This is a genomic window from Leptothoe kymatousa TAU-MAC 1615, from assembly GCF_018739865.1.
GTDB lineage: Bacteria > Cyanobacteriota > Cyanobacteriia > Phormidesmidales > Phormidesmidaceae > Leptothoe > Leptothoe kymatousa.
The window spans coordinates 298982-409226 of the sequence record NZ_JADOER010000004.1; the positions used below are offsets into that span (position 1 = coordinate 298982).

Consider the following 110245-nt stretch of genomic DNA (forward strand, 5'->3'; position numbering starts at 1 on the left):
GCTACAACACGCCGCAGGACTATTTGAACTTCAACATTATTTCAGAAGCGTTTGCTGATGCGAAGTTTATCTTTCTGTTGCGTTCTCCACTGGCGACCCTGTTGTCCTACAAATATTATTGGACGGTGGATCCTAAGTTTCGGGATGACCGAGGTCGCTATCACCCTGTGATTCAGGCGTTAGCCTGGAAAACCTGTGCAACTACCTATTTTGGATTGCTCCAAGAGCATGGCCATGATCGCTTTATGTTGGTCAAGTTTGAGGAGGTGCTGAGCAATACCAAGAAGGTGCTGGCAGATATTAGCCGATTTTCGGGGATTGAATTTGCTCAGGTTGACTTGACCTCCTTTGGGCATAATTCTTCACTCTCAGATAAGGGCTCAGCGAAAAATAAGAAGAGAATTACAGCCTTAGAAGAGAGAATTGGTCACTTCCTGACCCACAAGGTGGCCCATGAGCTGGGCTATGGGAATAGCCCACTACAGCCACTGGCTGTAGCTGATGTTTTCAACTTGCTGGCAACCACTGGCAGAAATGGGGCCTACTATTTTCGACAGATTGTTTTCTCGCGCAATGTTCGCAAGAGAGTGGTGAAGTTTGTAAGTCAGATGTTGTCGCAGGCGGGGCAAAAGGTGGAGACCTATTCTTCGACTATCCGCAATGATGCCCCTATACAGTCTGACGTTGTTTAAGCCGCCATGCGGTTGGATGTCCATTACGATCTCCGTTTCCGGGCCTTAAACAATATGGGCACTGTGGTCGAACTAGCGCCACGGTAGCCTATTGCGCTATTGGAATAGGAAAAGGGCAATATGGGGGTGTGATGGGCTATGCCAAGGGTGATAGTGCATTGGCATGGACCTGGGAGGGGCTAAGTAGTTCCGCCTATTTACGGCATGTGCCTAGGGTGTCATTTCTTCTAGGCGAGGGTCTAGAAGAAAGAATTGTGAGTACGATGCTGTCATTGGCAGCCAAATAGGGAGAGTCAGTGGGGGAAAGATACGACGAAATGGTATCGATTTAGCTCCTAAATGGTGAAAAATATCTTCAAAGCTTGAACTTATTAGAGAAAACTCAGGGTGTTCTAAGGTTTTGACGCTTTATCTACTGAATTTTCAGGTATTTACCAATTGCCCTAATAGTGACTGCTTTATTGCGCCATAATGCTGATGACAAAAAAACGATTATAGGACTTCATTGCCATGCGCTTCATGCTCCTTATATTGGAAGTTGAAGATATACGTCCTATCTATTTGAAATCGTAAAAATCTGGAATGAGCTCTGTGTAAGATAACTTTAGTATCTAAAAATTATCTATTCAAGACTTAGTACGGACCAAACGAAACTTCTATTCTAAAAAGTCTCCCATTATTACGTACAATGCGCCAAAAAATTCAGAGTTTATTTTCCGATAAACTCGTCAAAAATATTGGTTGGCTGACGGCTAGTCAGCTCTTTATACGAGTTATTAGGCTAGCATCAGTAGTTGTTTTAGCGCGTGTATTGACGGCTGAAGACTATGGACTGATTGCTATTCTCTTCACTGTTACAGACTTTGCCAATGTTTTTATTCAAAAAGGTGGCATCGCTCCGAAACTCATCCAAGCGGATAAGGCAGAACTATCGAGCTTGGCAGAAACGGCCTATTGGACGAATTGGATACTGTGTTGCGGTATCTTTTTATTTCAATGCTCAATGGCTTATCCCATAGCATTGTTTTACCAAAACGATAAGCTGATTCTACCTATTATTATTGCTGGTCTGGCCTATTTGATTAATCCGTTTTATGCGGTACAGGATGCGTTAATCCGGCGAGAAAATCGTTTGAAAGTGGGTGCGATCGCATCTGCCTGTAGTGCATTTACCCAGCAGACGACCATCCTCCTATTGGTGGTGATGGGGTTTGGTGTCTGGAGCATTGCCATATCCCTAGTGCTTTCCCAGTTTTGCTGGCTGACGATTTATCGCCGCAACCACACCTGGGTGCCTGCGGGCAAATTTACCCTTTACCAATGGCGGAAGATTTTTGACTTCTCAAAATTCCCCCTGGGTATCGAGATGCTCAATTACCTCAGGTCTAACATCGACTACCTGCTCATTGGTCGCTTTTTCAGCGTAGAGCAGCTTGGGCTTTACTTCTTTGCCTTTAACGCTGGCCTCGGCATTAGTTTGACCGCCATCAATATGGTGTCAAACTCCGTCTTCCCCTACCTATGCGAAGCTCGGGAAAATTTGACAGCGCTCAAAAAGAGTTATCGCAAGAGTCTAAAGGTCTGCGCGATGATGATTTTCCCCCTGGTACTTTTGCAAAGTACTTTAGCACCGTTCTATGTGCCGATTGTCTTTGGCCAAAAATGGATTCCGGCCATTCCTATCTTGATTCTTATTTGCCTATCCGCGTTGCCCCGTCCCTTTGCCCTTGTTTCCGAACAATTGTTGCTCACATTAGATCGGGGTATGGCCGGTCTGAAGTGGAACATCTTCTTCACCGGGCTTTTCACCCTCAGCATTATTGCCGCTGCCCAATTTAATATCTACGCTGTTGCGGCTGTTGTCCTGGCTATTCATCTTGTCTGTTTGCCACTGTTTAGCTTCTTCGTTGGCAAGTCTGCATTTTCTAGCAAGCAGGTGTCGCTTGCCTCCTAGTCCTAGGGCTTGAGTCTGCTATACCTCCAGTAGCATAATGTATGTGAATAATGGAAACCCCGGCTATGCACCAAAGGCATGGCCGGGGTTATGGGTTTCTTGTATGGGATACAAAGCCCTGAGCGGCTCAGGGCTTAGGACAGATATGCATAAGAGTAAATCTTGGGGGCTACCTGGGGGGAGGCTGTTGGGTAGATGTACCCTGGTTAAGTGAGATTGCTAGGGTAGGCAGATGCAGCTATCTATAAGCACTGTTTAAGTTGTCTTATCCGTATCCTGATGTGGTAGATAGCACCCTGATGGGCCAAGTAAACATTTAGGGTTAGTTCAGAATTTACACTGCCGCTTTCCATTGTTCTAAGGAAATCTTCAGCGATTTATATGAAAAATATAAATGTGTGGAACTTTGTCAAAGCCGTGTCAATTGTATCTACTAGAGTTTTTTGAATTTTTTTTGATACTAAAATTGAGCCAGCGATCCTAGGCGCGAGGGTGCCTGGGTCGCGGCGTCTAGATCGTGGTAATACACGTAGCTGTCGTGCTACATCGCAGTGTTGTGCTACATCTATCGCTGTCGATGCGTTAGGCCTTGAGTAGCTGCCCCTGATCAACCCGTAGAATTTGAGACGATTTAAGCCATTGGGCATCAAATGAGCCAAGGTGGGTGGTGGTAATCAGCGTCTGAAATCGGTCTTGAATAGTATCTAGTAGCTGATTTTGTCGATTTAGGTCGAGCTCGGCGAGTACGTCGTCTAGGAGCAGCAGTGGTGGTTCGCCCACGACTTCTTCAATTAGCTGGAGTTCTGAAAGTTTGAGGGCCAGCACCAGGGTGCGCTGCTGCCCTTGGGAACCGTATTGCCGCGCGGGGGTTTGGTTAATTAGAAAGGTAATGTCGTCTCGGTGGGGGCCTACCAGGGTGGTGCGCTGATAATATTCCGCCATGGCTTTGGCCTGGAGCTGACTGAGAAATGCCTGCTGAATTTCGGTGGCATCATCGCTGTCGATGGTCACATTGGGGCTGTAAAGGATTTCTAGCTGTTCGGCACTATTGCTAATGGCCTGATGCCAGCTCTGGGCAATGGGAATGAGTCGCTGGAGCATTCTGGCCCGACGGCGAATGACACGGGTGCCGAGGGTGGCGAGTTGGGCATCCCAGAGGGCGAGCTGGGTGGGGTCTAGGGGCGGCGGCTGATCGGGGTCTGCGGTATGTTGCTTAATGAACGCATTGCGCTGTTTGAGCACCTGGTTATATTGCTGCAAAATATGCACATAAACTGGCTCTAGCTGCATGAGCAATGTATCGGTCCAGGTGCGACGGGTGCCGGGGCCGCCCCGCACAAGCTCTAGATCTAAGCAGGAGAACTGTACGGCATTGAGACTGCCCAGGAAGTCTTGCTGACGTTTGAGGGTTTCGCCGTTGATCATCGCTGTGCGCCGACTGCCCCGCCTGAGGGTTAGCTGCAGCGCTGAGACGCCCAGTTCTTTTTTTAGGCTGGCTTGGATCTGGGCGATGGTTTCGTCGTTTTTTACTAGGTCGCGATCGCGACTCGTTCGATGGGACTTGAGCGTCGCCAATAGCTCCACCGCTTCTAGCAGGTTCGACTTACCCTGGGCATTTTCCCCCAGCAAAATGGTTTTTGGTGCCGAGAACTCAATCGCCTGGTCGCGATAGTTACGAAACTGCTTGAGGTGAAGGGACTGAAGAAACATAAACGACCGTGGCGCTATCCCAGTGGCTGAAACTATAGCTTACCGAGATAGGGTTGGTTGGCCAGAATTTACGGCAGTCTGCTGTGCCTTCCATTGCTGGGTCTGGTCGTTGCACCAATCCATCACCCGGTTCCAGGCCCACCAACGGTCTGGGTCTTGATTGCGCCGTTGGCAATCGGCACTGCTAATGTAGCCCACGTGGCCCCCCTGGGCCGTCATCAGCAAATCAATATGGCCATTGGCCGCGCAGCTGGCTTCAATTTCTGGAACCAGATTGGGCTCGAATAGGGGATCGTCGGCTGCGTAAAGAATCAGTGTGGGTTTTTGTAGCTCGGGCAAAATGTATAGCCCACTGGTGGCCCGATAATAGTCTTCTACGGATTGAAACCCCAGACGGCCAATCACCATTTCGTGGTCAAAGCTCCAGATGCTGTGTACCCGCTCAATGGCGTCTGGGTCAAAGGCATTGGGGTGATCCTGTTGTAGGTCGTCGAGCAGCAGCTTTAGCTTGCGGGTAATGGCTTTTTCTAGATATTTGCCGATGGGGGCATTTTCTAGGTAGGTGAGCGATCGCAACGATTCTAAGGCTGGGCAAATAACGGCACAGCCGCCAATGTCATCCAGCGTCAGCCCTAGGCCCGCCCCCCACGCATCCATACTTTGGGCCGCCTTGACACCCCATAGCGCCAATAGCCCCCCCAACGAAAATGCCGTGAACCAAAAAGGAGCGGGGCAGCCCATTTCCTTTGCCTGGGCCGCAATGCGCACAAAGTCTTCCCCTTCGTGGAGACCGTCGGAGGTAAGGGTGGATGATAACTTGGCCGTTTTACCATGGGCGCGCCAGTCGTAAATCACCACCGCATACCCTTGGGCATAGGCCTTGCGGGCCATAACGCGCAGAAACCATTGGTTATCTAGGTCTCCGGTGATGCCATAGGTGCCGATGATGGTGCCTTTCGCATTGGGCGGAATCGCCACAAGGCCGAAAATCGGCACGTCCTGGGCCCCAGTAAACGTAGTTTCTTGGTAGACCGGTTCAGCTTCTGAGAGGGTGCTTTGCCAGTTCTTTTGAGCCCACAGGCCCGCATAGATAGTCATCAACAGGCCATTGTTTAAAGGCCATGGTGCACGATAGTAGGTGGATGTCATTTAGAAACGTGGGCGCGGGATGGCGTTGAAATTCAACTATCCCATAAAGTTGGGGGCTGAATCTGTAGTGTCAGCACCGACTGGGGGCTCTAGGATATGGTCGTGCCAGGGGTGATGCCATGGGCACAACGGCGCAGAATCTAGGGGCATGGCTGAGATCTAAAAAAATAGCAGTAGTTATTGACACTATCCGGTAAAAAACTGCTAATATACATGGGCTGGTGATTGACTTATTCAATTCACTTCATCGTTGGGGCGTGGCCAAGCGGTAAGGCAGCGGGTTTTGGTCCCGTCATTCGTAGGTTCGAATCCTACCGCCCCAGTTACTTTCAGAGACTTGTTAAAAAGGCTGGCCTAAAGGCTGGCCTAATTTTATGGGTCTTTGGTGACGATATTTATCCGTTTATTTGACGCGGAAAACCTCGTTATTAAATTATCTAAACCCTACTTTTTTGACCATAGTGGTTGTCCAGGTAGGGCAATAGAAGTGAACTACTTGATGATTAAAGCTTTGGTACCAGGCCAACCATTGCCCAAGCGCACTTTTAGGCCAAGCCGTTGTCCTTTTAGTGGATTTTGTTACCATAGCAACTGATTTTTAGTGGTTGTGGCCTCTAATGGGTTACAGCCTCGTTGCAAGCCACAATTGTCCAGTTCGGTTATAGTGACCAAGCTGTAAGAAGATGGGGGCCAATGAGATATGAAATTAGAAATACAGAATCAAATACCAGTTAAGCGAAGGGCTATATGAGTTCCATTAAGCCTTCTTCTGATTCTGCATACCAGGATTTTCTACGAGCTATTAAAAGCCAAGTGGTTCAAAGCCGCGTTGGGGCAGCGCGGGCCGTCAATCGCTCGTTGATCGAGTTTTATTGGTCGTTTGGGCAACTAATTGTGGAACGGCAAGAGGCTTTGGGATGGGGTAAAGCCGTAGTAGAGCGTTTATCGGCTGACCTTAAGCAGGAGTTCCCTGAAATCAAAGGTTTTTCGCCTCAGAACCTGTGGTTGATTCGGCAGTTCTACACCGAGTATCAGCAGACGCCAAATCTCCAACAGCTTGTTGGAGAAATTCCTTGGGGCCATAACATCCTAATTATGCAGCGAATCAAGGATGAAGCGGCCCGACACTACTACCTAGAGGCGACAGCCCGTCTGGGTTGGACAAGGAATGTGCTGCTAAATCAGATTAAGGCGGGGGCCTATGAGGTCAGTCTGCAAGACAAAAGTCACAATTTTAAGGCTGTGCTTCCAGAGTATCTGGCAGAGCAAGCTGAGGAAACGCTCAAAAGTCAATATAGTTTGGAGTTTTTAGGGATTTCTCAGGCAGTTCATGAAAGAGAGTTGGAGCGCAATCTGATTGCTCGGCTGAAGGATTTTCTAATCGAGCTAGGCTATGGCTTTTGCTTCATTGGCAATCAGTATCGACTGGCATTAGGAGATAACGAATATTTCCTGGATTTACTGTTCTATCATCGCTTTTTGAAATGCTTAGTGGCGATTGAGTTAAAAACGGGTCGGTTCCGGCCAGAGTATGCAGGAAAGATGGATTTTTACTTGGAGGTACTCAACGACCAGGAGCGGGCACCGGATGATAACCCAACGATTGGAATTATTCTGTGTGCTGAGAAGGATCGGCTGGAGGTGGAATTTAGCCTGAAGTCAAAAGCAAATCCGATCGGTGTGGCTACATATCAGCTATATCCTGAAGTGCCGGAGGAATATAAGGGTATGCTACCTACTGATGACGATTGGCAGAAGTTATTGGAATCGGCATTATCAGAAGAAGAAACCAGTTAAAAAGTCTCTAGAAAGGTCTTAAAAAGAGTTCTGAGAGATTTGTGCTACGACTCATAGCACTTTCATGCTCATGGTCTGAGCAACTTAAACAACAGAAAACGCAAGCTAACTTATGTGTAGAAGGTAATAACTCAGTATAGATTCTCTTCTTAGGGTAAAACTAGCATGAGATACCCTGACTCTATCTCATGCTTATTCTATAAGAATTGGTATAACACAAGAGAATATCTCCTTTGTGAAAAACTGTCCATAACGCACAGCATATGTCGATTGAAAAATTCACCTAATTATCAAGACCATCCACACTTTTGGAGGATGCCCATGGAGTAAACTACGCTGATGAAAGTCAGAGTCTTTAGAAACAATGACGAAATCATAAGCCCTGGCATATTCCCAGATGACAGCATCATCTGTATGCATGAGGTTTACTGTTTTGACATGTTCAGAACCAGGATACAGATCAATTACTGACCGAATAATTCTGTCAGATAAATTCTCATCCAGCAGCAGTTTCATAGCGCTACGACAAATAGCTTTTTCTCACGATCTGCTGCGAACTGCAAACAAGCTTTAATGTCTGCCACAGTCAATTCTGAGAAATCTTCCAGAATTTCAGTCTCGGTCATCCCACCAGCTAGATATTCTAGAATATCGTACACAGTAATTCGCATACCTCGAATGCAGGGCTTACCACTACGTTTCCCTGGCTCAATCGTAATCAGGTTGTGATATTCCATAATCAAGCTTAAAACTCAATGTTATCGGGTGTGCGGGGGAATGGAATTACATCGCGAATATTGGCCATGCCGGTCATAAACTGCACCAATCGCTCAAAGCCGAGGCCAAATCCGGCGTGGGGCACGGTGCCATAGCGCCGCAGGTCTAAGTACCACCAGTAGTCGTCCTTGGGTAAGTCGGCTTCGACAATGCGCCGCTCTAATACATCCAGTCGTTCTTCTCGCTGGGCTCCGCCAATAATCTCGCCGATGCGGGGGGCCAACACATCCATGGCGGCAACGGTTTTACCCCCTTCATTTAGCCGCATGTAGAAGGCTTTAATCTCGGCGGGATAATCTGTTACGATGACGGGCTTTTTGAAATACTCTTCTGCCAGGTAGCGTTCGTGTTCGGACTGCATGTCCAGGCCCCAGGAGACGGGATAGTCAAATTTTTTGTCGCACTTTTCCAACAGGCTAATGGCATCGGTGTAGGTGATGCGTTCAAATTCGTTGTTGATAATGTTGTTGGCGGTTTCGAGCACTGTTTTTTCGATGCGCTTGTTGAAGAATTCCATGTCGTCGGCGCATTCTTCTAACACGCGTTTGAAGACAAATTTGAGAAAATCTTCTGCCAGGTCCATGTTGCCTTCTAGGTCGCAGAAGGCCATTTCGGGCTCCACCATCCAAAATTCTGCTAGGTGGCGGGAGGTGTTGGAGTTTTCGGCCCGGAAGGTGGGGCCAAAGGTGTACACATTGCTAAAGGCCATGGCCATAATCTCGGCTTCTAGCTGGCCGCTGACGGTGAGGTAGGCCTGTTTGCCGAAGAAGTCTTGGCCGTAGTCCACCTTGCCGTCGTCCCCGGTGGGTAGTTTGTCCAGGTTCATGTTGGTGACGGTGAACATTTCCCCGGCACCTTCGCAGTCGCTGGCGGAAATGATCGGGGTGTGGACCCAGAGGAAGTCGCGGCTTTGGAAAAAGTCGTGGATGGCGCTGGCACAGGCATTGCGGACGCGGAAGACGGCACCGAGGGTGTTGGTGCGCGATCGCAAATGCCCCAACTCCCTTAAAAACTCAAATGAGTGGCGCTTTTTCTGTAGCGGATAGGTTTCCGCATCCGACTCCCCCACCACTTCCAGGCTACTGGCCTGCAGTTCCACCCGCTGCCCTTTCCCCGGCGACTCCGCCAGGGTACCCGCAATCATCACCGAAGCGCCCGTGGTAATGCGCTTCATCGACTCATCGTAGCCATCCAGCTGGGCATCGGCAATCACCTGTAGCCCCGTCATCGAGGAACCATCATTAATATCTAAAAAGCTGAACTTCTTCGAATCACGCTTAGTGCGGACCCAACCCTGGATGGTGACAACTTCGCCAGGATTACCAGATTTCAGGATGTGCTTAATGCGCTGGGGGGTGGTCATTGCTCACGGTGAAAAATTAGACTCTATATAAATTAGCGCAGGCGGTACCGTTTGACCCCAAATTATTCTGATGCTGATAGCTTTCGTGACTCTGCATCAGCTGCGTCTATAGAATAAACGGCCGCCGTTGATGGGTAATGATGCCTAGAAATCGTATATGGCCGCCATAGGGCAAAGGACACTGGGCAATGTTGCCATCAGTCAAGCAGAGCAGGCTAAGCGTTAAAGAGCGTAATACAAAGTATCGACAGCTATGTTCTTTCCCTTCCCATTTAGCTGTCGATATTGTTGCCAAATGGGAAGCCTACTTTGACGAATATCCGCAGGAAAATTAGCCTATATGCGCCTAACAACCGACAGCAGTCCCTTGCCATAAAAACATAAATAATCTCCATGGCTCAAAATACCTCGGCTAAATTTGCCAGCCTAGATCAGGCCTATCAAAAAACCCTCTACGAAGTGTTTGCAAGCGAGGCCCCACTGCAGCTGCGTGTAAATTCTAGAAACACCGCCCTAGATCGGCTGCTGCAACAATACCAAGTGACTACCTGGGCATTAATCACGGCCCACAATCCCTACTCTCAGCAACTGGGCCTCCACCAGAACTACCAGCGTCACCAGGCTCTTATCACCACATTGCAGGCCATCGGTCTGCCGACACTGCCTGCTGTAGGGCGAGATGAATCTGGCCAATGGCCCCCCGAAAAAAGTTTATTTATCTTGGGCATTAGCCGCCCTAACGCCATGGACCTTGGTCGACAATTTGCGCAAAATGCAATTCTCTATGGAGCCTTGGCCCAACCGATTGAACTCTTGTGGCTAGTGGATACAGCCTAGCCCTAGGGTGTCCTCATCCCTGGACGTACTACGACCCAAACCAGCCTCGAAAAAACCAACCTAGAACCAGGCCCAGGCCCACAAACCGTAATATTTGCCAGAAGGGTTCCTTCAGGTTATTCCAGGACAGCAACTGATTTTCCAAGGTTTCTTCCAGGGTTTCAATCTGTTTTTTGAGCCGATTAAGCTCTGCTTTGGGTAAATGGCCCTGGGTGATTTTTGCCTGGGCCTCTGCTCGCTGGGTAAAGGCATCCCGCACTTCTCCATAGCGCTGGCGCAGTGCCTTAAAGTCTTTTTTGGTTTCCTCTAGGGCTGTGGCAAATTCAGCCAAATCTTGCTCAGTTAAGGGCGGGGAGGATTTCATAACACGGGCTCATACGGTCTAGACTTAAGGTATAGCAGAGTTTCTTAGGAATGCTGTTGCTGCTTTAGAGGATGAAATGATCCAGAGAATATGCTGTGGAGCAGTATTTTTCTGGTGCAGCCATACCGAGGATCCGCAGCGCCCAGACATAAATCCATGGCCTGTACTTTAAGATGGGCATGGCCAACGGTATAGATTTTTGAGCGACCAACCATGAGCGACACCACCATAACGCCCCCCAGCGATGCCTCCGCCGATCTTCAGGATGCCGATCCCCTGGCGCTGGCCCAGGCCCTAGCCCAGCAATTGGCCATTGGTCCCATGGACTGGCATCGGCTAAATTCGAACCGACAGGTGCGAGCGAAAGAACAAGTGGCAGCGGCGTTGGTGTATTTGCTCAACGATAACCCCGACGAAGCCCTACCCCGACTAGAACAAGCCATCGGCTGGCTCAATCGCAGCATCAAAGCCCCCCCCTGCCCAACCCATGGCAAACGTAGTCAGTAGCCTTAAATCGGGCCCTGCCCAACCCATGGCAAACGTAGTCAGTAGCCCGCTTTATCAATGGAATTACATGGGGGATAGCGGTCCCATGGGCGATTGATCGCAGGTATCGGCTGATTGTCTCTAATATATATGGATAAGCTGCATAGACTTGTCCGCAATTACCCGCTGCACCACACCAACATCACAAGCTCTGTGACCAAAATCCGCTAGCAGTGTGATCACCCACATATATCTTTCTACCCCCATAGTGATACGTTTTCACCAATGAATAAGCCCCTCTCACATTGCATAGATGCCTTAGCGCTCGACTCCATTGAGCGTCACATCTTTATATGTGCAGACCAAACCAAGCCCAAATGCTGTGATCAGGCTAGCAGTATCGAATCTTGGAATTACCTCAAGCGGCGTCTCAAAGAACTGCAGCTAGATATGCCCACAGAGGAACGACCTAGTTGCGTATTTCGCACCAAGGCAAATTGCCTACGGGTGTGTCAGCAGGGCCCAATTGTCGTTGTTTATCCCGACGGTATCTGGTACCACAGTGTTACTCCAGAGGTTATAGAACGGATTATTCAAGAGCACCTGATCGGTAATCAAGTAGTCGAAGAGTTCGCTTTCCTGAAAAAACCCCTACCTGATGTAAATAAGTACCGGAAGATCCGTGATCCTATTGATTAGTTGGGAACACTTGATTTGACATGGTTGATTCAACCAGTTGACATACAAGCGATTGCCGGGATGTTCCCGGATAGCATCAAAAAATAATTATGTACAACCTTGCTATAAATTTAACTTGGCTTAACAAAATCACCCTGACTGACGGTAGTCCGTACAGTATCATCAACAAAGGTATATATGATGAGCCAATCGCTTATTATTTGCCGATTAGGCTCTGATTTGCCGGCATCTACTCAACGGCCATCTCATTTATCGGATTACTGTTATCATCCCATCCCCATAGACTTCGAGTAACAAAGCACACGGCATGAAAGAATCTACGAATGGCGACCCTAAGAAACTCTTACTAATAGACGATGACCCGAATCTTATTTTGTTAGTGAGAGATTATCTCGAGTTTCGTGGCTATGAAGTAGTCACTGCAGGCAATGGTCGTGAAGCCCTAGATGTCTTAGGCGGCCTGGTTCCCGACATGATCATCTGTGATGTCATGATGCCTGAAATGGATGGCTATGCCTTTGTTGAAAAGGTGCGCCAGGATCCAGGAAAAAGTTGGATACCCATCTTGTTCCTATCAGCTAAAGGACAAAGTCAGGACCGCGTCAAAGGTCTGACTACGGGGGCCGATGTTTACATGGTGAAACCCTTTGAGCCAGAAGAATTGGTAGCTCAGGTGGAATCTTCTCTCAAGCAGGCATCTCGGCTAATTCAACATCAGAACAAAGCAGGTGGTGGTGCCCCCACTATTCAGGTTCCCTTCGATGTGGAACTTACCCCCACTGAGTTAAAGGTGGTTCAGTTTGTGGCCCGAGGCATGGCCAACCGCGAAATTGCGGAAGAACTGAAGGTAAGCCAGCGGACCATTGAAAGCCACGTCAGCAACATGCTAGGTAAGACCGGTTTGCATAACCGTACTGAGCTAGCCCGTTGGGCCATGGAAAATAATAAGGCTTAGGCTACAGAACTGCTGGGGCAGGTTTATTTGCCGTGCACCTGTCCCAAATTAACGGCTCAGAATAAACTTTCAAAATTAGTCGTCTAAGTTACTAACCTTTGATACAATACTAAAGCTTCGCTGGTGTAGCTCAGTTGGTAGAGCAGCTGATTTGTAATCAGCCGGTCGTCCGTTCGAGTCGGATCACCAGCTTTTGTTTTAATCACGTTTAAGAATGCCTGTCGTGTTATTTATCGACGGGCATTCTTTTTTGGGGTTTTAGCCTTGGCGGCCTCGGTAGGGGCAATATCTTCTACTGCTTAAAAATCGATAAATTTAGGGGTACCGGATCACCAAGCCAGGATGCATGGTCCGTATGGTCTGCAAGGTCGTTGCCTGTGAGCCCATGGATCAGCACGGTTAAACTTTCTCGGTGCTCGTCTAGCCAGGGCAGCAATGTTTCAAACTGTGCTTTTTGGAAGGCTAGCTGACAACTCCAACAAGGGTGAGGACCGACAGGTTTTTGGTGCACTCGCCCCACCTTAACGCCGAATAATTCCCCAGCGGTTTCGCATAGGCTAGAGGCCTGTGCGAGAGAATGCTCATCGAAATATACATGGGCGTGGTAGCGATCGCAGCTATTGGTGGGGCGTTTAATCATCGGTGGCTAGCAAGGAGACTCATGGCATGCCTGACAATGATAGTTGCTTGGGGCTAAAGTCGGCCTCGCTGCCGATTGTAGTCTGCCGCAACCAAGACTAAAACGGAATAATAATCTCTGGGGCAAGACATTTCAGGTATGTCCAAACCTGTTGAGGGGTGGTTGTAAATTCCCTCAACGGAATAGTGCATGCTTTGTGGTTAATGCCCAAGGCGGACCGACAATATCGGTATAGCTGATCGTGGCAGAGACCGGAGATGACGCGTATGGGAGATTGTTTATCTTGGGGGACATCTACCACCAGGTATAGATGGGGGACATATTCGCCTAGGATGGCAGAGACGGGGAGGGTGACGGTGCTATCTCCTAGAATGCCACTGGGCAAAAGGTATAACCGATATCGGCCCACTTTTACAGTTCTGTTAGCTCCGGATAGGGACCGTTTGCCATCGATGGGAAATAGCTCTATGGACGGGTAGGTTTGTCCGATCTCTATGGCCAGTGACCGTGATTGCATTTGCCACAGGGCATCACCTGCCAGTAGTTCCTGGGGATGTTCGTTGTTGTTGACGTGTGCGGCTGTTGATAACAGCAATGCCTGATTGGATTGGGGCGAAAAGCCTTTTTTTGAAGGGAACTTGGGGAATTGCACGGGATTATTCATATCCTGTGGTGAGCGTGATAATGATAGCGATTTTTCCGTTGCAACCCTTCGGTATGATTCTACCTATGCAAACCGACGGTATCAAAAACAATTCAAATCTTTTTATGCTTGGCTGATCTAGCCCCCTCAATGGCCGTTAGTACGGCGACCATGCATGCTAAATCGACGGTGGGCTATTTTTTGACGAAGCAACTGGTCAGCACCTTGTGCATCTGTTGACTGCGGAAAAGCCAATAGTGTTGCCGTAGGGCCCAAATTGGTCGTGTTGCCAATAATTTAGCTGGTAGTGGGCCAAAATCAGTCGTGGACTACCCGTTGGGACGCTCGGCAGTGGGGCCACAATCAGTCGTGGACTACCCGTTGGGACGCTCGTCTGTGGGGCCACCATTAGCCGTGGACTACCCGTTGCGACGCTCGGCTATAGAAGCTACTGGGCTTCTATTTCTTAGTCGGAAACTGGTTAATATGGGCCACACCGTAAAATACGAGTTCCTTGTTCCGCATGCGCACCTTGTCGATCCGTAGCTGGGTCCCATCCAATGCGAAGGAATCTAAATCTAGCAGGGCATTGACATGTTCAACGATGGCTTTACCCAAGGCGATGTCTTGGTCGGTGCCGCCACAGGTAACATCCACAAACGCGAGCTTAGTGCGGTTGAAAACTTCTACCCGTGCGGTGAGGGATATAAAGTTGGGCGATGCGGAGGTGCTGCCCACCCGTATTTGGCTGGTAAGTTCGATGGTTTTGTCATCGTTCAAGACCATTTCGGTGTCGCTAAAATAGAGCGACTTACCCTCAAACTGCATCTGCTGCAGTTTTTCTACCACAAACGGTGTATTAAACGAGGTGGTCAAGTCTTCTTCGGTCAGGACCACGCGTAAGGATGCTTGGGTGGGCTGCTTGATCTGTACCTGGCCTTTGAAGATAGCGCCGAAGTCAATGGACACCGCCTGGACGAACAGCTCCATTGCTTTGATGCGCAGGCCGTTGTACATCAGCATGCTGTGGCCAATGAAATCAAAGCCATCGACGCTGCCCTGGAGTAGCTTGGCGACAGGTTCAGCCCGGACGTTGGCTTCGAGCTTGCCGGTACGCTTAAACAAAGCGGCAATGGCGCTACTCACTGCCTTGCTGACCACTTGGTCTCCGCCCTGTCCTGGAAATGGTAAGTTGCCTAGCACGAAGGATGTCATTCCTGATCGATGAGCGATTAAAACGGCGACGAAGCCGCAATCAAACGTATGTGGTCAGCACTATTATGTACTTGTTTTAAGAAATGTAACCAGTAGTAACTATACCTTTACCTTATCAATGTGATTGAAAGGCTAAAAGGATTTTAATGCAGGTTCCTGTCTATAGCCCGGAACAGGTTAACTCGAATGGATAATTTTGATATTTGTGCGGCTTGTTTGCGCCGGGTGCGAAACGTCAAAACCGTCACAGACTAGGACGTTGCAGTTGGTCACTATGGTGCCAGTCGGCTTTTTTATTCGCGGAATATTAGCCGACCCTGTCTGTGGAGTCTGAGGTGGTTATGGCTGTGATAGATAAAAATCAATCATTAAATCCTTATCCTCGGGGCTGCACGTTTTCTAGGGCAGATTGGGATGCGATCGCACCCTTCTGGTTTCCTGTCGCCTTTAGCCACGATGTCACCGACACCCCCGTGGCGGCCACCTTGCTCGACCAGCGGCTAGTGGTGTGGCGCACCAGCCAGGGCGTGTCGGTGGCCAACGACCTGTGTCTCCATCGGGGGGTGCCCATGAGCATGGGCCACCTCCAGAACGATCGGCTGATCTGCAAATACCACGGCTTTCACTACGATGCCAGCGGCAAATGCACCCTGATCCCCGCCAACCCCCAGGCCAGCATTCCCGCCCGCCTGTGTCTCAAAACCTACCCCGTGCGAGAAGCCTACGGTTTGGTGTGGACCACCCTAAAGGGGGACGGCAGCGAGGCCAACCTGCCCCAAATGCCCGAATGGGACGATGGGGCCTATCAGCAGATTTTGCCCGATAGCTTAGAGATCCAGGCCGCCGTAGGTCGCCAAATGGAAGGCTTTTTGGATGTGGCCCACTTTGCCTGGGTGCACCACGAAGCCTTTGCCGATCGCAACAATCCCCAGGTGCCCCCCTACACCGTGACTGCCACCCCCAACGGTTTGCGGGCTGAGTATACGAGTTCCGTTAGCAATTTTCCCAAGGAGCTTCAGCATCGGGCCCCAGCCGATTTTCAATGGTTGCGAGTCTTCGATGTGTTTTTACCCTTTGCCGCCATTTTGCGGGTGCATTTTCCCGCCGGGGGCCGGTTGTGCATTCTCAATGCCCCATCGCCAATTTCAGCACGAAAAACGCGGTTATTTTCGCCCCTATGTCGAAATTTTGACCAGGACCAGCCCCTAGAGCCCGTGTATGAATTTAACCGGCAAATTTTTACGGAAGACCAAGCCGTTGTGGAAGCGCAATATCCCGAAGACCTGCCCTTAGATTTGCGCACCGAGTGCCATATCGAAGCGGATAAAACCTCCATTGCCTATCGCAAAGGGTTAGCCAACCTGGGGCTGAGCAAAATTTACACCGCATAGCGGGTGGGTCCGCCGGATGTTGTTGTTAAGTGGTTGTTGCATTTCCCCACATCCGAAAAAACCTTGTCTATAAAGGGAAATAAGCATCAATCACAGCTCAGGGTATAAATCCGCGCAATTCCCTGATCCAATGTCAGGGATTCTACCGATCTAGGCTGTATACCCTAAAAAGGGCAGCCCACTTAAACGCGACGTTACTTCCCGCCTACTCCTTCAGGTCATCATCCCCCCATGGCTGAACACATCTTTATCTCCCATTCCTCCAAAAACGACGACACGGTAAAAAAGCTACGGCAACTGTTAGAAGGCCATGGCCTAGAAACCTGGGTCGATTCACGGCAGTTCACAGGTGGAGATGCCCTCAGCGAAACCATTGAGGAAAATATTCGCACCGCCCGTCATTTCCTGGTGGTGCTGAGCATTGATGCCCTCAGTTCAGAATGGGTACAGCGGGAGTTAAAACTGGCCCAGGCAATCGCAGAACAGCGAAAAGCAGACGGCTACAAGGTGATTTCAGTGGTGCTGCCTGGAGTCCTACCTGGGTTGCTCAAGCCATTCTTTCCAGTAGAGCCGATCCACATTTTTATCGAAGATCAGCCCACCGGTCTAAGTCAGGCCATGCCCCAGATCTTCGCCGCCCTGGGCACCCAACTACCCGACGATTGGGCAGGCAGCAAAACCGTTGACGTTGAGCCATTAGCAGAATTGCTGCTAGAGCTCACCGATCCCAAAATCAAACAACAAGAAGACACTCGACGGGCCGAGGCCACCGCAACGCTCACCTACATCCCCGCCGATGGCAGCCGTCGCATCGAAAGCCGCCGTTACCGATTTAAGTCACCGCTAGGCCCCCTAGTGCTAGAAGACATTAGCTGGTACATCGAAAGCTACTGCCATTGGCCAACGGGCGTATTTAAGCAGCGGGCAGAAAAGACAGAAATTAACTTGCCCCAGTGGGGGCAGGCCCTGTTCCAATCGGCCTTGGGCAGTGAAGTCGCCAGGGAGCCCTTAACCGAATGGCTACGCAGCTCCGGTAGCCGCAGGTTCTCTGTGCAGGTGGATGCCGACCCACCCGCCGGCACCGAAGATAGCGAACTGGCCCAAATCCGGGTGGCGGCGAGTGAATTACTCACACTACCCTGGGAAACCATGCACGATGGCACGGGCTATCTGGCCCAGGGGGCCAATGGGGCCAGGGTCCGCAGACGCTTACCCAACCGGGCACGCACCGAAACCCTAGAGGCGGATCTGCCCATTCGGGTCTTGTTGATCAGCCCTCGGCCCGAGGTATCAGACACGGGGAACCCCGTTAGCTATATCGACCATCGCGTCAGCGGTCAGGCCCTGGTGCAGGCCGTAGAAAACCTGGGGGAAGACCTGGTAAAAGTCGATATTCTACAGCCACCCACCCTGGCGGCCATGGCCACCGCCCTGCAAAAAGCCCGAGCCGAGGATGACCCCTACGAGATTGTCCACTTTGATGGCCATGGGGTATATGACCAGCAGGTGGGGCTGGGGGCGCTTTGCTTTGAAGACCCCAAAGACAGCAACAAGCTAGGCCAGCGACAGATGCAGTTGGTCTATGCCGAGGAACTCGCGGCCCAGATGCGGGCCTATGGGGTGCCCCTAATCTATCTAGATGCGTGCCAGACGGCCCAAACCGAGACTGACCCCACCGCGTCTGTGGCAGCGCAGCTTTTGCAGCAGGGGATTGGGTCGGTGGTAGCCATGAGCCATACGGTCTTGGTAGAAACCGCACGCCGGTTTGTGGAACCCTTTTATCAAACCCTGGCGGAGGGCAAACGCATTGGCGATGCCATGCTGGCGGGGCAAATGGCGTTGTATAACGATCGCTATCGTTTCAAGGTGCGCAAAGCTGGGGAACTACGGCTGCAAGATTGGTTTGTGCCCGTGCTGTATCAAGATGAAGCCGATCCGCAATTGTTTTCGGTCACGGTGGGGGAAGCGGCGGCCAGGATGGCCGGGAAACGGCGGGAGTTGCAATTGGGTAAGCTACCCCCGGTCCCGGCCCATAGCTTTGTGGGCCGTAGCCGCATGTTGTTACATCTAGAACGATTGCTACAGCAAGAGAACTATGCCGTCATTCGCGGCAGTGGCGGCATGGGCAAGACCGCCATTGGCACCGAACTGGCGCGATGGCTGGTGCGGTCTGGCCAGTTTAACCGGGCCGTTTTTGTCAGTGTGGAACCCCAGAATGTGCAGGATGTAAGGGGGATATTGGATAACCTCGGTGGGCAGTTGGTGCCCAAATATGCGGTGGCGGAGTATGGCAATGATTTAGACAAAGCCCTGCAGCCCATAGAGAGAGCGTTGCAAAATTTTGCCACGGTGATTGTGTTGGACAATATGGAGTCGGTGTTGCCGGATAGTGCAGGCAACAATCCGGCTGGGGTGGCGGATGTGACTGAGTTGTTGGCGCTGTGTCAGCGGTTGTTGGCGGCGGACGATCGCTGTCGGGTGATTTTTACCAGTCGGGAGAAATTGCCCCAGCCCTTTGCCCATGGGAAAAATACGGTGGAGTTGGGGCGGTTGCGTCAGTGGGAAGCGATTAAGCTGGTGGAGCAGGTGATGGCTCAAAATGGCTGGGCACCTCCCCCCAGTGACAATGCAGAAACGCCGGAGGAGATTCAGGAGCTGGTACAGACGGTAAACTGTCATCCTCGGGCGCTGGTGTTGTTGGCGCGGGAGGTGGCCAGGGGGGTACGGGCCACGTCGCAGAATGTGGCGCGGCTGATGGCGGAGCTGGAGCAAAAGAATCCGGGGGATCGGGAGAATTCGCTCTATGCCAGTGTGGAGCTGTCGTTGCGGCGGTTGCCGGAGGGGATGCGGGCGTTGGTGGATCGGTTGGCGGTGTTTTATGGGGGTGGAAATATTGTGAATATGGCCACCGTGATGGGCATTGAGACTGAACAGGCCAAGGTCGTGAAAGCCAGCCTGATCGAGGTGGGCATGGCAGAAGCGCAGGAGTATAGCTACCTGCGGCTGGACCCGGCGCTGCCTGCCTACCTGCGGCTGGAGCAGTCGGTGGAGCAGTTGGCAGAGTTGGAAGCCCCGTGGGCTGAGGCCATGGGGCAGTTGGTGGATTTTCTGTATGGGCAACAGTTTAAAGACGGTAAACTGGCTGCCTCGTTAACGCTGCTGGAGCTGCCCAACCTGATGGCTTTGCTGCAGGTATTGGAGCAACGGGTGGCGGCGGACCCGACCATCGCTGAGCAGGTATCACAAACGGTCAGATACATTGAACAACTGCTGGCGAACCTAAACCGGCCCCAGGCCCTGGCACGGGCGGTGGCGCTGCGGGAACGGGCGGCGGCGGTGATTCCGGAGTGGGGCCAGGCTCGGTTTAATAATGAGAAACTGATGATTGAACGGCTGCTACAGCAGGGGCAGTTGCAAGCGGCCTATGAAAAGGCTCAGCGACTATTGGAAACGTCTCAGAATGTGGGGCCAAACGCCTATGTCGGGGCGGATTATGATTTGGCGATGGCCCATTGGTTGCTGGGTCGGGTGCTGAAAACTGGCGGACAAGCAGCACCCGCACTAGACCTGCTTAGAAAAGCACAACAACTATGTGAGGCATTGGAAGAGCGTGGCGAACGTATGGCGTCTGCGGCGCTGACGGAACAAGCGGACTGTCTACAGGCATTGGGACGGCTTGAGGACGCGGCTGCAGCCTATGGGGAAGCCATCAAACGAGATGAAAAACGAGAGTCTTTCCGAGATGTGGCAGTCGGCAAGGGGCAACTGGCAACGGTGCGAATGTATCAAGAGAAGTATGGGGATGCTCTCTCCCTCCATCAAGAAGCCCGCACCCTATTTGAACAACAGAATGAACCCAAAATGGTCGCTACCGCCTGGCACCAAATCGGCATGGTGCATAAACGGGCAGGGCAGTACGACCAGGCAGAAGCCGCCTATCGACGCTCCCTGGAGATTGAGACCCAGACCAATAACCTGGCAGGCCAGGCCGACAGTTTGAATGAGTTAGGCAATCTTTATGGTAACAAACTCAATCGCCTGGAAGAGGCCGTCACCTTTTACCGTCAGGCCGCTGATATTGATATCGCACTGGGAGACTTAAAGAATGAAGGTCTAGACCGTAACAATATTGCCAATCAGCTGTACAAACTCAAACGCTATGACGAAGCGCGATCTGAAATCCTGCGGGCAATTGAGTGTGATAAAGCTTTTGGCCATGCCGCCGAGCCATGGAAAACCTACTCTGTTTTGCACAATATCGAAACCGCCACCGGCAACTCAGCTGCAGCCCACACAGCCTGGCGGCAGGCACGGGATGCGTACCTGGCCTATCGCCAGCAGGGGGGCTATGCGCAGTATTCTGGCGGCAAACTGGTGGATCACGTCCTGGGTCTAATCGCCCAACAACAAACCGACGAGATTGCCCCCCTGTTTGAACAACTCATGGGCGATGCGGACACACCTGGTTTCCTTAAGAGGTTAATTCCAGTTGTCGTCACCATCCTCAACGGCTCCCGCGATAAATCCCTCGCAGACAACATGGATCTTGATTACGACGATGCCGCAGAGATTCTCTTCCTAATCCACCGCCTCCCGTAGGTTGGGTAGAGCCCCGCGAAACCCAACAAACCCTAAGCGCCTCTAATGGTTGGGGTTCACTCCGTTCAACCCAACCTACACCACTCTCCCAACCAGCCCCGTAGGTTGGGTAGAGCCCCGCGAAACCCAACAAATCCTTACCATCTCTCTAATGTTGGGTTTCACTCCGTTCAACCCAACCTACACCACTTTCCCAACCAGCCCCGTAGGTTGGGTAGAGCCCCGCGAAACCCAACAAACCCTAAGCGTCTCTAATTGTTGGGTTTCACTCCGTTTAACCCAACCTACACCACTTTCCCAACCAGCCCCGTAGGTTGGGTAGAGCCCGCGAAACCCAACAAATCCGACCATTCCTAACCGTTTCGACGTTGGGTTTCACTCCGTTCAACCCAACCTACATCACCCCGATCAATGCCCCAATCATCGGCATACACGCCCTGCACCACAAAACGACGAAAACTCGAATAGGGCCAGTCCTTCGGAGCATTTACCAACTGATGCTTCACCGGATTGTAATGAATATAATCCACATGCCGTTCAAAATCTCTTTCATCACGGATTTGATGTTCCCAAAACCGACGTTGCCAGATTGCTTGTTCCTTTTTCCTTAAGCGAGCTAACGAACGCTGACATTTATAAGCCTCTGGACAATAACGACTAAAATAAGCCTTGATTAACCGCCAACGCATAGAAAAATCGGCATCACCATCGGGTAATGTCCAAATGCAATGGAGATGATCGGGCAGTAAGATAATCGCGTCAATATCAAATGGATGGTTCTGTTTTATGACGTAAAACGCCTGACGCAGCAGTTGAATCGTATCGTCTGTTGTGAATAGGTGCTGGCGATTGTAGGTGACAACGGTAAAAAAGTAGATGGCACCGGGCGTTTTAGCGCGACGGTATTGCATGACAGTAGCCTAGCTGATTATGTCGTTAGGATAGGCATCCTGGTAGCTGCGATAACGGTCGATGTTGGGTTTCGCTGGCTCAACCCAACCTACATGAGGTCATCCCTGGGCACCAGACAATAACAGAGGGCTGAGCGGAGTCGAAGCCCGGCCAACCCTGGTGCCCAGTCTGCGCCTGCGCCCCCCACCCGGCAGTCTGTGCCTGCTAACCAGGTGGCAGAGCCACCGCATCCGTTCACCCGGCACAGACTGGGAACCAGGTCATAACAGAGGGCTGAGCGGAGTCGAAGCCCGGCCAACCGTCCCGACCCATCGCCAATCCGATCAAAGGGCAAGCACAAGGCAATGGCCCCTACGCCCTCAATACTCCGCCAACAACGTCCCCAAATAATCAAACCCATCCACCCCAATCCACTGAATCACCTGCCGCCGCTGCCCCTGCAGCACCTGCTCAAACGCGCCCTCCCCCAGCTCTCCCGCAATCACCCGCAACAACCCCGCCCCCTGCCGCCACTCCGACGACCCAATCTGATGCAACAAATACATCCCCAACGCCCCGTATAGCACCGCCGCGTCCACCTTCCCCAACGCCCGCTGCGCCTCGGCCAAATACGTACACGTCACCCCCTGCAAATACACATTCCCCGCCGCCTGGGTCAGCGGCAGCGCTTTCTCCAATGTTTCAATCGCCAACCCCGACTGCCCCGAAATGCTATAGGCAATGCCCATGCTGTTATAGGCCAACGCCTTACTCTGAAAATCTCCTAGGGTTTCCGCCAGCTCTCGGCCCCGCTCCAAATAGCCGATGGCCTGTTCATACACCGCCAGGTCCGGCGTATCTATGGCCCGCGCCGCAAATACCTCACTGTAGCCATAGTTCACCAGGGCATTGGCCTCCCCCAACGCATCCCCCTGCTGCCGCGCCATGATCAACGCCCGCTGGCTAAAGTTCTTGGCCTCGTCGTAGGCTTTTTGCAACACATGCACCCGCGCCAAATGGTTAAAGCTGGCAATCACACACCGCTGGTCCTTTGCCGCGGTGGCAATTTCCAACGCTTCTTGGTGAAATTCCAGCGCTTGCTCATACCGTCCCAATGTGCGCTGGGAATAGCCCAGCAACGTCAGCAACCGTGCCTTTTCCTGGGTGCCCGGCACCTGCTTGAGGGGCTCACCAAAATAGTCCAGGGTATCTTGCAAATACCCCCCATCGAAGGCGGCAAACACGCCGCCATAGAGCGGAAAGTCTTCCCGCTGGGCAAAGCTGCGCAGGCTGTGCTGCATTAGCTGAAACGAACCCCGCTTCAGGTGGGGGCGGCTAAAGCCTTGGGCCAAACTGGCCTCAATGCTGGCAAAAATTAAAAACGTGGAATAGGAGAGTTTTTTGCCTAGCTTGACGTTGTAGGGTTGTTGGTCAAACCATTTCACCAGTCCCTGTTTGAGGTAGTGCAACAGAATGGCCAGTTGCACCCAGCTGCTTTCGTCTAGGCGGCTCCAGCCGCTGGCTAGCTCCGTGACCGATTCTCCCTTGGCTAGGGTATCAAAAAGCTGTTGCGGCACGGTATGGTCCACCCGCTTTGCCCAATGCTGCCAGGGCCCTCGCCGTTTTTCGGACCCAAAGCCAATGTCTCTGCCACCGGCCTCATACATCCAGCTTACCAACTCTCCTTCTAGGTTGCTAAACGCAGCTAGGCCAGATACGATGCCTTTGCTTAGGGTTTCATTGTTCTCGGCTTCTAGAGACTTTGCTAGTTGTTTTAATTGGTCGCGGGTGGGGGGCTGGGGCTGATTGGGATCCAACAGTTTTAGCAATGTGTCTAGCTGTTCTTCTCCGGTCGCTGCTGAAATTTGAGCCGTTACCGTGGACACTTTTTCTTCGACCTGGCGTTTTTTCTGGAGGTTGGCCCATTCCCCCTCTACCATTTTTAGGGCCCGCACAATTCGCGGACCTTTTAGGGAGGTGTCTTGCTCCGCTGCCTGCATCCGCTCCGCTAAACGGCGTTCAAATATTTCTCCACTGCCCGTGGGTAGGCCTTCGTCTAGCTGGCGATAGACCTGGTTTTTGGAGCGGATTTTGCCTTTTAAGGTTGCCTGTATCAGGCTTTCTATAAGTTCAGAGCATTGGGCTACGACGGAATCGCCAGAATTATGCGCCATTGGTCGAGAATGTGAGCAAAGTCAAACTTTTTTAGGATAGCGATATAACGGGGGCAATGGTATATAGCTCCCCTGTTTTTTTAAGCATCAATGATCCACATCACCACTTTGTGATTTTGAATATTCTTTTCTAGTTTGATTGCAAATTATGTTCTCTCCCGATGGGGGGGAGAACCACGGGGTTCTTGTGTATAAAAAAACTACGGGTATATACGCAAATTGTGTCCGCCATCACCCATGCGTTGAAACTGATCTCATGGGAATGGATGGGAGATTTTTTGAGATCGCTGTATCCCTTTCTGTGTAATCTTTTTGGGCTTTTTGGCTAAGGCAATAGTATCCTTGACTACCTAATGGGTGTGATTTGGATCGCCATTGTGTTCAATTTTTTTGGGGATTTTTGAAAATTTCCTAATCCCTTATATATCAATGGGATCGTGGCACTTTGTCGACAACTTTTTGGGGGAATGTCATGCCCTGCTTAAAAAAACGTTGCAGTTATTGTTTCTAATTGCTAAGGTGTGACCCATGAATTGTTTGTGATGTCGTTTGAAATGATCACCTGGCATCATGGCAAGAACATGTCCACGTTAAACATTTTAGGTAGGTTCTAAACTTTGTTTGGACGTTGGGATGGCCACATCTGAAGGGCACAGATACACAGAGTGCCTGGTAAGTGGGTAAGTTCCTTGGCGTCAACAATACAAATCCCTAGTGCTGGGCATGACTATCGTTCAATGGACAATTCAGTCTTCTGAGTAATCGTTTGGTTTCGTTTCAATAATTACTTGAAAATTTAGTGCGGTTTCGGCCCTGATAGTCCCGTCGTGGGAAAGGGGCTGATGCCGTTGGGAGATTTTACATGGATATGAATGGAAAAACGGCTCTGGTCACCGGAGCCTCACGGGGTATTGGCCGTGCAATTGCTATTGAGTTGGCTAAGCAAGGGGCTCGCTATATATTGCTGATTGCGCGCAACCTGGACAAGTTGCGAGAGGTGGCAACAGAAATTCGTAAATATGGTGCCCAAGCGATACCGCTGTCCGTTGACCTGACGGAGTCTAAGGCGGTCAATATTGTTGTTGCCCAAGCGTGGAAAGATTATGGCCCCTTTGATTTGTTGGTGAACTGTGCGGGGGTTGCCTATCAATCTAATTTTTTGAAAACACCGTTGGGCCAAGCCCATACTGAACTGTCTACAAATTTGATGGGGCTGTATACGGTGACCTGGCTGGTGGGGCGTCGTATGGCCTCTCGCCGTCAGGGCACCATTGTGAATGTCTCTAGTTTGATGGGCAAGGTGGCAGCCCCCACCATGGCCACCTATTCGGCAACGAAGTTTGCCATTGTGGGCTTTACCCAGGCCCTGCGCCATGAGCTAGCGCCCCACCAGGTGCGGGTTGTGACGCTGTTGCCGTCGTTAACGAATACGGACATGGTGGAGGAGTTTGATTTATTTCGCTGGGTGCTGCCCCTAAGTACGGAGCAGGTGGCCCAGGGGCTAATGTCGGGGCTGAAGTCACGTACGTCAGAAATTACCATTGGTTGGCAAAGCCATTTGGCGCTTTGGTGCCAACGCTTTTTGCCCCAGGCGATGGATTCTATTATTGGCTGGTCTAACCCGGATCGGCTACGGCCTAGCGCTAAGTTGGGCGTACGGCCTAATTAGTATCGCGGGCCGTTTACTTTTTCACACTCTCCATGGCGAACTGATGGCCTATGCCTCGGTTCGTTTGTTTTTGTGCCGCCGTTTTTGCGCCGTGGCTTTTGTTCCGCCGTCCTGCCATGGTTGGATGAAAATCTTTTATGGAAAAATTTTATAGCCAAGAGATAATAATGGGATTGCTTTTTGCTAGATAGGGCCTTTCCCTCATTGCCCTGATGTAATGTGTACTTATATAACCAAGCAGTACATCGTTAACAGCCTCCATGGGGTAGCTCAATGGCATGAAACCCGGCCTCTATGAATTGGCTGAATAACTCAATGTTTTTGTATCTATTTTTTCGGTTTTAATAAGAAATTTAGTGGCTGCTGTGATTCTCTTTTATTTGGCGAGTGGGTGGTTATACTGATAGGGTGTAACACCCACCCGTGCAAGGTTTCGTAATTACGAGCGCCATAGGCAAGCTAGGAGATTTCGAAGAATAAAGTCGCTAGTTTTCCTGATTTGCAAACAAAATCCGGAAAAGCATTTTGTAGTTTGGATCTATGTCTGCATAGAAGGCGTACTTGTTTTTGCTAGTTCCATGCCTGTTTATGTTTGCAATGTTTCGATACTGCAAATGTGGGTCTAATGGCTCCATTGAACAGGCGCGAACAGGCGTTGTGCCGGGATTGTTGTTGAGTAGGTGACAAATGCCATGGTTGATGTGAAAGCACCTCCCCTGCGGGATTACATTAACGTCATGGAACTTTTGGTGGCAGAAGAGGTGGAGCATCAGCTGCGCCAGCTGCCCACTCGTGTTCTTAAGTATGTTAAGCCCATTGAAGTGGAGACCTATGCTTTAAATCGCTTGCCGTCTCTATATGCGGCCAGTGAAAAAGGTTGGCAGTCTCAGTATCACAAGGCGAAGCACGAACTGCGAAAAGAGATTCGTCGTGCGGTGCGGCAGGCGTTGGCTGCGGTGCAGGTGGATCCTTTGCGGGCCTCTAGGCCATTGGTGCGTCGTTTGCCCCTCTCCAATGGCCCCAACGGTGCCCTGTTGGATCAGTTTAGGCATGCGTTGGGTCAGCCCAATTTGACCTGGGATTCGCTCTTGCGGAAGTGTAAGCGGGCGGGGGCCGCTAAGCGAGAGGCCACCGAGCCTGAGCAGACCGCATCGTCTCAGGAGTCTGATGCCTCCTATGCCGGCCACAGCGAGCCGTCAGCAGTAGGCTATGGGGCCGGACATGATAATCAGCAGTCCGACGATAACCATGGCACTGTGTGGCGTCCAGGTACCTATGGTGAGACGTCTTGGCAGCCGAAACGCACCTATGGATACCATTTGCCTCAACGGCCCACCAGCACCCCTAGTTACGATTGGTCCGAGTCTGTCTATCGTTAGGGCATGGTTGGCCCCTCGCTGTTATTGGTTCACCATTGCCTGGGCCTGGGCTAGGGCTTGTTTGACTTGTTCAAAGCCGGTTCCGCCTAAGCTGTTGCGGGCGGCGACTACTTGTTGTGGCGCGATCGCACCATAAATATCCTGTTCAAAGGCGGGATGGATGGCCTGCCATTCGTCTAGGGTGAGGTCCTTGAGTAGCTTGCCGGCGGCCAACGAGGTTTTGACCACGGTGCCCACCAGATTGTAGGCATCGCGGAAGGGTACGCCCTTAGCGGCGAGATAATCGGCCACATCCGTCGCATTGGAAAAGTCGCTGGCGACGGCTTCTGCTAAGCGCTGGGGGCGAAATTCCATGCCTTGGTGCAGCAAAATTGTCATGGCCTGGATGCAGCCTTGGACGGTTTTGACGGTGTCAAACAGGGCTTCTTTGTCTTCTTGCAGGTCTTTGTTGTAGGCCAGGGGCAGTCCCTTCATCATGGTCAGCAGCCCCTGCAGGTGGCCAAACACACGACCCGTTTTACCCCGCACCAGCTCGGGCACATCGGGGTTTTTCTTTTGGGGCATAATGCTGGACCCGGTGGAGCAGCTGTCGGTGAGGGTGACAAAGCGAAATTCTTCCGATGCCCAAAAAATGACTTCTTCGGCCAGACGCGACAGGTGCACCATGATAATGCTGGCGGCGCTGGCAAATTCGATGGCAAAGTCGCGATCGCTAACGGCATCTAGGCTGTTGGCATAGATGCGGTCAAACCCAAGTTCCTTGGCGGTATATTCCCGGTCAATGGGAAAGGTGGTGCCCGCCAATGCCCCCGCCCCCAGGGGTGAGGTGTTGACCCGCTTGGCCACATCCCCCAGGCGTTCGTGGTCGCGATGGGCCATTTCCACATAGGCCAGCAGGTGGTGGGCCAAACTAAGGGGTTGGGCACGCTGCAGGTGGGTATACCCAGGAATCAGGGTTTCCACATGGGTGGCCGCATGGGTTAGCAGGGCTTTTTGAAAATCCCGCAGTAGGGTTTGGATGGTGTGTATTTGCGATCGCAAATAAAGTCGAGTATCGGTGCCCACCTGATCGTTGCGAGAACGACCCGTATGCAATTTCTTCCCCAAGGGGCCCAGGATCTCCGTGAGGCGGCGCTCCACCGCAAAATGGACATCTTCTTCATCCACACCAGGGGTAAAGGTGCCCTGGTGATATTCAGCCCGAATCGCCTCCAGTCCCTCCACCAGACGTTGGCCCTCATCCGCCGAAATAATTCCCACCTTGGCCAGCATTTTGGCATGGGCCTGGGAGCCAGTCAGGTCATAGTCAACCAGAGCAATATCAAAACCAATGCTGGCGTTAAATTCAGCAATGATTGGGTGTAAACCAGTCTCAAAACGCTGGCTCCAAGGGGTGGAAGACGTACTCAAATCTTGAAAACTCCTACAAATTTAGCGAATGGGGCAGCCAGCATACCGACGGGTTGTCAGTTAGTACGTGGTCATACCTCGAATTAAGTACCCTACAACAATGCCAATCAGCAATGCCCAGAGCTGACCAGACTCAACGAAATTTCCCAAAATGTCCCCAGAGCGATCAAAGAAATTATCTTCGATTAGTTGTCCCACAACTGGCTGAGTATTGGTCTTGGGGGGCAAAAAGGCGGCATCAGCCACAATAAACTCGTTGACTAAGGTAGAAGACGTATCGATTTTCATGGGGCCTATTTAAAAGTGAAAAACAAAAAATAGGAAGGCAACCCGATCATTGCACTCCGCCCCAATAACATCAAGACCATTGCCGATTTAGACAGGGCAATGGTCTACAAACAGAGCAAATTTTCTCGATTGATCGGATGGCACGATGTCAGGGATCGACCGTGGCGCAGGTCTGACTTACTGCAGAACATCCCTACTGTTCAATTGCCAAAAGCTGACGAAATTCAGCCGGTTTCGTCACCTTCATCACCACCAGGGTCGTATCATCATCCTTCGCCCGATCGGACCCAATAAAGTGGCGCAACAAATTAAAGAGATAATCCAAAATCTCTTGGGAGTTTTCTAAGTTGTGGCAGGCCCAAGACACGGCTTTGATCAAATTATCTTCATCAAAGCGCTCACCGCGAATATTGGCCGCATCGGTAAACCCGTCGGTGTAGAAAATCACCACATCCCCTGGGTAAAGCTGTACCTGACCTTCGTGGTAGCGCGTATCAATATCTAAACCCAGCAACATGCCATCCGCATCTAACCTATTAATGGTGTTGGTGGCCGCCTGCCATAGCAGCGGAGGGTTGTGGGCCGCATTCCCATAGGCAAACAGCTGGGTTTTAGGATCATATTCCGCATAGAACAGGGTCACAAATCGATTGGAATTTTCCAAATCGGTATGCATGACGCAGTTTAAATTCTGCAAAATTTGCCCAGGGGAATGGTCATTCAATACCTCAGCCCGCAGCATGCCCCGTAGCATGGTCATAATTAAGCCGGCGGGGACACCTTTGCCCATCACATCACCAATGGCGATGCTCCAAGGTTGGGCCGCAGACAGTGGGGTATCCGGTGTGCGCAGTTGGTCGTAGGTGGTGGGAATAAAATCGTAGTAGTCTCCCCCCACCTTTTGGGCTGTCTGACAGCGCGCCGCCAGGTCCACCCCCTCAATTGCGGGACATTGACGCGGCAGCAATTTCTCTTGAATTTCGGCCCCTAGCTCTAACTCACGGTCTAGGCGTTCCTTTTTGCGCAGGGCTAGGGTCAGCTCATCGTTTTCAATCGCTACAGCCGTTTGGTCTGCCACCAGACGCACTAACTTTTGGCGGGTTTCAGTCCAGGTATAGTCGCCGTCGTCACTAAACACATACAGGCGACCACGCTCCACATTTTGCACAATGATGGAGGTGCCAAACAGCTTTAAATCGGGGGATAGGAAATGGTTTAACTGCTGATCTAACGTCACCATGGCGCTGCGAGCAATCTGGTTGGTTAGATCCTTGCCCTCTTCATCTCTGGCCTTGTTGCCTAACGAGCCCGATAGGGACGATGTAATTTGCCGCGTTGCCGATTCCAGGGCGTATCGCACGGTTTGGCAGGTGTCACTGGCAGGGCAGTAAAGCCGTTCTAGACGTAGCTGACCGTTGGGGCGAAACAAAACCAACGCCCCCCCGGTGGCATCCGTCACCCGGCTGGCAATCATGGGAATCAGCTCTAGGAACTGACTAATATTATTCAGACTTCTCAGGGCAAAGCCCAGGGAGCTAAGTAAATCTTGAATTTTGTACTGCTCCCGCTGCAGCCGTGCCACCAGCTCCTTAAGTGCGAACACAGGCGTACCGCCCGGTAGGGTGCTGCCCTCGGGAAGGGAATTGAAGGGTAGCGAGGGGCTGGGCGACATAGGCTCAATCGACGTAGGGTCGATATTTTAGGGGCAACAGGTCAACAAAGGACTACGGTGGTGATTGGAAGGCAATATAGCGGTCCAAGCTCCACTTGGCAACTAAATAATCACCGATCACCATACGTTGTCAAATAAAATCGCAGACGCAAAAATTTAGACACCAAGATAGCACTTCAGTCACATCCGTCAAGGGTAATTTTTCCGAGCCAACATTAAATCCATAGTCCTGTTGTCCCTAGATGCGGTGGATCGTTGCCATAACCAGGGCACGTCGCAATGGCCATTGCGCGTTATGGCCATTGCGCGTTATGGCCATTGCACCCTATACATTTGAAATACTTCCCCAGCAGCCTGTTTAGTCACCTTTGCGCCCATAGATTTAATCAAGCTGCGCCATTGGGTGAGTTCAGTTAGCTCTACATCGGCACCTAAATAAGTTTCTAAAATCCCCCAGTTCTCAGCTAACTCCGTTTCGGGATTGATCACATCAAATATAAAGCTGCCACCCGGTTTCAGACAGGGTTTCACCGCCGTCATCACCTGTTCCCAATAGGCCAGTGGATAGTAGCAGCTCACCCCAGTGGCAATGACGATGTCAAAGCTGGCCGGCTCATACTCTAGCTTGTGTGCAGGCGCTAACTGGACGCCTTTGAAGAGCTTAGAGTCGAGCTGTGGCCCCCGTTGGTTCAGGGCCATTTGGGCAACTTTGCTGATGTCCTGGCCAAAAAAAACGGCTTTCCATTCTTTCCACGGATAGATTAAAAAACTGAGTCCACAGCCCAGGTCTAAGCAGCGCTGCCCTTTTTTGGGTTTTGCGACTTCCCAAAATTTGCTGGTGATGCGTGGCGTTAAACTCCCGGCCACCCAATCTCGAAACACCGCCAGTTCTTGGATCTCATCCGGTAGGTCAAAGGCTTCTCCCTGATATTCTCGGTCAAATCTTTGGGCAACTGCCTGTAACTGGCTTAACACCATGGGGGATTCCTATTCCTTTACATTGTGCCTGTAGCAAGATGTGCCCTTAGCGCCCTTTCAGTGCCTTGGTAAAGTTTTGCCGATAGGACGCACTGATGATGAACACAGGCCACAACAATGTTAAATACAGGCGGCCACTGCTGAAGTTAGTGCGGTTGAACCCGGTCCAAAATTTCCACGCACCGTAGCTGTAACCAGCTAAAAGAAAGAACACTAGTAAATGAGACATGGTCGGTTAATCCTTGAATTCGATTTAGAGCTATATCTATCCAGCAGTGGCCACGGTAAATACAGTTTGGTCAAGCCGACCAGTGTATGGAATACATCCAGCTATCTGGGATAGCTTTAAACTAAGGAATTTGAAGGATGCGTTAACCAATATGAAGGACGGCTTAACAAAACAAGTACAATTAACACTGCATACAACCCATCAACAAAAGCTAAATATCTGTCGCCATACTGCACAGATGCATTTCAAAGGGTAACGCCATAGACCCATTTCGGCTTACTCTCAATAACAATTGTTTGAATTCTCACAAAATCATAGGAGGAATTATGCGCGCAGTACTCATGGCTGGAGGTTCCGGCACCCGGCTTCGACCTCTGACTTGCGACCTGCCTAAGCCCATGGTTCCTGTGCTCAACCGTCCCATTGCGGAGCATATTGTTAACCTACTCAAGCGACACGACATTAAGGAAGTGATTGCCACCTTGCACTATCTTCCTGATGTGATGCGTGACTATTTCCAAGATGGGCGCGATTTTGGGGTGCAAATGACCTACGCCGTTGAGGAAGATCAACCCCTCGGCACCGCAGGATGTGTCAAGAATATTGCTGAGCTGCTAGATGATACATTCCTGGTGATTAGCGGTGATAGCATCACTGATTTTGATCTTAAGGAGGCGATTCGTTTCCATAAGGAAAAGGGCTCGAAGGCAACCCTAGTGCTCACCCGTGTTCCTAATCCGATTGAATTCGGTGTGGTCATTACGGACGAAGAAGGCCGGATCAAGCGGTTCCTTGAGAAACCCTCCACCAGTGAAATTTTCTCGGATACGGTCAACACGGGCACCTACATTTTGGAGCCTGAGGTGCTAGATTATTTGCCTCCAAACCAGGAGAAGGATTTTTCTAAGGATTTGTTTCCCCTGTTGCTTGAAAAGGGAGACCCCATGTACGGCTATGTGGCCGATGGCTATTGGTGCGATGTGGGCCACCTAGAGGCCTATCGTGAAGCCCAGTACGACGCCCTAGACGGTAAGGTGCTGGTTGATTTTGCCTATCCCAAGCAGTCTGAAGGGGTCTATGTGGGGAAAAATACCCACATTGATTCGACTGCGGTGATCAAGCCTCCGGTGTTGATTGGTCGGAACTGTCGCATTGGGGCCAGGGTGACCCTAGAGCCCGGCACGGTCATTGGTGACAATGTGACCGTGGGCAGTGACGCGGATTTGAAGCGTCCCATTTTGTGGAATGGAGCCATTATTGGCGATGAGACCCACCTGCGGGCCTGTGTCATTGCCCGGGGGACCCGCGCCGACCGCCGGGCCCATGTGCTGGAGGGCGCTGTGGTCGGTGCCCTATCTACGGTGGGTGAAGAGGCTCAAATTAGCCCCGGAGTAAGGGTTTGGCCGAGTAAGCGAATTGAATCGGGTGCCACCCTTAATATCAACCTGATTTGGGGTAATACGGCCCAGCGTAATTTGTTTGGTCAGCGGGGGGTGACCGGTCTTGCCAATATTGATATCACCCCTGAGTTTGCGGTGAAGCTGGGGGCGGCCTATGGGTCTACACTGAAGCCGGGGTCCCATGTCACTGTGTCGCGGGACCAGCGCAGCATTGCTCGCATGGTGTCGCGATCGCTAATTGCCGGACTGATGTCCGTCGGCATCAATATCCAAAACTTAGAAGCAACGGCTATCCCCGTAGCCCGCGCCATTATCCCCACCCTGGGTGTCGCCGGTGGTATTCACGTGCGTCTCCACCCCGACCGTGCCGATCAGATTCTGATTGAATTTTTTGATAAAAACGGCATTGATATTCCCAAGGGCAAAGAAAAGAAAATTGAAGGCGCCTACTTCAAAGAAAACCTCAGACGTTCGCAAATTCACGAAATTGGCGAGGTTTCCTACCCAGCCAACCTGGTAGATACCTACACCACCGAATTTCAAAAGCGCCTGAGTGTCGAGGCCATTCGCCACAGCAAATCCAAAGTCGTTATCGACTATGCCTATGCCGTTTCCGGTGCGGTATTACCTCGACTATTGGGTAAATTTGGTTGCGATGCCGTTGTCCTCAATGCCAGCTTAAGCCAAACGGCCCCCTCCAATGTTGAGCGAGAAAGCATGTTAGGCCAGCTTGGGCAGGTGGTCCAAGCCTTACAGGCCACCTTTGGCGTCCAGGTCGCGGCCAACGGCGAACAGCTAGTCCTGATGGATGAAGTGGGCTCACCCATCCGTGGAGAAATGCTGACTGCGCTGATGACCCACATGATTTTAACCGCCCATCCGAAGGGCACTGTCGTAGTCCCAGTGCACACGTCCGGCGCCATTGAGCAAATTGCGCGGCGTCATGGCGGTAGCGTCGTCCGTACTAAGGCCAACCCCACCGCCCTGATGGAAGCTTGCCAGGCCAGCAGTAACGTCGTGTTAGGCGGTAGTGGCGACATGGGCTTTATCTTTCCCCAGCTTCATCCAGGCTTTGACGCCATGTTCTGCATTGCTAAGTTAATTGAAATGTTAACGATTCAAGAGCAGTCCCTCGGGCGGATCTGGGGTGACCTGCCACGGATTTCCCACCGGGTGCAAACATTGCGCTGCCCCTGGACCATCAAAGGCGCCCTCATGCGCTATCTTGTTGAGAGTCATCCTGCTGATACCCTTGAACTAGTTGATGGAGTTAAGGTCATCGATCGTACCAGCGATAGCTGGGTACTGATTCTGCCAGATGCGGGCGATCCACTGGTGCATATCTTTGCCAATAGTGAAGACCGTGACTGGGTAGATACCAAACTCCAAGACTATCGTCAACGGGTTCAAAGTTTCATTGAAAAAGAGCAGGGTATTCGAGAGGAACAAGTTGTATGAACCATTGCATCCTCATGGGAGAGATTGTAGAGGTCCCGCAGCTGCGGTATACCTCGGACAATCAAACTCCCATCGCCGAATTCAAAATCAAAATAGCGGGGCTCCGTCCAGAGGACAGCCCATCCCAGTTCAAAGCAGTGGGATGGGGTAACTTGGCTCAAACTATTCAGTCCGCCAGCTATGCTCCTGGGGACCGGGTAGTGCTAGAGGGGCGCCTCACCATGAAAACCGTGGATCGGTCTGAGGGGTTTCGCGAAAAGCAGGCAGAGATTACAGTTCAGCGAGTACATCGCATGAGCGATATGCAATCGATGACCATGGCCGAAGCGGCACCCATTGCTGACAGTAGCAGTGGCGCAGCGGCGGCTTCATCAGCCCCTGCTGCTGCACCAAGTGCGCCACCCGCAAGCCAGCCCGCCAATACGCCCGACTACGATGAAATTCCTTTTTAAGGCAATTTAGAGTCGTTTTACCTGGTGGTAGAGGTAGGTCTTAATAAAGCAATATCCCCTGTTCCTATACCCAGGACAGGGGATATTGCCTTTCCAATTTGCATTTAGCCTATTTCGGCTATAGGTAGCCCCTTAAAAAATTAAACGATTCATCATCCCAGCAAGGCTCAGGGCAGAGCTGCCCTAGCCGAGCGCGGATATCACTCAACACCTCTTCCATGTGATAGCCGTTGTCAAATACTTCGTCCAGCGCTAGCTCATCCCGTAACCGTAGGGGAGTTAGGGGATCGGCATGGAATGTTAGGGGTTTGATGAAGGCATTAGCTTCAGGCTGATGTTCATGGAGAAGCTGTGGCCAAGACTCCTGGCTGGAATCAACCATGGGAGCAAACGTATTTTTTTCCTCAACGTGCAAAAAGGACTGGATACTCGTGTTACCTCCATCAGGAGGGTTGACTTCAGGGAAACTGTGGTCGGGCATAGGCTAAATGTCCGTTATCAGACCATTGTATTGATCTAAAAGGCGATTCGCCATTCCAGACGAGGCTGTGAAAACTACAGCCCCTAATTTAGGCACTGCATCTAGTGCAAGGTAGCTCACCTTAAATCAAGCGCCCTGGGTATGGTTATTCTTTTTCAGAATACATAACTACACTATCTTCAAAACAGTTCTCTAAGCTTTTCTATTGTTCGTAGATCCGGAATTATGCGCTAGTGAACCGTTGGTAGCGCACCCATGTAGTTGAAACACTTGGGCAAAGTTTTCTATTAAGGCGGGTTTCACATCTGCCACGGCGACATTTGCTAAAAACTGCGCCATGCTGCCCACGGGACGATCGGCAATGCCGCAGGGGGTGATGCGCTTAAATCCAGATAGGTCGGGGCATACATTCAGGGCAAACCCATGCATCGTGATCCATCGGCTGACCTTAATGCCGATGGCGGCTACTTTATAGTCTTCCACCCACACCCCTGTCATCCCATCGACACGCTGGCCTTGGATTTGATAATGGGCCAGCACCTTAATTAGGCTTTCTTCTAGTTGGCGTAGATACCAATGCAAGTCTCGCTGATGGTGATTTAAATTCAAAATTGGATAGCCCACTAGCTGCCCTGGGCAGTGATATGTGACTTCTCCACCGCGCTCTACACGATAAACATCGTATTCGGGATTTTCTAAATCGAAGTGTACGAACTGAGTGTTTGAACCGGTGCCTAGGGTGTAAACCGGAGGATGCTCAGCTAGGAGCAAAATATCGTTTAAGCTGCTATCTGTTTTTCGCAGGGATACGAGTTCCTGCTGATATTTCCAAGCCAGTTTGTACTCAATTAATCCAAGATCTTGAACAATAAGTTTCCTATCTTTAACCATTAGAAAAATATTGATCCCCTAGGCCATTGTAGATAAGTCAATATCCGTATACTTGCGTACACAATTTATCGATTATGACTAAAAAAAAGTATCCAATGTAGCTTTTTGGTGGGGGGCATTGCTAATTTCTTCACTGATTAAAAGCTTAATAAAATAAAAGATGCGGTTAATGAACAACCCCGTATTTATGCCCTATTCAATGGATGAAAACCTCTATATATAGGGATTTTACAGGAAAATACTGAACTGAGATCAATGACTTATATGAGATACTCCCAATCCTATTCTAAAGAATTATCAACGGATAAAAATGTTCTTTAACCAGAAAACTCTCTGGAAATTAAAGTGTTAGGGTGAAAACAATCGCTTATCTTCTATTGATGGAGGCGGCTTATTATGAAGCTTGTTATCCAAGGTAAAAATATTGAAATTACCGAGGCTATTCGTCAGCATGTTTCTCAAAAGATTGAAAAGTCAGTAAGCCATTTTCAGCGCATGATCAATAAGGTTGATGTGTGCTTGTCTGTGGCTGGTGGAGTGAAGATGCCCACGCGTCAATATGCTGAAGTAACTGTTCATGTTAATCGGGCTGTTGTAAGGGCAGAGGAGAGTAGTGACAGCCTATATGCAAGTATTGATTTAGTAGCTGATAAAATTAGTCGTCAATTACGTAAATATAAGGAAAAACGTCGAAGCACTGATCATGTATCGGTGCGTTCCATGGATGTGGATATCAGTTCCGATGGAGCGGATTTGCAGGTCAGTGAACTCTTAGCCCAGGGAAAACCACAGCTACCAGCAGAGGTGGTTCGAACCAAGTACTTTGCCATGGTGCCAATGACGGCGCAGGAGGCATTGGAAAACTTGCAGCTGATTGATCACGACTTCTATGTGTTTCACAACATAGAAACGAATCAGATTAATGTGATGTACGACCGTAATCATGGTGGTTATGGTCTGATTCAGCCGCGTCCTGCCGCTGTAAATAACGACCACCATGGCAATGGTCACCATAGTAACGGTCACCATAGCAATGGTCACCATGGTAACGGCCACCGTGCGTCTAGCCACAATGGCCATAGCAGTGCAGGCGATCTTCATTTGCAGGCAGCACCTGTGCGTAAGTAGTTGATCTAACGCGTCCCGGTTAAATTTATAGGCTTAATGGCCCCCAAGTTGAAATCAACTTGGGGGCCATGGGCTTTTATGGTCTAGGGAAAAGATGACGCCTTAACGGCATGGGTGCACCCGGCAGTGTGGGTGTGGCTTCTGTCTTACGTCTCTGGGGCCGCCGTTGTTACGGTATAGGTCTGGTCTTCAAAGGTTACCTGATCGCCGGGGTATAGCTTGCGGCCTCGCCGTACTTCGACTTCGTCGTTGACCAGGACATAGCCAGACTGGATCAGATGCTTGGCTTCCCCGCCTGATTGCACTAGGTCATTGAGTTTAAGGAATTGGCTCAATTTAATGAAGGGTTCTTGCATGGTTGTCTATGACAGTTTGAGGGCGCTAATGGGGACATCGTCCCAGGAGTCTACGGTTCTTAGTCTGGCAACCCAACCGGCCTCTTTTTGTTCGGGGGTGAGGGAGGCTTTGAAGGTAGCATGGCATTCTTCAGCGGCGGTTTGATTGCAGGTGGCAATTGCGGAATAGATGATTCCGGATGGATCGATGTGTTCGTTTACCCAAATCATAAATAGGAAAGCAGGGTTAAAAATATGAGGCGTTGCGAATCCTCATGATGATTTTAGTTGTTATATCCAGACGATTAGCCAATTTTGTCGATTGCTTTATGCCTTAAATCAGCAGTGGCAATGGTGAAAACCAAAACTGGTGGATGGTGGTGGATGGGAAATTAAACTGCGGCAGGATGATTCGATAGGCTTTGGATGGTCTGCTGCATTTCAGCGATGGCCTGCAGTTGATAATCGTTGACCTCTTGGAACCGATCTAATGTGCTGAAGACAGTATCTAGCACTTGCTGTACAGCGGTCGTTTTTTCGTTGACGGGGCCTAAGCACTCATTGCGGGTTGCGATCGCAGCTTCCAACCCAGTCCAATCCTTAACCGCCTGTTCCAACGTTTCCCGCTCTTGCTCAAGATTGCTAAACTGGGTAGCCAGTTCAGCTTCCTTCGCATCAATTTGTTGCTGTAAAGCCTCACTGCGGGCCTGTAGCTGAGCAATCAGCTCTTCTAATTCGCCAGTTTGCTGCGTCAGCTGCTGACGCACCTGATCAATATGGTCCAGCACAGGTTCCAAATCCGCCGCATCAGCAATGGGGCTTTCCACCGTCGCTTTCCCCTGACGACGTAGCAACACAGCGCGATGTTGGCTTAAGACCTCTTCCCGCTCAAGTAAATTCCGCTGCTGACCCACCAACGTCTTATTGAGCATATCGTAGCGATCCTGCTCTTCGCTCATCTCCGCTTCAATCTGCAGCCGATCATATTCGCTGGCCGCATCAGCCTTCTGGCGAAGCTCATCAATCGTCTGTTGCTGATAGGCCAGTTCCTCATCCTGGTCGCTCACAAACCGAGACATCTTGTCCCAATCTGTTTCCATATTGGCCACCAGAGCCTCAAGCTCTTCTATGGACATCTCCTCCAGCTTAGTCAGATCGATTTTCTTACCCAATCGAACCTGATCGCCCGTAGTCAAAAGGTCGTACACCCTTTGGTACACGCCACTTTGCTGATTTATCTGCTGTGAAACCAGCTGATTTTGATGCTTTTTCTGGATCAGCTCAACCTTGACCTGCTGCTGCTCTAAACACAGCTCCAACAAAGAATTGCGATCACCATCAATGGTCTGATAAAGCTGCTCAACAGACTGCTTAAATCGCTCAACGGCCGCTTCCTTATCTTGAATTTGGGGCTGCTGCTCGGCCACCATTTGCTGCCAGCCTTGGATCAGCCCTTGGTGCTCGCCTAAAGCATCCCTAGTGCTGTTGAGCTGTTGACGCATATCTTCCATGGGGGCCACATTAGCGACTAGCCTTTCCACAGATTCGCGCAGCTTTTGAGTTTGAGAATCGTCTAACCCAGCCGATGATACGTCAGCTTCACGGTTCTCTTCTAGCTTTTGCTTTTCCCCGTTTAAGTGAGCCCAAGCACCTTCCAACTCAGCATTTTTGCGCTCATAGTCCTGACGTTGTTCATCCAGCTCTGTGCGAAACGTTTCCAGTTCCTGCTTCTGTTGTTCCAGCTCAGTCAGGTCAGACTCCGCCTGTTTCACTTCGTCTTCCCGGGTGTCGAGTTCTAACTCCCGTTGATTTAAGGCCTGGCTTTGGTAAGTGAGGGACTCCTTCCATTGCTCGATTTCGTCTTCTTGGGCCTTGAACTTTTTGTTCAAGCTAGAAAAATTTTGCAGAATACTGACCAACTGGCGTCCGGCTTCATAGTGGCGCTGCACTTGACGGCCATTCGATAGTTCGATTAGGACCAAGGTCCCAGCACCATACCCAGCATCATCGGGAGCTTGAATCAGCTCATCGCCGGATACCGCACTCCAATTTTGTTCTGAGCGCTCGCAGGCTAGCAGCTTAAACTCAGCCCGGTTGCCGCCCATAAATCCACTTTTTTTCTGAACCTCGGCCAAATAACGCACGCTGGCATCCCCTTCATTTAACCAATAGCTTGATAAAAGCTATTTACCTACAAACATCCACGTCTCGCTTAGTCAGTAATATAAAAACTTAAAGCAATCTATGTATCAAAATATTTGTGCAAAATCAATCATGACGTTGGCGAGGTAACGTGTGATTGATATCACAATCAAGATTTCCTAATGGCTCACCTAGTTTATCGGCATTGAGCAGAAAACTCTATTTATATAAAACCCTTATTATCTAGACACTACCTTAATGGGCAAATGCCTTAGTGTGTTGCTATCGGTCTTCATCAAATATGTACAGCTCTACGTGCACATCTAAGTAAAAAACGACATTGGCACACACCATTCACATAAAACAATGTCAATTTATAAACAATCGCTAAACTATTTAGGCCATATAGTCAAACCTGCCAGCAATTTTAGCGCTACAGTCAAATGCTAGTAGATTGTAGCTAATGCCGCCTATTAATGCCGCCAATCTAATTACCAAGTGCCAACCCCCTAGGATAAGTCTATGCAAGGCCAGTTAAGCGAGCTGGATATTCGCAGTATTTTTCAACTGATTGATATCGGTCAGCAGACGGGCGAACTTTACATTGAGTCCTTTGATAGGCAGGGGCAGCCCACGTCATGGTTACTCTTTTTTGCTAATGGCGGCATCCTTTACGCTGGTCGGACTAACGAGCAGTTAGTCCGACTTAGGGACCTGTTGCAGCCGTATAATCTTGCCGACCGTTGGCACAATCGCTTGGACTTAAAAAATCTGGCCCCCCTGCGCCCGCCTGAATATGGCGCCCTGTGGTGGTTGCTAGAAAACGGTGTGGTGACGCCCCAACAAGCCCGAGCTACGCTCTATCGCTTGATTGAAGAAACGTTATTTGAAGTGATCAGCCTGCACGAGGGGCGGTTTTCGTTCCACTTTCATGCCTCGTTGAGCCCTCAGCTGACGGAGTTTAGTCTGGCCCCATTTCTCAATCAGGTGACGAGGCAACTACAGGGATGGTTAAAGCTTCAGCCCCACGTAAGCTCTATTTACGATTGCCCCCTCAGTACGATCCCACCCGTAGAAGCGAACTCTGATGAGCTATCTGCGCTGCTGACTAAGGCTGATGGCAAAACCTCTATCCTGAAGCTTTCACGCCAGCTCCATCGCCCTATTTTTAGTATCGCTAACGAACTTTATCCCCATATTCAGCGGGGAGATATTCAGTTCATTAATCGTCCACAGCCCTTGCCGCTAACTAAGACAAAGGGCTCCATCATCCAGGCCGTACCGCGCATCGTCTGTATTGATGACACCGCATCCATCAGACAGACAGTTGAAATGACCCTCGATACCCATGGATATGAAGTCACCTCCATTGCCAGTCCGGTGAAGGCCCTGAGCTTGTTATTTAGTCTCAAGCCAGACTTAATCCTTTGTGATATTGCCATGCCGGATATTGAAGGGCATCAGCTGTGCGCGATGTTGCGTCAGGCGCCCTATTTCCAGGCCCTACCCATTGTTATGCTGACGGGTAAGAATAACTTTGTGGATCGCGTCAAAGCCAATATGGCAGGGGCTACGGACTATCTCACCAAGCCGTTTGATAGCCATGAGCTATTGGCCCTGGTGGAAAAATATGTGGGGCGCGGAAACCCTAAGCGGCTAGCGCCTGAAACCCTGCTCGAGCAGGAAATATCTGCCACGTTGAATCCTGAAAGTTGGAGCACCCCATAAAATCGCTGAGTTAGGGGGTATAAAGTAGTGTCGGCTCAAAAAGAATAAACCACCCTAGCGTTGTGGCTCCTCGAAATGTCTTATTCTTCAGATTCAGGGTATTTGCAGGTCTTTTCGCTGAATTCACGTCCTCAATTAACAACGGCCATGGTTAGTTTTGGCGATGCTTTGGCGATGGGATCCCATTCCACAAACAAAAGAATTTTGATGAAAGTTTAATAAATTAGACATGGGCGGGTATTTTATTAGGCACAAGCGGTAGGGTGTGCATTAATAAGCCCATGAATTCATGGTTTGCCTAACCAATCGCTGACTGACTCCCCATGGTCATTATCAACTGGGCATACTACTCAACTAGCTATTTCCTCGTAGAAGGGCATAATGAGTTGAATCAAGATATGAACCGGTCTTAAACGGCGAAATTCAGGTTATGAATACGGTTTTAGTAGTGGAAGACAGCGTTGCCCAACGAGAGATGATTATTGATTTATTAAAGGGTAATGGGCTGAACGTTGCCGTTGCTAGTGATGGTGTTGAAGCACTGGCCCACATCCAAGGGGATTTACCTGATCTAGTTGTTTTAGATATTGTTATGCCTCGTATGAATGGTTACGAAGTTTGTAGACGTATTAAGTCTGATCCGGCTACTCAAAATGTGCCGGTTGTTCTTTGTTCTTCTAAGGGGGAAGAATTTGACCGGTATTGGGGCATGAAGCAGGGGGCAGATGCCTATATAGCAAAACCTTTTCAGCCAACTGAGCTGTTGGGGACCGTTAAGCAACTACTACGTGCTTGAAATGTTTATGAGTTATGAGGTAACAGGGGCCGATGGTTGGTAATCCAGACTTTCAAACCGGTGTAGGGCAGGATCAAGACCCCGAGCTTCAGAAGATTGAAACGCCTGATGGTGAACTTCATCTCCGCTTCTACATTGGGGCTCAAGATGAGTTTGCGCTGCCGGCCATCGGCATTCGTCGAATTATTGAAAATCCTCCGGATCGGATTACGCCTGTGCCGAATGTATCGCCTTTGCTTTTAGGTACCTTAAACGAACAGGGACGTGTGATTTGGGTCGCTGACTTGGGTCAATTTTTGGGGTATCCCCATCCTATGAATACAGATAGGGCAGAAATTCCAGTAATTGCTGTTGAACATCAGGGGACTATGTTAGGCTTAGCCGTTAATCAGATAGTTGGTACAGATTGGCTAGATGCGGAGCACATGAAGATGTCACGGGACTATTCCGATACGATGGCTCCTTTTCTTAAGGGTGAGTGGGTCTTGGATGCCGGCTCAGATAGTTCATTAAAGCTATTAGACCATGTTGCCATATTGCGTTCAGCACGTTGGGCAGCTTAGCTGCAACGGATTCGACAAGATGGAGATGTTTAGACTGGCAGGAGAATACAGATGGCATCGGGTATAGATTACGCTCAAACTTATCAAGCGGCAGAACGTGCATATATGCAGGGCAGCTATGAAGAGGCTGCCGATATTATTGAGCAATTGGCGGAAAACTACCCGAGCGATCCGAATGTGCTTCTGCTCAAGGGGCATATCTATTGTTACGGTCTGAGTGCCTATGATGTGGCGCGCACTCAATATAAGTCTGTTTTGGATTTGACCACGGACCCTGAGTTTGTGAACTATGCCAATAACGGTCTAACCTATGCCGAGCAGATGGATGTAGGGCAGGGCCAGGCCGATGAAAATGGTCTAGATGATATTAGTGCAGACGGTTTGTTTGACTCCATCGAACTGTACGGAGACATGGGGGACGATGGAGATGATCTGAGTGCAGGACTGGATTTGTCGTTTGAGGACGCGGAAGGGGCCAGTTTGCAAACTGAGCCGACGGCGAATCAGTCTAGTAATGATAATGACTTAGAACTTAGTGACCCGAATGTGGAGGTTGGTGATGGCTATGATCTGGCCACTGACTCCATGGCCGATCCATTCAGTGCGATCGCTGATTACGACAGCACATCCGGCGATGACGACGAAGTGCTCGGCGATGACGATCCTTTTTCCATGGGAGACTTATCCATGGGTACGGATCTGGGCAGTGGTGAGCTCATGGATCCATTTGCCGACAGTAGCTTAGAGAGCATTGTCGAATCCACTGACAAGGACAGTGAAACGACCTTAGATAGCCTTGTCCAGGATCCGTCCGTCGCTAATCCAGAATTGTCCCAGCGGGATCAAGACGATTTTGATGAAGCCTTTGCCGCAGTCGGTAGCTTAGATGGCGGTGTCGATGAACTGCCAGATATAAATGAAGACTTTCTGATTGCAGACAGTACGTCGGACTTGGGGGTGCCAGTTACCGGTCCCGTTGAATTTGAGGATACCGAAGACAAAACTCTCTTTATGATGGAGCCCGATGTCGAGGTTCCCGATGACAGCCTACCCATTTCTGATTTTCAGGAGTTTGGTGAACCTTCCACCCTCTCAGGGATGGAAGCTGCCACTGACGAGCTGATCGATGGAGAAACCGGTGAGCAAACATTTCCGGTGGCAGATCAAGCCTTTCCAGTGGAGCCCATGGAGGGGCTAGAAAGTCAGCAAGGAGACATTGACTTTCTAGATGAGTTTGATGAGTTTGATGATTTGGGTAGCTTGCCCGAATTCGATTTGTCTGAAGGCTCCACTGAATTCCCAGAGTCGCCAGTGGGTGCAGATCCAAGCTTGGCTGACCCATCAGGGCGAGGGGGATCGGGATTTAGCCTAGTAGAAGACGAAGATCAGACCATTATTGGTGACGACGATATCTTTAGTATCGAAACAGCCGATCAGTTGCCGTCCTTTACCCAGGGGGATGAATCGGCTCCTGCGGCGGCGGCAGAAGAGGACTCTGGCGCCCTTGGGGCCCTAAGTAATGCCTCTTGGGGGACGAAGCGAATTTTAATGGCAGCGGCAGCGGCGTTAGTGTCTGTCATTTCTGTTACGGCCGTTAACCAGGCCACCCTGGGTCGATTGGCAGACGATATCTCCCCAGAGAACCATAATTTAGTTGCCCGGATGCGACCGGCGGCCATGGGTGGGGCGGCGGCGGTGTCTAGCTTCCTGGCCGTGCTGGGGTTAGGCTTTCTGATCGATCGTCAGGCCAAGCGTTCCATCGATAACCTGCAACAGCAGTTTGATCTGGTGTCCCAAGGGGATCTAAATGCCCGGGCAACGGTGTATTCCAGTGATGATCTAGGGCAGCTCGCCACGGGCTTCAACCAGATGGCTCGCGTTATTCTCACCACGACCAGTGAGGCCCAGCGCAAGGCGCAGGAGCAAGAGCAGGCCAAGGAAGATTTGCAGCGTCAGGTAATTCGCTTGCTAGATGATGTAGAAGGTGCCGCCCGTGGTGACCTCACCGTGCAGGCGGAGGTTACGGCCGACGTATTGGGAGCAGTGGCCGACTCCTTCAACTTAACCATTCAAAACCTACGGGAAATTGTGCAACAGGTGAGTGCCGCTGCCCTACAGGTTACCAAGAGTTCGTCTGATAATGAGATGTTTGCCCGCAGTTTGTCGGCTGATGCCCTGCGTCAGGCTGAGGAGTTGGCGGTCACCCTGAATTCTGTCCAAGTGATGACCGAGTCGATTCAGCGGGTGGCCGACAGCGCCCAAGAAGCTGAGGAAGTGGCACGGTCGGCTTCGGCTACGGCCCTACGGGGTGGCGAAGCCGTAGAGCGGACGGTGGCGGGTATTCTCGAAATTCGAGAAACGGTGGCTGAAACAACTCGCAAGGTGAAGCGTTTGGCGGAATCTTCCCAGGAGATTTCCAAGATTGTGGCGTTGATTTCCCAGATTGCCTCTCGGACCAACTTGCTGGCCCTAAACGCGAGTATCGAGGCGGCCCGTGCCGGAGAGGCCGGGCGAGGATTTGCGATTGTGGCCGATGAAGTCCGGCAGCTAGCGGATCGTGCGGCTAAAGCATCTAAGGAAATCGAGCAAATCGTCTTGCAAATTCAGGGTGAGACAAGCAGTGTAATGACGGCCATGGAGGAAGGCACTCAGCAGGTAATCGAAGGTACGCGCTTGGCTGAACAAGCTAAACGGTCCCTAGAGGACATCATTCAGGTATCCAATCGGATTGATGTGTTGGTGCGTTCTATTACGGCTGATACGGTTGAACAAACTGAAACATCCCGAGCCGTGGCCCAGGTAATGCAATCCGTTGAACTATCCGCGCAAGAAACCTCCCAAGAATCTCAGCGAGTGTCGACGTCACTGCAGAATCTAGTGGGTGTAGCACGAGATTTACTCACATCAGTTGAGCGGTTTAAGGTAGAAGGAGAGAAAAAATAGTGTGATTCAATCCCTTATACGTTGATTGTCAGGAGATGGAGTGCAGATTGGAGCAGATAGATTGGGTAAAGCTACCTAAACAAGTACGTCAAAAAATGACGGCTATCGCTATCTCGAGTGGAAGGACTAGCCTAATTTTCGATTTTATCTAGGGAGATAAGGGTGATGGTGCCTGAACAACAACAGCAGCGTATATTGGGCTACTTCATTGAAGAAGCAAAGGATCATCTCAATACGATTGAGCAGGGTCTGTTAAACCTTCAGGCAACCATTGGCAACCCGGAGATGGCCAATGAGGTGTTTCGTGCAGCTCATTCCGTCAAAGGTGGAGCGGCGATGCTGGGCATCGAGAGTATGCAGCGTACGTCCCATCGTTTAGAAGATTATTTTAAGTTATTAAAGGAAGCGCCGGTTCAAGTTGATCGGCCCCTAGAATCCATGTTTTTGCGGGTGTTTGACGCCCTGCAAGAGCTACTAGAACAGCTGCAGGGGCCGTTTGGCCTGACTGATGAAAAAGAGCAAAGCATCATGACTGGTGTAGAGCCAGTTTTTCAGCAGCTGCAGGAGCATTTAGATCAGCTAGTATCCAGTGCGGAGGCAGCGCCCGTCCCCTCGACGGTTGCTCCACCTACGGCCACTACAGCGCCCGCCACTCATCCAGTGGAAGAAAGTGCTCTGAAGCTGGTGTTTAGTAGTGATGTGTCGGTCTCTCTGCGAGAAATGCTGGGCCGCTTTAAGCAGGCGGATACGGATGAAAGTAGAGCGGCGCTGGAGGAATGTTGCCGGGTTCTAGAACGCTTTGGGGAGCAGTTTAATTTGCCCACCTGGTTGAGTTTGATTCAGCATTCTCGCTGGGCTGTATGCGATCTCAATAATGACTACCGCACCCTGGCGCCAGTGTTGATCAAAGAAGTCAAAAAAGCTCAAGACCTAGTATTGGCCGGGCGAGAACCAGAAATTATAATTTCTGATACCCTACAAACCCTTGCCGCCCAGGGCAGTGCAAGTGAACCCGCCGATGATTTCGACGCCCTATTTGGAGAAAGCGACTTTGTCGATGGTGACTTGGCATCTGCCGACACAACCCTAGAACTCGACGACTTGTCTGTTCTAGAAGACGCTAGTTTGGCGTCTAACGAAGTAGCTCAGCCCGTCACTGGCGAAGCCGTTTCCCTAGACGATCTACTCAATGAAGCCGCTGTATCTCCCTCTGGCCCAGATGTAGGGGCCGCTGAGCTAACCAGTCTTGCCGATCTCTTTGAGACTAATAGCGAAAATGATTTAGAGGGTGGTTGGCAAGAGGAAGACGTGCCGATTCGCAGTGAGGGTGATCCACTGCAATCATTGGGGATGGATGCCAGTCCCGACTTTGAGGATCTGCTCAATGATAATTCTGCAGAGCAAAATATTGACGCCAATGACTTTGCTTCCGGAGACGAACTAGCTGACTTGTTTGGGGACAACGATATCCCTGATAGCTCAGAGGATTTGAGTAGCGAATTCGATAGCCTCACCAGCCAATCAGAATCCACACCATCCAATGGTGATGATCAGCTTTCAGACAGCCTGACCTCCATCGATGATCTGTTCGATCAGGCTCCTAATACTGACGAGGTAGAAAGCGTTGAAGATGTAGGGGCTGATCTGTTCGCCTCCGAGGTTTCCGACCTTGATGGGTTAGGCGGTGGTGCAGTCACTGTAGATGACCTGTTCGCGGCCGATGTTTCAGCTTCAGAGGAGGCCTCCTCTGAAGCTTTAGAAGGTGTTGAAGATGTAGGCGCTGACCTATTTGCTTCAGAGGTTTCCGACCTTGATGGGTTGGGCGGTGGTGCAGATGCAGTGGATGATCTGTTCGCTGCTGAGGTTTCAGCCTCAGAGGAGGCCTCAGGGGAGGCCTTAGAAAGTGTTGAAGATGTAGGGGCTGACCTATTCGCTTCCGAGGTGTCCGACCTTGATGGGTTGGGCGGTGGTGCAGATGCAATGGATGATCTGTTCGCTGCTGATGTTTCAGCCTCAGAGGAGTCCTCAGAGGAGGCCTTAGAAAGTATTGAAGATGTAGGCGCTGACCTGTTCGCTTCCGAGGTGTCCGACCTTGATGGATTGGGCGGTGCTGATGCAGTGGATGATCTATTCGCTCCTGAGGTTTCAGGTGCCGAAGAGGCTTCCTCGGAGGCTTTAGAAAGTGTTGAAGATGTAGGCGCTGACCTATTCGCTTCCGAGGTTTCCGACCTCGGTGATTTGGGCGGTGCTGAAAGCGCTGGCACCGTAGATGATCTGTTCAATACTCTCGATGGGGCTGAGCTCGAAGCAGCAGATGTAGAAGATAGTGCGCTGTTCGATGATATTGACGCCCCTAGTGAAGACGAGGGTAGTCTCTTCGACGATATTGCAGTGTCCCCCTCACCTCAGTCAGATATTGTTTTCGATTCTCCTGCGGAGCCCGACTCTTCTGATGAGTCTAATCTGCTGGATGGGTTAGAACTCCTCGATAGTCCACCCTCTGATGATGGGAGTTTGGAGGACGGAACGAGTGTGCTGGATGACCTGAATGTAGACGACTTGGGAGACGGTCTGGCGCCTGCTTCAGAAGCAGCATCCAGCGGTGAGGTTGATGACCTGTTTGGCGATGATGTGGCCCAGCCAGAGGCTACGTCATCATCCGACGATTTTTTCAATACCAATGACGCTGGGCCACTTTACTTAGATCCACCTGCGGCCACTTCCCCAGCGTCGACCCAGTCCGACTTTGATGATTTCTTTCAGGTGGACGATGCTCCAGCCACACCAGCCTCTACGGCAGATTCCTTAGGCGACGACGATCTATGGACCATAGATAACCCGGCAGAAGCCGCTTCTCCGGCGGCGGTTCCAGTGGACGATAGCTTGTCAGATGATGTTTGGGCCGAGCCTGATGATGAGGTAGCAAATCTAGATCTATCAGACACCGAAGCCCCGTCCCTAGCTATTACAGAGGAAGCGTCAGAAGATAATTTAGAGCTCGATGATCTTTGGGCGTCCACTGAGGATGTGGACGAGGCGGCGGCTCAAGAGTCTGACCCTGTGGCTGACTTGTCCGTGGATGATGCTAGCGTCGGCATCGCTTTAGATGATTTATTTGACGATGCTGGTGGTATGGGGGATGTGTCCCCTGGGCAAATGCTGTCTGAGCCTGTGGAAACAGCTATGGACACACCAGCAGATGAAGCCGCTGAAGGAGAATTGGGCGATCTGTTGGGCGATGTAGCCCTGACCGAGGAGGCCAGTACCGAAGATTTTGACCTTGCCTTTGACGACTCCAGCTCTGAAATAGCTAACGGTTCCGATGCAGATCTTTTAACGACGCCACCGTCTGATGAGCTTGACTTCGATCTCCTAGATTTAGAAGATGGCGGCATCGTCACTGCTTTTGTGAATGAGGAAGAATCCCCCGCAGAAGAGGGCCCCTCTGACGAGAGACCCTCTGACAGGGTGATGGGTGCGGAGCTAGATTTGCTGGCTGACCTACCAGCTGTGGCCGAACTGCCTGATTTGGGGCCAGATATTGCGGCCGATGCGGCGGCGGGTGAAGTCGCTGCGGATGCCGATGAATTTGGTGATCTTGAAGCGCTTTTGGATAGCCCGGTCGATTTGCCGACGGAGGCTGCACCGGCCAGTGCAGAGGATGAGTTTGGTGATTTGGAAGCTCTGCTCCAGGATGCGGATCAGACGTTGACGACGACGGCCGCCGCCAGCAGCGCCACGGCCTATCGCCCCAATCGGCTACCCACCGGGCGGCGCGTTGTCACTGACCAAACAATGCGTGTTTCGGTTGGGCATTTAGATAACCTGAGCAATCTGGTAGGGGAATTGGTGGTAAACCGCAATACCCTAGAGCAAGATCAAGAACGGCTGCGGCAATTTTTGGAGAACCTACTGTTCCAGGTGCAGCAGCTGAATGACGTGGGTCAGCGGATGCGCGATTTGTATGAGCGGTCCCTGCTAGAGAGTTCATTGATTTCGAGTCGCCAGTCCTATCACATGGCAAATGCTGGAGTCCCAGTGGAAAGTGCTGAGGACCATGCCACTGGAGAATCGTTTGATGCCTTAGAAATGGACCGGTTTACCGGTTTCCACACCCTTTCCCAGGAAATGATCGAGCTGATTGTGCGGGTGCGTGAGTCGGCCTCTGATATTGCCTATACGGTAGAGTCTTCTGACCAGGTAACGCGCCAGTTTAGGCAGGTTACGAACCAGTTGCAGGAAGGGCTGAATAAGGCCCGCATGGTGCCGTTTGCCCAAACAGCGGCTCGATTACCTCGGGCGGTGCGAGACATTTCCCTGAAGTGCGGTAAGGAAGCTCGGCTGGTGGTGGAAGGGCGAGACATTTTGATTGACAAAATGATCCTTGAGCAGCTCTATGACCCCATGACCCATTTGGTGAACAATGCCATTACCCACGGTATTGAAACTCCCCAAAGCCGCCAGGATTCTGGAAAATCCCCGGAGGGGCTGATTACGGTGCGCGCATTTTACCAGGGTAACCAAACCGTGATTTCTGTGGGGGATGACGGTGCGGGGATCGATCCTGAAATTGTGAAGCAAAAGGCTTTGCAAAAAGGGTTAATTTCTAAGTCAGATATTCCGTCCATGACGGTGCTAGATGTCTACGATCTTTTGTTCCATCCGGGATTTAGTACGCGCGATCAAGCGGATGATTTTGCGGGCCGAGGCTTTGGTATGGATGTGGTGCGTACTTCTTTGGCTGATATTCGCGGCAACATCACCATTGACTCTGAACCAGGTCGGGGCACTACGTTTACGATTCGCTTACCGTTAACGCTGAGTATTTCTAAGGCCCTTAGCTGTGTTAGCAACCAGGCCCGCATTGCCTTTCCCATGGATGGTGTGGAGGATATGTTCGATGTATCCCGTGATCGCATCCAGAAAAACGACCAAAATGAAGACTGCATCCTCTGGCGTGATACGCTGCTGCCCTTCCAAAATCTATCCGACTTACTATCCTTTAATCGCACCCTCGGTAGGGGCCGTGTCTATGGGGGTAACCAGGACGAAAATATTGTGTCCATCGTAGTGCTGCGCAGCACCAATAGCTTTATCGCCCTGCAAGTGGATCAGGTGATGGGTGAGCAAGAAATCGTGATCAAACAGTTGGAAGGTCCGATTCCCAAACCTACCGGCATTGCGGGGGCGACCGTGCTCGGTGATGGTCGCGTCATGCCCATTGCCGATGTCCTAGAGCTTATTGACTTGGCCATGGGACGGGTGCGTCGTGAACCCAATGCGGCTGTGTGGGCACAAAACGACGAGACCCCTCCCCAGGAGGCCGCTTCGGTGAAATCTGAACCCACCGTTCTGATTGTGGACGACTCCATCACGGTGCGAGAACTCCTATCCATGAGCTTTAACAAGGTGGGCTACCGGGTGGAACAGGCCCGTGATGGCCAAGAGGCTTGGGAAAAACTACGCTCTGGCCTACCCTGTGACCTGGTGTTCTGTGACATTGAAATGCCGCGCATGGACGGTTTGGAGCTGCTGTCTCGGTTACAAAAGGATGGCGGTCTTAAGGAAATTCCCATCGCCATGCTCACCTCGCGAGGTGCCGATCGTCACCGGCAAATGGCGGTGGATCTGGGGGCCAGTGGCTACTTCACAAAGCCCTATTTAGAAGAAGCTTTATTGGATGCCGCCAACAAGATGCTCCATGGGGAGAGATTAGTCTAGGATCAAACTAGAACTAACATTATTGGCAACGAGCAATGACTGGGGCAGCATTACAAGATACAGCCGCTGAACAACGAGACTGGCAGCCAATTGTTCAGGAATTTGTCGAGGCGCTCAGTGATGATCAGGTCATTCGCCGCAAAGAGGAGCTACTGGTCTATGAATGTGATGGTCTGACCAGCTATCGCCAGCGCCCCGCCATTGTGGTGTTACCCAAAACCACAGAGGAGGTTGCCGCTGCGGTTAAAATCTGCGATCGCAACCGCCTTCCCTTTGTTACCCGAGGGGCCGGCACCGGGCTATCTGGCGGAGCCTTACCCCTAGAAAACAGTGTGCTAATTGTTACCGCCTGCATGCGCCAAATTTTGGACATCGATTACGATAACCAGCGCATCGTTGTCCAGCCCGGCGTCATCAATAATTGGGTGACCCAGGCCGTTAGCGGCGCTGGGTTTTACTATGCCCCCGACCCGTCTAGCCAGTCCGTCTGTTCCATCGGTGGCAACATTGCCGAAAATTCCGGCGGTGTCCATTGCCTTAAGTACGGTGTCACCACCAATCACGTCCTGGGGCTTAAGCTGGTATTGCCCAATGGCGATGTCGTGGACGTGGGCGATATGCCAGAACCCCCCGGATATGACCTCACGGGTATTTTTGTCGGCTCAGAAGGCACCCTGGGCATTGCCACCGAGATCACCCTGCGCATTCTCAAATCCCCCGAAAGCGTACAAACGCTGCTGGCGGACTTTAACAGCGTTGAAGCCGCCGCAAAAAGCGTGTCCGACATCATTAGTGCCGGCATCATTCCAGCCGGGATGGAAATGATGGACAACTTTAGCATCAACGCCGTGGAGGAAGTGGTGGCCCTAGACTGCTATCCCCGAGATGCCACGGCCATTTTGCTGGTGGAAGTGGACGGCTCCCCAGCCGATGTGGCCGCCAGTGCCCAAAAAGTTAGCGAAATTGTAACGGCGAATGGGGCCAGGTCGGTTGCGATCGCCACCACCCCCGAAGACCGCCTACGCCTTTGGAAAGGCCGCAAAGCCGCCTTTGCCGCCATGGGTAAACTCAGCCCCGACTACTACGTGCAAGATGGCGTCATTCCCAGGGCCCAATTGCCCCATGTGCTCAACGAAATCGAAACATTGAGCAAAAAATATGGATACGACGTCGCCAACGTTTTCCACGCTGGCGATGGCAATTTGCATCCCCTAATTCTCTATAACAATGCCGAGCCCGGCCAGCTAGAAACCGTCGAAACCCTAGGGGGCGAAATCCTTAAGCTTTGCGTCACCGCCGGTGGCAGCATTTCCGGTGAACATGGCATCGGCGCAGACAAACGCTGCTATATGCCCCAAATGTATACCGCCGCAGATCTAGAAACCATGACATGGGTGCGTCAGGCCATCAACACCCAAGGTCTAGCCAACCCCACCAAACTATTTCCCACCCCCAAAACCTGTGGAGAAGGGGCAATGACTACAGCCGCTCAATTTAGCTCTGTAGAACGCTTTTAGCCCTTGCCTAAAGAAAAATCCAGGGTTTACCCCTAGCTATACCAGTATTACTACGTAGAAAGTACTAGCCCTATTTGTGCAAGTTCTGTACATTGGCTGATAGCTCACCTAGATCATAGGGGTAGGTTAAAACCATAGCGCTAATCAAGCAAAACCAAGGCTTTTCAGGTTTTCAACCTCAGTGATAAGAGATCTGATTTCCATGGGTAGGTTAAAAGCTAGGAGCTAGACGCTACATCCCAAACCTCAAGGAGACACATTACATAATGAAAACGACTCTACGTGCCAAACTATTGCAGCACCTAGCAGGCAAGAAAAAAACTGATGAAGGTTTTACCTTAATCGAGCTGCTGGTAGTAATCATCATCATCGGTATTTTGGCCGCCATTGCTCTACCTTCCTTCCTCAACCAGGCCAATAAAGCTAAGCAAACTGAAGCTGCTACTAACATTGGTGCCGTTAATCGTGGTCAGCAAGCTTATCGTCTAGAGAATGACTATTTTTCCCAAAACATTAGTGGAATTGGAGTCGGTATTCGCTCAGTATCTGATCGTTATACCTTTGGCTCCAACGTAGATTATGTGGCTGGGGATGCCAATGAAACAGTAGGCATTAATGATGCTGGTGCCACAGCCGTTGACTTAGCTACGACGACTGCAGCTCGTGATAAATATGCAGTCGGTTCCATTGTGTATGCTGGTCCTGATGATGATAAGGCCCTAAAAGGGTACACTGGCGTCGCTTATCTTTTGTCCGATTCCACCACGGGTGAAACTACTTCTACCGTATTATTAGTTGAGCGTAATACAGCTGGTCTTGCTCCTGCTGTCACCATTGCAATGGACGCGAACAATCTGGTTGACGAAATTACGTCTAGTGAAGGCAAAATCAAGTAAGCCTTAACATCATTGAGAATTAAGCTTACTTAGAGAGCTGTCTAGGGAGTTGGCAAATTTGCTTACTCTAGGCAGCTTTCGCTTTTAGTTGTGTTCGTGAAAGGAATGGCTATGATTCATGGTTTTGTTTTGTATAAAGCTAGGTTTGTCTAATGTCATAATTGGGGTGTAAATCCAGCTATTTCCTGTTCTAAAAAAGAAATCTTCTAGTTAGGTGACGTGAGAAATATTTCACTTATTGGCATTCTGATAGTTCTGGGTATCTTGCAGTTAAGTTCTTTGCAAGAGCTTAAAATATCTTCGAAAAAGATTTCAGTATTGGATGTTGAGACTGAAGAAGCTTTAAACGCTGCCAATTTAAGCTTCTTAAAGCGGGTGCCTATTTTTGGATTTCGTAACTTGTTAGCTGATTGGACGCTATTAAATTTTGTTCAATATTTTGGAGAATCTGAAACTAGAGAACTTGCTGGCTATAGTCATGCCCCTGACTTTTTTGAAATAATAATTGATCGTGATCCACTGTTTTTAGGTGCATATCTATATCTAACAAATACGGTTTCTGTATATGCTGGGCAGCCTCAAGACTCTATCCGTCTAATGGATCAAGGCTTACAATCGATGGCACCTAATCTACCGCCTCGTTCATATTTTGTTTGGCGATATAAAGGTATCGATGAGATGTTGTTTACAGGAGATAATACAGCTGCTCAACAATCCTTTGAAATGGCGGCAAAATGGGCAGAGCAGTCCTTAGGAAATGAAGCTATTCGTAATGAAGCTAGTTATATTGCCCAAGTTTCTCAACAAACTGCTGAATTTTTAGCGACTGATCCAAACAGCAAACCTGCTCTTATCAATGGTTGGATGTCTGTGTTGAATAGGGCTATTGATAATCATGTTCGGAAAACAGCTATTGATAATATAGAGTCCCTGGGGGGGCAAGTCTTGGTAGCTGAGAATGGTCAAGTAACAGTTCGCTATAGAACTGACGATTAATATTTATTTGGGTCTGTAGAAATCGTATTAAAGATTATGACTGAGAAATTATTTTCAGTAAGTTATTTTTGAAAGGCTGCAGAGTTTTATCTAACTCTGGGGCCCATGTTGATGTTATAAACATCGACTTAAAAAATAAATTTATCTGTTGATTGACAACACGTGTGTAGTAGTCGGAAGGATGCGGACCATCGATATGTCGATTGAGAACACCGAAACCCAGGCGTTGACTACGCGGTTGAGAGACAATTACGTTTCTTTTTAACCAATCGTTAAAACTATTTGAATTCTCCATTGTGGTAACTAATTGCTCGATTAATTTTGTTGTCGGTGATGTGGCATTTAGCTTAGGGAGTTGGTCTTGGGTCTGTATTGAAACTTTTTCAAAGAGAGGCAAACGTTCTTCTGGTGCAATCCAAGCCAGCATAGCACTACGTCCTATAATTTTTTCTGGTAGAGTTTGGACAGTGATATTAGGATTAGATTGAGACATTTTAAGAAGTACTTGCCCAGTTGAAAAGTTTTGCCAATCTTTGGTAGCAGCAATATTGTTGTTTTGCCACCAATTCAGGGTTCCGCGCATTTGTTGCCAATATTGTTTTAGTTCGAGAGCTGTTTCGTCGTTTAAAAACTGAGAGTATAAATTTTTTAGTTGGGAAAAAACATCACCTTGTATATTGGATAGCTCGGTAATCTCCCAAATTGGGCTGGTCATCACCATGGGAAATCTTAGAATTTCCGATGCAAAGGCATCCGCTGCCTCTTCTGGTTGGCCGTTAGTTACCAACGCTTGCCCTAGTCCAAAGAAAATACCTTGTTTGGCGGGTACAAGCGTGGCCGCATTGGCAAATTTTTTAACAGCTTCATCTGGTTTAGTTTGCAGTAACAGCCAGCCTAGATTCGATTGACCAAATTCTTGGTATGGAGCAACGGCATTAGCCTTTTCAAACCATTCAATGGCGGCATTTCTTAGGGCAGCGCTCGACTCTCCCGTGGTTTGGTAGCTAAAGTCTCCTAAGGTCCAGGCCAGCATGGATGGATAGTAGGGTTCCCAGGGGGCTAATTGATTGGCCTGGGTTAGGGCTGCTTCAAACCCGTCGAAGTTGCCGCGCTCAAGGTGTTGAAATCCTTGTTTAGAGATTGCCCAGGCTCGATGCACAGGCACTAGCCACAGGGTTATGGCTAGGAGTAGGCCTATGCCCAGTCCGACCCAAACTTTAGATGATGATTGGTTAGTTGGTTCCTTGGATAAAGGTTGTTGATTGGGAGGTTGATACACCTTGGCTAAAACAACCAGATCAACGATTAGTGCGCCACTAATGGCCGGGGTATCTAGCTGATAGTCTGTAAGCCCCATGAGACCATAGGCAAATAGGCCGGCTACCAAGCTCCACACTAATGTGGGGGCGAGCCAAGATTCGGAATTTTGTTGGCTCCAACGCCAGGTGAGCCAAACTAATAGACCGACTATACTCACCAGGGCCGCTATGCCCCATAGCCCCAGTTCTGCCCAGAGTTGGGCCGGGGTGCTGTGGAGCTGAAAATGGAGTTCGGCTTCACGCCCTGCCCAGTAGGGGCGATATTTTTGGTAAAGCTGTAAAACACTGCCAGGGGCCGCCCCAGTGAAAGGATGGTCGATGCCGATCCGCCAGCCGATGACGTTTGTGATGATGCGATAACCGAGTTCACTGTTGTTGGTCTTGCCTTGTAGTAGGGCTAGCACGGGGCGTCGTACGCGACTGTTGCCTAAGGTTGTTGCAACTAATATGCATAAGATGAGACAGCCTGTGGGCAGGACCAATCGGCGAGGTAGCTGAGCGCGAAATAGGGCAATAATCAGGGCGATCGCAACCGTGGCTACTAAGGCCAATAAACCGCCCCGAGAACTAGCCGTATAGAGATCGACTAACCCTAGGAAACAGGCACTTCCCCACAGCCATCGCTGCCAGCCGTTATCCGCTATGGCTAAGCCAAACAATAGGGGCAACACTAAAACTAAATACCCCGCCACATAGTTTTGATGCCCCAGGGGATACCAGTTGCGTAGGCTCGTTATCCCAAAATTAAACTGTTGGGAAACACCATAGGGTTCTAGGGCCGCTAACCTATCCAGCTCAGGGAAATAGGTTTGTGACAGCCACATACCCAAGCTGACAAGAATAAAGGCAATGCCGAGTATGGCTTGAAATTTGAGCACCTGGACTGCCTGGTGGGATGTTCTTAACCAGCCGCATAAGGCATAAATTGCGGCAACTCCCCCCAGTGCTGCCCATGAATACCAAATGGCCTGGTTGGGGAATTCTGCGAAAAGTGTGGAGATGGCCAAGCCAATGACTAAAAGCGCTATGGGCCAATCTAAACCTGAGCCTAATTTAAAGGCAGATAGGGGCTTAAACCACAGTTGCCACAGGAGCCAGATAATGGGCAACACTAGAGCTACCTGCCACACTGCGACCCATGGCCACGACACCATCAGGGAATGGCTACTGGGCAGTAGGGTAAATAGGCTATAAAAGCCAACGCTCAATAGGCCGATTAAATTACCATCCGCTGTTTGAGGTGCAAGTAGTGATGGGGTAGATGATCCTGGGGAGGAGGAAGGCATAAGAATTTGAAACTATCTAGTCTTTTTAAGGTGTTAGCAATAAGGCTTTTGGGAAAGGTGTCTGGCCCATGGGCTAGCTTGTCTTTGAAGGCGTCTGATCCGTTTGTGGATCAGTTAGTTGAAAATTGTTGTGGGTGGGATGGGGCAAGCCTAGGCTATTCGCTCGAATATTTTCTATCAGTGTATCCAATGGCGTAAATTCCCTAGGCCACGCTAGGGTAAAAAGCCTGAGCGAGACCGGTAATGAAAACTGGTATAAATTCTCTGGTAACAGAATTGAGGTGATGCGCTGGGCATAGTAATTGCGGTATAGCAAGGCTAAGGCCACGCGCTGACTACTATTGATGGGTTGCGTTGTCGATCTCATCCAGGTTTTCAGGTTGCGGTGTTCTTTGATATGGTCTTGCAGCACCGTTTGTTCTGCGAGATCTAGATTTACGGTACTGAGGTAGCTATCTAACGTTTTTGGCGTTAGCCAGGCTTTAATCAAACGGCAGGCGGTGATATCTTCTGGGATATCTGCGATACATTGATCCAATAAAGCGCCAGCGCGATCTTTGTTTTCTTCGCTGACAAACAATGCTTGCAGCAAAGGACGGTCTGATGAAAGGTCTGATGTGGAGAGTTGTTCAGACCACCATCCTAATGTTCGAATTTGGTTTTCTAAAGAAGTATGGATAGGGTGATCTGGCGTTAGTTTTTCAAGAATGGTCTGATAGTGTTGGGCAACCTGGGCAAATATAGCTTCGCGAAAGGGCCCTAACTCTTGGTCCCAGTTGGTAAATAGAATTGCCTGTGGATTAATTAGGCATTCTAATGCCCATGCTTCAATCGCCCCATCTATATTACCTAGGGCTTGCTCGGTAAGCCCCAGAAGATAGTAGCTATGGTTTTTGCTTCTGGGGCTCAGCTGAACGACCTTTGCAATGGCCCTGTGGGCGGTTTGCACATCCCCAGTTTGCCAAGCCAGCACTGCCAGGTTTTGATTAAACCAAATATCATTGGGCGCTGCCTGGAGTGCCCGTCGATAGAGATCCAGCGCTTCTTGGCGTAAAATCTTTTGGTTTTCATCATTGGCGGTAGGGGTGATTTCCGTTAGCTGTTGTGCTCCTAGGGCGCTGGGGGTGGGGTCCCAGGGCGTTAACGCAGCAGCCGTGTAGAACTTGTTGTCGGACTGAATCAGATTTCCTTGGTTAATGGAGGTCAAGCCTTGGTGAGTGATCCAGAGGGCTAGGTCCGATCGCAACCAAAATTGAGCGACGAGAGCTACGACCATGAGGATTAAAACACTGCTCCATCGCCTGATGCCTCGCGAAAATTGTGTGGTGGAACTGGCCCCACCGAGTTTGGTTAGGGCGGCCAGGAGTATGGTTAAGGTGGCAGCAATGGGGATATTTTCTAATTGGTAGTCGCTTAGGCTGGAGATGCCGTAGCCCAGAAACCCCATGGCGATGGTTACGCTGAGGCGCTGGTCTCGAGGCGACGACAGGGTGCCCGAACGATAGGAGACTATGGTTAGTCTGGCTATGCAAAGTCCCAGGGCTAGGTACCCTAGGACCCCTAGGACCCCCAGCTCGACCATCAATTGCAAGGGGGTGTTGTGTACTTGCTGTACTTGGCTGAGGCCGTTCCCGGTCGCTAAAGGGCGATAGCGTTCATAGAGGCGGCCCAAATTCCCAGGCCCTAGTCCGATTAGGGGACGATGCTTGATAACGTTGGCCGTTGCCTGCGCCATAAATATGCGATCGACCGTGGGGCCATCGTTGAGGATGCCTGTTGATGTTTCTAGGTTGGTTAAATTTTGGGGGTGAAAATCAACCACTAAAGAGCGTATGCGGGGATTGCTCCCTGCCAGGATCAAGACTAGGCACAAGGCCACGCTTGAGATGGACATTGCAACTAAACGAGTTTTGCCTCGGCTGCGGGCAATGCTACAAACCAGGGTGATCGTTATTAAAATAAGACCGCCAAGCCAAGCTCCTCGGGAGCCTGAGGCATATAGTGCCATGGCAATTACGATGCCGAGGAGGCCGTATAGCCACCGCCGCCAAGCCTGATGGAGCCGCGCTAGGCCACAGGCCACGGGCATTACTAAGACAAAATAGCCGCCGGTGAAATTGTGGTGTCCTAGGGGAAAGCGATTGCGAATGGCGTCATAAAAGTTGTCTGAGAGCCACATGTCCGGTGTTGGTCGCCATAGGGCAAGGCTAATTATGGCTGCGATCGCACCTACCCAAACTAAGCCTTCGCAAAGTTGTTGTGGGCTCCAACGAGTATTGCGCAAGCCATAGAGCAAAATGCCGTAGCAGATCACCATCAGCCCGTTTTGCAGCGCCAGCAGCGGAAAGGTGGCCCCTACACTGCTAACCACTAAGCTCACCCCCACCCCTAGTGCTAGCCAATCTAAACCAAAGCCCAGGCGATAAAACGGTTGTTGCAACCGACGCAGTTGCCAAAAACAGGCGGCCATAGTGATAAGAAAGGCCCCCTGCCAAACCATGATCCAGGGCCAGCTCATCATCCGGAAATAGCTGTCAGGTAGCCACGCAAATGTGGCTAATCCCAGTAATCCTAGCCCCAGTAAACGTTCATATGCAGTTAATCGGTGAGATATTCCCATAGTTGAAATACCATGCCCTTGGACTGTGGGCCGCACTTACCCTACAACAACATCATCACCATGCCCTAATAAGCACCTAACCCGGTTAAAACGATCCGCAGGGTGGCCACCATAATTTCTAGATCTAGGTTGAGGGACCAGTTGTCGATGTAGTGCAAGTCTAGTCTGGCGGCATCATCGAAGGTTTCAATATCAGAGCGACCCGACACCTGCCATAGGCCCGTAATTCCCGGTAGCACCTGATGGCGCGTATGGTGCCACGGTTCAAACTGAGCCACATCCCGCAGGGGTAATGGTCGAGGCCCCACCAAGCTCATTTGCCCCAGCAGGATATTAAACAGCTGGGGCAGTTCGTCTAAGCTGCTCCGCCGCAAAAATTTACCTACCCTGGTGACTCGTGGGTCATGATGTAGTTTGAATAGGATGCCATCGGCACTTTGGTTTTGCTGTTCTAGTTGAGCCTGCTTTTGCGGGGCATCAACGGTCATGGTGCGAAATTTCCATACTTTAAAGGGGTGTCCCCGTAGGCCAATGCGCTCTTGGCGAAAGAAAATGGGCCCCGGTGATGTGAGGCGAATTGCAGCTGAAATTCCTAGAAATACGGGGCTTAAGCATAGGACTGCCAGGGTTGCTAACCCGTAGTCCAGCCAACGCTTAATACGATAGTCTAACCCTTGAAACACTGAGGTTTCAATCATTAATGTGGGTAGCCCTGCGACGATTTCAGGGATGCCGCGCCGATATAGCATTTCCCGGCTAGAGGGCAGCAGCCGCAAGGGGATATTGACCCGGCGCAATCGCCAGTAGAGTCCCGAGGCTAGCTCCACATTGGGGACATCTTCTGCCAGTACCTCATCAGGCTTCGCTGCCAAAATGCGTTGAAACGTCGTTTCTGTATTCGCCATGGAGACCATGGCGGCCCCCACCACTTGATGGGGAGAACGGCGCTCTAAGGTTTTGGCCAGTTGCCGTAGGCGATTGGGCTGGGTAATTAAAAAGACCCGTGTCGGTGCCCGTACACCTTGCCAATGGGCCAATACACCATTAGCGCACACACGGGTAAGGCACACCAACAGGACACTACTGACCCAGGCCGTAAAGAATAACGACCGGGGCGCATCGAGTTTAGGATCGTAGAAATAGGCTAAGACCAGCGATAAAAAATAGACACTACTAATCAGTTGGGCCGTACGCAAGTAGTCCTTGGTCCGTATGGTTTGGCCGTAGAGACCATAGTGGGTAAACAGCAGCAGCGTGCCCCCGGCAAATAGCCAAAATAAGCTAGGTAGGCCTAACCAGTTCCACCACACAAGCTGGGGGGGAATGGGTGAATAGAATTGGTTGAAGTATCTGGCTAATTGCCACGCTACGCCTAGGGCCAACGCATCGCTGAGCAAAAGAATAATCACCCTAAAACTGGTCCAGCCAAACCACTTTGACGGATGGATCCCGCGGGCGGCTCGAATGTCTGTTCCCATGGCCAGCAGGAAATTCTGTTGGCAGTCTGGCTTGTCTGAAACTATGTTTTTCATGCACTGCTTTGACAAACAAGCAGGGCAACCGTTAGCTAGCAGAATGCCCTGTCCCTAGGATAGACCGCATTGCTCGATTCATTAACTGCAGCCCAAATAATAGGAGAAATGCCGTATTGTTGACGACATAGCGTCGCCACAGTCGTCTCGGTTCTTGGTATAGGCGGTAAAGCCATTCTAAACTCCATGCCATCATCCATCGAGGGGCTTGGGACACGGTGCCGCTATGGAAGGCAAAGGCGGCTCCCACCCCCACCATGACAGCGTTTATTTTTCCTTGTTGGCGGGCCATCCATTCTTCTTGTTTGGGGCAGCCTAAGCCGACGAATACGACAGCGGCGCCCGATTGATGGATGGTGGCGATATCGGCGCTTTCTTCTGCTGGGCTGAGCGGACGAAACGGAGGGGCATGGGTGCCGACAATGAGTAGCTGGGGAAATTGGTGCTGTAGGTTTTTGACGAGACGCTGCAGCATGTCTTCGGTGCCGCCATAGAGATAAATTGGTAGATGTTCTTGGGCGGCGCGATCGCACCAGGCCAGCATTAAATCTGGCCCATACACCCGCGACTGATGTTTAATGCCCAGTCGCCGTAGTCCCCACACTAATGGCATCCCATCCGGTGTTACCAAAGCCGCATGGTTCAAAATTTTGCGATAGGCTCGGTTCGAATAGGCCGTCATCACCACATGGACATTGGCGGCGACGATATAACAGGATTGACGGGTGCTCGCCCATTGGGAAATGCGATCGCAGGCGTCTGTATAACTTGTGCCATTCACCCGAGTACCTAAAATTGATACCTGCTGACTTATCATGACGCCACCCTTTCAATACTGAGTAAGCTAGGCTACCCACGTAGGACTCCAGTATAAATCTCCATTAGCTGTTTGTAATTTACTTCAGGCGTAAAAAAATGCTTATAGATGGACCTTGCCGTATTTCCCCATTGCTTTAATTCATTCAAATGATTACCGCACCATTGAAGACGAGCCGCCCAAGCGCGCTCATTTCCAGGGGGGACTTTACAACCGGTTGTATTTTCATCTACAAGCTCTGCTAAGGCTCCTAAGTCAGAGACCATAGCAGCTCTCCCACAAGCAAAAGCCTCTATGACAACTCTTCCGAAGGTCTCATACCACAGAGAAGGTACGAGAATCAAACTAGCGGTTTGAAACCTTTCTAATACTTGGTCGTGGGTGAGGCGTCCTATAAAAGATACATTTTCTAGTTGTTTCTCTTGACAAAACTGTTCAAGTTTTAAGCGATCTGGCCCATCTCCTAAAATCACCAGTTGCCAATCAGGCTCTTTGACTAGGCACCATGCCTTCAGAAGCAATAAGACCCCTTTTTCCTCAGATAGTCGACCCGCAAATACAAAAAGTGGCCGTTGAGGATGAGGGGCAATTTCATCCTCTGTACATATTGGGTCAGCAATAAAGTTCGGTTTAATATAAAGCTTATCTTCTGGAACACCTATTTCGATCAACTTATTGGCTGAAAAATGACTTGGCGTAATAAATGCATTCACATCGTGTTGCCATGTGCGCCGCCATCGATGGGTTGTTACCATTTGCCATAAACTAGCTGAAGCTGGCCAAGAGTCTCGATAACAACGTCTGATTAGGCCACGCCAAGGATTCCGACCAATACAATCCTCACACACGCTGCCCTGTCTATATAAATAGGCGTTTAAACATCCTAGCCGGAAATTTCGTAGATGTTGGATCACGGGTACATCTAAACGATAGGCTGCGTTGTACACCGAAGGAGAAGCTAAAGGAAATAGGTTTTGTCCATGGAATAAATCAGCATTAAATGCTTTGAGTGTTTGGTAAACACGATTATTGGAGTCAATATTCCAAGTTGTTTGCCAAAAGAGAGCGAGCTTCTCAAGCCTACTCATCCTTGAAATACTACTGTTTTGCCATTCCACAAGTCGTACTTGATGACCCGCCTGTTTTAGCACACTGATCTCGGTCGCCATAGAAATATCTTCACCACCACTATTTTGATAGTAGTTGTGGGCCATTAAGACTTTAAGTGGCTTAGCCATAGCCGCATATCTCCTGATACCGAGATTCTAGATTTTTGTTCAATATATCTAAATTAAAATTTTCTGCCACGAAAGCCCGGCCGTTATGAGAAAAATCTTGCCATAGTGCTGGGTTGTCACATAGATATTTCAAGCGAACTGCTATAGCTTGGGGACTTGCAGGAGGGACTAAAAAACCTGTTACTCTATCAATAAGCCCATCTGAAATTCCACCGATATCCGTTGCGATTACTGGTAAACCAGAGGCCTGAGCTTCTTGAACAACAAGTCCTTGACCTTCCTCAGCACCTTCCTTGTCTACAATGCTAGGAAAAAGTAAAAAGTGAGCCTCTTGATAATACTTTTGTACCCGCTCTTGGGTATGGCTGCCTAGAAGCTGAATGTACTCTTCAGCTCCGAGTCTGTCTATTAATATTTGGAGTGGTTTAAGTAAGGGGCCATCACCAATAATTTTATAATTCAGTTTAGGGTACTTAGACTTTAAGCTAGCTACAGCTTGAATACTATATTTAAGGCCCTTACACTCTACCAACCGACCTACTGAGATAAGGTTAATTCGATCCTTGTCTTTATGTTCGAAGGAATGATAACTAAACCTACTGATATCTACCCCCATGGGGATTTTGCAAATTTTCCGTTGAGGGCAACCTAAAGATATAAGTCTAGTCACTGAAAAATTACTATTCGTAGTAAATAAATCACCTTGATTAAATAAACGTTGATAAACATCTAAGCCATGTTTCTGTGGATACGTATTCAGGTCCATCCCGTGGAAAGATGTTACTAACTTGCCATCTAAAAAGCCTAAACTTTTAAGATCGCATCCAATCAGACCTACAAGACCAAAATGACAATGAATAACGTCATATTTTTTTGGTCTTTCTAAAAAAATAATCCCAAGATAAACGAGATATAAGGAAAAAGCTTGACGTTTGAATTGAAAAAAATTCAAGCATCTCAATAGTATGGGCAGATGTTTTATGTATTTTGAGAATATCCAAACAATCTTTAATGCTCGCTTAATGGGACTAATGGGTACATTTGGAGCATAGGTAGTACGAGTTTCTAAGTGATAGTCTTGATAAAGCTTATGCTTGATATTATGGCCTTTATAAATTGCATAAATATCTACTTCGTGGCCTCGGCTGATTAAGCCAACAATTTGATTAATTATAAAAGTCTCTGAAAGTACTGGGAATTTACGCAGTAGGAAGGCAATACGCATAAAATTAATAGCCCTTTAAAGCCGTGTTTTTAGTTTGAAAAAAGGCTGTGCTAACTTAATGATGTAATTTTTAGGGGCAAACCAAATAGCAAAAAACCAGCTCATCCAACCTAATCTTTTGACAATAGAAATTGGGGCAACTAAACCAGAATGTAGACAGGCTACCAATAATCTAAAAGATAAATTCCTGTGCTGTAGTCTAGCTAAAATAACAAGTTTAGCTAGATAGTAACGATTGTTAAGTTTCCAACTAGTAGGTTGTACTGGTAATTGTAATGATTGTGTAACACGATAGAGGGTTTTGACCCTAGATAAATACCGATATGTGTCAGTACGCAGCTGCTGAATCTGCGTTGTTGAGTTCCAATAAGCATTCTTCCCATGTACGCGATACATTCCAATGGGATGACCTACTGCTAATGTTTCACCAAATAGGGGGGATAGGGTAAATAAGTAGGAGTCAGCAGATGTTTTATATGTCTTATTCGGTATCGGTAACGATTGCTCTAAAAAATGACGTGTCCAAAGATTGCCTGATGTTGGTGAACATACATAACTTTCTGGACCAAATTTCAGAATGTGCCCCTTTAAGTCACCAAAGCTTAGCGGTTGTTTGGGAACCCTTTTTTCAGATATAATACCTTCTTCATTTGCTAATAACAGAGGTGCATGAGCTTTAGAAATAATTTTATGTTCTGTATTAATGAGTGTGAGAAAACGTTGTACTGCATCTGACAATAACCAATCATCGGCATCCAAAAAAAGAACTAGTTCGCCTCGGCTAACAGCAAATCCGAGGTTCATCGCCGAGGCCTGTCCTCCATTTTGTTTCTTGATGGTAATCAGTCGGTCGGCATAATCAGATATGATTTCGATAGAAGTATCTGTGGAACCATCATCTACAACGATTACCTCTATGTTGCGATACGTTTGTTGTAGTGCACTCTCAATAGCCTGTGATAAGAATTGATGGTAATTATAATTGACTATAATAATAGTAACAAGGGGACTATATTCAGGTGATTTCATACTGAGACTTTGAACAAAAGGAGATATCAGTATTAGTTATTTGTGGTGGTCTAAAAATCTAAGTTTTGAGGCTATTTGTTTCTCAAATTATTTTTTGGGTTTTGTTTAAGAGCAGTTTTTTTATCGTCTTGAGCAGTCTATAATATCCAGGCTCTGGCCCTAGATATTGATTTAAAAAAGTACCGGAAAATAAATCACTTGGACTATAGTACTGGAATTTTATTCCTCGGCGTAAAAAATAATAACCGTAGGGTAAACAGTTTCTTTTGGGGAGTGGGGTAAGTTTATTTTTCTCCAATAATGTAGTGAGTTCATGGCGAGACTTTGGCTCATAGACGCAATCCAATCCAGAATATAAGCTATCTCCTAAGAGTATAGAAGGTTTTCCCCAATAAGTTGATTCAACCCCAATTGTTGAATTGTAAGCTAAAACAACATCCGCAGTTGTCATTAATGCATACGAGTCGACCTTTGAATTGGAGCTAATAACGCTAACGTTTTCTCCTTGTAGGGAATTCCACCACTTGCGATCTCGAACATTTTTTTTCTCAAGATGAGGGTGAACCCTAATCGTAAGACGATAGTCATCTTGTTTGGCCACCCATGTCATTAAAAAATGAATAGCGTCCCGTTGAGTTGGGAATAGTGGACTTTTAACCAGGTCACCAACAGCTGCAAATTCATCATCGCTTGATGAATAGTATATTGCCCGACGATATTTTCCTGCTGATGTAGGTGTTAAGCCCTGTTCTTGTTGTTCTGTAAAACTTTTCCAGCCAATGCCATCGCCTTGACGTCGACGTTTATAAAAACTGTGAGCTACTTTTTTCTTGTTCTTATCATTTAGATGCCAATATTCTTTAATCTGTTGGCGTATGTACTGAAAATCATGAGGTTGTTTTTTGAAGATCTCATATCGATCATAGGTCGCGCCACGTTCATGATATTCAATTGCAACGTTGAGCTGCTTTGCAGCTTCAAAAATTGCCTTGGCACAAGCAAAGCGACCGTTGAAAGAGATTATTTTATTGGGTTTATACGTAGATAATAAAAGCAGGCTTTTTTCATAAACAGTTGCTGATGACTGTAAATATTTTTGTGTGAGTGCTAGATGTTCAGCTAAAACAGGATCTAATGCTCCTGTTTTAGTGATTAATGAGGAAGTTGTTGCTAGCCCTAATTCAGCATTGTTGTATTTGTATTCTCTTAGCTCTTCTAGCGTATGAGGGAAACTTGTAGAGAAATGTTCTATTGCTAAGTCGATGCTTTTAGGTAAAACAGGACTTGGGATGATATCTACTCCAAAACGTTTAAGGATATTTTTCAACTGGTGAATTCTTTGCTGCTTTTTGATGAAAAAAAATCTTTTATACCAATTTCCATGATTGAATCGACAATCATCAGGATTGTCAATATCGATGAAGCAAAAACCAGTTTTAAAGCCTGAAATTGATTCTTTAATAGCAATTTCACCAGCAGTTTCTATATGAGGATTCCAGGAAAAAGACTCGATAACTAAAATGTCCATGTTGTTGTGTTGATGTCGATTATCTCTAGTGCTAAAGTAAATCCCAAGTTAAAGCGGTACCTTTTTGAATTGTTGTTTTTGCTTGTTTGCCGATGATTTTGTCAATATATTTTGTTGGTAATCCATAACCAGGTCTAATTGCTCTGATGTTACTAACACTAAATACTTCTCCTTCTGCGATATCATCGATGGCATATAGGCTTCGACGAAATTTGAGAGATTTCTGCTCAGAGTCTGTGGGGCCATAATATATTGTTCCTAGGGCTTGCCAAGCTCTTTGCGTTTCTAAAACTAGGGCTTTCATTTCAGATGGTTCCATCGAGAAGGCGGAATCTACGCCACCATGACTACGGCTAAGCGTAAAATGTTTCTCAATCAAAGACGCTCCCAGGGCAATGCTGGCAACGCTGACACCTAAACCGAGCGTGTGATCCGACAACCCCACTTGAAGGTTGAATAGATCACGCATATGAGGGATTGTCAAAATATTAGTGTTGTTTGGAGTAGCGGGATAAGTGCTAGTACATTTAAGTAAAATAAGTTGCTCACACCCGGCGTTGTGTGCAACTTGAACTGTTTCATCAAGTTCAGCAACCGTGGCCATGCCTGTAGAGATAATCATAGGCTTGCCTGTGCTAGCTATTTTTCGAATTAAAGGTAAATCAGTATTTTCAAAAGATGCAACTTTGTAGCATGGCACATCTAATGACTCCAGGAAATCAACTGCTGTAATATCAAAAGGAGAACTAAAGCCAATAATGCCTAATTGTTTGCATCTATCAAAGATGGGTTTATGCCACTCCCATGGGGTGTGTGCTTTTTCGTATAACTTATAAAGCGATTGGCCGTGCCACAGACTAGTGGTGTCATTAATTAGAAACTCATTTGTATTTATATTGAGTGTCATTGTATCGGCCGTATAGGTCTGAATCTTAAGACCGTTAACACCGGCAGCAGCGGCAGCATCAACAATATCTAAGGCGCGTTCCAAAGACTGATTATGATTGCCAGACATTTCTGCTATTATAAAGGGCTTGTGTTTGGCTCCAATTAGTTGTGTCGCAATTTGAATCTCTTTCATTGTGAATACTGTTTAGTAAGTTGAATAGCCAGCTTGTTCTTATAATGTGTTGTTTCAGTTTCCTGAAAACCTGCTTTGATGAATGCCTTAAGTGACGCTTGGTTGTTTATCTGAATATAGGCAGTGACCAGATTTATTTTGGAATGATTTTTCCAGAATTGAGAAGTACCTAACTTGATCAGTTCCGTTCCATATCCTTGATTACGTTTTTCTTTCTGAATAGATAATGAAATAACGGCGTTATTATTACTTATGTCAAATCGAATTGATCCTATAGGAACATCGTGCTTATCTAAAGCTATATAAAACACACAGGTTATAGCCTGTTGTTTGCTATTAAACCATTGGACATGTTCTTCCCATGGAATTATTTTTGATGAGAAAGAGGAGTTTCTTACGTCTGGATCATTTGCCCATTGCCATATCAATGAGCAGTCTTTTTTTTGTATATTTCTTAGACGTAATCTTTGATTCTGTAAATGCATTAAGGTGCGATAAACACCCTCTCCATCTATTAGATTGCGAGTATTATTGCCTAATTCTCGTCTTAACTCTGGATTATGCACTAATTCATCAATTTTTGATTCTAAATTGGATAACGACAGCTCTCTATCCCATCCTAAATTAATTGCAGTTTGCCTCGAGTCTAGTTGTTCCGCGATCGCACATTGATTTTGGGCCAGGACTATCACTATGCTAGGTAACCCCATGAAAATTAGTTCCCAGCACGTGCTACCACCAGCTGTCACTGCTAAATCGGCCCAAGCCATGAGTTCCGGCATATTTCTCACATTGTGACGCAGGGAGATTGCTAAATTAGAACCTTTAACAAATTTAGCAATCTGTTGATAATGAGGATTACTGCCGCCTACAACAACTATGACTTCTAATGTATTAACTTGAAGCTTTGTCAGCGATTGAATCACCTTAAGAGTCACGTTATTGGGATCAGATCCTCCTAGTGTTACTAGTATTTTGCGCGCTATTTTAGGTGTTTTACGTTGCCAGTGTTGCCAAGATCTAAATTCCTTTCTTAAGAGAACATAGGAACTACCTAATAATAGGTGTGTCTTCTGTTTTCGATTGATATATAAACTTTCATGGGCATATATATTTTGATTTAGTACTATATCAGCCCAATAATAATTGGTCTGTCCATAGTCATCTATTAATAGGAGTTTAAATCCGCTAGTCTGTATGCTGTATTGATACTCTGCATCAAAATGGTAGCCATCTATCACTATCCATGTTGTTGCTAATTCTTGGGCTTTACCAATCGTTTTTTCAGCATCTTCCTGGCTATTAGATGTTTGACTTAGATATTCAAAGTCTAGATTTTCAGCGTTTAATCGTGATTCTAAGACTGACGCAGTCGGTGACATTAAAAATGTCACCGACTGCTCATACTCTATGAGAATTTGGGCTAATGCTATACAACGCATTACATGCCCAGTTCCAATTTTAGAGGAAGCATCAACTCGAATCAGTACATGCATCTTACTGTCAAAATACGCGCTTAAAAACCGTCCTATTCGGCTAGAAAATTCTCTATTGGAGTCCTTTATTTCTGCTTGAAGTCATGATTCATAATAGTTTTTGAAATTATTTCTGCTCTTTTCCAATCGTCTTCAGTATCAATGTCATGAACTCGCCATGTTGGAATGACAACACATGTTGAATGTTGCGCAAAAATACGCTTATTGTTTAACCATGCCGAAGGTCGTCCCCAATAAAACTGTCCGGCATCATGTAATGCCCTAGGCATATCCTGTGAACGAACTAAGAAATAGTCTGGGAAAAACATCTGAAGCTCACCTCTCGAAGTTTGTTCGAATGAACGGAAGATGGGCGTAGAAAATTCTGTAGCTGAGAAGACATATTCCCAGTTTCCTGATTCTAGAAAATTAAGCCCTTGTTTGATGTCCTTTATTTGGATAAACGGGGCAGTTGCATAAATACAGCATACTGCTGTCACTGGCCAACCTGCGTTGATCATCCATTGTGTAGCATGGGCAATCACTTCGGTGGTTCCAGTGTGATCATCAGAAATTTGCTCTGGGCGAGTAAACGGGACTTCTGCTCCTAGCTGTTTAGCAATTGCAGCAATTTCACAGTCTTCTGTGGAAACAATTATTCGATCAAATAAAAGCGACTTTTGTGCCGCTTGGATAGACCAGGCAATCATTGGTTGTCCATAAAAGATTTTGATGTTTTTACGAGGAATTCGTTTACTACCGCCTCGCGCTGGAATGACTGCTACTTTCATGGCAAGAGAACCCTTTAATTCATTATTCCAAAATTCTAGATAAGGTGTGAATGACTTTATCCTGGGCAGTTTCCGTTAATCCGTAATATAGAGGTAAACTGATTGCCTCTTGGTAATATTTTTCTGCCTCAGGAAACTGCCCCCACCTGAACCCTAAATGTTGATAGTAAGGTTGGGTATGGACTGGTATATAGTGCTTTTGGACTCCAATGTTTGTTTGTCGAAGTGCTTCAAATATTTGTTGGTACGTTTTAGTTATTTTCTTGAGTTGTAACCTAACTACATACAGATGCCAACTAGAGTTTGTCGCCTTGTTCTGCCAAGGTCGCGTTAACGGTAGCTTCTTTAAAAGATGATTGTATCGATTAGCTAGCCAACGTCGTTGCTTTACAAAATTATCGAGCCGCTGTAGTTGACTAAGACCTAGGGCAGACTGAATATCGGTTATACGATAGTTGTAACCTAACTCGAGCTGTTGATAATACCAAGGTCCATGGGACTTATTTTGAAATAAATCTGGATCTTTGGTTACACCATGACTACGTAATCGTTTTAATTTCTCATATAAATCCCATCGATTTGTTACTACTATTCCACCTTCACCTGTAGTGATTATCTTGACTGGATGAAAGCTAAAGACTACCATTTCTGAGAAGGAACAATTGCCAATAGATTGATCTTTATACTCTCCTCCAATTGCATGGGAGGCATCTTCAATGATTTGGAAACCATACTTTTGAGATAGTTTTCCTATCTCTTCCATCTCACATGATTGCCCTGCAAAGTGTACTGGAATTAAAATTTTAGGTAGTTGTCCAGATTTTTCTGCTTGTTCTAACTTTTCTTTGAGAGACTTTATACTCAGGTTATAAGTTCTTGGGTCGATATCAACAAAATCGATGGTCGCGCCGCAATAGCGGCCACAATTAGCCGAGGCTACAAACGTATTAGGAGAAGTCCATAATCGGTCTCCATGTTGTAAGTCAGCAGCTATGCATGCAATATGTAATGCAGCGGTTGCACTAGATACTGCAACTGCATACTTGACGCCACAGTATGCTGCAATCGCTTGTTCGAATTTACTTACTATCGGGCCTTGAGTTAACCAGTCTGATTTAAGAACTTCGATTACAGAATTGATATCTTGCTGCGTAATGCTTTGTTTTCCGTAAGGAATATAGTTATCCATATCTCTAAACGGTAAAGTTTGGATCAACATAAGCTTTTGTCAATTCTCTGAGTTCTTTCACGGTAAGAAATTCATGATTCTGCCCAGAGTTATAGCTAAATCCTGGCTCTACAGGATTTGCACTCATGATTTCACAATATTGCTCAATACTATAGCTAGCTTGGTTTGGTAAAATCGCATAATAATTACCTAGGTCTACTGTTGTGTAAGAGTCGGAACTAGTAATCATCTCTTCATGGATTTTTTCTCCAGGACGAATGCCTATAACTTTATGTTCACAATTGGGAGCAATAGCTTTCGCAACATCAGTAATTCGGTAAGAAGGTATTTTAGGAACTAAAATTTCGCCTCCTATCGATTTTTCAATAGCCCAAAAAACCATCTCTACACCTTCCCTTAAGGAGATATTGAAGCGGGTCATTTCTCTATCGGTAATGGGAATGAACCCTTGTTGACGCTTACTTAAGAAAAAAGGAATGACCGAGCCTCTTGAACCCATAACATTGCCATAGCGTACGACGCTAAAGTTAATCTCTCGGTGGCCTTTAATATTGTTGGCTGCGATAAAAAGTTTATCTGAGCAAAGCTTGGTAGCACCGTAAAGGTTGATTGGAGCTGCAGCTTTGTCAGTAGATAAAGCCACTACTTTTTTTACTTGTGTGTCTAATGCCGCCTGGATAACATTTTCAGCACCTAAAACATTAGTTTTGACAAATTCCATAGGATTGTATTCAGCTGTAGGAACTTGTTTTAAGGCTGCAGCATGTACAACAATATCAATCTGTTCGAGTGCCCGAGTTAGTCTTTTAGGATCGCGGACATCTCCAATGAAATAGCGTAATCCTGGATATTGTCTGGGGGAGAATATCTGAGACATTTCAAATTGTTTTAGTTCATCCCGAGAATAAATAACTAGCCTTCTAATATTTGGGAACGTGTCTAAAATTCTTTTGATGAACTCTTTACCAAAAGAGCCAGTGCCTCCAGTCACTAAGATAGAGGCATTTTCACTGATGATCATAAACTTTCACTAATTTAATTGGACAGTGTTTGGTCTGAGAGCAAATGTGATTCCATTGAGAAAAAACCCAATAGACTAGATGGATGAAGATTTTTGGATGAAGTGTCTATATTTGCATTGACTACTAGTGGATGTGTCAGGTCGTCAACCACATCATATGCCTGAGTTGTAGAGTTTCCGAGCCAAAAGTATAAAAGATACTCTCCTGGTAAAAGATTGTTATTTGTCCATTCGATAACAATGGTTTCTTTGCCGTAATTTGCTGATTCTTTCGAGGATAAATGGTGGAAGTCTGAGGTTATCGGTTCACCTGTTGTTCCTGACCGTAAGCGGATGAGTAAGCCAAGTTCTTTGACCTCAGAAAACACCTGATAGGAGAGTTTAAATCGGATTTTATCTCCCATGGGAAAATGAAAGGTCTCATTATTGTTATTGTCTAAAAGAGTTATTTCAGTAAAACGTACTTGGCCTTCCCCTCTTCTAGAAGAAGAATTCTTGACTCCTGTAGAGACATTAAATTGTAAGTTTCGAAGACTTTGATGATAGGTATTTAACGATGCTTCTATTGATTCATCAGCAATTATTTCGCCTTTATCAAGTAAAATTCCACGTGTACAAAGATTTCTAATGGCTTGCATATTATGACTGACAAATAAAATTGTTCTGCCTTCTCCAGAGACAGTTTCCATTTTGCCAAGACATTTTTTTTGAAAGGCTATATCTCCTACCGCTAAAACTTCATCAACAACGAGGATTTCTGGTTCTAGATGGGCGGCAACTGCAAAAGCTAGCCGAACATACATGCCAGAGGAGTATCGTTTAACGGGGGTATCTAAAAATTTAGCAACTTCTGAAAAATCAACGATCTCATCGAATTTTCGATTGATTTCAGAACGACTCATTCCTAAAATTGCTCCATTTAGAAAAATATTTTCACGACCGGTTAATTCCGGATGAAAACCAGTGCCTACTTCTAATAGACTGGCAACTCTGCCGTTTAAACGAATTTTGCCAGTCGTCGGTTCTGTAATACGGCTTAAAACCTTTAGCAGGGTAGACTTTCCTGCTCCATTTCGTCCGATAATTCCAACAACTTCTCCTCGTTTGATTTCAAATGAAATATTTTTTAATGCCCAAAAGTCTTCTTTGTTAGGTAAGGAAAGTGATTGTCCAGGCTGTATAAACTTTTTACTAGCTTTCTTTATCCCGTCTGCTATGACATCTCGTAAGGCTTTGTAGCGATAACCTCCATGTTGCTGATGTCCGATGACATACTTTTTACTCAAATTTTCTACTTGGATTATCGTGTCAGTCATGACAGCAAAAAATGTATACGAGTAAAGACAACCATACGAAAGATTAGGATGCCCATAATAATTTATCAACTTTTCATACTTTAATAAATTATTGTGAGTTTTGGATAAATGAAAATGTAGAACTTCTATATATACTGATGCAGTAATTTTAAGAATACTGGTTGATACAATCAACTTTGGCTTGTGGACCTTGAGTGGTCAGGATATTTGAAATCAATAAATTTTGGAAATAAATGAAATTTCTAAAATGGTAGTGACTTACTTATTTAAAAGGTCTGTTATGGAAGGTTTTTGATGTTTTTATTCGTATCAACATTTGCTTGCAAAATGAGCTGTCATCCACCTATTTATGAGGCATATCTTTGGTGAAATGATGGAAAGAAATTACTCGTTTTGCAGATACTAAATAATATCGGCAAAGGTTCTTTCCATACGCCTAAAATATAATATGCCTGATATAAGTAGTCCGGTCACCAATAGTAGTGAGAGTATAAAGCCTGACCAAAATAGTTGTGTATCACCGCCGATAATGGCCCAGCGAAATCCATCAATTACTCCAACCATCGGGTTGAGAGAATAGAGCAGTCTCCAATTTTCTGGAACGATGGTGCTGCTAAACCCAACGGGTGAAATGTAGAGGCCAAACTGGACGATAAACGGGACAATATAGCGGAAGTCTCGATATTGCACATTGAGTGCGGCTAGCCAGAGACCAACTCCCATGGATGCGGCAAAGGCAATAGCAATAAATAATGGCAGGGTTAAAATACGCCAGGTGGGTACGGCATTAAACCAGGCCATCAGACCGAGTAGAATGATGCCTGAAATCAAGAAGTCTACAAAACTGACAATGACCGCACTGGTGGGTACAACCAGTCGCGGAAAGTAAACTTTTGAAAGTAGGTTTGAGTTAACAATTAGGCTGTTGCTGCATTCCGATAGGGCGCTGGCAAAAAACTGCCAAGGTAACATGGCAGCAAAAACTAAAATTGGATACGGCGCATCGCCCTCTGAGGGGAGATTTGCTAATCGTCCAAAGACGATGCTAAAGACAACCATGGTTAAAAATGGTCGCAGTAATGCCCAGGCGATGCCGATGGCAGTTTGTTTGTAGCGTACAAGAATGTCACGCCAGGCTAGAAAGTAAAATAGCTCTCGATAGCGCCAAAGATCTCGCCAGTATTGAGCCTCGGTGCGACCGGCTTCGATGACAAGTTCCGGGACAGGCTCGGACATGGGGGGCAGTGGTGATGGGTAAGTATGAAAATATTACTTCTCCAGAGTGCCCAACTGTACACAGAATGTCATCAAGTTTATTTGGTACTCCCTTAGGGAAATGCACATAAATAAAATCCTAATCACAGAATATGTCGTAGGACCACCTCCCCTTACGAAGGGGAGGTGCCGTAGGCGGAGGGGTCTGGACCGATAGCGCTAACTGTCGATAACCCCCTGTAAGTCCCCCTAAGCCCGAAGGGCAGGCTTCGCCAACGTAAGGGGGACAGCACACCTCGAACATGTCTCAAAGAGATAGATTATTTTCATGCAGACGCCTTACCATGGAGCCTAGTGCTGGCTAATCTTCTTGAGCAGGGTTATAAGGTTAAGGGATAAATCGCTTTTCACCGTAGGCTAATAAATGTTCGATGGTCGTGAGCCGATTTTGCCAGGTTTGTAGGCGATAACGGTTTTGCTGCGATTGGATTGTTAAATCTGAGGAAATAGTTCGATCGAGTTGGTTTAATTGCGATCGCACCACCTCTAATTTTCGATGGGATGGATTGTTCGCTAACGCCTCGAGCTGTTCGCCCAAAACATTAACATCACTAACCCATTGAGCAACGGCTTGGTCTTGCATCAGTATTTGGCCATTGTTCAATAGCCAACTCCACTCACGCTGTAATGCCTGATATCGTTCTGCCGCCGTCGTAAAAGGCTGTTGCTGCGGTACAGAATGGGGAGTGGTCTCCTCCGTGCCCTGGGTATTGTTCAGTAACTGTTGAATGCTCTGTTCCAGGTTATCTGCCGCAAATAGGGCATACCCACTTACCGGCAGATCTCGCAGCGTTTGAATCTGATCCAGGGCGGCCATGTCCGGTAAATTCAGCAAGCGAATCCCTGGAATAATTAATGTAGAACCATGGCTACGTTCCAATACCCAAGGATGAATGAGCTCCTCAAAACGGTTGGTATCCATGGCATAGCTCATGAGTACAATCCAATCCACATCTCCCTGTTTAGCCCACGTTTCCCAGTCTTGCTGAATCTTTTGGATGCGTTCATGGGTGGGTTTCGCAAACACCGCCGCTGAAATAATCATATCGGGGCGGCGCTGCCGCAACATCTGGGATGCTTCAGCAACAAACGAACTGACCTGCTCCACTCGAAACTCAGTCCAGCGTTCCCAGAGCTGTTGACGCCGCCGCTGCTCCCGCTGCGACAACCGAGGGTTACGGCGGGGAGATAGGATGGCCGGATCAACTCCAGTTAAATCGCGAAACTGTAAACGGGCTGCCGTCCCATATCCGTAGGTACGATCGGCCCCCGGATCTTGGAAGGGATAACGGACATAATCAAAATGGATGCCATCCACATCATAATTATTGGTGAGCTCTTGAAGCATGCGCATCAAATAGCCACGCACATGACGATTGGCGGGATCGAGAAATGGTTTATCTTGACCCACGGGGATGTTTCGCCCTTGGCGATCGTAGGCCGCCCACCCAGGATTTGCATTGAGTAAAGGCCCTGGATAGTTTGCCGGTAGATTTAACAGCGAGTTGTGTCGGCGATTGCCCGCCGCAAACAACCACACCCAAGCATGGACTTCAATGCCTCGCTCCTTACCCAATTTAATGGCGGATTCTAACGGATCCCAGTGGCGGGTCAGGGGATTTTGTTGGGGGGCGATGCGACTGGGATAGATGGGATAGCCAGCGTTAATCGTTTCAAAAAAGACCGTATTAATCCCTGCGGCGGCCAATCGGTCAAAAACTTCTGCCAGACCGGTTTCCGAGCCTGAGCGCACAATTGTGCCACGGTCCAACCACATTGCCCGTACTTCTGCTTGGGCTAAGGATTGCTGCACAGGAAAGGCATTCCAAAGCGCTTGCCGGGCTGTTAACCACCGCTGTCTAGCCGTGTCATAATCCTTGCGCGCAATTAAATCAGACCAGTCATTTAATGTGCTTTGTGCCGTTTCCAATGCGGGGTGGTTCAACGGTGTTGGTAGGCTAGCGCCCCCTAAACTAGCGCTGAGACTTCCTTCCCTAGTTACAGATGTGGCGGGTAACTCTGCTGGCTGCGTACTGGCATAACCATGGAGCAAAGCGCCTTCAAATCGCCCCATAAGATTGCTCAACTCCTCCCACATAGCGCGCTCTAAATACGGGCTAATGGGCATATCCCCGGGCCGAATATCTAATCCAGGCGGTTCTACATCATTCGCGGGATCTGCCTCACTCAATGCCAGCTGTGCATTGTCCAAGTTTGAAGCACGATTGATCGTATCAACAGATGTATCAGTCGTAGAGTCTACTAAAGGAGAGGAACTAGCAAAGCTAGGATTAGCCAGGAATATTCCTCCGAGTAAAATCGCCAATGCACGGGAAGGAGCGAACCGCAGGTGAGACATGGATAAACGAAACAAACTAAGTAAAAGTACTGACTTGAAAACTTAAAACCAGCGTGAAGTAGACAAAGTTTCAAGGAATTTATGAATAAGGAGTTTATTTGAACTTATTTAAAGAGTTTTCCCAAAATGACTATACCTAACTGGGTTGTTCACCTCAGGAGTAATTGATCCAAGTGCTATAAAGGTTTACGGAAACTTCAGTCTGCTCTTTTTTGAGCCGTCGATGGTCGTCGTTTAATGGTCGGCTAAAATTAGTCAAACGCAATCGGCCATTCCCCGGATAGAGATGACTGGACCCATGCTTAATATGGAGAGGACAACCCACGGCGAGGCATATGTGCCGGTGACGTCTATTGCCTAAGTGTTATTAATGGGGGTGGGATCTACAAAGGTCGAACCAATCCAAAATACTTAAAGAGTAAGTTTTGAATTTACGGTCCTTAGCTCGGCATTACTGTAGTAAAATACAAAATCCTGCGTTGAGTTTGCGCGTCGCATATTTAACGAGATTTGTTTCGATCGGCTCTAATTTATAAGCTCTATGGCGCTACTGCAAGAACAAAAGCAATCCATTATTTCCGATTACCAGGTGCACGAGACGGACACCGGTTCTGTGGACGTTCAGGTGGCTATGCTCACTGAAAAAATCAATCGTTTGAGCAAGCATTTGCAATCCAATAAGAAGGATCACTCTTCCCGCCGTGGTCTGCTCCGGATGATTGGTCGTCGTAAGCGACTCCTTGCTTATTTGGTGAAAGAGGATTCCACTCGCTATCGTGCTCTGATTCAAAAGTTAGGCATTCGCGGCTAAGGCCTCGATCCAGCTCACATTTTTAGTCTGCGCAGTCTAATATCACGGGTGTCATGGCGTCTAATTCTAAGCGCGAGTCGCTTCCGTTTGAGCCGAAGTCGAATAAACGACTGCGGGATCAAGGTGCTGAAGATGAGGCAGTTTCATCTACGGCTAAGGTGGAGCCTTCGGAGGCAGACCGTAAGCAGAGCAAGTCCCAAAGGAAGTCATCTGCGAGTTCCCAGGAAAATAGTCTGGGTATTCCAGAGGTAGTCAGTCGTCGTATGATGCGGCGTATGGCCGTGTTTGCTGGAATTCCCACATTCTTGGGGATGGCTTCTTTTGTGGTGGCGTATATTTTGCTGATTCGCAACATTGTTGAAGTGCCCAATGTTGTCGTCTTGCTTGTGTCCCTCGCTGGTTTTGGGCTTGGCACTGTGGGCCTAAGTTACGGTGTTCTATCCGCATCTTGGCAAGAAGATACGGCGGGTAGCCTCTTGGGTTTTGAAGAATTTTCTGTTAATTTCCGCAGGTTGATACAGGGGTTGCGTAGTAAGCAAAAGCCAGATTCCAGCGCTGAATCGTAGGCTGGGCGTTGGTTGGCTTATCTGTTATCAATCCGATGGTTCCATAATTTCATGGAGCTGTTGCTCCATTTGCTTGAGCATATTCATAATTGTTGGCAGCGTTTTTTGTTTGGTGTCTTGAGCATCCAGGTTGCGCTGGGCTTGGGTACGCAGTTCATCAATGCGCTGCTGTAGGTCCTGGGCAATGCCTAGGGCATCACGACCGATATTATCGATTTGTTGCTGTTGATAAAACTTCAGGGCAGCTCCTCGCAAAAGCTGCAGTGTGGCTTCTTCCCCCTCTTCTCCGGGCATGACGCGGAACCTGAGCAAAATCCGTTTGCGGTTGTGGATGCGTTCGATTTCTACTTGTTTGGGCTTTCTTACCGGAATCAGTGCCAGGCTCATTAGCCGCTTGAGTTCGTTGATCACGCCTTGGAAGAGCTGTATGGGCACATCATTTAATGTGGCTTGGACCACACCATCCTTACTCCATAGGATGCGGACATTACCGTGGCGACGCTCTAGATACAGTCGGCCAATGCCTTCTTGGGTAATTAACCGCTTCAATAGGGTTTGGGTGAGTTCTTTCGGCGTTAATTTGTTGAGGTCAGCTAGGTTCTCAGGCTTGGCTACTGGTTGCGTTTTAGCTGTTTCTGGCTGTGGAACTTCTATGTGTAATGGCGTTGGGGGGGCTGGTGGTGCTGCATGATCGACGTCTGACGTGGCTGGTTTTGGGGCGGGTGGGGCTACGTCTGTTTCCTTGTGTACGCGTTCGATAATTTCTGCAGGCGCACCAACGACCAATGTGGGTTGCTCAACAAATGGGGCAGAAGGATTGTGCTGTGGCTCGGGTTGTTGAGCCGCTTGGCGCGTTTTTGCTGAGTGGCTTAGAAATTTTGATAGAATCTCTCGATGCCAATCCGAGGAAATGGGTTGGGAAACGATTGAACAATTAATGTATGAAACCTGTCGCCGCACATAATCGGCGGCACTTGTGTCATCGGTATTGACCATTCCCAGGTGTAGGCTGCTGCCTTCAATGGATAGGGGCAAGACCTGGTAGTAAAGGCAAGCTTCGAAGGGCAAAATGCTTTCTATGAGGAGAAACATTTGCTCTAAGTCGGCTTTGGAGGCTGTTTTTTTTAATCCATGGGCTAACGATGAGAGGGCATGGTCTTCGGGGAAGGTTGACATGGTGGCAGCTGCCTAGGGAGGAATAACGAAGATGAAGTTTAGGCGGGAGTATTTAATCTGCCCGTAGAGCATCAACCTGTTGCTCGAAGACAACCTTCAAGAGCCCGGTATCGCTAGGTTCGCAGATTCTGGGCAGCTAGATAAAGCTTAGCCCATTCACCCATGACTTGTTTTGATTTGCACCCTAGCTTTTGCGCGATCGCATCAATGTCCTGACCATCTTTAAGTTCGGACAAGAGCTGCTGTTGAGAAGGTTCCAATTTTTGCCAATAGGCTTCCCATTGAGTCGGCGTTAGCCCCAAGTTGTGATCCGTTAACGTGGTTTTTAGCCAACTTAAAACCAGTTCTGGCTGTTCCTTGAGGGTAAAAATGCGAATCGCATGGTAGCTAATTTTTTCCCGCAGGCGATAAACCTGATTAATGGATAGTTCGAGCTGCTTGGCGATACTGTCTTGGGTATAGCCCTGGAGATGGAGTTCTAGCCATTTGATTGCCGTATCCCCTAGGGCTTCTTCGAGATAACTCACAAAGCTATCCTTTACCGACTGTCGGGCCTGCTGAGTGGCTTCAAAATCCTGTTGTTTTTCATAGGTGCCGACAGCTTGCACGTCAAATAAGCTGATGGTGCTATCGCTTTCGTCAGTACCAATTTCTTCGGAAATTAGCTGAATCAGCTGGGCCCCTGGCACTTGGGTCATCCCTCCCCGCTGGGAACGGCGGAGATAGTTGACAAATCGATAAACAATTAGGGGCTGGTTGCGAATGGGCCGTAGGCAATATTCCTCAATGGTTGCCATGGTTAGAATGTTGCGGAGCTGAGGCCGCTTGGTACATTGGGCGATCCATCGCATTTGCTGTTGCAGATGGCGATCGCTCTGCAGCATTTCTTGAATGATTTCTTGTAAAACATCCTTGACCTGGCGTTGGCGATCGCGACTGAGGGCAATCCATGTACGGATTTTGCTACGGACCAAAAACAGTCCGCCCAACTTGCGCATCAGGGTTTGATACGCCCGGTCCGGTGCTAGACCCCAATAGGTTTTATAAAAAATACGGTAGCGATAATCCATGGCTTGGGTCGCAATGGATAAATCTCGATGGGAAAGCGTCTCTAACCGTTCAGTATCTTCACCGCATAGCCATTGTGCAATCGCTGTATGGGTATCTTGGCTTTGATCGGGCAAATCGGTCTGAAGCCTTTCTAGCCACTTATTTACGATTGTAGTTGCAACTGCCATGCGTGTGTCTGCTGCTGATTAGAGAACTTCCAAGGCCAAAGGCCCAACGGATGATTTGCCCATTTTAGTGCACGTAATCCTTAGGAAATTAGAGATTTGTGCGGATATGGATTCCATATCCTGATGTGCACGCACCGATTGTTTCTAAGAACTGATGTGCTGCTAGGGATACGGAGATATCCTTAGCCATGGGGCAAACATCATTATGCTACCTTTCCCAGTTAGTCTATTTTTCCTTAAGACTCCTGTGGGGTAAAGCATGTCAGCTCAGCATTATTTGCTACCAGCCTGGCTGGTGAAAACCTGATTGCTTGTGGTTACTACCAGTACTCCAGGTGTCAATTCATTCCGGAAAAGTACCGGTGCTGATTGATCGGCTACAACCATAGGTGTGGGGTAGCCTGAGCCACTGGTGGCTGCCCTGGGACATTGGGCGCGTCAGGATTGCCTATTCGCCGTGCCGCTGCTGGTGCCACTGCCACGCATGGCTGACGATGGTTTCTAGATCTGCATATTTTGGTACCCAACCAAGGCGTTTGCGGGCATGGTCGCTGCTGCCAATCAGGCTGGGGGGGTCCCCTGGGCGGCGATCGCATTCTACGGCTGGGATGGGATGTCCGGTGACTTTACGGGCCGTTTCAATGACCTCTTTGACGGTAAATCCGTTGCCGTTGCCCAAATTAATAAATGCGGTTTCTCCCCCGTCCATGAGGTACTGCACACCTTTGACGTGGGCATCGGCTAGGTCGGCTACGTGGATATAGTCCCGGATGCAGGTGCCATCGCGGGTGTCATAGTCATCGCCGTAGATGGAAATATGGTCCCGCTTGCCCAGGGCAGTTTGCAGGACTAGGGGAATCAGGTGGGTTTCGGGGTTGTGGTCTTCACCCAAGCGTCCCTGGGGGTCGGCACCGGCGGCGTTAAAGTAGCGAAAACATACGGATTGCAAGCCATAGGCCGCTTGAAAATCCTTGAGCATCATTTCCACCATTAGCTTGCTGCTGGCATAGGGGCTAATGGGGTTTTTGGGGTGCTCTTCGGGGATAGGTACGGTTTTTGGGGGACCGTAGATGGCACAGGTGGAGGAAAAGACAAACCGCTTCACCCCTGCGGCTTCCATGGCCTGCAACAGATTGAGGGTGCCATAGACATTATTTTGGTAATACTTGGCCGGTTCTGTAACGGACTCTCCAACGGCAATATAGGCCGCAAAGTGCATGACTGCTTCAAAATTATGGTCTTGGAACAGTTGGTCCAACAGTGCCCGATCCGCCGTATTCCCTTTAACCAGCTTGGCGTTGAGATGCTGCTCAACTAAGTCAGGATGTCCGTATTCGAGACTATCCAAAATGACGACTTGGTAGCCAGCTTGTTCTAAGGCTAAGACGGCATGGGAGCCAATGTAGCCGGCACCACCAGTGACTAAAATCGATGGAGCTGCGTTGCTAGAGTTAGTCATAGAAAGAAATTGTAATATTGAGTCGTTATAGCAATGGCTGAGAGCTGTAATTAATAGGCTAGAACGCCCGTATTTCAGTTGATTTAGTAAGTCGCAGGTTGAATTGAAACGTTTGGTATTGGGGCTACTCTTCCCCCACCAGAGGTTTCATGGCTAGACCAGCAACATCAGGATTTAGCACTAAGTTATCTCGATGAACAACGGTATCGGCACCGTCATATCCTAAGATCATCGAAATTTCACTGGAACGTCGCCCAAGGATTTGCTGAAGTTCATAGTGGTTGTAGTTCACTAATCCGCGAGCCAGTTCTTGGCCATTGCGATCGCATAGCACCACCGCATCCTGGGCCTGAAACTGCCCCTTAATGTCTGTAATTCCAGCAGATAGCAACGACTTTCCATCTTGGCTGATGGCGCGTACGGCGCCGGGATCTAAATACAGCCAGCCGTTGGGGGCCAGACCATTTGCAATCCAACGTTTGCGCGCATTATTCGGTTTTGGCTGTGGGGCAAACTGGGTGCCGAGGGGTTCCCCCGCCAAAATTTTGAGAATATTTTCTGGTGACTGGCCATTGGTGATGGCCATGCGAATGCCCGAACTCGTTGCAATGCGAGCGGCTTCAAGCTTTGTGATCATGCCCCCGGTACCCCAAGCGGAACCGCGATCGCCCACATCAATATCTAGATCCCCCAGGTGCTGCACCCAGGTAATCGGTTCCGCTTCTGGGTTGGCCCGAGGGTCGGCCGAGTAGAGACGGTCCACATCGGTGAGTAAAAAGAGCCAGTCGGCGCCGACTAAACTGGCCACCAAGGCTGAAAGGGTGTCATTATCACCAAATTTCAACTCATCTACAGCGACCGTGTCATTCTCATTCACGATGGGAATCACGTTAAGTTTAAATAGCTGCTGAAACGTACGGTAGCTATTGACGTAACGAGAGCGCTGCATCAGATCATTACGGGTCAGTAACACCTGGGCAATGGGTTGTTCTAAAACGGTGAATAGATCATCGTAGATGCGCATTAAGCGGCCTTGCCCGACGGCGGCGACAGCCTGCTTTTGCTCAATTGCCTTGGGTCGCTCGGTCAGGCCTAAGCGCGCACAGCCCACACCGACAGCGCCGGACGACACCAAGATGACTTGATGCCCTTGGTTCTGCAGAGAACTGAGGGTTTCCACCAGGCGCGCTAAGACGGATAGGGCCGTTTGGTTGCCATCCCGAGTCAGGCTAGATGTGCCAATTTTGACCACAATCGTTTGGCTTGGGGGTGCGGTAGATGACGAAGCGCTCACGGTCGATATGGAAGAAGGACAGCAGATGGGCTCACCCTAGCCAGAGCCGTTAAATGGCGTAGCAAACCAGTCTGGGTTCTATTGGCGCATAATTTTGTCTAAAAATAAAGAAGGGGTACAGCCAAAGACTGCCCCCACCTTTAATATTCGCGCGCGTTTATAACCAGGATCTTTATAGAAAGGCGATCCGATTGAATATAACTATGGTCGCAAGAAAACTATGGTAGTAAATGTGGCGTAATCTTTTTTTTAGATTTCTGGTGAAGTAAATTTAGCGATCGCGATGGGCTAACACAACACCGAACCGCTTTGAAATCCAAATTTCTGCATTGCGCAGACATTCCTTGGGCGAATTAGCCGCCATGGGAGCGATGGGGTCAACCATGGGTTCTACTAAAACCGTAAATAACCCCAGGCGATTGCCCCCGAGAACATCGGTAAACAGACGATCGCCCACCATGGCGATTTCCTCATGGGGCAGCTGCATTAGCGTGACCGCTTCCCGTAGTTTTCGGCGAGAAGGCTTGCCTGCAGCAATGTAAAAGGACTCCACCCCCAGATCGTCAGCAATGCGACTAATGCGATTATGGCTGACGTTATTGCTCACCAGTACCACGGGAAGCGCCAAGGCTTGCATCTGTTTTAGCCACTGCCGCACCTCTTCTACCGGCTGGCTTTGCTTGAAGGACACCAACGTTTCGTCCACGTCGAGGATGAGGCCCTTGAGTCGATGTTGAGTAATTAACTCGGGTGTGAGCTCTAGGATCGAGCCCCCCAGGGCGAGATCAGGTTGTAACAGTTGGCCCCAAGGCATCATGGTTAGGTGAGGGCAGGGATAGGACCTGCCGTTGACTATGGTTTAAGGACGTATGGCTATAGGTCATCCCCTAGTTGGGCATCGACGCGATCTCGAATTCGGCCCTGGGCCCGTTCATGCTCTGCTAAGGAACGACTAAACACATGGGTGCCATCGTACCGAGCCACGAAATAAAGGAATTCCGTATCCGGCGGATTCAAAGATGCTTCCAGGCTGGCGATGCCAGGGCTGGCGATGGGGGTGGGGGGAAGTCCTAAGTTACGATAGGTATTGTAAGGGTTGGGGGTGTTTACCTGGGCTAAGGTGAGGGGATTTTCTGGCGTTTGGGTGATGCCCAATCCATATTCCACCGTTGGGTCGGAACCGAGGCTAATGCCCTCTCGCAAACGACGGGCGAATACACCGGCGATGGTATCTCGCTCTTCGGCTACGACGGCTTCTTTTTCTACAATACTGGCCAAATTGACCCATTCCAGCATGGAGTAGGCGCTATTGGTTTGCTGGTAAACCGGCAGGGCCACCTGTTCGAACCGCAATAGCATGATGTCAACAATGCCATCGGCATTTACCTGTTCCGTTGGCAGCTGATAGGTATCAGGATAAAGAAACCCTTCTAAGTGGGGTAATCCTTGGGGAAGCCAGGGAAATTTTGCATAGGGAATCTCTTCGGTGGCGCGCAAAAAGTCATCGGCGTTCACTAACCCTTGCGCTTCGAGCGCTTCAGCCATCTGAGAGCGATTCCATCCCTCCGGAATCGTAAACCCGGTTTGGATGACATTGCCATCCCAAATTTGATTGGCAATGTCAGGTAAGGACTGGCTTGGAGAAAGGGCATAGGTGCCAGCCTGTAGCCCCCCTTCCCGTTTTTGAAAACCCTGTAACCGATGCCAAACTTTCCAGGCCGTCGCCGAGCGAATTAGACCTGCCGCCTCAAGATCTTGGCCGATTAATTGAGCGGGGGTGCCTTCTGGAATTTGTATCTGCACCGGTTGTTCCACCGCTTCACCGAGTTCAACAGGGCTCTTTGCCCAGCTCCACCAAGACCACCCTTGCCAGGCTGCGATACCCACAGCAATGGGAAAAATGCCAACGTAAAAAGCTCGCTTTAAGCAACCCATAGTTCGTTTAATTAGACGTCTTCCTGGAGTTGATTAGGGCGTTTTACCTGAGGATTCATTCCTGGTAACGGTCAGATGACCACACAGGAGAGAACTCATTTGCCATGTTCTAATCATCGAGCCCTTCAAAAAGTTGATCTTCAATTTGAGGCTGGAGTCGTTGAAATTCTTCAGGAGAAAGCAATGTCACGGTCTCAGCATCGGGTACTCGATATGCGAAAAATAGCAAAGGCTCCAAAGGTGTACACGCAACATAACGCTGCTCATCGTGGTAAAACTGGGCCAACATTTGAAAATTATCTGTGGCTCCATCTTCGTCCACTTCTAATGCGAAGCAGCTATCATCCTCCGCGTCCGGGATATTACCTACGGCAGTAAGCGTATAAGCACTGCGTTGTAAGGTCAAGTCTAGTTCCGCTAAAACGGCACGGGCACTGGGAAATAGGGTATCTATGGCTTCATCTTCAATGTCCTCAAGGGTGTCGTCGGTCTGCCAGGTGAAAACTTCAATGGGGGCAGAGACCGGCAGCAACAGCAAATATTCTTGCTCTGGATCACTGGTCGGATCGCTTAGGGTGATTGCCTTTTCGACATAGCAAGCTAGGGTGTTGCCATCATCATCCTTAAGGGTCACGATGGGATGTCCCTTAAGAAAATCTGGGGACTGGTCAGAATTGGAGTTGTGATTTAAGTTGGGCATTCGTTATTGCGTGAGGTGCGGGAACTGTCCAGCCACTGTTGCAAAATAATAGCAGCCGCCCGACGGTCGATCAGCCCCTTATCTTTGGCGGAAAACCGCCGTTCAGCCTGGAGTTGTTGCTCGGCTTCTACGGAGGTTAGTCGTTCATCCACATAGGTGACGGGTAAATTTAAGGCGTTTGCTAGGCGCCGGGTATATTTTTTGACCCGACGGGCTTGGGCACCCACAGCCCCATCTAGGGTGTAGGGCAAGCCCACCACCAGCAATGTTGCCTCTCGCTGCCGAATAATTTGGCTGAGCTGGTCGGTGACATAGGCAAAGGATTTATTGTCAATGGTGGTTAGCCCACTGGCGATGAGGCCGGTGCGATCGCATCCAGCTACGCCAATGCGCTTGCTGCCAATATCCAACCCGATTACAGAAATTAGTGCCAACGGCTTTACCCCAAGGTCCCCTCGGAGGAATCGTCTTGGCGACGGTGGGACGGGCGCAGGCTATGATTGACCGCATCCCAAGAGAAACGGCTAGGAATCGCCTTCCCAGAAGGTTGCAAGCCTTGTAAAACGTCCTGTAAGCCTTCAATGGAAACGGATTTAGATTCGCGGATTTTATGCCACACCGAGCGGGACATCATCACCGTATGCTCCACCTCAGTGGCCCCAATTTGGCGGAAGTAGCTTTCCCGTTCGGGCTGATAATCGACGGAAGCGAGCTGCAAGGTGGGGTTGGCAGAGCCCTGCAGCACTTGGGCCATCTGGGTCATCAGTTCTGGATATAGCCAGGTGTAAGCAGGGTGTACCGTTAGCTTCGCGCGGTTAGGCTGATGGGAATTTTGAGACAAACGCAAATTGAAATAGCCAATGGCGGCCTTGCGCTGGGGTTCAAACACATAGGCTGAAACCGATTCCGATTGACCTAGCCAGCGCCGTAGCTGTGCCCGTACCCCGGCAATGGAGCGGGTGCGAAAATCCCTAATTTGATGGTCAAAGACCTGCCTCAGCTGGGGGGGCATGGAAGCCGTTTCCAGATGGTAAATCAACTGGGCGTCCGCATTGCTGACCGGCAGCAGATTGGGCAAATCCGGTTCGTGGTCGGCCAGCTCAGAAATTTGTTCCCCATCAATGGACCAGTAGGTGACATAGGCCAGGGGCTGAAACCCGTTTTGACGGTACAGCGCCAACCCAAAAGCATCGTTGATGTTGGTTTCGCTGATCCAGGTATGGGCTTCTACGATGTTCTCGAAACAGTGGCGCAGCAACAAGCTGGCCATATCTAGGTCCAGGATTAGGCCCTGTTTCGCCGCAGCCTTAACAATGACCCGATCGATGCGCCAAGTGCTGCGGGTGGAGTTGAAGGGGGATACCTGAATAACACCGTGGACGGTGTGCTTACATTCGGCCGCAAACGTAGCGGCTTTAGATTTTAGCGGATTGACTAGGCGGGATAACTGTTGCCATTGGCTCCAGCTGCCGTTGCCGTCGGGTAAAGCATGCTGATGGGTAAAGTCGCCACAGTTAACCACCTCTGAGCCGCCATCTGGCATGAGCTTCTCTGAGCCTCGAAAATGTACGGGGCGCACTATGACGGATTCAGATTGGTTAGCGGATGTCATCGGGGTGGAGTGTATAAAATCCCTAGGATTTTGGATGAATTAGAACCACAGGTGTCTGTTCATCGGCATTGCCAGCCGGGTTATCGAGCAAGGCACTTCTAATTAAGTTTACGTCAGTGTCTGGTGTGGCTGCCAGTATTTTAACTGCTTTCAAATCATTGACATCCACGATGGCCGCTTTTAGCCCGGTGGCCTCATAAATGTCTTTCACGATCTGGTCGGGATTTTCAGGGCCAAGGACAATAAATTGGTCATAGGGGGGCAGGGTGCCTGTGACGTCGTCGATCAGGCGCGCTTGGTCCCCGGCCAATACATAGAACATGCCGGCCTTGCCTAGGAATTTCTTTGCGATCGCACCGACCACAAAGGCATAAACCACCCGCACCGGCCCCACCAAATCAACCAGGGTTTGCATCCCGCAGGCCGTTGCCAAGCTAGAGGTGGGCATAAAGAAATAGCAAATGCGCCTAGCGACCCAACCCGGTTTAACACTGCTAGGATGACGCCACCGACTCTGCATAATCGCCACAGGCGTCTCCCCAATGGTGACAATGTCACCGGGTTTGGCATAGGGCTCCACATAGCGTTTGACCGTCTCGATGGGGCTATCGAGGGGACCTAGGAGGTGGGTGGGGATGGGCAATACGTCCGCCTTGGGCGTAGATTTCCAATTTTGAGGGGCCTCGGGGTCAGGATATTTTAAGGGCACAACCACGTTACCCATTTTGGGAATGCGCCCCTCGGGACCATAGGTCAGGTAGTTGATCTTGACCCAGACGGCTTTGAGCCTAGAAAGATCAGGCCCTTGAATATCCACCTTGACCTTCAACCCAGTGGATTGTGCCGTTTTGACAATGTAGGCAAACCAATAGTTATCGGGGCGAGCGTCCGCATCCTCATGGTCTGACACCAGGGACGTAGTCACTTTAATTCCCTCTACGCTGGCCCCTGAAAGCAGCTGAGTGTCTACAGAAATTTCCGGCACCATAATTTCCAAGGTGCGGGTCAGGTTCACCAGGGAGGGCTCTCCCTCAATGACATAGTGCTGGGGCTCGCGGGTGGTGATGGTCCACTTGCCGGACTCTAGCTCTAACTGATTGCCAGGACGCCCTTGAAACTGTCGCTCGATCACAAGCCAGACAATAAAAGCAAGCAATACGAGTAAAATTGCCAGCGTGCCTAAAATCCCTGCCATTAAAGGGCTACTCCTCTTCCAGGTGAATCAATATTCGATGACTGAATACGTTTATATATTCGTAAGATTTGTATCGCACTCTTGGCTCCGAAGCAATCAGTGAAGCAGCCGAAAAGCGCGTAAACATAGACATTTTTCCCACGGTCTCGAGTCGCAAATGCGGCTCTTCCGTGCCCTAAGGACTTCGTTCCACAGGGGGCAACGGTAGGGCCCAACGGTGTTAGGGCACTGATTTCCCTAGCGCAATAATTCAAACAAACCGTCATCTAGCTCATAGCCTAAGGACCGGACCATGAGCTTTAATTTTTCGATACCATCAATTTGATTTTCTTTGAGCCAACGAGCAATGGTAAACACCTTTCCCATGACGAAAATTTCTAAGGCTTCTGGATTGTATCGAATGCCATCTAACGGGCTGAACTGATGGGGCACTAACATTGCCGCGTAGCGACCTAACTCACCCGATTCAATATCGAGAAACAGCGGTAGCCAAGGGTAGTGACTATCCAGGCGAATAAACCATAGCCGTACTTCCGGCACTTCTGATAATTCTCGAGGATCATTTTCCTCTCGAGGATAATCAATGGCAAAACTAAACAGCAGATCGTCTTGCCAGTTGGCGTCCTTGAGTGTGGCGTGGGCCACCGTTAGGTCCAGGGTTTGTAGGTGGGGGGCTCCAACGGTAATAGATTGGGACATGGGGCAGAGAGAAAACAGACTAACAGTGTGCCTTGCTGTGGAAAACTTTACTAGGAGACAGATAATCTTTAAGGCTGTTTCCACTTCGGCCGGTACCTTAACCAATACACGATAAGCGTTTATTTCTGATGACTCCACCTTCTCCCATTCGTGTCTGCATCACCCTTGGCACTCGCCCAGAGGCGATCAAACTGGCTCCGGTGATTCAGCAGTTTCAGCGCACCCCCGGATTTGACACCCAGGTTGTTTTGACCGGGCAACATCGAGAGATGGTGGATCAGGTGATGCAGCTATTTGACCTGCAGGCCGATCGGGATTTGAATATCATGCAGCCCAAACAAACCCTGTCGGATATTACCTGCCGCAGTTTGCAAGGGTTGCAACCGCTGTTCCAAGAACTACAGCCCCATATCGTTTTGGTGCAGGGGGACACGACCACGGCATTTGCGGCTGCCCTGGCGGCGTTTTATCAAAAAATTCCTGTGGGGCATGTGGAAGCCGGATTGCGTACAGACAATATTTTGAATCCATACCCAGAGGAAGCGAACCGGCGGCTGATTTCGCAAATTACCACCTTGCATTTTCCACCCACAGAGAAATCCGTGGAGAATTTAATGGCTTCCGGTGTCTGTGGCACGGTGATCAAAACTGGCAACACGGTGATTGATGCGCTGCAGACGGTGGCGGCTAAATCCCCTGCCTGTGAGGTGTCGGGGTTGGCATGGTCTGACTATCGCGTCATTCTTTCAACGGTGCATCGACGTGAAAATTGGGGGGCACCGCTGCAGGACATTGCCCAAGGGTTTTTGCAGATTTTAGACAAGTTTGAGGATGTGGCCCTGCTACTGCCGCTGCACCGTAATCCGACGGTGCGAGAACCTTTGAAGGCGGCCCTAGGGCATCACCCCAGGGCGTTTTTAGTGGAGCCTTTGGATTATGAACAGCTGGTGGGGGCCATGCGGCGTTGTTATTTGCTGCTGACGGACTCTGGCGGGCTGCAGGAAGAGGCGCCAGGCTTGGGTAAGCCAGTATTGGTATTGCGTGAGACGACTGAAAGGCCCGAGGCCACAGACGCTGGCACCGCTAAGCTGGTGGGCACTAACCCGGATGTGATTACCACTGAAGCCAGCCAGCTCCTGGGCGATTCAGCCGCGTATAGGGCCATGGCCCAAGCGATTAACCCATTTGGCGATGGTAAAGCGTCAGAGCGCATTATGCAGGCTGTGAAAGCTCATTTTAGTCAGCCATGATATGGGTCCTTGGTGTCGCTTCAAGCGTTGTTCTTGGCGGTGCTAAAAGTTTGGTTTGGGACTGGTAAAGAGTGAAGGGTTAAATGAGATGAAGAGTCACTCTTTACTGGCCCCAAACTCAACCTTGGGCGTACCCCCCTAAGAGCCTTTGCCCTGGGCATCGGTTTCGTCCAGTAAACATTTTTTGGATGCTTTGAGGTCTTTCCACAGATTTTTAATTTGACTGTAGGCATCCTCGGCGGTGATTTTGCCGCCGGTTTCAAGATTGCAAATGAGTGAAATTCGGTTGGCAAATTCTTGCAAATTGGCATTGAAGACCATGCGTTCAGGGGTGAACTCGCCACGATAGGGGATTCGCGGCATGATGAAATTATTTTTAGGTTTTTGTATATCGTCAGACAAAGCAGTGACCCCTTAATAAATTGATGTGTGCTTAACGAAACGTTTTTGAAACTGGATACTTTCTAGGTTTGGAAAATGGGTTGGGGAAATTGTTATTGGCTTACTTAATGTGGCCGCCCCCTGGCAGGACTTGCATGACACCATTAGGCGCTAAGCAGGTTTACGGCTCGTTTCATCCGTTTAATCAGCAACGACATCATGGTTGGCCGAAGTTAGATTGATTTTTAGGAATATCTCTATAGCGATCATAGCAATGCTTTTTGGTAGCTATCCCTTTTGAGCACTGTGGGATGGGTATTCTTGGGCTTTATTGGACGATTTCTGGAACGCTGGAAATACACAAGGTACCCAGCTAAAAGCATCGAGATGCCTATTGGGTTGAATAATTTTTTTGGTAAAAATTTATTGACTTATGGTTTGAATTAGCACCATGTTTTCTGCTCGACCAATTTCTTTATGGGCGGGTAGGGTGGGCAAATGTTCTGCTTCAGCCAATACATACGGGATGTTCTGCCAGCGGTCTAGTAGAGGCTGGCCGGTGAGGGGCGCAATGTAGCGATCGCAATAGAAATTCAAACTGGGCCGTCCGTAGCTAAAGGTGGTGACCACCTCGGCATCGGCTGGCACATGCTGGTTCACCAAGGCCGCCACCGGTTTGACTGCATAGGCCTCATTCAGCTCCCATAGCCAAAAGTCCGAGCCCATCAGGAGCAGCAGCGTGGCATATAGCCCTGCCGCCAGGGTAAGACACCAGCGAGGCCGACGTTGCCATAGCTGCCAGGCCGCGTAGCCGGTGCTTAGGCCGAGGGCGAGGGCAATGGCTATGAGGGTAGGTTGCCCATCGGCTAGGCCCAGGTAGATGCCACCGATGGGGGCTGCGATCGCAATGAAAGCCAATAACCCAATTGCCCAGCGGGGAGGCTGCCGCCACCCTTGATCTAAAAATTTACCAATGGCCAGGGCCACAAACGGATATAGGGGCATGATGTACCACGGCAGCTTAGTGCCCATGAGGGAAATCGCCCCCAGATAAATGCCCGTGCCCACCAGCACCAGCTGCCCCCAAGGCTGGTGCCGTTGTTGCCAGGCCAGCCACATTCCCCCCGGCCAAAACATCAGCCAGGGCCAACTGTATTTCAACAGTTCTAGAAAGTAGTACCAAACCGGCTGCTGGTGATCTTCAATCGCTGTGGCGACCCGCTCAAACGACTGGGCAACAAAGTGTCCTTGCCAGTAAACGGCACCGTATTGGTTGATCTGCGCCCCATACCAAAGTGCAACGGGCAGACCGCCCAGGAGGAGCCCCAGCCATAAATAGGGATTGCGCCCGAGGGCTTTACCCTGATGGATGGCCAAAAATACCAGGGCAATGGTGCCGAGCAGCAGCACTAAAATTCCCTTGGTCAGGGCAATCAGCCCCAGGGCAACGCCCATGCCAATGGCATAGGGGCGATGTTTTCTAGCCTTTAGCCCCCACAGCAGCACCAACAAAAACAGCGTAATTGCCACCCCATCGCGCATGGCCAGACGACCGTGGCGCACCACCGGCAACAGCGTTAAAAAAACTAAGGCCGCCAGCAAGGCGGGGCGGCGGCGGCCAAACACCTCCTGACCCAACCAATAGAGCAGCGGCACCGCCAGGGCACTGGCTAAGGCGGGCAACAACCGCGATGTCCATGCCGAAATACCCCCTGTGTAGCCCGTCGCCATCAGCCACTCCACCAAGGGGGGCTTATTGAGGTAGGGGCCACCGTATAGGGTGGGATAAATCCAATCACCGCTGGTAACCATGCCCCTGGCGACGGAGGCAATGGTGCCCTCATCCCAATCTCGCAGGGGCACCATCCCCAATCGCCACAGGTACAATATGCCAGCCGCCAAAGCTAGCCCCAAAGTGTCCAACATATTGGGCTCAGACACCTTCTCAGACTCACGCACCATCCATGTCACCCCAAACTGCCTACCCTACGCCATATTGTCTAGGAGCATGGCACAATAGCTACGCCCTATGATAATCCCCTAACCATGACCCGCTGGCAGTTTGGGTGGTTGAACCAACGCATTCAAAATCTTGTGCATGGTCTAGTCCAGGCGCAACGATGGCACTGGCTGTTGCTGCTGGTCTGGTTATTGCCTCTGTTGTTGGTCGGCTTCTTTGATCTAGACCACCAGAGCCTAATGGCCCATGACGAGGGACTGTATGCTCGGCGTGCCAGGGTGATTGTCGATTCCGGCGATTGGATCCATCCCTGGGCCAACCCCCACCATAAAACGCCAGGTCCGTACTGGGTTGTCGCCCTATTTATGCAACTGTTGGGGCGCCATGAAGTGGCGGTGCGGCTACCCAGTATATTGGCCAGCATCGGGTGTATTTGGCTCACCTATGCCATTGGCAAACGCTTAATGACCCCCACAGCGGCTCTCTTGGGGGCACTGTCCTTGGGGGTGGCTCCCCTGTGGCTGCAGTACAGTCGCCTAGCGACGCCAGATGTGATGTTCACGGGCTTGGTGTTGCTGGCGGTGGGGCTGCTATTGGAAGCGAATACAGAACCTCCCCTTAACCCTGGTCGTCGCCATTGGCTCCATTTTGCGGCGGGGTGCACCCTGGGCATTATGGTCTTGATGCGCAGTGCTTTGGCCGTTGTGCCGGTGCTGTGTCTACTCCCCTATTTTCTGCTGTCTGGTCGTCGACATCTTTGGCAATGGAGTTTGTATCTGGGGGGCTTAGTGGGCCTATTGCCCACCGCGCTATGGCTATGGCGGTGTTGGCAACGCTACGACATGGCGGTGATCAACGCCCTGATTAATTTTCCGGTGAGTCAAAGTTTGACCACCGCTCGGGTGAAGTCCCCCCTGTTTTATCTGTTGAACTTATTAGTCAATGACTTTCTATGGGCCTTGTTTGCCCTGGGGGCCTTGTTCTTATTGCTACGGGGGGTGTGGAGTTCTAGGGGCCGCTGGCTGGCGCGTCCACAGATTTCGTTGTTGCTGGGCTATCCGCTTTGCTACCTGGGGATTTTAAGTTTTGCCTCCACCAAGCTGCCCCATTACGCCATTCCCATCTATCCCTTTTTGGCATTACTCACGGGCTATGCCATGGAGGAATTGGTGCATATTCCCCCTAGGGGGGCTGTCAAGGTGTCTTTAAAGTTGGTGAATGGTGTGCTGATGGTGGCGGGGGCTGTGCTGACCTGTGCCGCAGTGTTGGCGCTGTTTACTCCGGTTTTACCGAGCACCGCAGATATTCGGCCCTATGCCCCCATTGCCCTAGGCTTGGGGCTGGCGTGGTTGGGGGCGGGGCTGTGGTGGTTTCAGGGCAATAGCTCTAGTGCAGCAGTGGTGACCTGGCTTTTGCTTTTACTGGTGGGCCATTGGGTGGGGTTGAGTTTGGCTTGGGGAACCGCTGAGCTGGGAAATGTGAATCCTGAGATGAAAGCGCTGTTGATTCGCGATGATATTCAACCGATTTTGCAAACTGAGACGATTAATCTTTCCCCTGGTCTCAATAGTAAACGTAGTACGTTGTTGCGGTTTTATACCCCCAATCCAGGGGAAAAACTGCTGGATCTGGGGTATGTCGGAGCTAATGACTATCTGTGGATTGAAGCCCCTGAGCTGGATAGTTTGCCGTTTCCCTATGAGTCCTTAGGGCAAATTAAACAAACCCATTTGGTGCACATGCAGTCTCAGTAGAAAAAACTCAAGGACGTTTTTTTGCTTTCCAGGTGCCGCCATAACGGTAATGGACATTGTCTTGGCTGATGGTTGGCCAACAGGTGGGACAGACAAAGGCCCATTGGGTGGCGTTGGGGGTGTACTTTACTCGGTAGAGCATTGCCCCAGTCTGTTGGCACAGGGCGCATTTTTTTTGACGAAGACGATGTTTCATAGTCTAGGCACGAGCTTTAGGGACGTTTTGTCGAGGATAGACGTCAACTCAATCAGTGAGAAATTAGCCCCATTCTCTATCGATGCTAGCTAAATTATTTACCCCTGGGCCTCGTCCCCAAAGAGCCTGGTATGTGGGCCTAGTGATAAGCCTTGCGTTTGCCGGGTGGTATGGCTATTTGGCCATGGAAAAGGGATTTTCGGCTGCGTATGTGATCCAGGATGATGCTCGCCATTATTTATTTTGGATGGAGCGTTTTCACAATGGGGACGCGTTTCCCCATGATTTGGTGGCTGATTATTTGCAGTCGATTGCGCCGGTGGGCTACAAGCTGTTGTACCGCCTTGGCAGCTATGTGAACCTGGCCCCCGACTGGCTAGGGAAGGTGCTGCCCATGGTATTGGGGCTGATTGCGGCGGGCTACTACTACGGTTTGAGTGTGGCGATTTTTCCGGTGCCGGTGGCGGGGGCGATCGCATCTGTTCTCTTGAGCCAGCACCTGTGGTGTAACGATGATGTGGTGTCGGCGTCGCCCCGGTCATTTATTTATCCATTATTAATTCCGCTGTTGTTTTATTTGGTGCGGGGGCAGCGGCTGAAGAGTTTGTTATTTCTAGGTTTGCTGGTGTTGTTTTATCCGCCGGTAGGGGTGGTGGCAACGACCTTGTATGCCGCTGATGCGGTGGATTGGGGGGCGTTGAAACGGCAGTGGCGCACACCTTGGACCGCGGTGCATCGGGGGCGAGTGAAGTTTGCGATCGCAGCCTTTACCATCGCGGCCCTGTGCATTCTGCCGACCTACGTAGTGGCCCACCGATCCTTTGGCCCAGTGGTGACCATGGCCCAGGCCCGCTCCATTCCAGAATTTCAGCCCTCCGGTCGTCATTCCTTTTTCCGAGCCGGCCTCGAACGCTACTGGCTGGTTATTTTTGGTGGCCACGGTGCCATTCTCAAACGCACCCTGTTCACACCGGCGACCCTGGCGGGGGCGGTGCTGCTGTTGCCCCTGGCGGGTGGAAAAATGCCAGAATTACGGGCCATCAGTCCCAGAATTCATATTTTTACTAAACTCACCCTGGTGGGGTTGGGGTGGTTTGCGGCTGCCTATGCCGTGGCCTTTAAGCTCCATATGCCAGGGCGCTATACCAGCCACTGCATTATGCTGGCGGTGCCCATCCTTGCGGCCATTTTTTGGACCTGTCTGTTGGCCTATGTGGGGAGGCGCTGCCGCAGAGGGGTGCTGCCCATTGCCATGGTGGTGGTGCTGGTGCCGATCTTTTTTTACTACCCGCTACTGCTGAAAAAATTTCCCAAAACCCTATACATGACCGGGCATGAAGCGCCCATTTATGAATACTTGCAGCGTCAGCCCCCAGATACGTTGGTGGCTTCCCTCGATTACGAAGTGGACAATATTCCGAGCTTTGCTAAGCGCTCTGTGCTGATGGCCCCAGAATATGCCACCCCGTTCCACCTGGGGTATTACCGACAAATTCGTCAGCGGGCCAATGACCTGCTCCAGGCCCACTACACCGATGATGTTGAGACCCTGTCTAACTTTACAGACGCCTACGATATCGATTTTTGGCTAGTGGCTAAGGGGGCCTTTGCTCCAGACTATCTGGCTCAGCATCGCTACTGGGCCAATAACTATCCGGACGTGATACCTACTGTGGTTGAGACCATGGGACTGGGCCCCGGCCTGCTGCAAACAAATTTAGGTCGGTGCACCGCTGTGGAAACCCAGCGATTGTGGCTGGTGAATAGCCGTTGTTTATTGTCGCCACCCATCAGCGCGTCCAATTAGGCGTATGGACTGAAACTGGGAAATTTTGGCTAGGAGAGAAGGCGGAGTTCGGAAAGGGAGGGCATGCCGAATTCCGAACTCCAAATTCCGAACTCCAAACGCCAGATCCTTCAGGAAATCGTCCCGTTATATGCCCGCTATATGCCCGCTGTATGTTTGAACCCCACATCAGGATCCACGCTTAGCAGTATGATCAGGGGCGCCCCCGAGTCTTGCTATCCATGACGCTTCGCTTACCCCGCTGGCTACACAGCTTGTACAAATCACCGTGGACTGCCGTCCTGTTGGTGGCGGTGTTGGGCCTGATCGGTGCCCTCAACCACAGCATGTGGCGCGATGAGATGAATGTGTGGTTGATTGCGCGGGATAGTCCATCCTGGGCGGCGTTTGTGGAAAATGTCCACTACGACCGGGCCCATCCCGGATTGTGGCATGTGCTGGTGGCAGGCCTGTATCACTTGTTTGGCCATCCCATTGCCATGCAGGTGTTCCATTGGCTATTGGCCATGGGCTCGGTGCTCTTGATTTGGCGGTTTAGTCCCTTTAGCCATGGGCAAAAGTGGCTGATTACCTTTGGTTATTTGCCGTTCTATGAGCATTTGCTCATTGCCCGCAACTACGCGGTGGCGATGGTGTTGCTGTTTGCGATTTGTGCCCTGTGGCCCCAGCGGCAGCGGGCCTATTGGCCCCTGGCCGGGCTGCTGGTTTTGCTGGCCAATAGCAATGTGTATGCTTTATTAATTGCCATCGCCCTAGCCATCACCCTAGCCATAGAGCTGCTGTTTGAAGCCAACCTGCGGCGTAACTGGCTGGATATTTTGTTGAGCGGTGGGGTGATTATTGCTGGCTGTGCCTTGGCGCTGTACTTTATTTTGCCCCCCAGCGATGTGGTCAACCAGGCCCTGGGGGAGTACACCACCGGCATTGACCTGCGTCAGTTACTTAAGGCCATCGGTCGCATATTTGGTGGCTATTACATCATTATTCCGAACGGGGCGCGCTATTTAGATTTGGCTGTGTGCGGTGCGATCGCATTAGTTTCCTGTTTTTGCATTGGCCGTCGCCTGTTGCGTAAACCCTATGCCCTAACGTTCTACCTCTTAGGGAATGGCATTTTACTGGCCTTTACCTATGCCAAATTTATGCCCAGTGCCATCCGCCACTATGGAAATTTCTATCTAATCTTGGTGGCATCCCTATGGATCGCCAGCCACTATTCGCCGTCGCCAGCTTTGGCCCAAAAAATATTCCCCAAGCAGGGGCAAACAACAGACCTTAAATGGTTCAACCGTGTGTTTACGACCATCTTGGTTGCCCATTGCTTGGGGGGCGTCTTTCTGTTTACGACGGACCTGCGCATCCCCTACTCTGCTAGCCGCAAAGCCGCGGCCTATATGCGCCAGGCAAATCTACAAGATGAATTTATTGTGGCCAGCCGCGATGCCCAAATGGCTTCCCTCAGCGGTTATTTTGGTCAACCCTTTTATTTCCCAGAGCGTCAGGCCATGGGGAGCTATACCCTCTTCTTCAAAGGTGCCCGGCGAGAGGTGACCCAGCCTGAGGTTATCCAACAGGTGCAGCAGCTAATTGCAGACCATCCCAAAATTCTTCTAGTCCTCACCAAGGAACTCGAAACCCCCATCAACGGCTTAGCCATTGAGCCCATCGAGCAATTTACCCGAGCTTGGCAGGATGAAGAATACTATCTCTATTGGGTTACCGCCACTAGCTAGTAGCCCGGCACCATGGCCTTGGCGGCCTTGGGGTATGAAACAATCTGTGGCCCCCACGGGGTGAGGGCAAAATTCAAGTCATCCCCAAAACAGCAATGGCGCATTTAGCCGCCTATGGCTATGGGGTCGAATCGGTGGGCTCTGCCGATGGAGTCTCGCCAGCATCTGTAGTTGCGGCGGCTTCTTGCTTTGCCTGGGCGCGCTGCTCACGCTTCTTGCGCTCAGCCGCCAGAATATCCTTCATAACTTCCTGGGCCTGGGCCATTTTTTCCAAATTACTGCGGTAGAGTTCCAGGTCTTTATCAACCTTGTCTGCGGGTAAGGCCAGCATTTCAGCCGCAGTTTTGAGCATTTCTTCCCGCTTTTCTTTATCGTCCAAAGCCGCAGCGTCGACCGTCTCGAAGAGGGTATATAGACCAACCGCCATAAGACGGCTGTATTTCGCATTGGCCTGGGTTGCGACCATGTTAAGTTTTCCCTGCAGACCATCGCCTGCTGAGGTCTTGGCTTGATCTAGCTTGGTTTGCAGATCGCCCAGGGCCAAACCAGATAGATCTGCTTTGAATGCTTCAGCATGCTGGCGATACTGTTGAGGGTCGCCTTCAACAGAGCGGCAAATCGCGGCAAAAATTGATTCCTTGTCCTGGGCCGGTTCATATCCCACCATGAACCGATCGAAACTAGTCACCACCCCCAGGGCGTACAGCGGGTTATAAACGAAATCAACATTGACCGAAAGCAAATGCATTTCCACCATCAGTTCCTCTACCACTCGCCGATAAAGGGAATTGATAGGACGAGAATGATAGCTGTAGAAGGCTCGCTTGGTATCGGAAACCGTACGGAGATTAGTCACTGGTGGGGATAATAAAAGGCTAGACATCATTTTCTACTGCGGGTGACCTTTTGCCAAGAATCGTACAATTCAGGCGAAGTAGTGTTTTGGGGTGGGTGCTGTTAACAGCTTAACGAAACTTCACCAAACCAGCACAGACCTGTCCATGGGCTAGGGTTGAATTTAAGTGGCTAAAACTTTAGGGCACCATTAAGTTTCAAGCACTATTTAGCCCTAGTGGCAGCGTCAAAGCTAAAAATTAGGACTCATCCTGAATGCCTGCCTTGACAAGCCACTAGGGCACAAAATTTTAATTAAAGCTTTCATCCAATCAGCCTAAGGCAATGGCTTGGCGTTGCCGACCATGGCTGCTGGTGAGGTCCCCTCCAAAGCGTTATAGGCTTTAGAAGGTCATCGGCTCAGGGGCCGCGTTAAGGGCTTCTTCCTCGCTTTCGTAGATGGCAAAGACAGAATCCATCATAGTGACTTCAAAAACCAGTTTTGACTCTGGATGCACATTGCAGAGCTTGAAACTGCCTTGCACCTTGTCGGCATCTCTCATCCCCGCTACAAGGGAGGTTAACCCCGAGCTATCTATAAAGTTAACTTCGCTGAGATTAACAATAATGTGAGGAGTCGTATTTTCGATGCACTCCTGTAGCCTTAGGCGAAATTGCCAAGCAGTTGTAATATCCAATCGCCCCTGAGGCGAGAAAATCACTACCTGCTGACTACTATCAGGAGAACTGACGATTCTTTGCTCCATAGTGACCGGCCCTTAATATCTGCGGATACTCAAATGTGCTGATACCTGATGCACGTAAGCTCAACTTACGCCTACCCCTAATGATGCCCTTGAGTTCGAGAGAAAGGACGACAAAAGTAGCCCTTACGACAAATCGCTGAATTTCATTGACGTATAGCTCAAGTTGCGGTACGGCAGCGTGGCATAGTTGTAGTGACAATTCAAATTAGTATGCAAGCACGAACATGCCATATCAGGACATTTGCTGCGATTAGTTTAAGGTCTGTACTAATGCTGGCTATGGACTGCTGGCCATCTAAAAATGATGCTGGGAGCGTCAGATAAGTCGATAAATTTAAGCGAAAACCACGAACTCCTATGGGTCTTTTCACTTAAGTATATTTTGTATTATAGCTCCCCATCAGGAAACGACGTTCCTAATGGGGAGCTAATTATCAAATGTCTGATATATCCGAAGTGATGGAGGGCGCCTTACGCTTTCCAGTTAACCCAGTCTTGAGGCTTTAGGAAAATATCGTAAAGCTTGGATTCGGGCGTACCTGGCTCAGGCGCATAGCTATACTCCCAGCGCACCATGGGGGGCAAAGACATCAGGATAGACTCTGTGCGACCGTTGGTTTGTAGGCCAAAAATGGTGCCTCGGTCGTACACAAGATTGAACTCAACGTAACGACCGCGACGGTATAGCTGGAAGTTGCGCTGATGCTCGCCGTACTCGGTATGGCGACGCTTTTCTACGATGGGCACGTAGGACGGTAAGAAGGAATCGCCGCAGTCGATGGCAAACTTAAAGAGGTCTTCCCAGCTACGCTGTTTTGGCTGGCCTATCTGCTTGCTGTGCTTGGCTGCAGGACCATCTTGACTGGGACCGCGATATAGCTCACCGGTGCCATCCTGATAGTCAAAGAAGACGCCGCCCACTCCCCGGGTTTCCTGGCGGTGCTTTAGGTAGAAATATTCGTCACACCATCGCTTGAAGGTGTTGTAATACTCGGGGTGGTTGCGATCGCAGGCATCCTTAAGGGTTTTGTGGAACTGCACCACATCTTCCTCAAAGGGATAGTAAGGCGTTAGGTCAATGCCACCGCCAAACCACCAAACCGGACCGGCCTCAAAATAGCGGTAGTTTAGGTGCACCGTCGGAATGTAGGGATTGCGAGGGTGCAGCACCATAGATGTCCCAGTGGCATAAAAGCCATGGCCTTCTGCCTCGGGACGCTGCATCAAAATCGAAGGTGGCAGGCGATCGCCCCAAACCTCAGAGAAATTTACGCCGCCTTGCTCAAAAACATCACCCTGCTTCATAACTCGTGAACGACCGCCACCGCCGTCGGGACGAGTCCACTGATCTTCTTCAAACTGGCCAACACCATCAACCTCGGCCAGTTTCTGACAAATGCGATCCTGTAGGCCCTTAAACCCAGCACTCACACGTTCACGGGAGTCACTGGGAGGAGCAACCGGACTAGATACCTTCTGCGTAGAATTCTGCGTAGAAGCGATGACCATGGCGATCTCGAGCTAAAAAAACAAAATTAAAAAACTTGGTGCTGCTGGCAACGTCATCCTTAGTAACGATGACACATGCACCCAAAACTACTGCCTGAAACGCAGACGCTAAGAACAGCTAGTAATGATAATGAACCACGATTTCGAGCTTTTTTAACCAACTTGACACACAGTGTGACAATCCTTGACAAAAGCTCGAGCCTATGTGGACACAAGGTTACGGCTTCAAAACAAAATCTAAACCAGGGTTGCACGTTAACCCAGGGTTAAAATACCTTTCAAGATAGAAAATATTCAACCTCTACGGATGGTTAGTTTCTTGGAAATCTAAATAGGTCCCCCTTGCATCTATGCTTCGACTCTGGTTCCAGTCACTAATAGAGAAAAATTTGAACCGGGCTAATGCCATTTGTTCGAATATTGTCTCTTTTGCTTCTAGTCAAGGTAATCCTCGAACCTTAGCCAAACACTATCAAGTCAGCAGCACGGCTTCCATTGAAACTCTTTGGCAAACCATCAACGATTTGGCCGGGTTAGCCTCATGGCATCCCCTAATTACCTCCACCAATGCCCCCAATGGGCAGCAGGCCAAACCCGGCTTGATTTATCGAGTGTTTGCGCGCTGGGTGCCGGTCCCGATCAAAATATTTGTAGAAAATGTCTTGCCCGGTGAATATATTAGTCTGCGCATATTTCCCCTGCCGGGTGTGGAAGAAAGGGCCATTTACCGATTAGAGTCCGGACTCTATGGCACCTTGGTTTCCTATTCCGTTGAACTGAAAGGTTGGCTCTCGCCCGTAGCCTGGTCATTTTTACAGCCCTATGCCGCCCGTGTTGCCGATGCCCTGGCCCAAGCCGCCGAACAAGCTACCACCTCCGGTATTGTTCCCAAGCATTATCGCGACATTTTTAGCTAGCTAGTCCAAAAAAATACAGCCAAAGCTTTCTATGGATGGCCCGACTGCATTGGGCATCAGGACGTAGAATAGATGGCAAACATTTTCTTAACCGTTGCTGATTTACAGGATGGCTAAGGCCGCTGGTTTTGTAATCGAGCAAAAACCTAGGTCCTAAGCGATGCCTAGGATCAGCGGCGTAGCTTGATAGAAATCTGTCCGTTTATACCCGTCTTTCACAAACATGATGCCGACAACCGAGGCAATTCTGGACGCGCTGCGCCCCGTTCAAGATCCTGAGCTGCAAAAAAGCTTGGTGGAACTCAATATGATTCGCAATGTGGCCGTCGATGCAGGTCATGTGAGTTTTACCTTGGTGCTAACAACGCCGGCCTGCCCCCTCAAAGAATTTATCGTTGAAGACTGCGAAAAAGCAGTGAAGGCGCTTGCGGGGGTAACCTCAGTTGATGTGGACGTTACCGCAGAAACCCCTCAGCAAAAATCGTCTTTGCCGGATCAGCAAGGCATTGATAACGTCAAAAATATTTTGGCTGTTTCCAGTGGTAAGGGCGGCGTTGGCAAGAGTACGGTCGCTGTCAATATTGCCGTGGCTTTAGCCAAAGCGGGGGCCAAAGTCGGATTGCTGGATGCGGATATCTATGGCCCCAATGCCCCCATCATGATGGGGGTAAAGGATGGCAATGTCGTTGTCAGGGATGGCACCGATGGCCAGCAAGAGCTAGAACCGGCCTTTAACCATGGGGTCAAACTCGTTTCCATGGGGTTTTTAATCGATCCAGACCAGCCGGTTGTGTGGCGAGGCCCCATGCTCAACGGCATTATTCGTCAATTTCTCTACCAGGTGCAGTGGGGGGAGTTGGACTACCTAATTGTGGATATGCCCCCCGGCACCGGTGACGCTCAGCTGACGATGGCCCAGGCGGTGCCCATGGCGGGGGTGGTGATTGTCACTACGCCGCAGGACGTGGCCCTTTCGGACGCTCGCCGTGGCCTAAAAATGTTTCAACAGCTAAATGTGCGCGTGTTGGGCATTGTGGAAAATATGAGTTACTTTATTCCCCCGGATATGCCGGACAAGAGCTACGACATTTTTGGCTCCGGAGGCGGTGCTAAGGCTGCCGAAGCATTGGGTGTGCCCCTATTGGGCTGTGTTCCCTTAGAAATGCCGGTGCGGAGCGGTGGCGATGAGGGTAAACCCATTGTTTTGGCACAGCCAGACTCTGGTGCCGCTGAAGCGTTGACTAAAATTTCACAACAGGTTGCTGCCAAAGTGTCCGTTGCGGCGCTGACTTAGATCCCTAGGCGGCCTACAGGCCCTGCCCCTACACGAGCAAAAGGTTTTGCTGCTATGGCTCAAACCACATTTTTAGGCAAATGGTTTCATCGCTGGTTACATCCCTGGCGTGGTATCGACTGGCTACTGTTGCTATTCCCCGTTGGGATTACCCTATTTTCCAGTTTGCTGATCGCCAGCACCCGACTCTATACCGGGGAGACCGACCTGGCTTGGAACCATGTGGTGATGTGCGCTTTGGGCGTCATCATTTGCATGTGGTTAGCCCGCAGCCGCTATGAATCTTTGTTGGAATGGCGTTGGGTTATCTATTTAATCACCAACGTTTCCTTGGTGGCGGTAATGCTCATAGGAACGGTTGGTAACGGTGCCCAGAGCTGGATCAGTATCGGTGGGTTCAATGTCCAACCCTCCGAATTTGCCAAGGTCGGCATCATTATTACCCTAGCGGCCACCCTGAAAGATCGAGAATCTACTACATTGGCGGGGCTGTTAAAGGCCTTAGCCATTACCGGTGTGCCATGGGCGCTGGTATTTTTGCAGCCTGACTTGGGTACTTCCTTGGTATTTGGGGCCATTGTGTTGGGGATGCTCTATTGGAGCAATATGAATCCCGGCTGGCTGGTCTTACTGATATCTCCAATTGTTGCCGCAATTATCTTTAATCTGTACATTCCCGTGTGGATAGGCTGGGTGATTTTGATGGGCGTCATTGCTTGGATGACCCTGCCATTACGCTGGTACAGCACTTTAATTATTGTTGTTGTCAATTCAATTGCGGGTAAAATCGGTGAGCTGTTGTGGAGCCTGTTGCAAGACTATCAGCGGGATCGACTTACATTATTTCTTAATCCTGAACAGGATCCATTGGGTGGGGGGTATCACCTAATTCAGTCCCGTATTGCCATTGGGTCGGGCCAGCTTTGGGGGCGAGGTCTTTTCCATGGCACGCAGACGCAGCTAAGCTTTATTCCCGAGCAACATACCGACTTTATTTTTTCGGCCCTTGGCGAAGAACTTGGCTTTATGGGGGCTTTGGCCATGGTGCTGGCCTTTTGGTTTATTTGCCTGCGGCTGATCATCATTGCCCAAAATGCGAAGGATAATTTTGGGTCGCTTTTAGCCATCGGCGTGCTGTCGATGATTGTATTTCAGGTGGTGGTTAATATTGGCATGACCATCGGGCTGGCACCCATTACTGGAATTCCGCTGCCGTGGATGAGCTATGGACGCTCTTCATTGCTGACGAACTTTATTGCCGTGGGCATTGTCGAGTCGGTGGCGAATTATCAACATCGGTTGAAATTTTGAGCCCCCTAAATCCCCCTGGGAAGGGGACTTTGAGTAGTAAAAAGGTTAAAATGTTGATTGGAAGTTTACGAAGCAATCAATGATCATTTTGCCTGGTTCTCCGGTCAAAGTAACTAATGTAAACGATACATACTATGGGTTTCAGGGATTAGTGCAGCGGATTACAGATGGCAAGGTGGCCGTTCTGTTTGAAGGGGGCAACTGGGATAAGCTGGTTACCTTCAGAATGTCTGAAATTGAAGTGGTGAAGCCGAAGCGCGGTAAGAAAAAGTAGATTTACCTGCTGCTGTTATGACCGTGCTGCTATGCGGGGCATCCACCAGGAATGCCCCGAATGTTGATGCAGGTTAACTCGGCAGGATGTAATTTTGGGGATATGGTGCTAACGTACTAAATGCGTTTGTACTATGTCGCGGAATTATGCGTCTTCCCCTACCCCAGCTGACCGAGCGTGAGCGACATCCGGCCCACATTGCTGAGGTGATCGAAACCGCAACCACGGAGTTTTTGGCCCAGTGCTTAGAGCCGGAGGATTTGAGTTTTCCGGCGATGCCGCCTTTTGGGAGCTGGGTAAAGGCATTTGATGAGGAAGCGGGCAATCAAATTTATGGGGTGGTTTACCATGCCACCACCAGCCCAATTGATTCGGTACATCGAGCGCGGGCCTTGGGGATGACGTTGGAAGATTTGCGGCAGCAGCAGCCCCAAATTTTTGCAATGTTAAAGACTGAGTTTCGAGTGGCGATCGTCGGGTTTGAGGCGTCTGAGAGGGATCGACGCAACTACCAGCATTTGCCACCGCGGCCGCCCCAGGTGCACCAGGCGGTGTATCGTTGCGACCCGGATGAGGTGATTGGCTTTACGGATGAGTTGGATTTTTTGCGCACGCTTTTACAGGTGAGTGCGGTGCCCAGTGAGAGTTTGGTGGCGGCGACAATTCGTGAGGTGTATCAGCTACGGCAATTTGATAGGGATTGGCTGGTGTTGGCTGGTCGCACGGTGGGGACGTTGCTAAAGGATGACTATGATCGACTGCGGATGATCCTAAATCAGATTCATCCTTAAGGAAAACGCAATCAATTAAATCCATAATTTTCACCGCTAGCCACAGAGGACTGAGCGGAGTCGTATAGCCCTATGGGCATCGGTAAACCCAATGTGCAAGGTCTCCCTTGGAGTTAGTCCGGCAAAATTGGACGTTATTTAATCGCCATTCCTAAACATGGGCTTTAGTAATTTTTCCATGCCCCCCGAAATACTTCCTCCACCGTCCGAAATGTTGCAATCATCTGTGGAATATATCTATGGCAATTGATGGATGCATCTACCATGCTGTTGTCCAGGTGGTTTGGTATGGCAAGTTGTTGAATATATGTAGCGTGCGGTTCTTTGCCAATTGAGGATTACGTTATCTCAGATCTTGCACCAAGTCGGTTTTGAGCCTTAACCCCACATTGGATTCAAAATCCAACGCTAATTGAGGGCTGTCCACTAAAGGGGCAAGATTGGATTAGCCTTGGCACTTTTAGTCCAAGGTGGGCCGTGCTTCATCACCAGGTGCAAGATTTAAGTTATTGCTGTTTGCACCATGCGCTATCAAAAATTTTAGGCATAATTATTGCCGTTGCTCACCTGGCGAATGTTGTTATAAATTCGGGGCATGGGTGTATGAAATGGGATTATCTGATCCAAGGATTTGCCCTAGTGGGCTTAGGTTTATTTGCTGGCGCTGCTCATGCGGACGATAGTCGCCCGCCCACGGCTCGGTATGCTGCTGGGGAAGAGGTGGATCTTGCGTTGATTGTGACAGAGTGGAAAGATCGCTATCCTGACATTCCCGTATTTGCCTGTGCCTGTGATGCGGCATCGTGTGATAGTTCAGCGCGCTGGCCATTTCGTCGCTACGACCGATATCAGCTGACTGTTTCCCTGGGGCCATTCAATGGGGCCTATACCGAAAGTTTAGGGTTCAATTGCTTGGATATTGAGTCAGGTCAGGGGTTGAATGAAGTCTCGCAAGCGCCTCCTGAACCCATGGAGCCACCTGAGGAAAATTTAGCTGCTCCTAATGCGGCTGTATCGGCCGATCGCACTAGCCTGGTTTTGACTTGGCCAGATGCCCGGACCAACAGGATTGATGTGACGGGCTGGACTATTAATATTTTGGATGCCTTGGACTGCGAAACGCTCACCCAGGTGCCGGAGAAAACATTCAGTGCCCGGTTTATTGCAGGTGATCCTGTTGTTGATCCGCTTACGGATAATGTGGCGGTGCCGGTGGTGTTAGATGAGTGTGTTGAGACTCAAGTTTCTGCCGTATTTGTTGTGGACCCCCAGGGGGTGGCTGCCTATGGTCTGTACCGGGTGCAGGTGCCGGGGGCGCAGCCGCTGGCTAATGAGTTTTCTAGCTATGGTTTGTCTAGTATTAGTGGGGTGCATTATTGGGACTCTACGCTACTGGTGCGCAATGGATCGGCCTCAGGGGCGGAGACAATGCTAATGTTTCGGCCTTATTTAACCCCTGCTGGTAAGTTTGTTGCCTGTGGCACCGTGACACCTGGGGAAGGTGACGCTATTCTTTGCCCGGCGGAGTAGGGGGAATTCTCTTTAGGGGCACCGCATGAAAAGAAGAGGCTGCTGTAAGTCTGGGGTATGCGTGGTCTCTCTTTTGAAGCCGATGTGGGATACTTTAGCCCCCCAACCACTCTCGCATATCAGACCACACACCCTGCAACTGCGATGCTAAAGACGACTGCACTGGCACCGCAGACAACGGCGACGGAGATAAAACATCGTCACAAAGCGCTTTTTCTTCAGGTGGCGTAGCCGGGTTAGCCATATAGTCGCTTAGCCAATCACAGCTCCTAGCAATAAGATTATCCAGATCAAAATTCCAAAGAATAACGGTGCCATCGTCGCTACCGGAGGCGAGGGTCTGTCCATCGGGAGAGAAACTCACGCTCCAGACCCAATCCGTATGGCCCTCTAGTGTTTGCAGTTCTCGTCCAGAGCGGTCCCACAGCTTGACGGTGCCATCGGAGCTACCGGAGGCGAGGGTCTGTCCATCGGGAGAGAAACTCACGCTACTGACCGTACCCGTATGGCCCTCTAGTGTTTGCAGTTCTCGTCCAGAGCGGTCCCACAGCTTCACGGTGCCATCGGAGCTACCGGAGGCGAGGGTCTGTCCATCGGGAGAGAAACTCACGCTCCAGACCCAACCCGAATGGCCCTCTAGGGTTTGCAGTTCTCGGCCTGAGCGGTCCCACAGCTTCACGGTGCCATCCTCGCTACCGGAGGCGAGGGTCTGGCCATCGGGAGAGAAACTCACGCTCCTGACC

Annotated in this window: 89 protein-coding genes, 2 tRNA genes and 1 pseudogene (1 of these 92 only partly in view); 36 read left to right on the plus strand and 56 right to left on the minus strand. The window is 49.5% G+C overall.

Going from position 1 to position 110245, the window contains the following annotated elements; translation table 11 throughout:
• Both IXB28_RS03775 and IXB28_RS03780 read left to right on the plus strand, forming a co-directional pair.
• Positions 1–692, plus strand: the 3' portion of a protein-coding gene (locus tag IXB28_RS03775) for a sulfotransferase family protein (RefSeq protein WP_215617209.1). 385 nt of this gene lie to the left of the window's left edge; 692 of the gene's 1077 nt are visible here — the last part of the coding sequence; its start codon lies beyond the left edge, outside the window; the stop codon is at positions 690–692.
• A 688-nt stretch (positions 693–1380) separates the two neighbouring features.
• Entirely contained in the window at positions 1381–2646 is a 1266-nt protein-coding gene (locus tag IXB28_RS03780) for a lipopolysaccharide biosynthesis protein (RefSeq protein WP_215617210.1), read from the plus strand.
• Positions 2647–3228: 582 nt separating this feature from the next.
• On the opposite strand, the gene recF is transcribed toward IXB28_RS03780, so the two are convergent.
• Both recF and IXB28_RS03790 read right to left on the minus strand, forming a co-directional pair.
• Entirely contained in the window at positions 3229–4356 is a 1128-nt protein-coding gene (gene recF, locus IXB28_RS03785; RefSeq protein WP_215617211.1) for a DNA replication/repair protein RecF, read from the minus strand.
• Between the two features lie 39 nt (positions 4357–4395).
• Entirely contained in the window at positions 4396–5505 is a 1110-nt protein-coding gene (locus tag IXB28_RS03790) for a YheT family hydrolase (RefSeq protein ID WP_215617212.1), read from the minus strand.
• Positions 5506–5756: 251 nt separating this feature from the next.
• Here IXB28_RS03790 and IXB28_RS03795 point away from each other — a divergent pair.
• Positions 5757–5828: transfer RNA gene (locus IXB28_RS03795), tRNA-Gln, on the plus strand.
• 424 nt (positions 5829–6252) lie between these two features.
• Positions 6253–7302 carry a PDDEXK nuclease domain-containing protein gene (locus IXB28_RS03800; RefSeq protein WP_215617213.1) on the plus strand — a complete coding sequence of 350 codons (1050 nt, stop codon included), beginning with the start codon at positions 6253–6255 and terminating at the stop codon, positions 7300–7302.
• A gap of 306 nt (positions 7303–7608) precedes the next feature.
• On the opposite strand, the pseudogene IXB28_RS16990 reads toward IXB28_RS03800, so the two are convergent.
• The 3 genes and pseudogenes from IXB28_RS16990 to asnS form a co-directional block, all read right to left on the minus strand.
• A pseudogene (locus tag IXB28_RS16990) lies at positions 7609–7818 on the minus strand (DUF5615 family PIN-like protein); the annotation flags it as partial.
• Positions 7815–8039, minus strand: a complete 225-nt coding sequence (locus tag IXB28_RS03810; RefSeq protein ID WP_215617215.1) for a DUF433 domain-containing protein — start codon at positions 8037–8039, stop codon at positions 7815–7817. The gene IXB28_RS03810 and the pseudogene IXB28_RS16990, both read right to left, overlap by 4 nt.
• An 8-nt stretch (positions 8040–8047) precedes the next feature.
• Positions 8048–9442 carry an asparagine--tRNA ligase gene (asnS, locus tag IXB28_RS03815; RefSeq protein ID WP_215617216.1) on the minus strand — a complete coding sequence of 465 codons (1395 nt, stop codon included), beginning with the start codon at positions 9440–9442 and terminating at the stop codon, positions 8048–8050.
• A 393-nt stretch (positions 9443–9835) separates the two neighbouring features.
• Here asnS and IXB28_RS03820 point away from each other — a divergent pair, with 393 nt between their 5' ends.
• Positions 9836–10279 carry a DUF3293 domain-containing protein gene (locus tag IXB28_RS03820; protein ID WP_215617217.1) on the plus strand — a complete coding sequence of 148 codons (444 nt, stop codon included), beginning with the start codon at positions 9836–9838 and terminating at the stop codon, positions 10277–10279.
• Between the two features lie 28 nt (positions 10280–10307).
• On the opposite strand, the gene IXB28_RS03825 is transcribed toward IXB28_RS03820, so the two are convergent.
• Positions 10308–10643 carry a hypothetical protein gene (locus IXB28_RS03825; protein ID WP_215617218.1) on the minus strand — a complete coding sequence of 112 codons (336 nt, stop codon included), beginning with the start codon at positions 10641–10643 and terminating at the stop codon, positions 10308–10310.
• A 213-nt stretch (positions 10644–10856) separates the two neighbouring features.
• Between IXB28_RS03825 and IXB28_RS03830 the strand changes: the two genes are divergently transcribed.
• The 4 genes from IXB28_RS03830 to IXB28_RS03845 all read left to right on the plus strand — a co-directional run bounded on the left by IXB28_RS03830 (position 10857) and on the right by IXB28_RS03845 (position 12975).
• On the plus strand, positions 10857–11150 hold the full coding sequence (locus IXB28_RS03830) for a DUF6439 family protein (RefSeq protein WP_215617219.1): 294 nt from the start codon (positions 10857–10859) through the stop codon (positions 11148–11150).
• A gap of 264 nt (positions 11151–11414) precedes the next feature.
• Positions 11415–11828 (plus strand): (2Fe-2S) ferredoxin domain-containing protein, encoded by a 414-nt coding sequence (locus tag IXB28_RS03835; RefSeq protein ID WP_215617220.1) that lies wholly within the window; start codon positions 11415–11417, stop codon positions 11826–11828.
• Positions 11829–12135: 307 nt separating this feature from the next.
• Positions 12136–12783, plus strand: coding sequence for a response regulator transcription factor (locus IXB28_RS03840; protein ID WP_215617221.1), 648 nt, complete (start codon positions 12136–12138; stop codon positions 12781–12783).
• A 119-nt stretch (positions 12784–12902) separates the two neighbouring features.
• Positions 12903–12975: transfer RNA gene (locus IXB28_RS03845), tRNA-Thr, on the plus strand.
• Between the two features lie 100 nt (positions 12976–13075).
• On the opposite strand, the gene IXB28_RS03850 is transcribed toward IXB28_RS03845, so the two are convergent.
• The 3 genes from IXB28_RS03850 to IXB28_RS03860 all read right to left on the minus strand — a co-directional run bounded on the left by IXB28_RS03850 (position 13076) and on the right by IXB28_RS03860 (position 15281).
• The gene (locus IXB28_RS03850) at positions 13076–13423 is read right to left on the minus strand and encodes a DOPA 4,5-dioxygenase family protein (protein ID WP_215617222.1); all 348 of its coding nucleotides are present in this window, start codon (positions 13421–13423) and stop codon (positions 13076–13078) included.
• A gap of 97 nt (positions 13424–13520) precedes the next feature.
• On the minus strand, positions 13521–14087 hold the full coding sequence (locus tag IXB28_RS03855; protein ID WP_215617223.1) for a hypothetical protein: 567 nt from the start codon (positions 14085–14087) through the stop codon (positions 13521–13523).
• Positions 14088–14525: 438 nt separating this feature from the next.
• Positions 14526–15281 (minus strand): LmeA family phospholipid-binding protein, encoded by a 756-nt coding sequence (locus IXB28_RS03860; protein ID WP_215617224.1) that lies wholly within the window; start codon positions 15279–15281, stop codon positions 14526–14528.
• A 341-nt stretch (positions 15282–15622) separates the two neighbouring features.
• Here IXB28_RS03860 and IXB28_RS03865 point away from each other — a divergent pair, with 341 nt between their 5' ends.
• Together IXB28_RS03865 and IXB28_RS03870 are read left to right on the plus strand one after the other, a co-directional pair.
• Positions 15623–16672 carry a Rieske 2Fe-2S domain-containing protein gene (locus IXB28_RS03865; protein ID WP_215617225.1) on the plus strand — a complete coding sequence of 350 codons (1050 nt, stop codon included), beginning with the start codon at positions 15623–15625 and terminating at the stop codon, positions 16670–16672.
• Positions 16673–16903: 231 nt separating this feature from the next.
• Positions 16904–21271 (plus strand): CHAT domain-containing protein, encoded by a 4368-nt coding sequence (locus IXB28_RS03870; RefSeq protein ID WP_215617226.1) that lies wholly within the window; start codon positions 16904–16906, stop codon positions 21269–21271.
• A 353-nt stretch (positions 21272–21624) separates the two neighbouring features.
• On the opposite strand, the gene IXB28_RS03875 is transcribed toward IXB28_RS03870, so the two are convergent.
• The 3 genes from IXB28_RS03875 to IXB28_RS03885 all read right to left on the minus strand — a co-directional run bounded on the left by IXB28_RS03875 (position 21625) and on the right by IXB28_RS03885 (position 24336).
• Entirely contained in the window at positions 21625–22182 is a 558-nt protein-coding gene (locus tag IXB28_RS03875; RefSeq protein WP_246559604.1) for an REP-associated tyrosine transposase, read from the minus strand.
• A gap of 89 nt (positions 22183–22271) precedes the next feature.
• Positions 22272–22583, minus strand: a complete 312-nt coding sequence (locus IXB28_RS03880) for a hypothetical protein (RefSeq protein WP_215617227.1) — start codon at positions 22581–22583, stop codon at positions 22272–22274.
• On the minus strand, positions 22543–24336 hold the full coding sequence (locus tag IXB28_RS03885; protein ID WP_215617228.1) for a tetratricopeptide repeat protein: 1794 nt from the start codon (positions 24334–24336) through the stop codon (positions 22543–22545). Before IXB28_RS03885 ends, IXB28_RS03880 begins: the two co-directional genes overlap by 41 nt.
• 862 nt (positions 24337–25198) lie before the next feature.
• Here IXB28_RS03885 and IXB28_RS03890 point away from each other — a divergent pair.
• Together IXB28_RS03890 and IXB28_RS03895 are read left to right on the plus strand one after the other, a co-directional pair.
• A complete protein-coding gene (locus tag IXB28_RS03890; RefSeq protein WP_215617229.1) occupies positions 25199–26005 on the plus strand; it encodes an SDR family NAD(P)-dependent oxidoreductase in 807 nt (268 codons plus the stop codon).
• A gap of 692 nt (positions 26006–26697) precedes the next feature.
• On the plus strand, positions 26698–27384 hold the full coding sequence (locus IXB28_RS03895) for a late competence development ComFB family protein (protein WP_215617230.1): 687 nt from the start codon (positions 26698–26700) through the stop codon (positions 27382–27384).
• 21 nt (positions 27385–27405) lie between these two features.
• Here IXB28_RS03895 and argH read toward each other — a convergent pair whose 3' ends face one another.
• From argH to IXB28_RS03920, 5 genes are all read right to left on the minus strand, one after another.
• Positions 27406–28794 carry an argininosuccinate lyase gene (gene argH / locus IXB28_RS03900; RefSeq protein ID WP_215617231.1) on the minus strand — a complete coding sequence of 463 codons (1389 nt, stop codon included), beginning with the start codon at positions 28792–28794 and terminating at the stop codon, positions 27406–27408.
• Between the two features lie 60 nt (positions 28795–28854).
• Positions 28855–29082: a hypothetical protein gene (locus tag IXB28_RS03905; protein ID WP_215617232.1), complete on the minus strand. Its 228-nt coding sequence runs from the start codon at positions 29080–29082 to the stop codon at positions 28855–28857.
• Positions 29083–29275: 193 nt separating this feature from the next.
• Positions 29276–30754, minus strand: coding sequence for a PP2C family protein-serine/threonine phosphatase (locus IXB28_RS03910; protein ID WP_215617233.1), 1479 nt, complete (start codon positions 30752–30754; stop codon positions 29276–29278).
• 309 nt (positions 30755–31063) lie between these two features.
• Complete coding sequence (locus IXB28_RS03915) at positions 31064–31732, minus strand: class I SAM-dependent methyltransferase (RefSeq protein WP_215617234.1); 669 nt, start codon at positions 31730–31732, stop codon at positions 31064–31066.
• 46 nt (positions 31733–31778) lie between these two features.
• A complete protein-coding gene (locus IXB28_RS03920) occupies positions 31779–31961 on the minus strand; it encodes a hypothetical protein (RefSeq protein WP_215617235.1) in 183 nt (60 codons plus the stop codon).
• Between the two features lie 326 nt (positions 31962–32287).
• On the opposite strand from IXB28_RS03920, the gene IXB28_RS03925 reads away from it, so the two are divergent.
• Together IXB28_RS03925 and IXB28_RS03930 are read left to right on the plus strand one after the other, a co-directional pair.
• Positions 32288–34819 (plus strand): mannose-1-phosphate guanyltransferase, encoded by a 2532-nt coding sequence (locus IXB28_RS03925; RefSeq protein WP_215617236.1) that lies wholly within the window; start codon positions 32288–32290, stop codon positions 34817–34819.
• The gene (locus tag IXB28_RS03930; RefSeq protein ID WP_215617237.1) at positions 34816–35271 is read left to right on the plus strand and encodes a single-stranded DNA-binding protein; all 456 of its coding nucleotides are present in this window, start codon (positions 34816–34818) and stop codon (positions 35269–35271) included. The genes IXB28_RS03925 and IXB28_RS03930 overlap by 4 nt, the downstream gene beginning before the upstream one ends.
• 118 nt (positions 35272–35389) lie before the next feature.
• Here the strand turns inward: IXB28_RS03930 and IXB28_RS03935 are convergent, their stop codons facing one another.
• Together IXB28_RS03935 and lipB are read right to left on the minus strand one after the other, a co-directional pair.
• Positions 35390–35653, minus strand: a complete 264-nt coding sequence (locus IXB28_RS03935; protein ID WP_215617238.1) for a hypothetical protein — start codon at positions 35651–35653, stop codon at positions 35390–35392.
• 291 nt (positions 35654–35944) lie between these two features.
• Complete coding sequence (gene lipB / locus IXB28_RS03940) at positions 35945–36643, minus strand: lipoyl(octanoyl) transferase LipB (protein WP_215617239.1); 699 nt, start codon at positions 36641–36643, stop codon at positions 35945–35947.
• 396 nt (positions 36644–37039) lie between these two features.
• Here lipB and hpf point away from each other — a divergent pair, with 396 nt between their 5' ends.
• Entirely contained in the window at positions 37040–37771 is a 732-nt protein-coding gene (hpf, locus tag IXB28_RS03945) for a ribosome hibernation-promoting factor, HPF/YfiA family (RefSeq protein WP_215617240.1), read from the plus strand.
• Positions 37772–37917: 146 nt separating this feature from the next.
• Here the strand turns inward: hpf and IXB28_RS03950 are convergent, their stop codons facing one another.
• The 3 genes from IXB28_RS03950 to hmpF all read right to left on the minus strand — a co-directional run bounded on the left by IXB28_RS03950 (position 37918) and on the right by hmpF (position 40250).
• Complete coding sequence (locus tag IXB28_RS03950) at positions 37918–38127, minus strand: RNA-binding S4 domain-containing protein (protein ID WP_215617241.1); 210 nt, start codon at positions 38125–38127, stop codon at positions 37918–37920.
• A 6-nt stretch (positions 38128–38133) separates the two neighbouring features.
• Positions 38134–38337 (minus strand): glycogen debranching protein, encoded by a 204-nt coding sequence (locus tag IXB28_RS03955; RefSeq protein WP_215617242.1) that lies wholly within the window; start codon positions 38335–38337, stop codon positions 38134–38136.
• A gap of 161 nt (positions 38338–38498) precedes the next feature.
• Positions 38499–40250 (minus strand): pilus motility taxis protein HmpF, encoded by a 1752-nt coding sequence (gene hmpF / locus IXB28_RS03960; RefSeq protein WP_215617243.1) that lies wholly within the window; start codon positions 40248–40250, stop codon positions 38499–38501.
• Between the two features lie 520 nt (positions 40251–40770).
• Between hmpF and IXB28_RS03965 the strand changes: the two genes are divergently transcribed.
• The 8 genes from IXB28_RS03965 to IXB28_RS04000 all read left to right on the plus strand — a co-directional run bounded on the left by IXB28_RS03965 (position 40771) and on the right by IXB28_RS04000 (position 55408).
• The gene (locus tag IXB28_RS03965; RefSeq protein WP_215617244.1) at positions 40771–41976 is read left to right on the plus strand and encodes a response regulator; all 1206 of its coding nucleotides are present in this window, start codon (positions 40771–40773) and stop codon (positions 41974–41976) included.
• Between the two features lie 430 nt (positions 41977–42406).
• Positions 42407–42772, plus strand: coding sequence for a response regulator transcription factor (locus IXB28_RS03970; protein ID WP_215617245.1), 366 nt, complete (start codon positions 42407–42409; stop codon positions 42770–42772).
• 32 nt (positions 42773–42804) lie between these two features.
• On the plus strand, positions 42805–43335 hold the full coding sequence (locus tag IXB28_RS03975; RefSeq protein ID WP_215617246.1) for a CheW domain-containing protein: 531 nt from the start codon (positions 42805–42807) through the stop codon (positions 43333–43335).
• 51 nt (positions 43336–43386) lie between these two features.
• On the plus strand, positions 43387–46278 hold the full coding sequence (locus IXB28_RS03980; RefSeq protein ID WP_215617247.1) for a methyl-accepting chemotaxis protein: 2892 nt from the start codon (positions 43387–43389) through the stop codon (positions 46276–46278).
• A gap of 165 nt (positions 46279–46443) precedes the next feature.
• Positions 46444–51999 (plus strand): hybrid sensor histidine kinase/response regulator, encoded by a 5556-nt coding sequence (locus IXB28_RS03985; RefSeq protein ID WP_215617248.1) that lies wholly within the window; start codon positions 46444–46446, stop codon positions 51997–51999.
• Between the two features lie 35 nt (positions 52000–52034).
• Positions 52035–53516: a glycolate oxidase subunit GlcD gene (glcD, locus tag IXB28_RS03990; protein WP_215617249.1), complete on the plus strand. Its 1482-nt coding sequence runs from the start codon at positions 52035–52037 to the stop codon at positions 53514–53516.
• Between the two features lie 266 nt (positions 53517–53782).
• Complete coding sequence (locus tag IXB28_RS16705; protein ID WP_215617250.1) at positions 53783–54412, plus strand: type IV pilin-like G/H family protein; 630 nt, start codon at positions 53783–53785, stop codon at positions 54410–54412.
• A gap of 219 nt (positions 54413–54631) precedes the next feature.
• Positions 54632–55408 (plus strand): hypothetical protein, encoded by a 777-nt coding sequence (locus IXB28_RS04000; RefSeq protein ID WP_215617251.1) that lies wholly within the window; start codon positions 54632–54634, stop codon positions 55406–55408.
• Between the two features lie 34 nt (positions 55409–55442).
• On the opposite strand, the gene IXB28_RS04005 is transcribed toward IXB28_RS04000, so the two are convergent.
• From IXB28_RS04005 to IXB28_RS04080, 16 genes are all read right to left on the minus strand, one after another.
• Positions 55443–58013: an O-antigen ligase family protein gene (locus tag IXB28_RS04005; RefSeq protein ID WP_215617252.1), complete on the minus strand. Its 2571-nt coding sequence runs from the start codon at positions 58011–58013 to the stop codon at positions 55443–55445.
• A 73-nt stretch (positions 58014–58086) separates the two neighbouring features.
• Positions 58087–60483 carry an O-antigen ligase family protein gene (locus tag IXB28_RS04010; RefSeq protein ID WP_215617253.1) on the minus strand — a complete coding sequence of 799 codons (2397 nt, stop codon included), beginning with the start codon at positions 60481–60483 and terminating at the stop codon, positions 58087–58089.
• Between the two features lie 215 nt (positions 60484–60698).
• Positions 60699–62165 (minus strand): sugar transferase, encoded by a 1467-nt coding sequence (locus tag IXB28_RS04015; RefSeq protein ID WP_215617254.1) that lies wholly within the window; start codon positions 62163–62165, stop codon positions 60699–60701.
• A 31-nt stretch (positions 62166–62196) separates the two neighbouring features.
• Positions 62197–62982 (minus strand): WecB/TagA/CpsF family glycosyltransferase, encoded by a 786-nt coding sequence (locus tag IXB28_RS04020; RefSeq protein ID WP_215617255.1) that lies wholly within the window; start codon positions 62980–62982, stop codon positions 62197–62199.
• Positions 62983–63014: 32 nt separating this feature from the next.
• Entirely contained in the window at positions 63015–64220 is a 1206-nt protein-coding gene (locus tag IXB28_RS04025; RefSeq protein WP_215617256.1) for a glycosyltransferase family 4 protein, read from the minus strand.
• Positions 64213–65445 carry a glycosyltransferase gene (locus tag IXB28_RS04030; protein WP_215617257.1) on the minus strand — a complete coding sequence of 411 codons (1233 nt, stop codon included), beginning with the start codon at positions 65443–65445 and terminating at the stop codon, positions 64213–64215. The genes IXB28_RS04025 and IXB28_RS04030 overlap by 8 nt, the downstream gene beginning before the upstream one ends.
• A 15-nt stretch (positions 65446–65460) precedes the next feature.
• Positions 65461–66474, minus strand: a complete 1014-nt coding sequence (locus tag IXB28_RS04035; RefSeq protein ID WP_215617258.1) for a glycosyltransferase family 2 protein — start codon at positions 66472–66474, stop codon at positions 65461–65463.
• 82 nt (positions 66475–66556) lie between these two features.
• Positions 66557–68002, minus strand: a complete 1446-nt coding sequence (locus IXB28_RS04040; protein ID WP_215617259.1) for a hypothetical protein — start codon at positions 68000–68002, stop codon at positions 66557–66559.
• A gap of 31 nt (positions 68003–68033) precedes the next feature.
• Entirely contained in the window at positions 68034–69083 is a 1050-nt protein-coding gene (gene pseI, locus IXB28_RS04045; protein ID WP_215617260.1) for a pseudaminic acid synthase, read from the minus strand.
• Positions 69080–70579 (minus strand): UDP-2,4-diacetamido-2,4,6-trideoxy-beta-L-altropyranose hydrolase, encoded by a 1500-nt coding sequence (pseG, locus tag IXB28_RS04050; RefSeq protein WP_215617261.1) that lies wholly within the window; start codon positions 70577–70579, stop codon positions 69080–69082. Before pseG ends, pseI begins: the two co-directional genes overlap by 4 nt.
• Positions 70580–70644: 65 nt before the next feature.
• Positions 70645–71349, minus strand: coding sequence for a pseudaminic acid cytidylyltransferase (gene pseF / locus IXB28_RS04055; RefSeq protein ID WP_215617262.1), 705 nt, complete (start codon positions 71347–71349; stop codon positions 70645–70647).
• 22 nt (positions 71350–71371) lie between these two features.
• Complete coding sequence (pseC, locus tag IXB28_RS04060) at positions 71372–72538, minus strand: UDP-4-amino-4,6-dideoxy-N-acetyl-beta-L-altrosamine transaminase (RefSeq protein WP_215617263.1); 1167 nt, start codon at positions 72536–72538, stop codon at positions 71372–71374.
• 4 nt (positions 72539–72542) lie between these two features.
• Complete coding sequence (gene pseB / locus IXB28_RS04065) at positions 72543–73559, minus strand: UDP-N-acetylglucosamine 4,6-dehydratase (inverting) (protein ID WP_215617264.1); 1017 nt, start codon at positions 73557–73559, stop codon at positions 72543–72545.
• 14 nt (positions 73560–73573) lie between these two features.
• Positions 73574–74875 (minus strand): ABC transporter ATP-binding protein, encoded by a 1302-nt coding sequence (locus IXB28_RS04070; RefSeq protein ID WP_216862953.1) that lies wholly within the window; start codon positions 74873–74875, stop codon positions 73574–73576.
• A gap of 402 nt (positions 74876–75277) precedes the next feature.
• A complete protein-coding gene (locus tag IXB28_RS04075) occupies positions 75278–76111 on the minus strand; it encodes an ABC transporter permease (RefSeq protein WP_215617265.1) in 834 nt (277 codons plus the stop codon).
• Positions 76112–76478: 367 nt separating this feature from the next.
• Entirely contained in the window at positions 76479–78509 is a 2031-nt protein-coding gene (locus IXB28_RS04080) for a glycoside hydrolase family 10 protein (protein WP_215617266.1), read from the minus strand.
• 541 nt (positions 78510–79050) lie between these two features.
• On the opposite strand from IXB28_RS04080, the gene rpsO reads away from it, so the two are divergent.
• Together rpsO and IXB28_RS04090 are read left to right on the plus strand one after the other, a co-directional pair.
• Positions 79051–79320 carry a 30S ribosomal protein S15 gene (gene rpsO, locus IXB28_RS04085; RefSeq protein WP_215617267.1) on the plus strand — a complete coding sequence of 90 codons (270 nt, stop codon included), beginning with the start codon at positions 79051–79053 and terminating at the stop codon, positions 79318–79320.
• Between the two features lie 53 nt (positions 79321–79373).
• Positions 79374–79886 (plus strand): PAM68 family protein, encoded by a 513-nt coding sequence (locus IXB28_RS04090; protein WP_215617268.1) that lies wholly within the window; start codon positions 79374–79376, stop codon positions 79884–79886.
• A gap of 27 nt (positions 79887–79913) precedes the next feature.
• Here the strand turns inward: IXB28_RS04090 and IXB28_RS04095 are convergent, their stop codons facing one another.
• The 11 genes from IXB28_RS04095 to IXB28_RS04145 form a co-directional block, all read right to left on the minus strand.
• Positions 79914–81062, minus strand: coding sequence for a GspE/PulE/PilB domain-containing protein (locus IXB28_RS04095; RefSeq protein ID WP_215617269.1), 1149 nt, complete (start codon positions 81060–81062; stop codon positions 79914–79916).
• A gap of 113 nt (positions 81063–81175) precedes the next feature.
• Positions 81176–82300 (minus strand): HetZ-related protein 2, encoded by a 1125-nt coding sequence (locus IXB28_RS04100; RefSeq protein WP_215617270.1) that lies wholly within the window; start codon positions 82298–82300, stop codon positions 81176–81178.
• Positions 82301–82748: 448 nt separating this feature from the next.
• Positions 82749–83759 (minus strand): UDP-glucose 4-epimerase GalE, encoded by a 1011-nt coding sequence (gene galE, locus IXB28_RS04105; protein ID WP_215617271.1) that lies wholly within the window; start codon positions 83757–83759, stop codon positions 82749–82751.
• Between the two features lie 124 nt (positions 83760–83883).
• Positions 83884–85053, minus strand: coding sequence for a glutamate 5-kinase (gene proB, locus IXB28_RS04110; protein ID WP_326520942.1), 1170 nt, complete (start codon positions 85051–85053; stop codon positions 83884–83886).
• Positions 85054–85324: 271 nt separating this feature from the next.
• A complete protein-coding gene (locus tag IXB28_RS04115) occupies positions 85325–85867 on the minus strand; it encodes a YqeG family HAD IIIA-type phosphatase (protein ID WP_407659172.1) in 543 nt (180 codons plus the stop codon).
• 59 nt (positions 85868–85926) lie between these two features.
• Positions 85927–86988, minus strand: a complete 1062-nt coding sequence (gene mltG / locus IXB28_RS04120; protein WP_215617273.1) for an endolytic transglycosylase MltG — start codon at positions 86986–86988, stop codon at positions 85927–85929.
• A gap of 109 nt (positions 86989–87097) precedes the next feature.
• Positions 87098–87688, minus strand: coding sequence for a DUF3727 domain-containing protein (locus tag IXB28_RS04125; protein WP_215617274.1), 591 nt, complete (start codon positions 87686–87688; stop codon positions 87098–87100).
• The gene (gene ruvX, locus IXB28_RS04130) at positions 87676–88122 is read right to left on the minus strand and encodes a Holliday junction resolvase RuvX (RefSeq protein ID WP_215617275.1); all 447 of its coding nucleotides are present in this window, start codon (positions 88120–88122) and stop codon (positions 87676–87678) included. Before ruvX ends, IXB28_RS04125 begins: the two co-directional genes overlap by 13 nt.
• Before the next feature lie 5 nt (positions 88123–88127).
• Positions 88128–89300: a GNAT family N-acetyltransferase gene (locus tag IXB28_RS04135; protein ID WP_215617276.1), complete on the minus strand. Its 1173-nt coding sequence runs from the start codon at positions 89298–89300 to the stop codon at positions 88128–88130.
• 22 nt (positions 89301–89322) lie between these two features.
• Positions 89323–90495, minus strand: a complete 1173-nt coding sequence (locus tag IXB28_RS04140) for a F420-0:Gamma-glutamyl ligase (protein ID WP_215617277.1) — start codon at positions 90493–90495, stop codon at positions 89323–89325.
• A 237-nt stretch (positions 90496–90732) separates the two neighbouring features.
• A complete protein-coding gene (locus tag IXB28_RS04145) occupies positions 90733–91194 on the minus strand; it encodes a CRR6 family NdhI maturation factor (RefSeq protein WP_215617278.1) in 462 nt (153 codons plus the stop codon).
• 128 nt (positions 91195–91322) lie between these two features.
• Between IXB28_RS04145 and wecB the strand changes: the two genes are divergently transcribed.
• Positions 91323–92444, plus strand: a complete 1122-nt coding sequence (wecB, locus tag IXB28_RS04150; RefSeq protein ID WP_215617279.1) for a non-hydrolyzing UDP-N-acetylglucosamine 2-epimerase — start codon at positions 91323–91325, stop codon at positions 92442–92444.
• A 138-nt stretch (positions 92445–92582) separates the two neighbouring features.
• Here the strand turns inward: wecB and IXB28_RS04155 are convergent, their stop codons facing one another.
• Both IXB28_RS04155 and IXB28_RS04160 read right to left on the minus strand, forming a co-directional pair.
• Positions 92583–92807 carry a DUF7219 family protein gene (locus IXB28_RS04155; protein WP_215617280.1) on the minus strand — a complete coding sequence of 75 codons (225 nt, stop codon included), beginning with the start codon at positions 92805–92807 and terminating at the stop codon, positions 92583–92585.
• Between the two features lie 441 nt (positions 92808–93248).
• Positions 93249–94787 carry an ArnT family glycosyltransferase gene (locus IXB28_RS04160; protein WP_215617281.1) on the minus strand — a complete coding sequence of 513 codons (1539 nt, stop codon included), beginning with the start codon at positions 94785–94787 and terminating at the stop codon, positions 93249–93251.
• Between the two features lie 84 nt (positions 94788–94871).
• Between IXB28_RS04160 and IXB28_RS04165 the strand changes: the two genes are divergently transcribed.
• Positions 94872–96539: an ArnT family glycosyltransferase gene (locus tag IXB28_RS04165; protein WP_215617282.1), complete on the plus strand. Its 1668-nt coding sequence runs from the start codon at positions 94872–94874 to the stop codon at positions 96537–96539.
• 7 nt (positions 96540–96546) lie between these two features.
• On the opposite strand, the gene IXB28_RS04170 is transcribed toward IXB28_RS04165, so the two are convergent.
• On the minus strand, positions 96547–96735 hold the full coding sequence (locus tag IXB28_RS04170; protein ID WP_215617943.1) for a hypothetical protein: 189 nt from the start codon (positions 96733–96735) through the stop codon (positions 96547–96549).
• Positions 96736–96868: 133 nt separating this feature from the next.
• On the opposite strand from IXB28_RS04170, the gene IXB28_RS04175 reads away from it, so the two are divergent.
• Both IXB28_RS04175 and IXB28_RS04180 read left to right on the plus strand, forming a co-directional pair.
• A complete protein-coding gene (locus IXB28_RS04175; RefSeq protein WP_215617283.1) occupies positions 96869–98542 on the plus strand; it encodes a hypothetical protein in 1674 nt (557 codons plus the stop codon).
• A 221-nt stretch (positions 98543–98763) separates the two neighbouring features.
• Positions 98764–100275 carry a hypothetical protein gene (locus IXB28_RS04180; protein ID WP_215617284.1) on the plus strand — a complete coding sequence of 504 codons (1512 nt, stop codon included), beginning with the start codon at positions 98764–98766 and terminating at the stop codon, positions 100273–100275.
• 118 nt (positions 100276–100393) lie between these two features.
• Here the strand turns inward: IXB28_RS04180 and psb29 are convergent, their stop codons facing one another.
• From psb29 to hemF, 3 genes are all read right to left on the minus strand, one after another.
• Complete coding sequence (psb29, locus tag IXB28_RS04185) at positions 100394–101158, minus strand: photosystem II biogenesis protein Psp29 (RefSeq protein ID WP_215617908.1); 765 nt, start codon at positions 101156–101158, stop codon at positions 100394–100396.
• Positions 101159–101513: 355 nt separating this feature from the next.
• On the minus strand, positions 101514–101876 hold the full coding sequence (locus tag IXB28_RS04190; RefSeq protein WP_215617285.1) for an STAS domain-containing protein: 363 nt from the start codon (positions 101874–101876) through the stop codon (positions 101514–101516).
• A 471-nt stretch (positions 101877–102347) separates the two neighbouring features.
• Positions 102348–103385, minus strand: coding sequence for an oxygen-dependent coproporphyrinogen oxidase (gene hemF / locus IXB28_RS04195; protein WP_215617286.1), 1038 nt, complete (start codon positions 103383–103385; stop codon positions 102348–102350).
• 350 nt (positions 103386–103735) lie between these two features.
• On the opposite strand from hemF, the gene IXB28_RS04200 reads away from it, so the two are divergent.
• The 6 genes from IXB28_RS04200 to IXB28_RS04225 all read left to right on the plus strand — a co-directional run bounded on the left by IXB28_RS04200 (position 103736) and on the right by IXB28_RS04225 (position 109502).
• Positions 103736–104302, plus strand: a complete 567-nt coding sequence (locus IXB28_RS04200) for an SRPBCC family protein (RefSeq protein ID WP_215617287.1) — start codon at positions 103736–103738, stop codon at positions 104300–104302.
• A gap of 226 nt (positions 104303–104528) precedes the next feature.
• Positions 104529–105596, plus strand: a complete 1068-nt coding sequence (locus IXB28_RS04205; protein WP_215617909.1) for an Mrp/NBP35 family ATP-binding protein — start codon at positions 104529–104531, stop codon at positions 105594–105596.
• Between the two features lie 54 nt (positions 105597–105650).
• The gene (gene rodA / locus IXB28_RS04210) at positions 105651–106907 is read left to right on the plus strand and encodes a rod shape-determining protein RodA (RefSeq protein ID WP_215617288.1); all 1257 of its coding nucleotides are present in this window, start codon (positions 105651–105653) and stop codon (positions 106905–106907) included.
• A 79-nt stretch (positions 106908–106986) separates the two neighbouring features.
• The gene (locus IXB28_RS04215; protein ID WP_216862954.1) at positions 106987–107181 is read left to right on the plus strand and encodes an NAD(P)H dehydrogenase subunit NdhS; all 195 of its coding nucleotides are present in this window, start codon (positions 106987–106989) and stop codon (positions 107179–107181) included.
• A 146-nt stretch (positions 107182–107327) separates the two neighbouring features.
• A complete protein-coding gene (locus tag IXB28_RS04220; protein ID WP_215617289.1) occupies positions 107328–107972 on the plus strand; it encodes an HAS-barrel domain-containing protein in 645 nt (214 codons plus the stop codon).
• A 603-nt stretch (positions 107973–108575) separates the two neighbouring features.
• Positions 108576–109502 (plus strand): hypothetical protein, encoded by a 927-nt coding sequence (locus IXB28_RS04225; protein WP_215617290.1) that lies wholly within the window; start codon positions 108576–108578, stop codon positions 109500–109502.
• Between the two features lie 94 nt (positions 109503–109596).
• On the opposite strand, the gene IXB28_RS04230 is transcribed toward IXB28_RS04225, so the two are convergent.
• A partial coding sequence (locus tag IXB28_RS04230; protein ID WP_215617291.1) for a WD40 repeat domain-containing protein occupies positions 109597–110245 on the minus strand: 649 nt, incomplete at its 5' end.

What these genes read in the sequence shown, in the direction of transcription:
- IXB28_RS03780 (WP_215617210.1), top strand. Translation starts at nt 1,381, where the DNA reads ATGCGCCAAAAAATTCAGAGTTTATTTTCCGATAAACTCGTCAAAAAT.
- recF (WP_215617211.1), bottom strand. Translation starts at nt 4,356, where the DNA reads ATGTTTCTTCAGTCCCTTCACCTCAAGCAGTTTCGTAACTATCGCGAC.
- IXB28_RS03790 (WP_215617212.1), bottom strand. Translation starts at nt 5,505, where the DNA reads ATGACATCCACCTACTATCGTGCACCATGGCCTTTAAACAATGGCCTG.
- IXB28_RS03800 (WP_215617213.1), top strand. Translation starts at nt 6,253, where the DNA reads ATGAGTTCCATTAAGCCTTCTTCTGATTCTGCATACCAGGATTTTCTA.
- IXB28_RS03810 (WP_215617215.1), bottom strand. Translation starts at nt 8,039, where the DNA reads ATGGAATATCACAACCTGATTACGATTGAGCCAGGGAAACGTAGTGGT.
- asnS (WP_215617216.1), bottom strand. Translation starts at nt 9,442, where the DNA reads ATGACCACCCCCCAGCGCATTAAGCACATCCTGAAATCTGGTAATCCT.
- IXB28_RS03820 (WP_215617217.1), top strand. Translation starts at nt 9,836, where the DNA reads ATGGCTCAAAATACCTCGGCTAAATTTGCCAGCCTAGATCAGGCCTAT.
- IXB28_RS03825 (WP_215617218.1), bottom strand. Translation starts at nt 10,643, where the DNA reads ATGAAATCCTCCCCGCCCTTAACTGAGCAAGATTTGGCTGAATTTGCC.
- IXB28_RS03830 (WP_215617219.1), top strand. Translation starts at nt 10,857, where the DNA reads ATGAGCGACACCACCATAACGCCCCCCAGCGATGCCTCCGCCGATCTT.
- IXB28_RS03835 (WP_215617220.1), top strand. Translation starts at nt 11,415, where the DNA reads ATGAATAAGCCCCTCTCACATTGCATAGATGCCTTAGCGCTCGACTCC.
- IXB28_RS03840 (WP_215617221.1), top strand. Translation starts at nt 12,136, where the DNA reads ATGAAAGAATCTACGAATGGCGACCCTAAGAAACTCTTACTAATAGAC.
- IXB28_RS03850 (WP_215617222.1), bottom strand. Translation starts at nt 13,423, where the DNA reads ATGATTAAACGCCCCACCAATAGCTGCGATCGCTACCACGCCCATGTA.
- IXB28_RS03855 (WP_215617223.1), bottom strand. Translation starts at nt 14,087, where the DNA reads ATGAATAATCCCGTGCAATTCCCCAAGTTCCCTTCAAAAAAAGGCTTT.
- IXB28_RS03860 (WP_215617224.1), bottom strand. Translation starts at nt 15,281, where the DNA reads ATGACATCCTTCGTGCTAGGCAACTTACCATTTCCAGGACAGGGCGGA.
- IXB28_RS03865 (WP_215617225.1), top strand. Translation starts at nt 15,623, where the DNA reads ATGGCTGTGATAGATAAAAATCAATCATTAAATCCTTATCCTCGGGGC.
- IXB28_RS03870 (WP_215617226.1), top strand. Translation starts at nt 16,904, where the DNA reads ATGGCTGAACACATCTTTATCTCCCATTCCTCCAAAAACGACGACACG.
- IXB28_RS03875 (WP_246559604.1), bottom strand. Translation starts at nt 22,182, where the DNA reads ATGCAATACCGTCGCGCTAAAACGCCCGGTGCCATCTACTTTTTTACC.
- IXB28_RS03880 (WP_215617227.1), bottom strand. Translation starts at nt 22,583, where the DNA reads ATGGGTTTGATTATTTGGGGACGTTGTTGGCGGAGTATTGAGGGCGTA.
- IXB28_RS03885 (WP_215617228.1), bottom strand. Translation starts at nt 24,336, where the DNA reads ATGGCGCATAATTCTGGCGATTCCGTCGTAGCCCAATGCTCTGAACTT.
- IXB28_RS03890 (WP_215617229.1), top strand. Translation starts at nt 25,199, where the DNA reads ATGGATATGAATGGAAAAACGGCTCTGGTCACCGGAGCCTCACGGGGT.
- IXB28_RS03895 (WP_215617230.1), top strand. Translation starts at nt 26,698, where the DNA reads ATGGTTGATGTGAAAGCACCTCCCCTGCGGGATTACATTAACGTCATG.
- IXB28_RS03905 (WP_215617232.1), bottom strand. Translation starts at nt 29,082, where the DNA reads ATGAAAATCGATACGTCTTCTACCTTAGTCAACGAGTTTATTGTGGCT.
- IXB28_RS03910 (WP_215617233.1), bottom strand. Translation starts at nt 30,754, where the DNA reads ATGTCGCCCAGCCCCTCGCTACCCTTCAATTCCCTTCCCGAGGGCAGC.
- IXB28_RS03915 (WP_215617234.1), bottom strand. Translation starts at nt 31,732, where the DNA reads ATGGTGTTAAGCCAGTTACAGGCAGTTGCCCAAAGATTTGACCGAGAA.
- IXB28_RS03920 (WP_215617235.1), bottom strand. Translation starts at nt 31,961, where the DNA reads ATGTCTCATTTACTAGTGTTCTTTCTTTTAGCTGGTTACAGCTACGGT.
- IXB28_RS03925 (WP_215617236.1), top strand. Translation starts at nt 32,288, where the DNA reads ATGCGCGCAGTACTCATGGCTGGAGGTTCCGGCACCCGGCTTCGACCT.
- IXB28_RS03930 (WP_215617237.1), top strand. Translation starts at nt 34,816, where the DNA reads ATGAACCATTGCATCCTCATGGGAGAGATTGTAGAGGTCCCGCAGCTG.
- IXB28_RS03935 (WP_215617238.1), bottom strand. Translation starts at nt 35,653, where the DNA reads ATGGTTGATTCCAGCCAGGAGTCTTGGCCACAGCTTCTCCATGAACAT.
- lipB (WP_215617239.1), bottom strand. Translation starts at nt 36,643, where the DNA reads ATGGTTAAAGATAGGAAACTTATTGTTCAAGATCTTGGATTAATTGAG.
- hpf (WP_215617240.1), top strand. Translation starts at nt 37,040, where the DNA reads ATGAAGCTTGTTATCCAAGGTAAAAATATTGAAATTACCGAGGCTATT.
- IXB28_RS03950 (WP_215617241.1), bottom strand. Translation starts at nt 38,127, where the DNA reads ATGCAAGAACCCTTCATTAAATTGAGCCAATTCCTTAAACTCAATGAC.
- IXB28_RS03955 (WP_215617242.1), bottom strand. Translation starts at nt 38,337, where the DNA reads ATGATTTGGGTAAACGAACACATCGATCCATCCGGAATCATCTATTCC.
- IXB28_RS03965 (WP_215617244.1), top strand. Translation starts at nt 40,771, where the DNA reads ATGCAAGGCCAGTTAAGCGAGCTGGATATTCGCAGTATTTTTCAACTG.
- IXB28_RS03970 (WP_215617245.1), top strand. Translation starts at nt 42,407, where the DNA reads ATGAATACGGTTTTAGTAGTGGAAGACAGCGTTGCCCAACGAGAGATG.
- IXB28_RS03975 (WP_215617246.1), top strand. Translation starts at nt 42,805, where the DNA reads ATGGTTGGTAATCCAGACTTTCAAACCGGTGTAGGGCAGGATCAAGAC.
- IXB28_RS03980 (WP_215617247.1), top strand. Translation starts at nt 43,387, where the DNA reads ATGGCATCGGGTATAGATTACGCTCAAACTTATCAAGCGGCAGAACGT.
- IXB28_RS03985 (WP_215617248.1), top strand. Translation starts at nt 46,444, where the DNA reads ATGGTGCCTGAACAACAACAGCAGCGTATATTGGGCTACTTCATTGAA.
- glcD (WP_215617249.1), top strand. Translation starts at nt 52,035, where the DNA reads ATGACTGGGGCAGCATTACAAGATACAGCCGCTGAACAACGAGACTGG.
- IXB28_RS16705 (WP_215617250.1), top strand. Translation starts at nt 53,783, where the DNA reads ATGAAAACGACTCTACGTGCCAAACTATTGCAGCACCTAGCAGGCAAG.
- IXB28_RS04005 (WP_215617252.1), bottom strand. Translation starts at nt 58,013, where the DNA reads ATGCCTTCCTCCTCCCCAGGATCATCTACCCCATCACTACTTGCACCT.
- IXB28_RS04010 (WP_215617253.1), bottom strand. Translation starts at nt 60,483, where the DNA reads ATGGCCGCCTGTTTTTGGCAACTGCGTCGGTTGCAACAACCGTTTTAT.
- IXB28_RS04015 (WP_215617254.1), bottom strand. Translation starts at nt 62,165, where the DNA reads ATGAAAAACATAGTTTCAGACAAGCCAGACTGCCAACAGAATTTCCTG.
- IXB28_RS04020 (WP_215617255.1), bottom strand. Translation starts at nt 62,982, where the DNA reads ATGATAAGTCAGCAGGTATCAATTTTAGGTACTCGGGTGAATGGCACA.
- IXB28_RS04025 (WP_215617256.1), bottom strand. Translation starts at nt 64,220, where the DNA reads ATGGCTAAGCCACTTAAAGTCTTAATGGCCCACAACTACTATCAAAAT.
- IXB28_RS04030 (WP_215617257.1), bottom strand. Translation starts at nt 65,445, where the DNA reads ATGCGTATTGCCTTCCTACTGCGTAAATTCCCAGTACTTTCAGAGACT.
- IXB28_RS04035 (WP_215617258.1), bottom strand. Translation starts at nt 66,474, where the DNA reads ATGAAATCACCTGAATATAGTCCCCTTGTTACTATTATTATAGTCAAT.
- IXB28_RS04040 (WP_215617259.1), bottom strand. Translation starts at nt 68,002, where the DNA reads ATGGACATTTTAGTTATCGAGTCTTTTTCCTGGAATCCTCATATAGAA.
- pseI (WP_215617260.1), bottom strand. Translation starts at nt 69,083, where the DNA reads ATGAAAGAGATTCAAATTGCGACACAACTAATTGGAGCCAAACACAAG.
- pseG (WP_215617261.1), bottom strand. Translation starts at nt 70,579, where the DNA reads ATGCATGTACTGATTCGAGTTGATGCTTCCTCTAAAATTGGAACTGGG.
- pseF (WP_215617262.1), bottom strand. Translation starts at nt 71,349, where the DNA reads ATGAAAGTAGCAGTCATTCCAGCGCGAGGCGGTAGTAAACGAATTCCT.
- pseC (WP_215617263.1), bottom strand. Translation starts at nt 72,538, where the DNA reads ATGGATAACTATATTCCTTACGGAAAACAAAGCATTACGCAGCAAGAT.
- pseB (WP_215617264.1), bottom strand. Translation starts at nt 73,559, where the DNA reads ATGATCATCAGTGAAAATGCCTCTATCTTAGTGACTGGAGGCACTGGC.
- IXB28_RS04070 (WP_216862953.1), bottom strand. Translation starts at nt 74,875, where the DNA reads ATGACTGACACGATAATCCAAGTAGAAAATTTGAGTAAAAAGTATGTC.
- IXB28_RS04075 (WP_215617265.1), bottom strand. Translation starts at nt 76,111, where the DNA reads ATGTCCGAGCCTGTCCCGGAACTTGTCATCGAAGCCGGTCGCACCGAG.
- IXB28_RS04080 (WP_215617266.1), bottom strand. Translation starts at nt 78,509, where the DNA reads ATGTCTCACCTGCGGTTCGCTCCTTCCCGTGCATTGGCGATTTTACTC.
- rpsO (WP_215617267.1), top strand. Translation starts at nt 79,051, where the DNA reads ATGGCGCTACTGCAAGAACAAAAGCAATCCATTATTTCCGATTACCAG.
- IXB28_RS04090 (WP_215617268.1), top strand. Translation starts at nt 79,374, where the DNA reads ATGGCGTCTAATTCTAAGCGCGAGTCGCTTCCGTTTGAGCCGAAGTCG.
- IXB28_RS04095 (WP_215617269.1), bottom strand. Translation starts at nt 81,062, where the DNA reads ATGTCAACCTTCCCCGAAGACCATGCCCTCTCATCGTTAGCCCATGGA.
- IXB28_RS04100 (WP_215617270.1), bottom strand. Translation starts at nt 82,300, where the DNA reads ATGGCAGTTGCAACTACAATCGTAAATAAGTGGCTAGAAAGGCTTCAG.
- galE (WP_215617271.1), bottom strand. Translation starts at nt 83,759, where the DNA reads ATGACTAACTCTAGCAACGCAGCTCCATCGATTTTAGTCACTGGTGGT.
- IXB28_RS04115 (WP_407659172.1), bottom strand. Translation starts at nt 85,867, where the DNA reads ATGCCTTGGGGCCAACTGTTACAACCTGATCTCGCCCTGGGGGGCTCG.
- mltG (WP_215617273.1), bottom strand. Translation starts at nt 86,988, where the DNA reads ATGGGTTGCTTAAAGCGAGCTTTTTACGTTGGCATTTTTCCCATTGCT.
- IXB28_RS04125 (WP_215617274.1), bottom strand. Translation starts at nt 87,688, where the DNA reads ATGCCCAACTTAAATCACAACTCCAATTCTGACCAGTCCCCAGATTTT.
- IXB28_RS04135 (WP_215617276.1), bottom strand. Translation starts at nt 89,300, where the DNA reads ATGACATCCGCTAACCAATCTGAATCCGTCATAGTGCGCCCCGTACAT.
- IXB28_RS04140 (WP_215617277.1), bottom strand. Translation starts at nt 90,495, where the DNA reads ATGGCAGGGATTTTAGGCACGCTGGCAATTTTACTCGTATTGCTTGCT.
- IXB28_RS04145 (WP_215617278.1), bottom strand. Translation starts at nt 91,194, where the DNA reads ATGTCCCAATCTATTACCGTTGGAGCCCCCCACCTACAAACCCTGGAC.
- wecB (WP_215617279.1), top strand. Translation starts at nt 91,323, where the DNA reads ATGACTCCACCTTCTCCCATTCGTGTCTGCATCACCCTTGGCACTCGC.
- IXB28_RS04155 (WP_215617280.1), bottom strand. Translation starts at nt 92,807, where the DNA reads ATGCCGCGAATCCCCTATCGTGGCGAGTTCACCCCTGAACGCATGGTC.
- IXB28_RS04160 (WP_215617281.1), bottom strand. Translation starts at nt 94,787, where the DNA reads ATGGTGCGTGAGTCTGAGAAGGTGTCTGAGCCCAATATGTTGGACACT.
- IXB28_RS04165 (WP_215617282.1), top strand. Translation starts at nt 94,872, where the DNA reads ATGACCCGCTGGCAGTTTGGGTGGTTGAACCAACGCATTCAAAATCTT.
- IXB28_RS04170 (WP_215617943.1), bottom strand. Translation starts at nt 96,735, where the DNA reads ATGAAACATCGTCTTCGTCAAAAAAAATGCGCCCTGTGCCAACAGACT.
- IXB28_RS04180 (WP_215617284.1), top strand. Translation starts at nt 98,764, where the DNA reads ATGACGCTTCGCTTACCCCGCTGGCTACACAGCTTGTACAAATCACCG.
- psb29 (WP_215617908.1), bottom strand. Translation starts at nt 101,158, where the DNA reads ATGTCTAGCCTTTTATTATCCCCACCAGTGACTAATCTCCGTACGGTT.
- IXB28_RS04190 (WP_215617285.1), bottom strand. Translation starts at nt 101,876, where the DNA reads ATGGAGCAAAGAATCGTCAGTTCTCCTGATAGTAGTCAGCAGGTAGTG.
- hemF (WP_215617286.1), bottom strand. Translation starts at nt 103,385, where the DNA reads ATGGTCATCGCTTCTACGCAGAATTCTACGCAGAAGGTATCTAGTCCG.
- IXB28_RS04200 (WP_215617287.1), top strand. Translation starts at nt 103,736, where the DNA reads ATGCTTCGACTCTGGTTCCAGTCACTAATAGAGAAAAATTTGAACCGG.
- IXB28_RS04205 (WP_215617909.1), top strand. Translation starts at nt 104,529, where the DNA reads ATGCCGACAACCGAGGCAATTCTGGACGCGCTGCGCCCCGTTCAAGAT.
- rodA (WP_215617288.1), top strand. Translation starts at nt 105,651, where the DNA reads ATGGCTCAAACCACATTTTTAGGCAAATGGTTTCATCGCTGGTTACAT.
- IXB28_RS04215 (WP_216862954.1), top strand. Translation starts at nt 106,987, where the DNA reads ATGATCATTTTGCCTGGTTCTCCGGTCAAAGTAACTAATGTAAACGAT.
- IXB28_RS04220 (WP_215617289.1), top strand. Translation starts at nt 107,328, where the DNA reads ATGCGTCTTCCCCTACCCCAGCTGACCGAGCGTGAGCGACATCCGGCC.
- IXB28_RS04225 (WP_215617290.1), top strand. Translation starts at nt 108,576, where the DNA reads ATGAAATGGGATTATCTGATCCAAGGATTTGCCCTAGTGGGCTTAGGT.